A 112,894-nucleotide genomic window follows, 5' to 3' on the forward strand; every position below is an offset into this window, starting at 1 on the left:
GCGCTGGCGCTCGCCGCCAAGCAGGAATTCCCCGATCTCACGATCATGCTGATGACCGGCTATGCCGAGCAGCGCGAGCGGGCCAAGAGTCTGGAGGCGATCGTCTCCGAGGTGATGATCAAGCCTTTCACCATCGCCGATCTGCGCGCGACGGTGCTGAAAGTGATCGAACGCTCGATCGGCTGAGCTACCGAAAGCCACTCCGGACTGCCCGCAAGCCGTCGATTCGACGGCGGAACCGCGCTGTTTGCGCGCGGCCGGATTTTTATTGCAACCGATTTGCAAAAGCGTTGACGCAGCCCATTCGATTTGCAATTCTGCTCTTGCAAATGAATTGCAGCTAGGACGACGGCATGAGCATCGAGTCGGCAACCGAACCAAAGCAGGCCAGCTGGACGCGCCAGCGCGGCGAACCGTCCCTGCTCGACGTGTTCAGGTCGATTCCGGTCGCGGCCGGCCAGACGCCCTGGCGCAAGTTCCTGACCTTCCTCGGACCGGGCTATCTCGTCGCCGTCGGCTATATGGACCCCGGCAACTGGGCGACCTCGCTCGCTGGCGGCGCGCAGTTCGGCTACACGCTGCTCGTCGTCGCTCTCGTCTCCAACATCATGGCGATCATCCTGCAGTCGCTTTGCGCCAGGCTCGCCATCGCGACCGGCCGCGACCTCGCCCAGGCCTGCCGCGACGCCTATCCGCGCTGGGCGTCATGGCCGCTCTGGCTGCTGGCGGAACTGGCGATCTGCGCCACCGACCTCGCCGAGGTCATCGGCACCGCGATCGGTCTCAACCTGCTGTTCGGCATCCCGCTCGAGATCGGCGTGCTCATCACCGCGCTCGACGTGTTCATCATCCTGTGGCTGCAGACCAAGGGCTTCCGCAAGATCGAGGCCTTCATCATCGTGCTGACCGGCGTGATCGCGCTCTGCTTCGCCATCCAGATCGCGCTCGCAAGCCCCGACTGGGGTCAGGTCATCCGCGGCTTCGCGCCGACGACCGACATCATCACCAATCCCAACATGCTGTTCATCGCGCTCGGCATCATCGGCGCGACGGTGATGCCGCATAATCTCTATCTGCATTCCGGCATCGTCCAGACGAGGGCCTACGGAGACAGCGTTCCCGAAAAGCGCGAGGCGCTGAAATACGCCACGATCGACTCGACCGTCGCACTGATGTTTGCCCTCACCATCAACGCCGCGATCCTGATCCTGGCGGCGGCGACCTTCCACAAGACCGGCCAGACCGAGGTCTCCGAGCTCGGCCGCGCGCATGAACTGCTCGCCCCGTTGCTGGGCGCCTCGATCGCACCCTCGCTCTTCGCCATCGCTTTGCTCTGCTGCGGCCTGAACTCCACGGTGACCGCCACCATGGCCGGGCAGATCGTGATGGAGGGCTTCATCGACCTGAAGCTGCCGGCCTGGATGCGCCGGCTGGTGACGCGGCTCGTCGCGATCGTGCCCGCCATCGTCGTCACGCTGATCTATGGCGAGAGCGCCACTGCCAAGCTGCTGATCCTCTCGCAGGTGGTGCTGAGCTTCCAGTTGCCCTTCGCGATCGTGCCGCTGGTGATGTTCACCGGCTCGCGCGCCAAGATGGGCGAACTGGTCGCGCCGCGCTGGCTGACGATCTCGGCGGCCGTGATCGCGGTGATCATCATCGCGCTCAACATCAAGCTGCTCTACGACACGGCCGTCGGCTGAGGCGGGCCGGGCGGTTCAAAATTCGCGTTCGGAAACACGACTGTCGTCCCGGGCGCAGCGCAGCGGAGACCCGGGATCCATTCCTGAAGCGTTCCGGAATGGATCCCGGGTCTCCCTTCGGTCGCCCGGGATGACGGCGCGGTTTTCAAATAACGATAGTGACGGCAGCTACCGGTTGAGCCACCAGATCGAGACGTTCAGCACCGTCGCGAAGGAAACCCAGCCGACATAGGGCCATTGCAGATTGGCGGCGAGACGGTCGAGCGGCCTGAACAGGGCGACGGTCGCCAGGATCGCCGCCAGAAACGGGACGATCACGAAAATCCCGCCAAGCGGACTGTTCAACCCGAAGAAGACGCAGGACCAGGCTAGGTTCAGCGCCAGTTGGGCGTGATAAGCGAGGAGCGCCTTCGCCTTGCCCGGCATTCCCGCCGGCAATCGCAAAATGCGATAAAGGCTGTAGGCCATTAGCGCAAAAAGCGTCGTCCAGACCGGCCCGAAGACCCAGTTCGGCGGATTGAAGGGCGGCTTGGCGATCGTCGGATACCAGCTCGCGACCTGCGGAAGCGTGACGGCGTTGCCCAGCAACGACACGGCTATGACCGGCACGATCGCGATCAGGGCGTCGACCCAGAACGGTCTTGGCGCTGTTTGGGCTTGCTGCGATATCTGGCTCATGCTTGCGACATGGGGCGCGACTGCGTTCCCGGCAAGCTCTCGCTCTTGCGCCAGCCCCCGTGCCTGCGCCAGATGGCCATTCCCGTTCCCATGGAACCCGCTCGGATCTCCCATGCCAAAGCGCCCGCTCCACCCCCGCTCACTCGCCGCGCAGGCCATGGGCAAGATCGACCCGACGACCAGGGCGGTGGTGACGCCGATCCACATCGCCACCACCTATATCCGCGACGAGGACAACGCCTATTCCTCCGGCTTCGTCTATGGCCGGCCCGACAACGAGACCATCCGCGAGGCCGAGAGCGTGCTCGCCATGCTGGAGGAGGCCAAGGCCGGCGCGCTGCTCTTTGGCTCCGGCATGGCTGCGGCGACGGCGGTCTTCCAGGCGCTTTCGCCGGGCGACCATGTCGTCGCCTCGAAGGTGATGTACTGGGCGCTGCGCTCCTGGCTGCTGACGGAGGCGACGCGCTGGGGGTTGAAGATCGATTTCGTAGAGACCGACGACCTCGTCGCGCTCAAAGCCGCCGTAACGCCCGGCGTAACGAAGCTGGTCTGGGCCGAGACGCCCTCCAACCCGCTCTGGACCATCACCGATATTACCGGCGCAGCCGAGATCGCCCATGCCGCCGGGGCGAAGCTCGCCATCGATTCGACCTGCGCCTCGCCGGTGCATACGAAACCGCTGGTTCTGGGCGCGGACATCGTCATGCATGCTGCGACCAAGGTCCTGAACGGCCATTCCGACGTCGTCGCCGGCGTGCTCTGCGCCCGCGAGGACGATGAATTCTGGGGCCGCGTGAAGACCGTGCGCAAGATGCAGGGCGGCATCCTCGGACCGTTCGAGGCCTATCTGCTGATGCGGGGCTTGCGCACGCTCCATGTCCGGCAGGAGCGCCAGAGCGCCTCGGCGATGATGCTGGCGCAAAAGCTCTCGGCCCATCCGCTGGTGGCGCGCGTGCTCTATCCCGGCCTGCCGCAGCATCCCGGCCATGACATCGCCGCCCGCCAGATGGAGGGGGGCTTCGGCTTCATGCTCTCGGTCCAGGTGACCGGAGGCGAGAAGGCCGCGATCGGAACCGCCGCCCATGTCGAGCTCTACAAGCGCGCGACCTCGCTGGGCGGTGTCGAAAGCCTGATCGAGCATCGCGCCTCGATCGAGGGCGCGGGCTCGCCCTGCCCGACCGACCTGCTGCGCCTCTCGACCGGCATCGAGGATGTCGGCGATCTCTACGACGACCTCGACGCGGCGCTGAAGGCCGGGCACGGCTGAATGTCGCGCCACCTTTCGTAAAACGCCGCCGTCATCCTGGGCGAAGCGCAGCTTCGTCCCGGGATCCATCATAGAACACGGCGACGCTTTACGATGGATCCCGGAGCTGCACCGCGTTGCGGCTTGTCCAGGATGACGCTGTGGTTCGATCACAAACGACAGGGCTCAAACCCATATCCCCTTCGCCGCCGCCAGCAGCTTCGTCCGCTCGGCCAGCCCGTTGCGGCCGCCGTTTATCAGCTTCGTCACGCCTGCGACGTCATCGGCATCGGCCGCCGCGTTGATGCCACGCTCGCGCCAATAGGCGAAGGCGATGGCAAGCGAGATGTCGGGCTGCATGGCGAGATCCGGATTCTGTTCGAGATCGACGCCGACAAGCTTGCCGTAGCGGCGATAATTGGCCCGGCCCGTCAGCTGGAATACGCCCCTGCCGTGGAAACGCGCGCCATCTCCTGCCTGCGTGTTGCCGAGATCGCGCCGGCCCTCATAGCGGGCGAAATAGGCCGCTCCGCCATATTCCCGCAGCGTCCGGAAACGGTCGGTCTCCTGGGTCGCCTGTGCCATGAAATGGCAAATTCGCAGACGCGAGACGACGCCATGATCGGCGGCAAGGCGATCGAAGCCAGCTGCGATACCCGTGATGATCGACGGCTTTCCGGACGGCGCGAGCCTGCGCAGCCGACTTTCGGTGACGGCGAGCGCAGCGGACGGTGGCGCTCCCACCGGCGCGGCTGCACCGGTTGCTTGCATCGACATGGTTTGCTCCCCTTGCGAAGGGAGCCATCATCGGCGCTGGCGCAGTAGCCGGGGATAAGGAGCGCGCTGGCTCTCTCAGGCGGAGCTTGCCACTTGCAGCGAGCCGTACCCGACGCTTCTCAGCCGCTCACGGCGATATACTCGGCCTCGATCGACGAGGCATGGGCCTCATGGTCGAAGCCGTAGATGTGGATCGAGATCGCGTCGCCCGTGCCGAGATTGCGCATGCGATGGATGTTTGGGCCTGAGGGAAGCATGCAGCCGACATAGCTGGCCTTACGCTCCTGTTCCTCGGTCGCCACCGCACGGGTCGCGTCGATCGCCCGATACCAGGTCTCGGTGACCGTGCCCGCGACGACGCCGAAGCAGCACGAACAGTGGTGGTCGTGGATCGAGGTGGCCGAGCCTTCGCCCCAGACGATCGCCCAGACGCTGACGGCGTCGTTGCCGACGAGCAGGTTGCGCGTGTAGCAGCCGGGCTTGCGGATCAGAGGCAGCCGCTGGATCAATTCGGGCATGGCGACGAGTTCACGCAGCACCCCGCGCGCGGCCGCGAGATAGTCACGCGACAGCGTGCCCTCATGGGTCCGAAGGTTGCGCAAAACCGTCCCGCGCCGCTCTTCGCTCAGAAAACCCTGCATTCCCGCCGCTCCGCCCGATCATCCAACGCCATCATGATAGCGGACATGGCTGAAAGCGGTTTTCAATCTTGCGCGAATTGAGCTCAAACTAGAAAGCCATTGCCAGATATATGCCTAAAGTGAGAAAAATTTTGCTGGTAGCGTCCAGCCGACGAGAAGCGCTTTCCGAATCGTGGGGAATGTCATGGCCAGGCTCGACGCCTTCGATCTCAAAATCCTCGCGCGCTTGCAGCAGGATGCGAGCCTGCCGCTGGCGGAGCTCGCGGAAGCGGTCGGCCTGTCGGCGACGCCATGCTGGCGGCGGGTCCAGAAACTCGAAAGCGCCGGCTACATCAAAAAACGGGTCGCGCTGCTCGACCGCGAACTCCTTCAGGCCGGGGTCACCGTCTTCATCGCGGTCAAAACGGCGCGCCATTCCATGGAATGGCTGGAGCGCTTCCATACGGCGGTACACGACCTGCCCGAGATCGTCGATTTCTACCGGATGAGCGGCGAGATCGACTATCTGCTCAAGGCCTGCGTGTCCGACATCGCCGCCTATGACGCGCTCTACAAGAAGCTGATCTCGCGCATCGACCTCAACGACGTGACCTCGATGTTTGCGATGGAGGAGCTGAAATCGACGACGGCGATCCCGCTGGGTTTCGCGGCGCAGGGATTGTGACGAGAACGCCGCGCAAACGTCACAGGACTGAGATGGCGTCTGACTAACTCGACGGGCCAGACCCGTGGAGATGACGATCATGTCGAGTGAGCTTGCCCAGACCAGCCGTCGCAACCTCCTGCTGGGTCTCGGCGCCGTGACGCTCGCCGCGCAGGCCTCGACCGCGCTCGCCCGCTCGCTGCCGGCGCTGCCGACGAGCGCGATCGCCACCGACGCGACCTATTGGGGGGCCGTGCGCAATCTCTACAGCGTCACGCCGGACATGGTGAACCTAGAGAACGGCTATTGGGGCATCATGGCCGAGCCGGTGAAGGCCGAATACAAGCGCCTGACCGATTTCGTGAATTTCGAGAACACCGTCTATGCCCGCACCAAGATCGGCGCGGACCTCGACGCCGTCCGCACGCCGCTTGCGGAATTTCTCGGCGTCGCTCGCGAGGAAATCGCGCTGTCGCGCGGTGCGACCGAGGCGCTGCAGGCGCTGATCTCCGGCTACAACAAGCTCAAGGCCGGCGACACGGTGCTCTATGCCGATCTCGACTATGATTCGATGCAGTACGCCATGAATTGGCTGAAGGACCGGCGCGGCGTCGATGTCGCGAAGTTCGACATTCCCGAACCGGCGACGCGCCAGGCCGTGCTTGACGCCTATGACGCAGCGCTCAAGGCGAACCCGAAGACCAGGCTGCTGCTGCTCACCCATATCAGCCACCGCACCGGGCTGATGATGCCGGTCAGGGAAATCGCCGCGATGGCCAAGGCGCGCGGTGTCGACGTCATCCTCGACGCCGCCCATAGCTGGGGCCAGATCGACTTCCAGGCCAGGGATCTCGGCATCGATTTCATCGGCTTCAATCTGCACAAATGGATCGGCGCGCCGCTCGGCGTCGGCATGATCTACGTCGCCAGGGAGCGCCTCGCCGATATCGACCCCTACATGGCCGACGAAGACTTCAAGGCTGACGATATCCGCTCGCGCCTGCACACCGGCACGCCGAATTTCGCCGCGCAGCTCACCGTGCCCATCGCCCTCGCGCTGCATCGGGAGATCGGGCCGCAGGCCAAGGAGGCGCGCTACCGCCATCTGCGCAACTACTGGGTCGCCAGGGCGCGCGAGCTCAAGGGCGTCGAGGTCCAGACGCCGGACGATCCGACGATGGTCGCCGGCATCACCTCGTTTGCCCTGACCGGCAAGCGCTCGCCGGCCGAGACCAACGCGATCGTTGCCAACCTGCGCGACCAGCACAAGGTGATGACCGTGCGGCGCGGCGGCGTCGCCAAGGGCAACACCATCCGGATCTCGCCGGCGCCCTATCTGATGGAAGCCGATTTCGACAAGTTCGTCGCGGCGCTGGCCGTGGTCTCGGGCAACCGGGCCGGATGACGCTTCGTCATTCTCAGGCGAAGCGAAGCGCAGACCCGGGAATCTCAAGACCAGAGGCCGCTGGTTTGGCCAGATGCTCGGGTCAAGCCCGAGCATGACGGAGGGCTGATCTCAGCCCTTCGCCACCTTCTGATAGTCCTTCACATCGGAGAAGCTCACCTCCGGTGCGCGCTCGGCGTCGTATTTCAGCGTGAACTGGCTGGACGCCATGAAGACCGGGTCGCCATCGAGATCGTCGGCCATCGAGGACGGCTTCAGGCCGACGAATTTCTGCAGCGCGACCTTGTCGTCGCTTGAGACCCAGCGCGCGATCGAGAACTGGCAGGGTTCGAAATCCACGGGCAGCGAATACTCCGCCTCCATCCGTTCCTTCAGCACGTCGAGCTGAAGCGCCCCGACGACACCGACGATGGCCGGCGCGCCGTCATGGGGCAGGAAGAGCTGGACGACGCCCTCCTCCGCCATCTGCTGCAACGCCTCGCGCAGCTTCTTGGCCTTCATTGCGTCCTTCAACTTCACCCGGCGCAGGATTTCCGGGGCAAAGCTCGGCACGCCCTTGAACACGATGTCCTCGCCCTCGGTCAGCGTGTCACCGATCCGCAAGGTGCCGTGGTTGGGCAGGCCAACGATGTCGCCGGCATAGGCCTCCTCGGCGATCGAGCGGTCGCGGGCGAAGAAGAATTGCGGCGCATTCAGCGGCATCGGCTTGGCGGTGCGCACGAGCTTTGCCTTCATGCCCCGCGAAAGCTTGCCCGAGCAGACGCGCATGAAGGCGATGCGGTCGCGGTGGTTGGGGTCCATGTTCGCCTGGATCTTGAAGACGAAGCCGGTCATCTTCGGCTCATCCGCCTCGATCGGCCTTTTGTCGGCGATCTGCGCGCGCGGGCTTGGCGCGTAGGCGCCCAGCGCATCGATCAGGTCGCGCACGCCATAGTCGCGCAGCGCCGCGCCGAAATAGACCGGAGTAAGGTGGCCCTCGCGGAAGGATTGCAGATCGAAGGGCTTCAATCCCTCTGCGGCGAGAAAGACCTCCTCGCGCCAGACATCGGCTGCGCCATGGGGCAGGAGCTCGTCGAAGAGCTTGTCGTCGGGGCCAGAGACCGCCAAATCCTGGGCGCTCTCGTCGCCCTTCTGGTTGCGGCGGAAAGTGTTGGCCTTGAGATCGTAGGTGCCGACGAATTCGCGCCCGCGCCCGACCGGCCAGGTCATCGGCGCGACATCGAGCGCCAGCGTGTTCTCGATCTCGGCGATCAGGTCGAACAGATCACGCGTCTCGCGGTCGACCTTGTTGATGAAGGTGACTATCGGGATGTCGCGGAGCCGGCAGACCTCGAACAGCTTCTTGGTCCGCGCCTCGATGCCCTTGGCTGCATCGATCACCATCACGGCGGAGTCGACCGCCGTCAGGGTGCGGTAGGTGTCCTCGGAGAAGTCCTCATGGCCCGGCGTGTCCAGCAGATTGAAGACGTGCCCGCCATATTCGAAGGTCATCACCGAGGTGACGACGGAAATGCCGCGCTGGCGTTCGATCTTCATCCAGTCCGACGAGGTCTGGCGGCGGCCGGCCTTGGCGCGGACCTCGCCGGCAAGCTGGATCGCGCCGCCGAAATACAAAAGCTTCTCGGTCAGCGTCGTCTTGCCGGCGTCGGGGTGCGAGATGATGGCGAAGGTGCGCCGGCGCTCATGGGGGGCAGCGGTCGCGATGGCTGCGTCGAGGATCGAGATGTCGGTCATAGCCGTTTGAGAACAGGATGAGACCGGCGAAGTCAATCGGCCGGCGGGCGGGCTGGTCAGGCGATTACGTTGGATTAATCATTCATCGCCCATAATCAGCCTTTGAATCCGTCTTCCCATGCCGTTTTGACGACCGAAAGACCGCTCCCGCCGATGGCCGTCCTGCGCAAGATTTCGAGCCAGATTTTCGCGGCCGTGGCGTTGCTGGCGCTTGCGGCTGTGCTCACGATCATCATCGGCGTGCAGACGCTGACCCGATACGCCGCGATGACCGACGAGATGCAGGCCGCCTCCCGACGGGTGCTGATGGCCGAGCGCATGAACGGCTTCGTCAATGGCGTCGTCATGGAGACGCGTGGCATCATCATGAGCCGCGATGCCCAGGATGCGGAACGCTTCATCAAGCCGATGCTGGACGATCTCGCGGAAATCCGGACCGTGCTCGAGGAATGGAGCAAGATTATCCGGCCCGAGGATCGGACGCTGTTCGGCGAGGTTGCGCTCCAGGTCGAGGCCTTCCTGCAATTGCGTACGGAAGCCGCTCGACGCGGACGCGAACGGGGGCCCGCCGCCGTCGATGAACTGACCAACAACGACACCAACCGGAGCAATCGCCAGGCGTTGAACGTCGCGCTCAAGCGCATCGCCAAGATCAGCGACGCCGACAGTTCGGCCATCGACGCCAGGCTTGATCTGCTTCAGGACGACAGCGTCCGCGCGCAGATCATCATCGGCGCGGCAGTCATGCTGCTCGGGCTCGGCTTTGCGCTGTCGATCGTCCACTGGCGCGTGGCCAAGCCTCTGCGCGAGCTCGCCCGTACGATGCAGCGCCTCGCCCGGGCCGAGTCCGTCGAGGCCATCGCATCCGCCTCGCGGCCTGACGAAATCGGCGACATGGCGCGCTCCGTCATGGTGTTTCGCGACAATTCGATCGCACGGACGGCACTCGAGGCCGGTGCGCGCGCGACCGATGCCGCGACGCTGCAGCGTCAGGCGCGGCTGGAGCAATTGATCGCCGATTTCGACGCGCGAATCGACCTTGTCCTCGACACCGTCCGCGCCAGCAGCAGCGAGATGGAAACGACCGCACGCAAGCTCGCGGCGACATCGACAGATGCGACGGCTCAGGCCTCCGGCGCGCGCCTGGCGTCGCTCGACGCATCGAACAATGTCCGCGCCGTCGCCGCGGCGTCCGAGGAGCTTTCGGCCTCGATCTCGGAGATTTCCGATCGGGTCGGCAAGGCCAACAGTGTCGTCACCACCGCAGCACGGGACGCCGGCGCAGCCTCCGTCAGCGTCGCCAACCTGGCCAAGGCCGCGAGCAGCATCGGCAAGGTCGTCGAGCTGATCCGCGACATCGCCGCCCAAACGAACCTGCTCGCGCTCAACGCCACGATCGAAGCCGCGCGCGCCGGGGAAGCCGGGCGCGGTTTCAGCGTCGTCGCCAGCGAGGTCAAATCGCTCGCCAGCCGAACCGCACAGGCCACCGACGAGATCGCCGGGCAGATTTCCGCCTTCGAGGCCGAGACAGGCGGTGCGGTGGCGGCGATCGAGACGATTGCCGGCGTCATGCGCGAGGTTGCCCAGCATACGGTCGCCATCGCCGGCGCGACCGCCCAGCAGATGGCCGCGACCTCCGAGATCGCCTTCAGCGCCCAGGCGACAGCGACCGGCACCGCCAATGTCGCAAGCCAGATGGAGGCCGTGACCACGGCTTCGGAAGCGGCGATGACCTCGGCCGGCCATGTTCACCGCACCGCCGAGAAGCTCGCCGGCGAGGCGCATATGCTGCGCGGCGCGGTCAAGACCTTCTTCGAGGACGTCCAGGCCGCCTGAGCGGCCTTTCGCCCGTCAGTTCTTCAGGCGATACCCGGTCCGGAAGATCCAGCCGACGGCGGCGATGCAGGCGGCCAGGAACAACAGAGTCATGGCCAGGCTGATGCCGAGCGCGACATCGGCGACACCGTAGAAACTCCAGCGGAAGCCCGAGATCAGATAGACCACAGGGTTGAACAGCGCGACGTTCTGCCAGAACGGCGGCAGCATGCCGATCGAGTAGAACGAACCGCCCAGAAACGTCAGCGGCGTCACCACCAGCAGCGGCACGACCTGCAGCTTCTCGAACCCATCCGCCCAGATGCCGATGATGAAGCCAAACAGGCTGAAGGTCGCAGCCGTCAGGACCAGGAAAAGCAGCATCCACAGCGGATGCTCGATCCGCAGCGGCACGAACAGCGCCGCCGTTGCCAGAATGATGAGGCCAAGCACGATCGACTTCGTCGCGGCCGCCCCGACATAGGCGAGCACGGCCTCCCACCACGCGACCGGGGCCGACAGCAGCTCGTAGATCGTGCCCGTGAATTTCGGGAAATAGATCGCGAAGGACGAATTGGCGATGCTCTGCGTCAGCAGCGACAGCATGATCAGGCCCGGCACGATGAAGGCGCCATAGGCGACGCCGTCGATCGACTGCATGCGCGAGCCGATCGCCGCGCCGAAGACGACGAAATAGAGCGAGGTCGAGATCACCGGCGAGACGATGCTCTGCAGCGGCGTGCGCCAGGTGCGCGCCATCTCGAACAGATAGATCGCGCGGATGGCGTGCCAGTTGATCGAAAAGCCGCTCATCGACGGTCCCTCACCAGGCTGACGAAGATGTCCTCGAGCGAACTCTGGTCGGTGCGCAAATCCCTGAAGCTGATGCCAGCCTGGCCGAGATCCTGCAGCAGCGTGGTGATGCCGGTGCGCTCTGCCTTTGTATCATAGGTGTAGACGAGCTCGGTCCCCTGCGCCGCCAGCACGAGGCCATGCGCGGCCAAAGCGGGCGGCACGGCTTCCAGCGGCTCCTGCAGCGACAGCGTGAGCTGCTTCTGGCCGAGCTTGCGCATCAGTTCGGCCTTGTCCTCGACCAGGATGATCTCGCCCTTGCTGATGACGCCGATCCGGTCGGCCATCTCCTCGGCCTCCTCGATATAGTGCGTCGTCAGGATGATGGTGACGCCGCCCTCCTGCAGCCGCCGGACCAGCTTCCACATATCCTGGCGAAGCTCGACATCGACGCCGGCTGTCGGCTCGTCGAGGAACAGGATCTGCGGCTCGTGAGCCAGCGCCTTGGCGATCAGCACGCGCCGCTTCATGCCGCCAGACAGCATGCGGATCATGGTGTCGCGCTTGTCCCAGAGCGAAAGATCCTTGAGAATCTGCTCGATCAGCTCCGGATTCTTCGCCTTGCCGAACAGGCCGCGACTGAACGAGACCGTCGCCCACACCGTCTCGAATGCGTCTGTGGTCAGTTCCTGCGGCACCAGCCCGATCTTGGCGCGGGCGGCGCGGTAGTCGGTGAGGATATTGTGGCCGTCGGCGAGCACCGTTCCAGAACTCGGATTCACCAACCCGCAGATGATGCTGATCAGCGTCGTCTTGCCTGCGCCGTTGGGCCCCAGCAGCGCAAAAATCTCGCCGCGCCTGATCTCCAGATCGACGGACTTCAGCGCGCTGAAGCCGGACTTGTAGGTCTTCGACAGTTTGGAGACGGAAATGATCGGAGACATGGCGGCAGTGTCGGTCATGGACGCGATATAGGGCGTCTTGGGCGGCGATGCGATGACGGCCGTCATGCGCGGCGCGCAGACACCTTGCCCGCCTGCCGGCTCATGTCAGCAGCGAAACGCAAAATGGCCGGGGCAAACCCGGCCATTGCCAAATCACGATGCCGCCTGCGCCTCAGCGCATGAAGAACCAGAGCAGGATGATGATCGGAATCGGCACGCCGAGCAGCCAGAGAGCAATCGAACGCATGTGGAGCAACCCCCGGTTTGACAATGGAATGCGGGGGCAACGCCGCTGCGGCGTCAAAGGTTCCGGCCGGCGACACCGCCTATTTGAAGTCGATGCCGTCGAGCAGGGCCTGCATCGCGGCGTCATGGATCTTGTCGCCGCCGGGCGAAGCCCAATAGGTCATCAGGATGATCTTGCCGCTGGGCACGTTTGGATTGATCGCGACGTAGCGGATGATCGAAGGACCGTCCTTGCTCGTGGCCTTGAGCTCGGTCACCGACCAGGGCCTGCCCTTGACCTCGATTTTCGTCGTTTCCGACGCCCCGGTGATCTTGACGCCCTGCTTGTCGAAATAGACGTCGTGCTCCTTCTGGACCGTCGGCATGTCGGCCGGCGCGACAAGCTCGAACCAGAGATAGACTTCGTCGTCGGGCGTCTTGATTTCGAGCCCGCGCGCGATCTTCGTGCCCGACCAGGCGTCGGGGATGGTCACGATCGCAACAGGATCGGCCGATGTGAGTGCAAGCTTGCCCGCCAATGCGGGCGTGGCCGCCAGCACGGCAGCGAGCGCACAGATGCGGATGATGTTTGGCAGCATGGATGTTCCCCCCGGAAGCCCTGGCGATGAGGCCTGCCTTGCCGTGAGCGAAAGCGGCAGGCTTTGATCTAGGACCGGGCCTAGCAACCCGGATTTCGCTCGGGCCACACGATGCCCTTGCGGCAAGGCTCTGGCAATCGCGATCGCTGGCTTCAGGAGCACAGGTTCGCGCTTGGGTGCCAGAGCGGTCGATAGCCATTCGACAGCGCAGCCAGCGTCGCCGGCGGCGTCAGCACATCGGCCATGCCGCTCGTCCTCGAGCGGCGCGAGACATAACCCGAAGGCGACCAGAGCAGCGCCGCATCCCCGCGCAGTGCGAGCCACTCACCCGACCCGGACCGGAGCATCGCGCCATCGGGCAGCTCCTCCGCAGGCAGGCGATGCAGGCGCTTTTGCTGACCGGTCCTGCGCTCGTCGTCGAGCATGCGGTCGATCACCGGAAACAGCGGCGTCTCCTTGAGGCCAAGCCCGGCGACCAGCGCGGCGCGATAGGCATGCGCGTCCACGCGACGGCACTCCACGCACGGCCGGTGCCCGGCGGCGAAGGCCGTGATCTCGTCGCAGAAGAACAGGTCGGTATAGCCCCGACCCCAGACGTCATGGCGACGTCCCTTGAATGAGAGCACGCAGCAGATCCATTGCCGGCTGGCGTAAAGCCGCCGCGGAACGGCCTTCGTCGCCGGGTCGTGAAAGCGCCCGCCCCGATTGCCGAAGAGGAGACCGCGCGCCGGGTCGGAGAAGAGGACGCCGTCGGGGCGGATGCGGTTGGGCAGGGGCATGGCGCGACCGAGGCTCGGAGGAAGGCGGTGGAATTTAGGCCCGTCGGAACCAGATCGCGACAGCAGAGATGCAGCGGCAGGGCCAGCGCCGGCCGCTCAGTCGCGCAGGCCCGCCACGATTGGTGCACGATAGGACAACAGCGCCGGGACGAGCGTGATCGCGCTGCCCACCGAAAACAGCAGCGCCACGAAGATCAGTTCCTGGCTCTCGACGGCGAAGGCGAGCTTCAGGCCGGTCTGCGCTCCGACGGCATCCGACAGCAGAGCCGTAAACAGCGCCCCTGTCGGCAGGCCGAGCAGGCAGCCGAACCCGATCAACCCGGCCATACCGAGCCAGACGACCAGCATGACATAGGCCCGCGGCGCGCCCAGCGCCCGCAGGATCGCATAGCGCCGCCGCCGCAAGCCGGCGACGGCGATCAGCAGCAACAGCACAGCCGCCAGGATGAGAACCGCGTTCAGGAAGGAGGCGGCGACCAGCACGGTCCTGACATCGCCCAGAGCGCGATAAAGCGTTACCAGCACCTCGGCTGGAAAGAACGCCATCGTGCCGCCCTGACGATACTGCCCGCGTAGCGCGTAGGCGTCGGCGACGCTACGTGGCTTGACTACGAGCGCCGGCACGCCGGGCACGCGGACTCCATCGAAGGGCGGGCCGATCCGCTCGTCACCGGCGGCGTGGCCGTTGCTCAGTCCGTGGATCTCCCAGACGCTTTCGATCGGGACAAGGATCGCCCGATCCCAGGGCGAGCCGAGCGCGGGCAGCCGGCCGACGGCGACGTAATCGTGGCCGGCATGGCGGCGTCCCGCTTCCTCCTCCTGCGCGATTCCGGGTCGCGCCGCGCCACCGGGAGCGCCATGGGACGGGGTGATGGTCGCGCCGAGATCATAGCGGACATCGGCGCCCAGAAGCGCTTCGCCCTCCTTTTGGAAGATGCGACCCTCGCTCGGGACGACCCGCCCCCAGCGGCTGGCGAAAGCCGCCGTGGTTCCAACGATGACATAGCCTTTGGCGATGTCGCCGAAAGCGATCGGCGCGACCTCGGCGACGCGCTTGTCTTCTGCGAGGACGCGGAGCAGGCGGCCATCGGCCAGGGGAACCGCGTCGGGCTGGAGGTAGATCGCCGACATCAGCAACTGCGTCTGGCTACCGGGCGCGCCGATCAACAGATCGAAGTCACCCGCCGCCGCAGCCGAGCTTCGCCGCAGGGCCCGCTCCTGAGCCCCGATAGCGACCCCGACCCCGACCGCCAGCGCCACCAGCAGCACGATCGCGAACCCCGTCCAGCGCAGGGAGCGCAGATCGGCCAGGACCATCGGGAACGGGTTCATGCCGCGCCCCGCAACGGCGCCGGAGCCCGAGCACCGATCTCGATCCGCTCATCCATCAGGGCAAGCAGCGCCGGATCATGCGACGCGCAGACCAGCGTCGCGCCGGTCTGTCTGGCGACCTCCACCAGCAGCGTCCCCACAGCCGCCGCATGGGCGGCGTCGAGACTGGCGGTGGGCTCGTCGGCGAGGATCAGCGCTGGCCGGTTGAGCACGGCGCGCGCGATGGCGACACGCTGTTGTTCGCCGCGCGAAAGCACGCCGGCCTTGCGCCCGAGATCTGTCAATCCCATCCGCGCGGCGAGCATCGCGACACGCTCGTGCTCGGCCGCATCGGCCCGCCAGCGTGAGAACGTCAGCGGCAGCGCGATGTTGCCAGCGATATCGAGCTCCGGAATCAGGTGGAAATCCTGGAAGACGAAGCCGACGGTCTCGCGTCGCCAGCGATCGCGCCCGCCCGCCGGCAGCGTCGAGACAATCCGGTCGCCCCAGCTCACGGTGCCGACATCGGGCGCAACCAATCCGGCGATGAGGTGCAGGAGAGTGGTCTTTCCCGAACCCGAGGCTCCGCGCAGGCCGACGAGCGCGCCCGGGCGGATCGCAAGGTCGGGCAGGTCGAGCACGGTGAAGGGCCGGCCGTCGCCGCCGCGATGGTCCAGCCTGATGCCGGTCAGCCGCAATGGCACGGCAGCGGAGCCGTCAGGCGATATGGAAGCTGGCATCCACAAGCCTGACCTGGCTGACGAAGCCGGTATCCGGATCGATCGCGGAACCGATCTCGAGCCGACCGGACACGGCGACCTTCTGGCCAGCGCTGACCATCGGCGTCACCGCCTTCATGAAAACGACGACGATGTCGACAGGCCAGTCGGCGTCCGACTGGCAGAACGGACAGATCGCCAGCGGCTCTCGCGTCAGCACGAAGAAATGGCTTTCCGGCTTCAGCGGCGGCGCCATGTAGCCGGTGATGCGGACATCCTGCCCGCGCAGGCTGGTCGCGCGGTCCGAGAACTGGAAGCCGAGCACGCCGAAGGATTTGTAGAGGCCGTCAAAGGTGATCGCCGCCTGGTCGGCGGCGTAGGCTTCGCCGGCAGGCAGGCCGGCGCACAAAGCTGCCGCCGCAAGGCCCAGCAGGGCTTCGCGGCGGTTGGTGACGGTGATTTTAGGCTGCCGGCGCATCGCTAGTCCGTATGCCCGTATGATCGGTTCACTTGCCGCCCAGCGCCAGCGCTTCCGCCATGACGCGGAAGACGTAGGTGTTGGGCTTGTGGCCGCGGAACTTCTCGGCGCCGGGGCCCATCGCGGTCAGGATGCCATCATCGCCCGAATGCACACCCGAATTCGCGTCGAAGGGCAGGTTGCCGGCCTTGCGCGTCGCCAGCGGGCCGGTGCAGTCGGCCTCGTTGGCGATGTTGCCCTTGCCGTCGGGTCCCTTCACCGCCGGAACCCGCTCACCATTCATGAACGGACGGCCGGTGTCGCAGGTGTCGGGATAGGTGCCGAAAACGACGGCGAGGCGACGCGAGGTGTTGACGTCGGTGGGATAGCCGTCGGCGTCGAGGGGGCCGTAATTCGGCGGCTTGGAGTCGGCATAGGTGCCGAGCTTGTCGCGCAGGAGCTGCCCGGGGCGCTCGTCGTCATAGGTGCCGACCAGCGAGACGGCATGGGTATGGTCGGGAACGACGATGATCAGCGTGTCGTTGCGCTCGCCGGCGAAGTCCTTGGCGATCTTGACGGCATTGTCGAGCATGATCGTGTCGAACACCGCACGCTCCCAGTCGAGCGAGTGGCTGTATTTGTCGATGCGGCCTGACTCGACCATCAGGAAGAAGCCGTCTTCATTGGTCTTCAGCATGTCGATCGCCGCCCTGGTCTGCTCGGCGACATCGGGCTGGTCGGGAAACTTGGCGATCGTACCCTTTTTGGCGAGGCGCAGATCGAAGGCGCCGTCGATATTGGAGGTGTTGTAGAGGCCGAGCAGCTTCTTGGCGCCGCTGGTGGCGGCCGCGTTCATCTCGGTCTTGGTCGTGGCGATGGTGTAGCCGGCCGCCTTGAACTGGGCGATGAAGTCGAGATCGTCGGTGCGCTTGGAGCCCGGCGTCGTCTTGGGCAGGAAGTTGGGCGAGCCGCCGCCCATGATCACGTCGGGGCCGACGTCGAAGAACATCTTGACGATGTCGTTGTAGTCCGAGCGGCGGCGGGTATGGGCGACCATCGAGGCCGGGGTCGCGTCCTCGATCTCGGCATTGGTGACGACGCCGACGGTCATCTTGTTACGGCGCTTGATCAGCTCGGAGATCGTCTCGACCTTGGGGTGGTCGAGGGTCAGCGCGTTCCTTGCGCAGTAGACGCCGAGTGCGTTGACGCAGGATTTATGGCCGGTGGTGTAGGCATGGGCGCTGTTGGCGCTGTCGGTGACGATCGAGTCGCTGCCGGATGTCGAGATCAGCGCCATGTTTGGCATGTCGTCGATGGCGAGTTCGCCGTTGTAGCGGCCTTCCTGCCAACCCTTCGACATGATGCGCGCCGCCGTGCGGTGCGCGACCGACATGCCGTCGCCGATGAACAGGATGACGTTCTTGGCGCGGCGCGGCGTGGCGGTCGCGAACACATCCCATTTCACCGTGGCCTTGCTGGAGCCCTGCGTCGCTTCGACGACGTAGCTGCCGGCCGGCAGCGTCGCGCCGCGCAGCCACATCGCCGAATGCTTCTGGCCTTCCTCGCTCTGCATGAAGGTCGTCGGCTTGCCGAAGGCGTCCGCGACCGGCTTGCCGTTGATGGTCACCGTCACATCGGCCGAGGTCGGCGCGTTGGGGAACTCGACCTTGAAGTCGAAGCGCGAGCCTTCGAGGATCTCGGCCCGGTTGATCGGGTAGATCGTCTGTGCGGCGGCGGGTGTCGCCGCCAGGCCGAGACCCAAAACCAGTGTCAGCCAACCTTGCGTGCGCATCACCATACCTCGCTTCGATGCCCCCCGATCTGACGGACGCGCGACGGTTAGGGAGCCTTTATGACAGGACGATTACGCCTCCGAGCGCGGCAAGTTCAGCCTCAGGCCTCCTTGAAACCATAGTCGGGGATGCCCTGCTCGTTGCCATAATATTTGTAGGGCAGGAACTTGCCGGACATCCCGATCTTGACGCGGTCGCCCTTGGGGTTGGGCTCGCGCTCGAACTCGATGTTGAAGTCGATCGCCGACATGATGCCGTCGCCGAACTCCTCCTCGATCAGCGCCTTCCAGGCCGGGCCGTTGACCATCACCATCTCGTAGAAGCGATAGATCAGCGGGTCTGTCGGCGGCATCGGCGTGCCCATGCCGCGATAGGGCACCTCGTTCAGCATCCGCTTCTCGTTCTCGGAAAGGCCAAACAGCGCCGCGGCCTTCTCGGCCAGCGACTTGACCAGCTTCATCTGGCCGAGCAGCGCGCCGACGATCAGCACCTCCGACATCCCGCCGATCTCGGTCGTGATGTGCTTCCAGCTCCAGCCGTTCTCTCGCTTGATGTCGAGGATCTTCTCGGTGAGTTCTTCGCGCTTCATGATGCGTTCTCCTTGCAGGCGTCTTTGTGTGAAATTCCATGAGTTTGGCGTCAGGCCGCCGCAAGCCCCGCCGGACCCGGCGTCGTTTCGGCCGTCGGCCGCACGACCGGCGGGCGGCGGCGGTCATAGCCCTCTGGCACCGCGTCCTTGAACGTCTTGGAGCGGACGACCAGAAAATCGATCAGATGGTTGCGGATGGCGTAGTAGTCGGGGTGGTGATGCACCTCGGTGCGCTTGCGATCGCGCGGCAGCGGGTTCTCGACGATCTCGGCGATCATGGCATCGGGGCCGTTGGTCATCAGCACGATGCGGTCGGCGAGATAGATCGCCTCGTCGACGTCATGGGTGATCATGAAGGCGGTCTGGCCGGTCTCCAGGCAGATGCGGCGGACTTCGTCCTGCAGCGTGCCGCGCGTCAGCGCGTCCAATGCCGAGAAAGGCTCGTCCATCAGCATCATCTTGGGCTCGATCGAGAGCGCCCGCGCAATGCCGACACGCTGCTTCATGCCGCCCGACAACTCCGAAGGCTTCTTCAGCTCGGAACCCTTCAGGCCGACCTTCTCGATGAAGGCCATGGCATGAGCATTGACCTTGTCACGACTCCAGCCCTTGTGCTTGGCGGCGACCGCATAGGCGACATTGCCCAGCACCGTGCGCCAGGGCAGCAGCGAATGGCCCTGGAAGATCACCGCGCGGTCGAGCGACGGCCCCTCGATCGCCTTGCCATCGACGATCGCAGCGCCCGAATCTGGCGCATCGAGCCCGTTCAGGATGTTCAGCACGGTCGTCTTGCCGCAGCCGGAGTGGCCGATGATGCAGGCGAATTCGCCCTTCTTCATCGAGAACCAGAGATCCTCGAACACGGTCGTCGTGCCGCCGCCGGCCTTGGGGTAACGGCGCGCGATCGCCTCGATCGAAACGAATTTCTCATTGGGCGTGATCGTGTCCATCGCGCTCAATCCGGATAGGTCACGGCGCGCTGGAGGCGCGCCAGCGTCTGGTCGAGCAGCATGCCCATCACGCCGATGACCACGATCGCGACGATCACATTGGTGATCGAGAGGTTGTTCCACTCGTTCCAGACGAAGTAGCCGATGCCGGTGCCGCCCACGAGCATCTCTGCCGCGACGATGACGAGCCAGGCGATGCCGATCGAGATCCGCATGCCGGTCAGGATCGTCGGCGCCGCCGCCGGCAGGATAATGGTGAAGGCGCGCTTCACCGGCCCCACCTCCAGCGTGCGCGCTACGTTGAGCCACTCCTTGCGAACCGCCGAGACGCCGAAGGCGGTGTTCAGCAGCATCGGCCAGACCGAGCAGATGAAGATCACGAAGATCGCCGAGATGCCGGAATCCTTGATCGTGTAGAGCGCCAGCGGCATCCACGCCAAGGGCGAGATCGGTTTCAGAACCTGAATGAACGGATCGAGAGCCTTCGAGATCAGTGGCGACATGCCGATCAGGAAGCCGAGCGGCACCGCCAGCAGCACGGCCAGCGCATAGCCGAGCAGAACCCGCCCAAGCGACCAGGCAAGCTGGATTCCGAGGCCCTTGTCGTTGGGGCCCTTGTCGTAGAACGGATCCTTGAGATGGCCCCAGATTGTCCTGGCCACATCGAGCGGGCCGGGCATGGCCGATTTGCCTTGCGTGACCTGCTGACCCATCAGCTTGGCGTATTCGGGATCGATGTTCGCCGCCGGACCGCCGCCGCTTTGCGTGGCGACGTGCCAGCCCGCCAGGAAAATAAACAGGATCGCCAGCGACAGGACGAGCGCGCGCAGGTTGAGGGACGCGGTCATGACAGGCCTTTCGTCCCACGCGAGCCCTCGTCCTGAGGAGCCGCGAAGCGGCGTCTCGAAGGATGCTCGCTGGGTCTCCGGAACGAACTGGAGCATCCTTCGAGACGCGCTCCTGCGGAGCGCTCCTCAGGATGAGGGCTCACGGGGAAGCTGCGCATGTCCGTCAGGTCCGCTTGATCGCGAAACTCTTGATGTAGTCCTCGGGCTTCGAGGAATCGAAGGTCTTGCCCATCACCACGATGGTCTTGGTTCCGGTCGGCGGCGTCAGCCCGACCTCCTTCATGAGCCTGGCGGTGTCGGTTTCGAGGAAGACCTGGTTGGCGACGCTCTTGTAGTCGATCTCGCCCTTGACCTGACCCCAGCGCTTCATCTGGGTCATGATCCAGATCGCGAAACCCTCCCACGGAAACGGGTCGAAATCGATGCGCTTGGGATCGCGTTTGATGTTGCCGAGGCCATCGGCATAAGTCCCGGTCAACACCTGCTCGACCACGGTGACCGGCTGGTTGAGATAATTCGCCGGCGCGATCGCCTCCGCGATCTGCTTTCGGTTCTCGTCCTTGCTGGCGAAAGCGGTCGCGTCGATGATCGCCTTGAGCAGAGCCGCATAGGTGTTCGGCGTCTGCGTCACGAACTCTTTCGAGGCTGCGAAGGCGCAGCAGGGGTGCCCGTCCCAGATTTCCTTCGACAGGATATGGATGAAGCCAACGCCGTCGAAGACGGCGCGCTGGTTCACCGGATCGGGCGCGAGGAAGCCGTCGATGTTGTCGGCGCGCAGGTTGGCGACCATTTCCGGCGGCGGCACCGAGCGAATCTGGACGTCGGTGTCGGGGTCGATGCCATTCTCGGCGAGATAGTAGCGCAGCAGGTAGTTATGCATCGAATAGTCGAAGGGCACGGCGAACTTCATGCCCTTCCACGACTTCGGATCGCGCTTGTCCTTGTGCTTGACCGAGAGCGTGATCGCCTGGCCGTTGATGTTCTCGACCGCCGGCATCGTATAGGGGATCGGGTTCGAGCCGACGCCCATCGAAATCGCCAGCGGCATCGGCGACAACATGTGGGCGGCGTCGTATTCCTTGTTGATCGTCTTGTCGCGCACTACGGCCCAGCCGGCCGTCTTGATGACTTCGACGTTGAGGCCGTGCTTTGAATAGAAGCCCAGCGGCGAGGCCATGATGATCGGCGTCGCGCAGGTGATCGGGATGAAGCCGACCTTGAGGTCTTTCTTTTCCGGCACCGCCTGGGCGAAGACCTCGGTCGCGAATCCGATCGGGAGCAGGCTCGATATCGCCGCCATCGCGGTCGAGGCACCCACCGTTTTGAGGAACAGGCGACGTTGCTCGTCCTGCGGGAAGATCGCGCGCATGATCGCGTTCTCGACGACGCGGGCATAGCGACCCTCTTCTGATGCCGAGGCAGCCACCGCTTCGGCGCGGATCGCGCGCTCATGCTCAGACTGGCTCTCGTGCCGGCCGCAATCGCAGCCGCGCATGATGCGGCGGGTGGCGTCGAAGGCGTTCTTGAACAAGGCCATGCGCGTCTCCTGCGGAAGGATTGCAACTCGGGTCGGCAGGGAGTTAGCAAGGCGCGGGCCAAGCGCGCCCGATCTCGCAAGCGCGAGATATCAAAGGCTTGTGAGCGATGGCCACTTGACGAAATCTCGTGAATCACGAAATCTCGTCAGATTGGTTACGAAATTTCGTAATCCATCGGTTTCACGCGCCGGATGCAACAGCTTCGCCCGCAAACCACCTGGCTGTTCGAGAGCACGGTCGATCCGACGCTCGCCGTCGAGGTCGCGTCTGGCCGAATCCTTGCCGCCAACGAGCAGGCGCGCCGGCTCATCGGCAAGGCCGGGCAGGACCTCATCGACAATTCGATCCTGTCGATATTTCCCGGGCAGGCGGCGGCTCTCACCGTGTTCACCGAGGCCGTATTGCACAAGGGCAGCTACTGGACGCGCGCGCTGACGCCGGTGCGCCGGGACGGTGTATCGGCCCATGTCGAATGTGTCGGCGCCCGTCTTCTGACCGAACCCGATCCTTCCTTTCTCCTGACCCTCTATGATCTCGAGGCCCGCCATGCCCGCGATCTCGATGCGCAGGCCGATGACTACGTCCGCGGCGGCATTTCGGAATGGCGGCGCAGCGAGCGTCTGTTTCAGGAGATCGAGCGCGGCAACCAGCTTATCCTGCGCGCCGCCGGCGAAGGCATTTTCGGCGTCAACGCCGAGGGCAGGACGACCTTCGTCAATCCCGCCGCCGAAGCGATGCTCGGCTGGGAGACCGGGGAACTCGTCGGCCGCGACATGCACGCCATGGTGCATCACCACCGCCCCGATGGCAGCCATTACCCCCATGAACAATGCCCGATCTACGCGGCCTTCCGCGATGGCGCGGTCCACCATGTCGAGAACGAGAAATTCTTCCGCAAGGACGGCTCCGGCTTCTGGGTCGAGTACACCTCGACCCCGATCCGCGATCGCGGCGGGCTCGTCGGCGCGGTCATCATCTTTCGCGACGTCAGCCAGCGCCACGAGGCCGATGAGCGCCTGCGCGCCGCGCTGGCCGAGGTCGACAGCCTGCGCGAGAAGCTCCAGCTCGAAAACGCCTATCTCCAGGAGGAGATGCGCTTCGAGCGCAACCATCGCGGCGTCGTCGGTCGTTCGGCGGCGATCCAGAAGGTCCTGAGCCAGGTCGAGCTGGTGGCGAAAACCGACGCCGCCGTGCTCGTCACCGGCGAATCCGGCACCGGCAAGGAGCTCATCGCCAGCGCCATCCACGAGGCGAGCGAGCGCAACGCCCGCCCGCTGATCCGGGTCAATTGCGCCGCGATTCCGCGCGAACTCTTCGAGAGCGAGTTCTTCGGCCATGCCAAGGGCGCCTTCACCGGAGCGCTGCGCGACCGCATCGGCCGCTTCGAACTCGCCCATGGCGGCACGCTCTTCCTCGACGAAATCGGCGAGATTCCCCTCGAACTCCAGGGCAAGCTGCTGCGCGTGCTGCAGGAAAGCCAGTTCGAGCGTGTCGGCGAGGAACGCACCCGCCAGGTCGACGTCCGCATCATCGCGGCCACCAACCGCGACCTGCGCCGCGAGGTCCGCGAGGGCCGCTTCCGCGAGGATCTGTATTTCCGGCTCGATGTCTTCCCGGTCGCATCCGTGCCCTTGCGCGAAAGGACGGAGGACATCCCCCTGCTCGCGCTGCATTTTCTGAAAGGCGCCGGCCGCAAGCTCAAGATCGACGGGCTGACGTTGAGCCAGCGCGACGTGCAGCGGCTCTGCACCTATGACTGGCCAGGCAATGTCCGCGAACTGCAGAACGTCATCGAGCGCGCCGCCATCCTCGCCCGCAACGGCCGGCTCTTCATCGATCTGCCCGAGAGCAGCCGGACGCCTGCACCGCAATCGATGCCCACGCTGGCTTCCGGCGCAATCCTGACGGAAGCCGAGCGCCGCGAGCGCGATCGCACCACCATCCTCGCCGCACTCTCGGCAGCCGGCGGCAAGGTCAGCGGCCCGGGCGGGGCAGCTGAGCTGCTCGGCCTGCGGCCGACGACGCTGGCCTCGCGGATCAGGACGCTGCGGATCGGGCGTCAGGCGGGCTTTCCGGGCGCCTGACACAAACTGCCGCGGATTTCCGGAAATCGCGGCAGCAACCTCTTAACGCTAAGGCGAGGTAGGGGCGGCCGCGTAAGGCATTTGAAGTATTTTCGGCCGCATCCAGAGGACCAGCAGCAACGCGGATCCCATTCACGCCCGATGAACGCCTATATTCCCCTGATCCTGTTCACCGTGCTGACGAACGCTGCAGCCCAGCTCATGTTGAAGCAGGGCATGACCGGCGTCGGCCATCTCGACATCGCCGCCGACGGGCTGGTTTCGACGGTGTTCCGCGTCGTCTTCAATCCCTTCGTCTTCGCCGGTCTGGTCATTTTCGTCATCAGCATGGCCTCGCATCTGGTCGTGCTCTCGAAGGTGCAGATCAGCTACGCCTATCCCTTTCTAAGCCTCGCTTACGTCGTGGTCGCGGTCTACGCCTACTTCGTCTTCCACGAGGATCTGACACCCGCCCGCATCGCCGGCATCGGCCTGATCATGCTGGGCACCATCTTCATCGCGCAAAGCTGAGGGTCATCATGGACAAGCTCGTAAGGCTCTTTCTCCGCCTTGGCGCTCTCCTGGAGCAGCCCGCCGTCCCGCAGCTTCGGCCGATCCCGGTCCCGGTGCGCAACCGGCCGCCCCATATGCCCGGCGCTCCGCGCTGACCCGATCATCGAACGAAGCGGCATCTGAGAGCATGAAACACATCATCATCGGCGGCGACGGCTTCGTCGGCTCGCATCTGGCGGCCGACCTTGCAGCCATGGGCGAGGAGGTGCTGGTCGCCGACATCGTCAAGAGCAGCCACGCCCATTATCCAAGCGTGCCTTTCCAGCGCATCGACGTGACCAGCCCCGAGAGCGTCGACAGCATCCCGCTGGCGCAGGACGACCTCGTCTACAATCTCTCTGCCAAGATGCTGTCGCCGATCGTGACGCGGAAGGAACGCCACGATTTCTTCTGGCCGGTGAACTACCACGGCACTCAGAACATCCTGAGCTGGATGGAGAAGCGAGGTGCCAACAAGCTCGTCCACTTCACCACCGACATGATCTACGGCCATTCCGTCACCGTGCCGCAGGACGAGGATCACCCGGCCAAGCCGCTCGGCGAGTATGGCGAGAGCAAGCTCGCGACCGAGACGCTGGCCCAGACCTACCGCGAAAAGGGCTTTCAGATTCCGATCTTCCGGCCGCGCCTGATCATCGGCCCGGGTCGCCTCGGCATCCTCGTCAAGCTGTTCACGCTGATCGACATGAACCTGCCGGTGCCGATGATCGGCTCGGGCCGGAACCCCTACCAGTTCATCTCGGTGTTCGACTGCGCCAGCGCCTGCATCGCGGCCTGGAAGGCGGGCTTCCCCAACAGCGCCTATAATCTCGGCTCCGACGATCCGCCGCCGGTGAAAAAACTGCTCGGTGACCTGATCGCGCATGCCGGCTCGAAATCGATCCTGCTGCCGACGCCGGCTGCGCTGGTGAAGCTCACGCTCAACACGCTCGACGCGATCAACCTGCCGATCATGGACCCCGAGCAGTATATGATCGCGGACGAGATCTGCATCCTCGACACCAGCAAGGCCAAGCGCGAACTCGGCTGGCGGCCGCTGCATCGCGACGAGGACATGCTCCTTGCCGCTTATACCGAATATCGCCGCAACAAAGACGCCGGGAAACAGGTCCCGAGGAGCCTCGCAGCATGAGCATGCCCGCTTTCAGGAACGAAGACGCCAGCCTCGTGAACGATCTGCCCGCACGCCCGAAGCTCTACAGCGTCGAGGACGCCAAGAATCTCGACGTGCATACGGTGAAGGAGCTCTTCACCAGCCACATCAACCCGGGCCAGGTGCATTTCCTCAAGCTGCTCGGCTTCGACAGGATACTGATCGATCGCGCGCAGGGCATGCACTACATCACCAGGGACGGCCGCAAGATCCTCGATTTCTTCGGCGGTTTCTGCTCGGTCGCCTTCGGCCACAACCACCCGCGCATCGTCGCGGCCCGCCAGAAATTCCAGGACGAGAACCGCCACGAGATCTGCATGGCGTTCATGTCGCAATACGCCTCGGCGCTGGCCGCCAACCTCGCGGCCATCGCGCCCGGCGATCTCGACATGGTCTTCCTCGGCTCGACCGGCTCGGAGGCGATGGAAGCGGCGCTGAAGGTCGCCGAACAGGCGCAGGGGCCGGCGCGCTCCAAGATCCTGCACGCCGCGAACTCGTTCCACGGCAAGACCAAGGGCGTGCTGTCGATCACCGACTCCCACCTCTACCAATCGCAGTTCAAGCTGGTCGAGAACCGGGTCAAGGTGCCGTTCGGCGATATCGAGGCGGTTCGCGCCGCGCTTGAGGCCGACAAGTCGATCGGCATCGTCGTGATGGAAACGATCCAGGGCGGCGGCGGCATCGTCGAGGCGCCCGAGGGCTTCTGGCGGCAGCTGCGCGCGCTCTGCGACAGGCACGACGTGCTCTGGGTTGCCGACGAGGTCCAGTGCGGGCTCGGCCGCACCGGCCAGTTCTTCGCCTTCGAGCGCGATGGCGTCGTGCCCGACGTCACCGCGCTCGCCAAGGCGCTGGGCGGCTCGAAGGCCGCGATGGGCGCGATGATCGCCCGCCGCGAGCTCTACATGAAGGCCTATGGCAAGCCCAAGACCGCGCTGATCCATGCGCAGGCGACCTTCGGCGGCATGGGCGAGGCCTGCATCTCCGCCATCGAGGCGCTGAACGTGCTCTATGAGGAAGACCTCATGGGCAATGCCAAGCGCCAGGGCGACTATCTGATCGAGCGCCTCAACGGCCTGCGCGAGAAATATCCGAGCCTGCTCAAGGAGATCCGCGGGCGCGGGCTGATGATCGGCATCGAGTTCAACGACATCAGCGAGACCATGCCGTTCGGCCTCAAGCACATGGTCGCGCTGCTCGACGACAAGCTCAAAGGCTCGCTCTGCGGCTTCGTCGGCGCGCTCCTGCTGAAGGATTACGACGTGCTCGTCGCCTTCACCGAGTACAACCGCAACGTCATCCGCTTGGAGCCGCCGTTGATCGCGACCCGCGAGGATTGCGACACCTTCATCGACGCCTTCGACGATCTGCTCGGCCGCGGCATCACCCGCATCGTCACCGACTACCTGCGCAAGGTCGCTGTCGCCAAGGGCTGAGCCCGGACGCTCTGGATTCCGAAAAGGGGCCGGTTCGCCGGCCCTTTCCTTTTGCGCTGCAGTTGCTGACATGCGCTGGCGGACACCAAGGACAGGGTTGCCCTGATCAGGGAGCGCTTCATGCTTGGCCATCTCTCCTTCGGCGTCCGCGACCTCGCCAAAGCGATCGCCTTCTACGACGCGACGCTCGCGCCGCTCGGGATGGCGCGCGTCTGGACCACGGGAGACGCCGCCGGCTATGGCCTGCCGGGTGGGGGCGATCTGCTGGCGCTGAAGCAGCGGCTGCAAGCCTCCCCACCCGGGCCGGGCTTCCATCTCGCTTTCGACGCGCCGTCGCGCAAGGCCGTCGATGCCTTTCACCGTGCCGCTTTGGCGAAAGGCGGGAGCGACGACGGAAAGCCCGGCCTGAGGCTGCATTACGGGCCGAACTACTACGCCGCCTTCGTCGCTGACCCGGAAGGCTGGCATCTCGAAGCCGTCTGCAAGGGGACCGCCTGAACAGGCTTCCGAACGCCGTCCGGCTCCTCGCTTGCGCGGGGAGCCGGATCGGAACGAACCGGGTTCGGTGGGCGTGTGCTCAGTAGAGCGAGCAGACCTTGCGGTAACCGACGACCTCGCCGAAGCGGTTGACGCGCTCGACCATGTCGCAGCGGCGCACCGGGGCGTCTTCCTCATAGGCGGGTTCGGCGTAAGCCGAGCCGGCGGATGCGGCGAGCAGTCCGCCGACCGCGAGCGCGCCGACGATGCCGAGGCCGATGCCATGGCCGCGATGGAAGCGCGGGCGGGCTTCGGCGCCAGAGGCGGCAAGCGTGGTGGCAAGGACGAGGGCGGCAAGCGCGGCAGAGCCGGTCTTCCTGAAGCTGGTCATGATCTGCACTCCTGAGGTTCGTTCGGCGGCGAACCATTCGCCCGCCATGACCATTGGTCGCGGCAGCCCCAGGACAGGTTCAAAGCGGGAGTGAATTATTTTTCGAGGCTGCGCCGCCGCCACGACCACCCTCGCCGTCATTCCGGGCGCAGCGAAGCGGAGACCCGGAATCCATCGTAGGGCACGACAGTACTTTATGATGGATTCCGGATCGGCGCGGCTTCGCCGCTTGTCCGGAATGACGCGGTCGGTATGAAGCCGGCTGCAGCTACGGCCGAACCGCCGAAACCGGTAGTGCGCTCAGCCCGCCGTCACCCGTCGCCAGAAGCCCGATGAAAAACCCGGATCGACATGCCGGGCGAAATCGCGCCAGCGCGGGAAGGAGGCCTCGAAGGTCGCAGGCGACATCCGGGCATCCTTGTAGGGATTGACCCGCCCGCCGGCCTCGATCGCGATGCGGTCGAGTTCCGCCAGCAGCCGCTCGGTGCGCGCGCCACGATTGGGGAAGTCGAGCGTCAGCGTTGCGCCCGGAATTGGGAACGACATCAGGCCGGGCGACGGCCCATCGCCGAAAAGCTTCAGCACCGTCAGGAACGACGCCTCACCGGCAGCAAGGGTCGCCCGCAGCATCGCCTCGACCGCCGCTCGCGCATCCGCCATCGGCACGGCGCACTGGAACTGGCGCAGGCCTCTGGGGCCATAGGCGCGGTTCCAGTTCGAGACGCGATCGAGGGGATAGAAGAACGGGCGATAGGCGATCCGTCGCGGCTCCGGCGTCTTCGGCTGGGCGGCGCGATAGAGAAGATTGAAGACGCGCAGCGTCAGCCCGTTGATCAGCGGAAACGGCGGCTTGAGCGGGAAGGGCAGAGCCCGGCCAGGAGGCGACTCGGCCGCCTCGGAAGCGGGCGCGTGGTTGGCGCGAAAGAACACGCCCCGACCGAAATTCGCGCCGCTGGCGAGCGAGTCGATCCAGGCGACGGTGTAGTCATGCGTCGCGTCCGATTCCGCCGCGATCTCGAAGAAGCGGTCGAGCCCGTCGAAATGCAACGCCTCCTGCATCATCTGCGGGGAGGCGACCGGCATCAGCTGCAGCGTCACCTGCGTGACGAGCCCGGTCAGGCCAAAGCCGCCGATCGTTGCAGCGAAGAGGTCGGCGTTGAGATCGGGCGCGCAGATCAGCCGACTTCCGTCCGACCTGACCAGCTCAAAGGCCCGGACATGCCGCCCAAAGGCGCCGGCGCGGTGATGGTTCTTGCCATGGACATCGTTGGCGAGCGCGCCGCCGATGGTGACGAAACAGGTCCCCGGCGTCACCGGCGGGAACCAGCCGGCGGGCACGACGAGCTTCAGCAGATCGTCGAGCAGCACGCCCGCCTCGCAGGTGACGAGGCCGGTCTCGCGGTCGAAGGCGAGGATCCGATTCAGACCCTGCCCGAGGATCAGTACGCCGCCGTCGTTGAGGCAGGAATCGCCATAAGAACGGCCATTGCCATAGGCAAGCGCCGGTCTGCGATGGCGCAACGGGTCATCGAGCCATGCTTGCGGCGCGACGATCTCGCTGCCGCGCGCCGCAAGGCCGCCCCATGACCGGCAGTCAGCGCCGGATCCGCTCATCGCGCAATCGTCATGGCAAAGTCGTCATGGCAGGATCGAGGCCGTCACCATGATCAGCACCACGACCACGCCCATCAGTTGGCTGCGCCAGTCGCGGATCATGAAGACCAGCGGATCGTCGGGCATATGGCCGCGACGCGCCAGAAACCAGACGCGCGCCATCTGGTAAAGGATGACCGGGCAGACCAGCCAGATTACTTCCGGGTGGCGGTAGAGTTCCTTGACGGCGGCGCTGTCGACATAGAGCGCCATGATCAGCGCGCAGGTGCAGCCAGACGCCATGCCGAGCTGCGACAGCGCCTCGATGTCCTCGGCATGATAGCCACGCCCAGCCTTTTTGAGCCCCGACTGGTCCTGGGTGATCCGGAGCTCCGCATAGCGCTTCACCAGCGCCAGCGACAGGAACAGGAACATCGAGAAGGCGAGCAGCCAGGACGAGAGCGGGATCGCGGCAGCGGCGTTGCCTGCGAGGATGCGCAGCGTATGCAGCGCCGCCAGCCCGAGCACATCGACCAGGAGCTTGCGCTTGAGGAAGAACAGATAGGCCAGCGCCAGAGCCAGATAGGCCGACAGCGCCAGCACATAATGACCGGGCTTGGGCAGCAGCAGCGACATGGCGAAGGCCGCCGCCAGCAGCACGGGTACGGCCGCATAGGCCTGTCGTGGGGTGATTTCGCCAGCGGCGAGCGGGCGCTTGCACTTGGTCGGATGGCGCCGGTCGGCCTCGACATCGACGATGTCGTTGAGCAGGTAGATCGACGACGCCACCAGGCTGAAGGAAGTGAAGGCGACGAGGCCATGGCCAAGCGATTCGAGGTCGAATACGTCGTGGTTGAGCAGAATCGGGATGAAGACGAGCCCGTTCTTGAGCCAATGATGCGGCCTCATCGCCCTGATCATTGCCGTCCACGACATATCCAGCGTCTCTTCCTGCCTCGGAAACCTGACCATGCGGCACGAAGACATGCAGCACCGGCGCGACAATCACGGCGTGATCGCGCCGGACACTGCCTTTTTCTGCGGCAAATCCTAAATGCAGGTGGATAAACCCTGCCGGCGGCGTCGTATTTGCCCGCCATGCTTAACGTGGGCCTGCCGGGGTGATGACAAATCGCGGCGCGCGACCGTCAGCCGCGCCAGCTTCCCGGCCGTTGCCGCCGCTGGCGGGGCAGGGGCCAATCGCCGCGATAGCCCGTCACCGGCCACTCGTAGACGGGGGCGAAGACGAAGCAGTTCAGCCGGATGCGCTCGGCTTCGGTCGGCGCTTCCGAGCAGGCGAGCCACTGCGAGCGCTGCCAGAAGGCGTTCGCCGGCGCGCACAGGCAAAGCAGCAGAAACGCGATGAGCAACGGCGAACGCATCAACGCAACAGGCCTCTCTGCCGGGACTCGGCCCGGCCGGACTCCCACCATGTCCACACACCCAACCGCGCAGGAAAACCCTGCAAAATCTCTAAGACGCCAGAACCGGGCCTGCGCCAATCCGGATCGGCTGGCGCTCAGGCGAACCCGGTCTTGAGCGCCTCGGACCGCGCGGCCTGCTCCGCGATCAAGGCGCGGCTTTCGTCGCGGCGGACGAAGACCTTGAACATCGCCTCAACCTCGCCGTGACCTGTGCCGACGAGCCGGTGGTCATGGATCAGGGCCGCATCGTCGCGCAGGGCGCCCCGGCGGCGACACTCAACCAGGCCCTGCTGCGCCAGGTCTTCAGGATCGACCTCAGCCTGAGCCGTGCGCCGGGGCCGGGGCTACCCTTCCTGCTGCCGCAGCAGCGCCGCGCCGCCTCACAGCACAGCGACGGCGCGATCCGCGTTTCTGCCTGACCCGTTGAGCGTCGAACGGCATTGTCTTCGCCGCGCTTGCCTGCGCCGAATGGGCGGTGACTTCCTCAGACATTCCGACAGGTGAAAGACTTGGCCTTCCTGACCGAAGCGGAACCCCGGCGCGGCGTCGCGCTGCCCGTGGTTCCCGGCATTTCCCGCATCGTCGCCAGAAATCCGAGCCTGATGACCTATCACGGCACGAACACCTACCTGATCGAGGACGGCGACAGCTTCATCGTGCTCGATCCCGGCCCGGTCGACCACGGCCATATCGAGGACATCATGCGGGCGACCGGCGGCGCGATCACCATGATCCTGCTCAGCCACACCCACTCCGACCATCTTGGCGCGACGGCGTCGCTGCAGGCGCAAACCGGCGCGCGGACACATGCCTTCCATCTCAGCGGCGATCCGTCCTTCACGCCCGATGTCCTGCTCAGGGATGGCGACGTCGTCGCGGGAATGGTCGCGCTCCATACGCCGGGCCATGCCAGCGACCATCTCTGCTTCGCGCGGCCAGACGGTCTCGTTTTTAGCGCCGACCACGTCATGTCGTGGTCGAGCAGCATCGTCTCGCCGCCAGGCGGCGACATGACAGACTATGTCGCGAGCCTGCGCCGCATGCTTGCGCGCGACGACGCGCTGTATCTGCCTGGCCACGGCCCACCCTTGCCCGAACCGCGGCCCTACGTTCAGGCACTGATCGATTTCAGGCTGAAGCGCGAGAACGCGATCGCGGCCGCCCTCGAAGACGGCCCGGCGGGGACGTGGGACCTGGTCGACCGGCTCTACTCGAAGACCGATCCCTGGCTGCGTCGCGCCGCCGAGCGCAACGTCACGGCCCATCTGCTCAAGCTGCAATCGGAGGGTCGCGTCGAGCAGGATGGAGAGCGCTGGGCCGCGAGCGTCTCCTAACCCTTGGCCTTGGCCTTTGCGCGGGCGGTCGGCTTGACCGTCGTTCCGGCCTTGCGGCCGAGCCCGATCGATTTTGCGAGCACCGAGCGCGCCTCGGCATAGGCCGGCGCGACCATCGGATAATCGGCCGGCAGGCCCCATTTGGCGCGGTACTGGTCGGGGCTGAGGCCATATTTGCTGTTGAGATGGCGCTTCAGCGATTTGAACTTCTTGCCGTCTTCCAGGCAGATCAGGAACTCCGGCGTGATCGAGCGCCGGATCGAGACCGCCGGCACCAGCGGCTCGGCAGGCGCTGCCACGGGTTCGCCGTCGAGGCGCTCGAAGGCGGCATAGGTGCTCTCGATCAGCCCGATCAGTTTGCCGCGCGTGACGTTGTTGTGCGCGACATAAGCCGCCACGACCATCGCCGACAGGCCAAGGCGCTCTTCGTTGTTCTCGGACATGCAAGCTCTCTTGGGGCTGGAGATTTGACCCGGCTCGCCAGATTACGACAAAGCACACTGCAAATCACCTGGAGGATGATCCATGTCTAGCGTTCGGGTTCTGCTGTCCGCAAGCTTATTCCTCATCGCCGCTCCATCGTCTCTCTTCGCTCGACCTCCGGCGGCGCTGCTAAATTGCTCAGGTCCATTTGCGAGAGACGCCAGCCAGGCGACACTGATCGAAACGTTCGGAGCCGCCAACGTTGCGAGCGCGGACATAGACATCGGCGAAGGCTCCACCGAACTCGGAACGGTCGTGTTCGGGAAGGATCCCGGACGCCGTCTGGAAGTGCTTTGGCACGACAGTGCGAGGCGGCGCCGCCCCAGCACCATCGCGATGCGTCAGGGCCAGAACTGGATGTTCGTGCCGCCCGCGCCCGATCAGCGGCGGATTTACATCGGGGCCGCCATCTCCGAAGTCGAGGCGATCAACGGTCGGCCTTTCACCATCCTCGGCTTCGGCTGGGACAATGGTGGCTATGCTGGCGATTGGTCGGGCGGCAGTCTTGCGAAGCCGGGCGCCGGCTGCACGATCTCGCTGCGATTCGATCCCGATCGCAAGGCCAGGCCAGGCGCACTGGACAAGGTCTTGGGAGATAAGGAATTCATGTCGTCGAGCCCTGCGATCAGGGCGGTGAGACCTGTCGTCTCGTCCATCGCGATCAACTGGCCCGAATGACCAGCGAGTTGCGCCGCGCCCATCTCGATGCCGACGCCGGCTGGCGGACCTTGCGTCCTTCGGCTCTTGCCGCCTTCACGGCGTAGCGCTCTAAGCATCATGATGCGGGGCATGCCCGCCTATGAAGGTGGATACTTGGCCATGCAGAAAAATCGGCCTCCCAAGCCGGCGCTCGCGGAATTTCCGTGGGTGATCCCGATGGAACTCCGCTTCGCCGATACGGACAAGCTCGGCCACGTCAACAACGGCGCGTTCGGGTCGTTGATGGAGAGCAGCCGTAGCATGCTGCTCATGCGCGAGGGGTTGAGGCCGGGCGCTGACGCCTATTTCGTGCTCGCCCGCTTCGAGATCGATTACTTCGACGAATTGCATTGGCCCGGCACGATCGAAACGGCGCTGCGCATCGCCAGGATCGGAACATCGTCGATCGTGATGACGCAGGCGCTGTTTCGCGATGGGGCCTGCGCAGCGCTGGCGCAATCGACCATCGTTCTCGTCGACAGGGCCGGGCGGTGCGCCACGCCGGTCACCGACGCCATGCGGGCCGTTCTGAAGGAATTTGCCGGCGGCGCCTGATCGTCGCGTCACACCGAACCTTGCGGTTCGACGGCCTTGCGGAATGCCGCAGCTAGACGAAATAGTCCGGATGTTCGGCGCGCAGATGCACGAGATCGGGTAGCAGCGTTCCGAGATGCCGGCGCATCGCGGCCTGCGCGGCCGGCCCATCCGAGCGGCGGACGGCGTCGACGATCGACAGATGCTCGCGGATCACCATCGCCATGCGGCCGGGCACCGGCAGCGTCATGCGCCGGCAGCGGTCGATCTGGCTCTTGGCCGCCTGGGCGAGCTTCCAGATGCCGGGATAGCCGGCGCAGAACGCGATCGTCTCGTGGAAGGCTTCGTCGGCGAGATGGAAGCGCTCCTGATCGCCCTCGTCCAAAGCCTCATGCTGGCGCGCGATGACGGCGTCGAGCCTGGCGACGATTTCGGGCGTCGCGATGCCTGTCACGAGTTCAATCGTCGCGCATTCCAGCGCCTGCCGGATGAACACGGCCTCAGGGATGGCCTCGATCGGAATCCGCGCCACGAAGGTGCCGGCCTGCGGAAAGACCTCGACCAGCCCCTCCTCGCGCAGCTTGATCAGGGCCTCGCGCACCGGCGTGCGGCTGATGCCGAAGCGCGCGGTCAATTCTTTTTCGACCAGGGCTGCGCCGGGCGGAATCTGCATCGCCAGGATCGCCTGCCGCACCGCGTCCTGCACCAGAGACGCAGCCGTCGAGCGCGCGGGGCTCGCCGCGACGGGACGTTGGGGGCGCCGCTCACGGCGAAGCTGATCGGGCGCTGCAGCCTGCGTCCCTGTCCCATCCGACATGCCGTGTCAGCCTCATCCCGTTTCGCGCCTTGGCCACGACAGAGTTGCGCAGCGGCGAAACGATGTCGACAAAAGGCTTAGCAGGGGGCGCTTTGACACGCTAGTATATTAGTATATTCAGCTCTCCCCACCTGACGTTGCCGTCCCGCCGACGGCTCGGAACCAAAGCTCCATGCTGTTGCACGACGACCGCCTGTTTCCCTCCGACCCTGTGACGCGCGGCATCGCGCGGCGGCTCTACGCCACGATTCGCGATCTCCCGATCATCTCCCCGCATGGTCACACCGACCCGCGCTGGTTTGCCGAGAACGAGGCTTTTCCCGATCCGGCGACGCTCTTCGTCAAACCCGACCACTACATCTTCCGCATGCTGTACTCGCAAGGCGTCCGGCTGGAAGACCTCGGCATCGCGCGGAAAGACGGCGGCCAAGGAGCCGACAAGGCCAAGGCCGATCCGCGCAAGATCTGGCAGCTCTTCGCCAGCCACTGGCACCTCTTTCGCGGCACACCGACGCGGCTGTGGTTCGAGCACGCCGCTTCCAGCATCTTCGGCATCGAGGAGCGGCTAACGCCCGCCAATGCCGACACGATCTACGATCGCATCGCCGAGAAGCTCGACGAGCCGGAATACCGGCCCCGCGCTTTGTTCGAGCGCTTCAACATCGAGGCGATTTCGACCACGGAAGGTGCGCTCGACCCGCTGAAATGGCACGACATGATCAAGGCATCGGGGTGGGGCGGCAAGGTCGTCACCGCCTACCGCCCAGACAGCGTCGTCGATCCGGAATTCGAGGGCTTCGCGGATAATCTCGGGACATTCGGCGAGATGACCGGCGAGGATGTCGTGTCCTGGACCGGTTATCTCGCGGCCCATCGCCAGCGCCGGGCCTATTTCATCGAACGCGGCGCGACCTCGTCGGACCACGGCCACGCCACGGCGCGCACCGCCAACCTGTCCCGGGCCGAGTGCGAGAAGCTCTTCGCCAAGGTCGTGAAGGGCAAGGTCTCGGCCGAGGAAGCCGATTTGTTTCGCGGCCAGATGCTCACTGAAATGGGCAAGATGAGCCTTGATGACGGGCTCGTGCTGCAGATCCATCCCGGCTCCTTCCGCAATCACAATGCGGGTCTGTTCGAAGCTTTCGGCCGCGACATGGGGGCCGATATTCCGCGCCAGACCGACTACGTCACCGCGCTGAAGCCGCTGCTCGACGCCATCGGCAACGAGCCGGGCCTGACCGTGATCGCCTTCACACTCGACGAGACCAGCTATTCGCGCGAACTCGCCCCGCTGGCCGGCCACTACCCGGCGCTGCGGCTCGGACCCGGATGGTGGTTCCTCGATGCGCCAGAAGCCATGCTGCGCTTCCGCGAACTGACCACCGAGACCGCCGGCTTCTACAACACCGTCGGCTTCAACGACGACACGCGCGCCTATCTCTCGATCCCGGCGCGCCACGATGTCGCCCGCCGCTGCGACTGCACCTACCTCGCCAAGCTCGTCGCCGAACACCGGCTCGACGAGGACGAGGCGGCTGAAGTCGCTCACGATCTCGCCTATCGCCTGGCCAAGGAGGCCTATCGCCTGTGACCGGCAAACCCATGATCGACGAACGTCAGGCCGCCCATCCCCGCGACGTCAAGGGCTACGATACGCAAGCCCTGCGCGAGGATTTCCTGATCGAGCGCATCTTCGTCCCAGGCGAGATCGCGCTGACCTACAGCCACTATGACCGCATGGTCGTCGGCGGCGCGATGCCGACGACGGGGGCGCTGGCGCTCCAGCCTTACGCCCCCACCGGCACGCCCTTCTTTCTCGCTCGCCGCGAACTCGGCGTCATCAATCTCGGCAGCGCGGGCTCGGTCACGGTTGACGGCAAGGTTTTCGAGCTGCCCTCGCTCGACGCACTCTATGTCGGCATGGGCGCGCGCGAGGTCGCTTTCGCCAGCGCGGATGCGGCCAACCCGGCCAAGTTCTATCTAACCAGCGCGCCGGCCCATCGCGAGGCGCCCCATCAGATCATCCGCAAGGACGAGGCGAACACGCTGCATCTGGGAAGCCCTGAGACCTCCAACAAGCGCACGATCCGGCAATACATCATGCCCAACACCACCGGCACCAACCAGCTGGTCATGGGTATGACGGCGCTGGAGCCGGGCTCGGTCTGGAATTCGATGCCCTGCCATACCCATACGCGGCGGATGGAGGCCTATCTCTACTTCAACCTCGATCCCGCCCACCGCGTCTTCCATTTCATGGGCGAGCCGCAGGAGACGCGCCATCTGCTTGTCGCCAACGAGCAGGCGATTATCTCGCCGAACTGGTCGATCCATTGCGGCTGCGGCACCTCGAACTACGCCTTCGTCTGGGCCATGGCCGGCGACAATGTCGAGTTCACCGACATGGACGCAGCCCCCGTGGATACGCTGCGCTGATGGCGGCGCGCTCACCCTTCGACCTGACCGGCCGCACCGCGCTGGTGACCGGCGCCAACACCGGCATCGGCCAGGGCATTGCACTGGCGCTGGCGCAGGCCGGCGCAAAGGTGGTGGCGGCCGGGCGCTCGGGCATGGACGAGACTGTGGCGCTGGTCGCAACTGCTGGCGGCGTCTGTTTCCCGCTCAAGGTCGACCTGCAGAAGCGCGGCGTCGCCCCTGAGCTGATCGGCCAAGCGCAGGATCTGGCCGGTCCGCTCGACATCCTGATCAACAATGCCGGCATCATCCGGCGCGCCGACGCGGTCGATTTCGGCGAGGCCGACTGGGACGACGTGATTAACGTCAACCTCAAGGTCGGCTTCTTCCTGGCGCAGGCTTTCGCGCGCGGCTGCCTCGACGGCAAGCGCGGTGGTAAAATCGTCAACATCGCCTCGATGCTGTCATTTCAGGGCGGCATCCGGGTCGCCTCCTACACCGCCAGCAAGAGCGGCGTCGCCGGCCTCACCAAATTGCTGGCCTGCGAATGGGCGGTCCATGGCATCAATGTGAACGCGATCGCGCCGGGTTACATCGAGACCAACAACACGCAGGCGCTGCGCGAGGACCCCGACCGCAGCACCGCGATCCTCGCCCGCATCCCCGCCGGCCACTGGGGCAAATCGGCCGATATCGGCGGCGCGGCGGTGTTCCTGGCGAGCGACGCGGCGAGCTACATGCACGGCGCGATCATTCCCGTCGACGGAGGCTGGCTGGCGCGATGAGTGACCGTCTCAATTCCTTCTTCCAGCACGAGGCCGACTTCGCCTGGGAGGCGACCGAGCCCGGCGTCAAGCGCAAGATCATGGCCTATGGGCCCGATCTGATGATCGTGCGCGTCGTTTTCGAGGCCGGCGCGGTCGGCAAGGCCCATCAGCATCCCCATCGCCAGGGTTCCTACGTCGAGAGCGGCGTCTTCGACGTCACCATCGACGGCAAAACGGAGCGCCTCGTCGCGGGCGACACCTTCTTCGTACCGGCCGATCTCGTCCATGGCGTCGTCGCCGTCGAGGCCGGCCAGCTGATCGATTCCTTCACGCCGATGCGAACGGAATTTCTCTGAGACCAGCCCTGCCGGCAGGTGCCGGACGGGACCCACCAAGGGGCAAGAACGACCGGCAAAGCCGGCGAACATAACGGGAGAAGACCATTATGACGATCACCAGACGCATGTTCGGCGCGCTCGCGGGCGTAGCCATCCTCGCTTCGGTCGCAACCGGCGCCAGCGCCCAGACCGTGCTGCGCTCGACCGATATCCACCCGACCGACTATCCGACCGTCGAGGCCGTCCGCCATCTCGGCAAGCTGCTCGAGGAGCGCACCAGGGGCCGCCTCAAGATCAACGTCTTCCACTCGGCCCAGCTCGGCCAGGAGAAGGACACGATCGAACAGACCCGCTTCGGCGTCATCGACATCAACCGCATCAATATGGCGCCGTTCAACAATCTGATCCCGGCGACGAACGTGCCGTCGCTACCCTTCATCTTCCGCTCGGTCGACCATATGCGGAAGGTCATGGACGGGCCGATCGGCGACTCCATCCTCAAGGAATTCGAGAAGCACGATCTGATCGGGCTCGCCTTCTACGATTCCGGCTCGCGCTCCTTCTACAACGGCAAGCGGCCGATCAACACGCCGGCCGACATGAAGGGCATGAAGATCCGCGTCCAGCAGTCGGACATGTTCGTCAGCCTGGTCTCGGCGCTCGGCGCCAACGCCACGCCGATGGCCTTCGGCGAGGTCTATTCGGCGCTCCAGACCGGCGTCATCGACGGCGCGGAAAACAACTGGCCGTCCTATGAATCGACCAAGCACTACGAGGTCTCGAAGTTCTATTCGGTCACCGAGCATTCGCTTTCGCCGGAGGTGCTGGTGATGTCGAAGAAGAGCTTCGACAAGCTGTCCAAGGAAGACCAGGAGATCGTCAAGGTCGCCGGCAAGGAGTCGGTCCTGAAAATGCGCGAACTCTGGGACGCCCGCGAGAAGGCGTCGGAAGCCAAGGTCAAGGCCGGCGGCGCCATCATCAACGCGGTCGAAAAGCAGCCCTTCATCGACGCGATGAAGCCGGTCTACGACAAGTTCGTCACCGACGCGGCGCTGAAGGACCTCGTCGCCAAGATTCAGGCGGTCAAGTAAGCGCCGTCACTGTCGGACAAGGCGGGTCGGCCAGATTGCCGGCCCGTCTTTTCCCTCCGCTCCCAAACTCCTGGAGTCGCCATGGCCGGGCCTTTGCACAAGCTCTCGAACTTTCTGGCGTCGCTCGCCCTCTGGATCTCGGGGATCGGGCTCATCGCCATGACGCTCGCCGTGTCGTGGCAGGTCTTCGGGCGATACATTCTCAACAGCACGCCGACCTGGACCGAGGCCCTCTCGATCCAGCTTATGGGCTGGTTCATTCTGCTTGGCGCTGCCGTTGGCGTCCGCGAGGGCTATCATCTCGGCTTCGACATTCTGCGGCTCGCCTTTCCCGGCATTCCCGCCAAGACGATGGCGGCTGTCAGCCATCTCGTCGTGCTCGCCTTCGGCATCGCCATGGTCTGGTACGGCTGGGATCTTGTCGTCGGCACCTGGAGCGCGACGATCCCGATCCTCGGCTGGCCCGGCGGCGTCGATTTCATGCCGTTGCTCGGCGGCGGCGCACTGATTTCCTTCTTCACCCTCGAACACCTCTATAATCTCGCCACCGGCCGCGAAGACGGGACCACCGCATGAGCTCCGAGCTGATCGTCCTTTTTGGAAGCTTCGTCGCGCTGCTTCTGATCGGCACACCGATTGCGTTTTGCCTCGGAGTGGCCTCGCTGGCGACCGTCGTCTACATGGGAATTCCGCCGCTGATCGTGTTCCAACGGCTCAACTCCGGAATCAGCGTCTTCTCGCTGATGGCGATCCCATTCTTCATCTATGCCGGCGACCTGATGATCCGCGGCGGCATCGCCGAGCGGCTGGTGCGGTTCGCCGGCTCGCTCGTCGGCCACATGCGCGGCGGCCTCGGTCAGGTCAACATCGCCGCATCCACGCTGTTCGGCGGCATCTCGGGTTCGGCCGTCGCCGACGCGTCGGCCATTGGCGGCCTGATGATCCCGCAGATGCAGAAGCGCGGCTACGACACCGCCTTTGCCGTCAACGTCACGGTCTCGGCAGCGATCATCGCGCTGCTGATCCCGCCCTCGCACAACATGATCATCTATTCGCTCTCGGCGGGCGGGGCGATCTCGATCGCGGACCTCTTCACCGCCGGCATCATACCTGGCCTGATGTTGGCCGCGGCCCTGATGACCACCACCTGGATCGTCGCCCGCAAGCGCGGCTACCCCGCCGAGCCCTTCCCCGGCTGGGCCACGGTCGCGACCTACGCGCTCGCCGCCTTTCCGGGCATCATCCTGATCGGCATCATCTTCGGCGGCGTGCGCTCCGGCGTCTTCACGGCGACCGAAAGCTCCTGCATCGCCTCCGTCTACGCCCTTCTCGTCACGATCCTCGTCTATCGCGGCATGAACCTGCAGGAATTCAAGGAGGCGACCTTCGCTGCCGTCCGCACCACCGCCATGGTGTTGCTGGTGATCGGCTGCGCCGCTTCCTTCGGCTGGCTGCTGGCGTTTTTCCAGGTGCCCGCCGCCATGGTCACCTTCATGCGCTCGATCTCGAACGAGCCGCTGGTGATCTTCCTGATGATCAACCTGCTGCTGCTGTTCCTCGGCACCTTCATGGACATGTCGCCGCTGATCATCATCACCACACCGATCTTCCTGCCCGTCGTCACCGCCTTCGGCATGGATCCGGTGCATTTCGGCGCGATCCTGATCCTCAACCTCGGCATCGGCCTGTGCACGCCGCCGGTCGGCGCGGTGCTCTTCGTCGGCTGCGCCATTGGCCGGATCTCGATCTGGCAGGCGATGGGCTCGATCTGGCCGTTCTACGGCGCGAGCCTGACCGTGCTCATGCTGGTAACGTATGTTCCAGCCTTCTCCCTCTGGCTGCCGAGCGTTTTCCGGTGACACGACTGACGACCGCCTCGCTGCCCGGCCTCGCGCCGGCTGTCCGCCGCCCCGCCTATGACCGCGCGAAGCTGACGCCGGGCATCGTCCATCTCGGGCTTGGCGCTTTTGCGCGCGCCCATCTCTGCGAATACACCGACGACGCCCTGGAGCAGGAATTCGGCGCCTGGGGCATCATCGGAGCAAGCCTGCAGCGGCCCGACCAGCGCGACAGGCTGAAGCCCCAGGACAGTCTCTATACCTTCCTCAAGCGCAGCCCCGCCGGGCCGGAACTGCGCGTCGTCGGCGCGGTGCTCGACGTGCTGGTCGCGCCCGAGAACCCGGCCACGCTGATCGCCAGACTGGCCTCGCCCGAAACCCGCGTCGTCTCCCTGACCGTCACCGAGAAGGGCTATTGCCACGACCCCGCGACCGGCAGGCTCAAGGCCGACCATCCCGACATCGTCCACGATCTGGCGAACCCTTCGGCTCCGCGTTCCGCCATCGGCCTCCTCGTCGCCGGCCTGAGAGCCCGCAGGGCTGCGGGCCTGGGCCCCTTCACCGCGCTCTGCTGCGACAATCTCCCGTCGAACGGCCATGTGCTTGCCGGCCTCGCGCGCGACTTCGCGGCGCTCGGCGATGACGGTCTGGCAAGCTGGATCGAAGCCAACGGCGCCTTCCCGGCGACGATGGTCGACCGCATCGTCCCCGCAACGACCGACGCCGACATCGCCGAGGTCGAGGGGCTGCTCGGAGCCCACGACGCCGCCCCCGTCATCGGCGAGCCGTTCCGGCAATGGGCGGTCGAGGACGTCTTTGCGATGGGCCGCCCGAGATGGGAAGACGTCGGCGCGCAGATGGTCTCGGAGGTCGCGCCGTTCGAATTCATGAAGCTGCGCATGCTCAATGGCGCGCATTCCAGCTTGGCCTATCTCGGCTATCTCGCCGGCCAGGAAACCGTGTCGGACGCCAGCAACGATCCGGTCTTCGCTCGCTACCTTGCGGGGATGTGGAACGAGATCATTCCTGCCGTGCCCGCCCCACAGGGCGTCGTGCTGCCGGACTATGCGGGCGCCCTGCTGGCGCGCTTCCAGAACCCGGCGATCCGCCATCGGACCTGGCAGATCGCCATGGACGGTTCCCAAAAACTGCCGCAGCGCCTGCTCGGCACCATCCGCGAGCGGTTGAAAGCCGGCGCGCCGGTCGCCCATCTTGCGCTCGGCGTCGCCGCCTGGATGCGCTACGTCGCCGGCACGGATGAAAAGGGCGCTCCGATCGACGTGCGCGATCCGCTCGCGGCGGAATTCGCCAAACGCGCTGCGACAGCCGGCCGTGACGCCGGGGCGCTGAGCGTCGCCTTGCTCGGGATCGAGAGCATTTTCGGTACCGACCTGCCGCGCGAGGCGCACTTCACGCAAGCCGTCACGCGACATCTGGCGACACTGTTCGACAAGGGCGCCAGGGCGACGGCGGCAGGTCTGACGTCCTAGGCCGCGATAGCGCGGAACCACTTCGTCATTCCGGGCGCAGCGAAGCGGAGACCCGGAATCCATCGTAAAGGGCCGACTGCGCCCGATGATGGATGCCCGATCGCCGCGGTTGATCGCGATGGCGTTTTGCCAATCCCCTTGATCCCGCGTCCGACCTCGCGCCAGATACGGCCATGAAGCGGTTCGCCATCCCTGCCTGCCTTTGCCTTGGCCTGCTCCTGATCGCCGGTCAGGCCATGGCGCAGTCGCGCGTCGCGGTGCCGAATTTCTGGGACCCGCGGATCAGGGTCGATCGGCCCGAGCCCGGGCCACAGCGCGTGGTCCGATTCCTCACCGACGACGAATATCCGCCGCTGCATTTCCCCTCCCCCGACGGCGGCCTCACCGGCTTCTCGGTCGAGCTAGCCCGCGCGACCTGCGAAAAGCTCGGCTGGACATGCACCATTCAGGCGCGCCGCTTCGATACGCTGCTCGACTCGCTGGCCGAGGGGCGCGGCGACGTGCTGGCCGCCGCGATCAACCTGACGCCGCAACTGCGCGGCCGCTTCGCCGCGAGCCATCTCTACTTCCGCAGCACCGCGCGCTTCGCCACGACACGTGGCAACGCCCAAAGCGAACTCGACCCGCGCACGCTCCAGGGCAAGCGCGTCGCCGTCATCGGCGGCACGGCGCATCAGGCGTTCCTCGAGCGGCTGATGCCCTTTGTCCAGCGCCGCGAGACGGGAACGCTCGCAGGCGCGATCTCGGCCTTGCGTAGCGGCGAGGCCGAATTCATCTTTGCCGACGGCGTCGCGTTGTCATTGATCCTGGCCGGCAGCAGCGGCGCGGGCGAACTCGCCTTTACCGGCGGCCCCTTCCTGGAGAGTAGCTATTTCGGCGAGGGGGTCGGCTTCCTCATGCGCAAGGACGATCTCGCCTTGAAGCGCGGCCTCGACTACGCCCTGCAATCGCTTTGGGACGACGGCTCCTATGCGCGGCTCTATCTGCGCTTCTTTCCGGTCAGCCCGTTCTGAGTCGGCTTCTGCTGCGTCGCTCTCAGAACAGGCCGCGCGCAAAAAGCCTTGCCACGGCTTGCGCACGCGTCCGGGCGCCGAGCTTGCGCTTGGCGTTCTCAATGTGGCTGTGGATCGTGGTCGGGGACACGCCGAGCTTGTCGGCGATATAGGCGTCCGCCCTGCCGTCGGCGACGAAGGCGAGGCAATCGCGCTCACGCGGGGTCAGCGGCTGCGACGGGCGCGTCTGACCGGCGCTCAGCACCACGATCCGCTCATGCGCGACCAGCGCCGCGAACTGGATCGCCCTGAGTTCGCGCGATGAAAATGCGAAGCGCTCGAACGCCATGCTGACGACGCCCTCACGCCCGCCCGGCTCACGGCAAGGCACCGCCAGGCCGTCCTCGACGCCAAGTTGCCGCGCGAGATCGAGACCCTTCCAGCCCTTCAGCGCGTCGACGCCGCCTTCGCTCCAGCGAAAAGGGCTGATGGTGCGCCCGAGAGCCAGGATCACCGGATTCCCCTCGTCGAGCCCCTGGCGCGAATAGCTGCTCTGCCAGCCCTGCGGCGAAATCTGCGCATAGACCACCGCCCCGGCGACGATGTCGCCGAGCGCCGCCGGCGGCAGGATCGGGAACGATCCGGCAAACAGCCCGCGAACCCCGTAAGGCGTCAGCCCTTCAAACAGGATGCGACCGACAGACGCCGTCGTCCGCGCAAGGTCCAGCCGATCGATCAGTCCCTGATCGGGCGGAACGCCATCCATCGCCATCGCAGAAATCCAGACCTGTCGCCGCGAGACATAACATGCATACCCCACGCCATCTGCCAAAGCGGGCTCGGCGAGCCGCTGCCTCTTCACAACCTCGTCAAATTCGGCTGACCGGCGCGTTCGTCACCAGCGCCTGTTTCGCGACGGCAGCAAGCCATCCGGCGGCGGCTGGCAGGATGGCGTCGTTGAAATCGTAGCGGTCGTTGTGGAGCTCGCCGCCATCCATTACCGGCCCGTTGCCGATCCAGATGTAGCAGCCGGGCCGACGCTCCAGAAAATGGGCGAAGTCCTCGCCGGTGGTGCTGGCCTTGAGATCGCGCCGGACGGAAAGACCTGCCGCCTCGCCTGCCGCTGCGGCGATGTCTTCTTCCGCCGCAGTGTTGACCGTGGCGGCGCCATACATCGTCTCGACTTGCGCCTGCATCTCGAAGGTCGCGGCGATGTTTTGCGCGATGCCGTTGATCCGTGCCAGCACCCGGTCGCGGATCGCGGGCACGAAGGTGCGGAAGGTGCCTTCGAGGAAAACGCTGGTCGGAATCTGGTTGGAGGCGAGCCCGCCATGAACCTGCCCGATCGATACCACGGCGGAATCCATCGGATCGACATTGCGCGCCACCACCGTCTGGAGCGCGACGATAAGGTGGCCGATGGCGACGATCGGATCGCGCGTCAGGTCGGGCTTGGCGGCGTGGCCGGCGGTACCTTGGAGCGTGATCTTGAAGCGTCCGGGCTCGGACATCACCGGGCCGCGATGCACCGCGATCGTGCCTGCCTCCAGTCCCGGCCAGTTATGCAGCGCGAAGACGCGCTCCATCGGGAAACGCTCCAGCACGCCATCGGCGAGCATCGCCTGCGCCCCGCCGGCCCCTTCCTCTGCCGGCTGGAAGACGAGTTGCACGGTGCCGCTCCAGCTCTCGTCGCGGGCAAGCAGCGCGGCAGCGCCGAGCAGCGAGACGGTGTGCCCGTCATGACCGCAGGCGTGCATCACATTGGGCGAGGCGGATTTGTAGGGCAGGTCGTTGGCCTCCGCGATCGGCAGCGCGTCCATGTCGGCGCGCAGGCCGACCGAACGCTCGGAGCGTCCGCGCGTCAATGTCGCTACGACGCCATGGCCGCCGACGCCGGCGACGAAGGGCACGCCGAGCTCGGTCAGCTTCTCCTGGACGAACGCGCTCGTCGCCGTCTCAAAGCGTCCGAGCTCCGGATGCGTGTGGAGATGCCGACGCCAGCGTGTCAGGGTTTCGTGCAGATCGCGGTCCAAGATCGTCATCCTTATGCAGGCCATTCCAGCGCCAGCCTATACCCGTGACCAGCCTCGGCAAGCGCTCCCGGCGGATGGCCCGCGCCCTCCCCGTGCATTGACGCAGCCCTTCGCGATCTGCCAAAGCCCCTGACCCGCTTTCTTGCGCTCCGTGGAGAGGACTGACGTCATCATGCCCGCTTTTGATCCCGCCCTTGTGGACGCCGCCCAGCGTTCGGCCGCCTGGCCGTTCGAGGAAGCACGCAAGCTCGTGGCGCGGATCGAGAAATCGGGCAAGAAGGAGGTGCTGTTCGAGACCGGCTATGGTCCCTCGGGCCTGCCCCATATCGGCACTTTTGGGGAGGTCGCGCGCACCTCGATGGTCCGCCACGCTTTTCGCGTGCTGACCTGCGATGCCGTGCCGACCCGGCTGATCGCGTTCTCGGACGACATGGACGGCCTTCGCAAGGTCCCCGACAACGTCCCCAACAAGGAGCTGCTCGCGGCCAATCTCGGCAAGCCGCTGACCGAAGTGCCCGATCCCTTCGGCACGCATGACTCGTTTGGCCGGCACAACAATGCTCGCCTGCGCGCCTTCCTCGACCAGTTCGGCTTCGACTACGAGTTCAAGTCCTCGACCGACGCCTATCGGGCCGGCGAATTCGACGCGACGCTGCTCAAGGTGCTCGCGCGCTACGACGCGGTGATGAAGATCATGCTGGCGACGCTGCGCGAGGAGCGGGCCGCGACCTATTCGCCCTTCCTGCCGATCCACCCGACGACCCGCGTCGTCATGCAGGTGCCGATCGACGAGGTCGATGTCGAGGCCGGCACCATCGCCTGGGCCGATCCCGCGACGGGCGAGCGCTTCGTCACCCCGGTCACCGGCGGCCACGTCAAGCTGCAATGGAAGCCCGACTGGGCCATGCGCTGGGTCGCGCTCGGCATCGATTACGAGATGGCCGGCAAGGACCTGATCGACTCGGTCAAGGTCTCCTCGGCGATCGCGCGCGCCCTCGACGCCACACCGCCCGAGGGCTTCAACTACGAGCTCTTCCTCGACGAGCAGGGCCAGAAGATCTCGAAGTCGAAGGGCAACGGCCTGACCATCGACGAATGGCTGACCTATGCCAGCCCCGAGAGCCTGTCGCTCTACATGTTCCAGCGTCCGCGCGAGGCCAAGAAGCTGCACTTCGACGTGATCCCGCGCGCTGTCGACGAATATCTGCAGTTCCTCGGCGGTTATGAGCGCCAGGACTGGAAGAACCGCCTCGGCAATCCGGTCTGGCACATCCATGACGGCGAACCGCCGCAGCCGGAGGTCGTTTCTTCCGGCGAAGGCGACAACGCGGTTCGGACGCAGATCAGCTTCGGCCTGCTGATGAACCTCGTCGCGGTGGCGAACTCCGAAGATAAGGCAGTGCTCTGGGGTTTCCTGCAGCGCTATTCGCCTTCGATTTCGCCCGAGACTCATCCACGGCTCGATGCGCTCGTCGGCTACGCGATTGCCTATTTCCGCGATTTCGTGAAGCCGGCGAAGCATTATCGTCTTGCCGATGAAACGGAGCGCGCCGCGTTCCTGACGCTCGACGCCGCGCTCGACCGGCTGCCGGCCGACGCCAGCGCCGAAATGGTCCAGGATACTGCGCTCGACGTCGCGCGCGCGATCCCGCGCTACCAGAACCTCACCGCCAAGAACGCGACGCCCGAGCGGCCGGGCGTCTCCGGCGACTGGTGGAAGGCGATCTATCAGGTGATGTTCGGCGAGGATCAGGGTCCGCGCTTCGGCTCCTTCGCGGCAATCTACGGCATCCCGGAGACCCGTGCCCTGATCGCCGAGGCGCTTGCGGGTAGGCTCGTCACCGAACATGCGGCGTTCCTGGAACAGCGCAAGGCAGGCTGACTCGAAATGACTGACGCCAACGCCGTCGACCGCGCCATCGCCTCCCGCAGGGCGGTGCGCGCCTTCCTGCCCGATCCGGTCGACCCTGCGCTCGTGCGTCATATCCTTGCCATTGCCGCGCAGGCGCCCAGTGGCACCAACATGCAGCCCTGGAAGGTCCGCATCATCGGCCCGCAGGCCCGCGCCAGACTTGAGCCGGCGCTGATCGCCGCGCTCGATTCGCCCGACCTGCCCCCGGCTGAGGAGTACCGCTACTACCCCGAGAGCTTCGTCGAGCCCTATCTCTCGCGCCGTCGCAAGGTCGGCTGGGATTTGTATGGTCTTCTGGGCGTCAAGAAAGGCGACACCGCCGGCATGAAGCGCCAGACGGCCGCGAACCTGCGCTTCTTCGACGCGCCAGTCGCATTGATGGTGACGATCGACCGCGACCTCCAGATCGGCTCCTGGCTCGATCTCGGCATGTTCGTGCAGAACATCCTGATCGCCGCGCAGGGCCACGGGCTGAACTCCTGCCCGCAGGCGATCTTCGCGCGCTTCCACCCGGCGGTGCGTCGCGAACTCGCGATCCCCGAGAGCGAGGTCGTGGTCTGCGGCGTCGCCATCGGCAGGGCCGACCCCGACGCGCCCGCCAATGCACTTGTGCCCGAGCGCGAACCGGTCGAGGCTTTCACGACCTGGCTGGACTGAACCCTCAGGCGAAGCTGACCGAAACCCGGCCCAGTACTCCGAAATCGGCATCGAGCCGGTCGCCCGGCCCGATTGCGATCGGCACGACGCAGGTTCCGGTCGTCACCACCTCGCCGGCCTTCAACATCACGCCGAGCCCCGAAAGCTCATTGACGAGCCACGTCAGCGCGATACGCGGATCGCCAAGCACGTTCGCCCCAAGGCCGGGCAGATCCACCCGCCCCGGCATCCGGCCGACCGGCCTGAACGCGGCGAGATCAAGCCCGCGCCAATCGGCTCCTGTCGTCTCGCCGAGCACGAATTCATGCGCGCAGGCATTGTCCGCGACGAGTTGCACGCCACCGGCCGCAACGAAATCCGTGAACCGGGAATCGGGCACCTCGATCGCCGGATGTAAGGACGCAACCGCATCGAGTACTTCGCTCTGCTCATACGCATTTTCACGCGGCGGGAGGTCGCGCCCCATGCGGAAGGCAAACTCGATCTCCGCGACCAGCATGGCGTTGCCGGCAAGCGAACTCGTCGCGCCGTCTTCCAGCACGCGCTCGGCCAGGATGCGGCCCGCCAGAGGTCCGCTGACGCCGATATGGGCCTGGCCCGCCTTGCTGGTCGCGGCGATCTTCCAGCCAAACAGCGGCGACGGGCTTGCGCGCTCCAGCAGCGCCTGCATCGCATAGGCCTCGCGCCGATCTGCTGGGACGAGCCCCTCCGGCATGCCCGCGCATTTCGTGCCGGCGCGCCAGTGCGAGAGTAGGAAGGCGGTCGCCGCCGGCAGCTTGCCGATCTCGCTCATGCGGCGAGCCCGCCGGCCCGATCGACAAGGCGCAGATGATGGGCGGTGTCGCCGAACAGGCTTTCGATCATGGTCAGGCGCTTGAAGTAATGCGCGCCGAGATATTCCATCGTCATGCCGATGCCGCCATGGAGCTGCACCGCCTCCTGGCCGACTATGCGGCAGGAGCGGTTGACCTGGACCTTGACCGCGGAAAGCGCCGCCCCGCGCTCGCGCGCATCCTCATGCTCGACCATCATCGCCGCATAGGCCGCCATCGAACGGGCCTGCTCCAGCGCGATCAGCATGTCGACGGCGCGATGCTGCAGCACCTGAAACTGGCCGATCGGGGCGCCGAACTGCTGGCGCGTCTTGAGGTAGTCGACGGTCAGCGCATGCAGCGCATCCATGATGCCGACCGCTTCGGCCGCCAGCGCAGCGATGGCGTATTCGGCGACGCGCTCCAGGATGGGCAGGCCCTGCCCTTCCCGCCCGATCAGGTCGGCCTCGGAGACGGCGACGCCCGACAGCGCGATCTCGGCGGCGCGCCCGCCATCCTGCGTCGCGTAGCCGTGGATCTTCACGCCCGGCGCACTTGCCGGCACGAGGAACAGGCTGATGCCGTCCCTGTCGCGCCGGTTGCCGGAGGTGCGGGCGCTGACGACGAGATGCTGCGCGCTGTCGCCATGGATGACGACGCTTTTCGCGCCCTCCAGCACATGGCCGCCGGCCGCCTTCTTCGCGGTTGTCGCGACATCGAAGAGATCGTAGCGCGACTGCTTCTCGGTAAAAGCGAGTGCCAGCCGTGCCGTTCCCTCGACGATGCCGGGAATGACCCGTTCCTTCAGCGCCGCCGAACCTCCGAGCCGGACCGCGCCGCCGCCGAGCACGACGGTGGCGAGATAAGGTTCGAGCGCCAGCCCCTTGCCCAGAGCTTCCATCACGACCAGCGTTTCGACAGGACCTCCGCCGAAGCCGCCCTCGTCCTCGGCAAACGGCACGCCCAGCAGCCCCATTTCGGCGAACTGAGCCCATGTCTTCTCGGAGAACCCGAGCGCGCCTGCGCCTTGCGCCTTGCGCTGCTCAAGCGAGCCGTAGGTCGCGGCCATCAGGCGTTCGACGCCGTCCTTGAGCTGCGTCTGTTCAGGAGAAAGGTCGAAATCCATGATGCGTCTCTTTCAAGTTCGCAGTGCCGCCGGTCCACCCTCCCCGTCATCCCGGACAAGCGGCGCAGCCGCGCAGATCCGGGATGACGGCGGAGGGAAATGACCGGGTCGAGCTCAAATTCACAGTCCTAAAACAGCCTTGGCGATGATGTTCTTTTGAATCTCGTTCGAGCCGCCATAGATCGAGACCTTGCGATTGTTGAAATAGCTCGCGGCAGCCGCATCGGCCCAGTCGTAGTCGAACGGCCAGTCGTTGGTCAGGTCGCCTGAGCGTATCGGGGCCGCCAACGCGAACGGGCCAGCGACCTCCAGCAAAAGCTCGGTCGTCGCCTGCTGCAATTGCGAACCCTTGATCTTCAGAATCGACGACGCCGGATCAGGCTTGTTGGGGTCGCGCTTGCCTTGCGCCGCGACGACCCGCATCTGCGTGATCTCCAGCGCCTTCAATTCGATCTCGACATCCGCCAGCCGTTCGCGGAAGTCGCGGTCGTCCCAGACCATGCCCTCGCCAGACGGCATCTCCCGGGCGAGCCGCTTGATCCGCGCCAGTCGCTCCTTCGACAGCCCGATGCGGGCGATGCCTGTGCGTTCGTTTGCGAGCAGGAATTTTGCGTAGTCCCAGCCCTTGTTCTCCTGCCCGACGAGGTTCTCGACCGGCACCTTCACATTATCGAAGAAGACCTCGTTGACCTCGTGCCTGCCCTCCAGCGTGATGATCGGACGCACGGTGATGCCCGGCGTCTTCATATCGATCAGGATGAAGGAGATGCCGGCCTGCTTCTTTGCCGCGGGGTCGGTGCGCACAAGGCAGAAGATCCAGTCGGCATATTGCCCGAGTGTCGTCCAGGTCTTCTGGCCGTTGACGATGTAGTGGTCGCCCTCGCGCACCGCTTTGGTCTTGAGCGAGGCAAGGTCGGAGCCGGCACCCGGCTCCGAAAACCCCTGGCACCACCACTCGTCGAGATTGGCGATCTTGGCGAGATGCTTTTCCTTCTGCGCCTGATTGCCGAAGGCGGCGATCACCGGCCCGACCATGTAGCAGTTGAACTGCAGCGGCAGCGGCACGGCGGCCAACAGCATCTCCTCGGTGAAAATGTAGCGCTGGATCGCGGTCCAGTCCTGCCCGCCCCATTCCCTGGGCCAATGCGGCACAGCCCAGCCCTTGGCGTTCAGTACGCGCTGCGAGGTGATGTAGTCTTCGCGCGTCATGCCGCGGCCTTCCGAAACCTTCTTGCGGATTTCGGCCGGAATCTCGCTGCGGAAGAACGTCCGCACCTCGTCGCGGAAGGCGATCTCCTCAGGTGTGAAACGCAGGTCCATGGTGGTTTCCTCTATCGTCTCGCAACGAAACTCGCCGTCATCCTGGACAAGCCGCGAAGCGGCGCAGTTCCGGGATCCATCGTCGGGCTGCGTCGGTGCTCTATGATGGATCCCGGGACGACCTTCGGTCGCCCAGGATGACGGCGTGGTTTGGGTGTGAACTCATCAGCCCTGATTGATCTCGAACAAACCCGCGCAGCCCATGCCGCCGGCAACGCACATCGTCACCACGGCATAGCGCGCCTTGCGACGGCGGCCTTCCAGCAGCGCGTGGCCTACGAGGCGCGCGCCGCTCATGCCGAAGGGATGGCCAACCGAGATCGCCCCGCCATTGACGTTGACCTTGTCGGGGTCGATGCCAAGCGTGTCGCGGCAATAAAGCGATTGCGAGGCGAAGGCCTCGTTCAGCTCCCAGAGATCGATGTCGGAGACCTTGAGCCCGTTGCGCTCCAGAAGGCGCGGCACGGCGAACACAGGACCGATGCCCATCTCGTCGGGCTCGCAGCCGGCCGACGCAAAGCCACGGAAAATCCCGAGCGGCGACAGCCCCCGCCTCGCAGCCTCATCGGCCGACATCACCACGCTGGCCGCAGCCCCGTCCGAAAGCTGGCTGGCATTGCCGGCGGTGATGAACTGGTCGTCGCCGCGCACCGGCTTGAGCTTGAGCAGACCTTCCAGCGTCGTCTCCGGCCGGTTGCCCTCGTCCTTGGCGAGCGTGACCTCCTCCATCCGGGTTTCGCCGCTCGCCTTGTCGGTGACGCTCATCATCGCCGTCATCGGCACGATCTCGCCGTCGAAGAGCCGGCGCTGCTGGGCTGATGCCGTGCGGCGCTGGCTCTCCAGCGAGAACGCGTCCTGCGCCTCACGCGAGATGCCGTAGCGGCTCGCGACATTGTCGGCCGTCTCGATCATCGAGGTGTAGATCTCGGGCTTGTGGGCCATCAGCCAGTCGTTCTGCGTCAGCTCGCGCTTGACCTGCGGCTGCACCAGCGAAATCGACTCGACCCCGCCGCCGACCGCGACCGGCACGCCGTCCATCACCACGCGCCGCGCCGCATGCGCGATCGCCTCCAGTCCCGAGGCGCAGAAGCGGCTGACCGTGACACCGGCCGACTGCACGGGAATGCCAGCCATCAGCGCGGCATGACGCGCGACATTGCCGCCGGTCGCCGCTTCCGGATAGCCGCAGCCCAGCACGATCTCCTCGATCGCCTCGGGTTCGATCCTGGCGTGACCCAGCGCATGCCGGATCGCATGGGCCGCCATGTCGGCGCCCTTGGTCTGGTTGAACGCCCCGCGAAAGGCCTTGCCGATCGGTGTGCGGGCAGTGGAGACGATGACGGCTTCGGTCATGGAACAGATCGATCCTATGCGGCGGACGGGGTGGGTTTGGCGGAAGCCGCCAGTTTCTCTTGCTCTTCGGCGATCAGAACCTTGGCGAGCAGTTTGCCTGCCGCGCTGCGCGGCAGCGTCTCGCGGAATTCGAGCGCGCGCGGCATCTCGTGTCGGCCGAGCCGATCCTTCAGAAAGATCGTGAGTTCGTCGAGCGTGAAGGGCGCATGCCCGGCCTTGAGCTTGACGAAGGCCTTCGCTGCCTGGCCGCGATAGGCATCGTCGATGCCGATCACCACGACCTCCTGCACCGCCGGGTGCTCATAGATCGCGCTCTCGATAGCGACGGGATAGACGTTGTAGCCGCTCGAAATGATCATGTTCTTGCGGCGGTCGACGATCTCGAACAGCCCGTCCTCGTCCATACGGCCAAGATCCCCGGTCAGGAACCAGCCTTCGTGGAACGCCTCGATCGTGGCGGCCTCGTCATCGAGATAGCCCTTGAAAACGTTTGGTCCCCTGATCGCGATCTCGCCGATCTCGCCTGGCGGGAATTCGTCGCGCTCGGGTTCCAGCGAGACGATCCGCATGGCGATACCGGGCAGCGGAATACCGATCAGGCCCGGCCGCGGTTTTGCGTCCCTGGGCACACGCGATCCCGCTGGCGCGGTCTCGGTCATGCCCCAGCCATTGTTGAGCCTGACGCCCAGAATCCCTTCGAGCCGGGTCTGCACATCGAAGGGCAGCGGTGCGCCGCCCGAGACGCAGGAGCGCAGCGACGAGAAATCGACGCTTTCGACGCCGTCCCGATTGAGCAGCGCAAACCACATCGTCGGCACGCCCGAGAACAGCGTCGCGCGCTTGACCGCGATGTCGGCGATCAGCGTTTCCACATCGAAACGCTGACGCAGCAGGATCTCGTTGCCGTCGCGGATATGTCGCAGCAGGATCGTCGTCAGCGCATAGATATGGAACATCGGCAGCACGGCGATCGACTTCTGCGCGCCGGGCTCGAGCGGCTCACCATCTGTCCAGAGCCGGTAGATGTTCACTGCCGAGACGAGATTGCCATGCGTCAGCATTGCCGCTTTCGGCATGCCCGTGGTCCCGCCGGTGAACTGCAGCAACATGACGTCGTCGGGCGAGACGACGGGCCATGACGCCGGCGGCAGCGCGTCCATCAGGTCGTCGAGCCGGGCGACATTCGCCTGATTGGGGATGCCGAGCGGCGCTGCGTCTCCTTGCCCCCAGCGGCCATCCTCGCCGACGAGCAGACGCGCCACGGTGCCGGCCTCGATCAACTTCAGGGCGTTTGGCAGGAAGCCCGGCAGGTTTGTGGTGACGAGCCGCGTCGGCTTCGTCAGCTTGAGCTTGTGTTCGAGTTCGCGCGGCGCATCCAGAGCCGAAAGATGCACCACACTCGCGCCGCAGCGCGCGACGGCGAAGAACGCAACCGGATGCCAGACCGTATTGGGCAGCAGCAGCGCGACGCGATCTCCCGGCCGCACACCATCGGCGATCAGCCCGGCGGCAAGTTGGGCCACCATCCTGTCGAGTTCGCCGTAGGAGATCGTCCGCTCGCGGAACTCGATGGCAGACGCTTCGGGCCTCGACGCCACCGGCGCGGCCAGAAGCTCCGGCACGATCCCGGTCTCGACCGTCGCATCCCAGTCGCAGGCCTGCGGAAAACGCTGCTGCCAGATCGGGCGGGGAGCCGCCTTCACGCCGCTTGCGCCTTCAGCTCCGAAAAGCCCTTGCCCTCGGCGGCGAGCCGGCGCAGCAACGGCGACGGCTCCAGCGCCTTGTCGCCGCTCTCGGCAGCCTGGGCTTCCAGCCGCCTGACGATGACATCGAGCCCGACCGTATCGGCCCAATGCATCGGCCCGCCACGCCAGGCTGGCCAATTATAGCCGTTGAGCCAGATGATATCGATGTCGCCCGGCCGCGCCGCGATGCCCTCTTCGAGAATGCGCGCGCCTTCGTTGACCATCGGATCGAGCAGCCGCGCCAGGATTTCATCAGCAGTGAACGCGCGCCGCGTCACGCCCTTCTCCTGCGAGATGCGAGCGATCAGCGCCTCGACCTCCGGGTCGCGCTGGCCGGCGCGTGCGCCTTCCGGATAAAGATAGTAGCCACGGCCGGTCTTCTGGCCGAACCAGCCGCATTCGCAGATCGCGTCGGCGACCGCCGCCGTCTTTCCGCGCGATTTACGGGTGCGCCAGCCGATGTCGTTCCCGGCAAGATCCGACATCGCGAACGGCCCCATCTTGAAGCCGAATCCGGTCAGCGCGTTGTCGACCTCATGGGGCAGGGCGCCGGCGATCAGCAGGCGCTCGGCGGCGCGGGTGCGCTGCTCCAGCATGCGGTTGCCGACGAAGCCGAACCCGTTCCCGACCACGACCGGCACCTTGCCCAACGTCCGGCCCAATGCCACGGCGGTCGCCACGACATCGTCGGCGACACCCGCCGGCCGGACCACCTCCAGCAGCTTCATGACGTTGGCCGGACTGAAGAAATGCATGCCGAGCACGTCCTGCGGACGCTTCGTCGCCGCCGCGATCGTGGGAATGTCGAGATAGGAGGTGTTGCTGGCGAGGATCGCGCCCGGCTTGGCGATCTTGTCCAGCTCGCCAAAAATCTGCTGCTTGACGCCCATCTCCTCGAAGGCGGCCTCGATCACGATATCGGCGTCCGCCGCCGCCGCGAGCCCGACCTTGCCGGTGATCAGCGCCAGGCGTTTGTCGCGCAGTTCGGGCGTCAGCGAGCCGCGCGTCACCGACATCTCGTAGATCGCCGCGACCCGGTTCATGCCGTTGTCGATCTGCGCAGCCTGCGTCTCGATCAGCGTCACCGGGATGCCGGCATTGGCGAAACACATCGCGATGCCGCCACCCATCGTGCCGGCCCCGATCACGGCGGCCCTGGCGATCGGGCGCGGTGTCACGTTGGCCCCGATGCCCGGCACCTTGGCGGCGTCGCGCTCGGCGAAGAAGACATAGCGGAGCGCCTTTGAGCGCTCGTCGGCGACGAGCTTCAGGAACAGCGCCCGCTCGGCCGCAAGCCCCTCCGCAAAGGGCAGCGTGAAGACGCCACGCACCGCCTCGATCAGCGCCATCGCATTGGGCATGTCGCCGGACTTCTTCGTCGCATCCGCGGCCAGCGCCTCGAAGGCGCTGCGATCGACCTCGGTCTGCATATCCGTCCGCTCGCCGGTCTTCGGAGGCGCACCCCTGGCAGCCATGTCCTGCGCCAGAGCGACTGCGGCCTCGACCACGTCGCCAAGAGAGACGATATCCACGAGTCCGAGCGCAAAAGCCTTCTCGGCCGAAACCGGATCGCCCGACAGCATCATCGGGAACGCCTTGGCCGCCCCGATCAGGCGCGGCAGGCGCTGCGTGCCGCCCGCGCCGGGAATGATGCCGAGCTTGATCTCGGGCAGGCCGAGCTTGGCTGTGGGCACGGCGACGCGGCCATGACAGGCAAGCGCGACCTCAAGCCCGCCGCCGAGCGCGACGCCTTGGATCGCGGCCACGACCGGCTTGGCGCAGGTCTCGATGGCGTCCAGAACATCGGGAAGAAGGGGCTTGGCCGGCGGCTTGCCGAACTCGCTGATGTCGGCGCCGGCGATGAAGGCGCGGCCGGCCGCCGCGATCACGATTGCGTCGACGGCGGGGTCGGCGGCGGCCTGTGCGATTGCCTCGAACAGCCCGGCGCGCAAGCCCGCGCCCAGCGCATTGACCGGCGGATTGTCGATCGTCGCGACAGCGATCCTGCCGCGAAGGGCGAGCCGGACGAACTCCATGGGCGTCTTCCTCAAGCCTGAATCATATTCTGCATGGCAGAACGAGCGCCTGCGCTTGCGACCTTAGGAAGTGCCTCGACACCGCTTTGTCAAGCGGCCGGCCTCTTCTTGCGGCGCTGCGGCAGTGGCAATGCTGCACTGCAGAATTCAAGTCGCCGGCTTGACCCGCCGCGAACCACCATGCCATGCCTTGTGCAACGCCGCATCGGCAGCCGCGCAGGCCTGATGAAGAAGCCACTGGAGGAATTCATGATCCGTAGGACCTTCCTCGCGAAGTCCTTCCTCGCGACCACTCTGGCCGCATCCGTCGCGATGTCTCTCGCCATGGCCGCGAGTGCGCGCGCCGAGGACATCGCCGTCGGTGCGCATATGCCGCTGACCGGCTCCCTCGCCCGCTCCGGCCAATCCTTCAACGAAGGCATGCAGGTCGCGCTCAAGGTCTTCAACGAGGGCCAGAGCAAGCACAAGATCAAGATCGCCGTGATCGACGACGAGAGCCAGCCGGCCAAGGCGGTCACCGCCGTCGAAAAGCTGGTGTCCGACGGCGCGTCCGCCATCATCGGCGGTTACGGCTCCAACATTGTCGGCCCGGCGTCCGACACCTCGAACCGCCTCGGCAAGGTCTACATCACCGGCGGCGCGGTCTCCGACGAGCTCGTCGCGCGCGGCAACAAGAACTTCTTCCGCATCAACAACAATGCCGGCTACCAGCGCGGCATCGAGGGCCTGATCGAAGAGCTGAAGCCCAACGGCGTCTCGATCATCGCCTCGACCAAGGAAGCGCCCGCGCTTTTGGCCAAGGGCCTCGAGGAGAGCCTGGTCAAGAAGGGCTTCAAGGTCACGCTGCACCCGTTCGACCCGGCGATCACCGACTTCAAGCCGATCATCAACAAGGTGAAGCTGCAGGACAAATCCGAGATCATCTTCATGTCGGCCTATGAGAACGACTATGTCGGCATCATCCGCGCCGCCAAGGTTCTGAAGCCCGCCGTCAAGGCCGTGGTCGGCGCCTGGTCGCTGGCGACGCCGAAGATGTATTCCGACTTCCCCGACCTGATGAACAACGTCATCGGCACCACCTTCCTGCCCTTCCCTGTCGAGGTGAAGGACGAGGAGGGCAAGAAGTTCGCCGCCGTCTACAAGGAGATGTACGGCAAGGAGATCGAGTATGCCTCGACGCTCGCCTTCGTCGAGACGATGGTGCTCTGCGAGGCGCTCGGCCGCGCAGCCGACGCGGGCACACTGAAGAGCGCGGGCCTGCTCGCCGAGATGAAGAAGACCGACCGCCCGTCGCCGCTCGGCAAGATCACCTTCAACGATGTCGGCGACAACCCGAATTTCGCGCTCAGCATGGGCCAGCACCGTGACGGCAAGATCCCGCTGGTCTCTCCGGCCGAGTTCGCCACCGGCAAGTTGTCCTACCCGGCCGTGCCGTGGTGATTGCGAGCCCTCGCTCATACCACCCGCACCGTCGTTCCGGACAAGCCGCGTCAGCGGCGCTGATCCGGGATCCATCATAAGGCAGCGAGCCCTTCAGGGTGGATTCCGGGTCCGCGCTTCGCAACGCCCGGAATGACGATGCGCATACCGAATTGAGATCAGGGTCCACTCGCCACCGATGTTCGAACTCCTCCAGCAATCGCTGTTCTCCGGCCTGCTCGTCGGCTCGGTCTATGCGCTGGTGGCGCTCGGCATCGCGCTGACCTTCGGGGCGATGAAGATCATCAACCTCGCCCATGGCGAACTCGTGCTGCTGGCCGCCTACATGGCCTATTTCATCGAAAGCCGGACCGGCTGGAACCCCTATGCCGCGATTCCGCTCGCCTTTGCCGCGACCGGGGTCGTCAGCGTCGCGGTCTATCTGCTGATCGACCGCATCAAGCAGCATCGCGAGCTGAATTCGCTGATCCTGACCTTCGCCATCGGCGTCATCCTGACCAATGCGATCCTGCTCGTCTTCGCCAGCGACGTCCGCTCGACCGGTTCGCCTTTTCTGCAGGATGCGGTCTCCTTCCACACCGTCTATGCGATGAAGGGCGAGATCACCGCCTTTGTCATCAGCCTCGTGGTCATGGCCGTGCTGTGGTGGTGGCTCAAGCACAGCTGGTATGGCCGCGCCGTGCGCGCCGTCTCGTCCAACCGCGACGCCTCGATGCTGATGGGCATCGATCCGCGCCGGGTCGAACTCGCGGCCTTCATCGTCGCCGGCATCCTCGCCAGCGTGGCGGGCATCGCGCTCTTCACCATGAGCGTGGTCCAGCCGGCGCTGGGGCCGGCGCTCACCATCAAGGCCTTCATCGTCACGGTGCTGGCCGGCGTCGGCTCGATCCCCGGCGTCTTCTGCGCCGCGCTGCTGCTCGGAGTCACCGAGGCGATGACGGTGACGCTGGCGAGTTCCGCGCTGCAGGAGCTGGTCGGCATGGTGCTTTTCCTGCTGGTGCTCTTCTTCATGCCGAACGGTCTGTTCGGCGCGCGCGCCAGGCGCGGGTGAGGCGATGATGCGCAACCTTCCCGCCCTGTTGATGCTCGCCGTCGCCATCGCCGTACCCTTCATCTTCGGCGGCAACGGCTATGTCATGGGCCTGATGGTGTCGGGCCTGATCGTGGCCGGCGTCGCGCTCGCCTGGGCGCTGCTCGGCAATCTCGGCGGCATGGTCTCCTTCGGCCACGCCGCCTTCTTCGGCGTCGGCGCCTACACGTCCGCGATCCTCTCGGCCCGGACCGGACTGCCGGTGCCGCTCTCTCTCTTGGCAGGCGCCTGCGGCGCGGCGCTGTGCTCGGTCGTGATGCTGCCGGCGCTCCGGCTGTCGGGCCCCTATTTCGCGCTGGCCATCCTCGCCTACGCCCACATCTTCAAGATCCTCGCGACCGAGGCGACCTCGATCACCGGCGGCTCCGCCGGCGTCCAGCGTTTCCCGCCGCTGCCGACCATCGCCGGCTTCGATCTGTCGAGCCGCGTCGGCAGCTACTGCCTGCTGGTCGTACTGGTGGCGGCCTGCGCGCTGGTCTACCTGGCGGTGAAGCGCAGCCATGTCGGCACGGCGCTGCGCGCCATGGCCGAGAGCGAGGACGCAACCCGCGTCGTCGGCGTCAACGCGACGCTGCTCAAGGCCTGGATGCTACTGCTCTCGGCCTTCATTACCGGCCTGTTCGGCGCGATGAACGCCCACATCATCAACTTCCTCGAACCCGACTACGCTTTTTCCGGCAACTGGTCGGTGCTGCCGATCATCGCCGCGATCTTCGGCGGCTACCGCACCATCCTCGGGCCCGTCGCCGGCGCGGTGCTGATCTATCTGTTCGATCAGGTCGTCGCCAAGGAACTGCTGCCGATCGGCCACGAGATCATCCTCGGCTTCCTGCTCGCCGGCATGATCCTGATCGCACCCAACGGCCTGTTCGGGCTGTTTGAAAAGAAGCGCGGCAAGACATCGCAGACAGGAGCCGCTCATGCTGCGGCTTGAGGATGTCACCGTGCGCTTCGGCGGCCTGACCGCGCTGAAGGATGTCTCCTTCGCCATGGGCGCCGGCGAAATCCTCGGACTCGTCGGCCCCAATGGCGCGGGCAAGACGACGCTGTTCAACACCATCTCCGGACTGGTCCGGCCGCGAACCGGCAAGATCCTGTTCCAGGACAAGGAGATCGGCCGGCTGCCGCTGCACCGGCGCGCGCGTCTCGGGCTCGGCCGCACCTTCCAGATCCCGCAGCCCATGCATCATCTGACCGTGCGCGAGAACTTGACGGTCGCGCAGGTCTTCGGAGCCGGCAAGGCCGACGCCGCGCGCGTCGACGAGATACTGGAGGTGATGGAACTCGGCGAACACGCGAACCGAGATGCCGCTACCGAGCTCGCCTTGCAGGAGCTGAAGCGCCTCGAAATCGCCAAGGCCCTGGCGACCAACCCGAAGCTGCTCCTGCTCGACGAGGTTCTGGCCGGGCTGGAAAACCAGGCCAAGCGCCGCTTCGTCGACAAGCTGCGCGAGCTGCACGAGCGCTACAGCCTGGCCATCGTCATCGTCGAGCACGACATCGAGACGATCTCGAACCTGTGCTCGCGCGCCGTGGTCCTGAATTTCGGCCAGATGATCGCCGACGGCACGCCAGCAGAGGTCTTCCGCAACCCCGCGGTGGTCGAGAGCTATACGGGAGCGGCCGATGCTTGAGGTTACTGCCTCGGGCGATTGGTTTCACCACCCTCGCCGTCATTCCGGACAAGCCGTGAAGCGGCGCCGATCCGGAATCCATCACAGGGCACCGTCGTGCTTGATGATGGATTCCGGGTCTCCGCTTCGCTGCGCCCGGAATGACGGCGCGGGGATGACATCCGGAGTTCCTCTCCATGCTTGAGGTCCGCTCGCTCCGCGCCGGCTATGGCGCCATCAACGTGCTCTGGGACGTTTCGCTCGGCTTTCCCAAGGGCGAGCTGACAGCGATCGTCGGCCCCAACGGCGCCGGCAAGACGACGCTGTTTCGCGCATTGATGGGCCTGATCCCGCATCAGGGCGAGATCAGGCTCGACGGCCGCCCGCTCAGGGGCCGAACCTGGGACCTGATCGAGGCCGGCCTCGTCATGGTCCCGGAAGGACGCATGGTCTTCAAGGACATGAGCGTCGAGGAGAACCTCTCGCTGGGAGCCTATCCACGCCGCTGCCGCAATGCGCGTGCGCGCAATCTCGAGCGCGTCTTCGCACTGTTCCCGCGCCTGAAGGAGCGTCGCGCCCAGCTCGCCGGTTCGCTCTCGGGCGGCGAGGCGCAGATGGTCGCGATGGGGCGCGGCATGATGAGCGAGCCGCGCATCCTGCTGATCGATGAGCCCTCGCTGGGCTTGGCCCCCGTGATCGTCAAGGAGGTCTTCGGCATCATCCGCCGCCTCAAGGCCGAGGGTGTCACCATCGCGCTGATCGAGCAGAACACGCATATCGCGCTCTCGGTCGCCGACCATGTCCATCTGATGCGCGCCGGCAAGCTGCTGCTCAGCCAGAAGGCGGCGCAGGTCGATCTCGACCGCCTGCACGATCTTTATCTCGCCCGCGAAGCCGGGTCGGCCCCTCTCTGATCCGGAGCACTTCATGGCCCTGCCCGCCTCATTATCCGATGCGCTCAGCCTTCCCGTCATCGGCTCGCCGATGTTCATCGTCTCGGGCCCCGAACTCGTCATCGCGCAATGCCTGAACGGCGTCGTCGGCTCGTTTCCCGCGCTGAATGCCCGGCCCGCCGACCAGCTCGATATCTGGCTGACCCGGATCAAGAGCGAGCTCGCCGCCGCCAAGGCCGCCGATCCGACGCGAAAAATCGCGCCCTTCGCCGTCAACCAGATCGTGCATGCCTCGAACGACCGGCTGATGCACGACATGCAGGCCTGTGTGCGCCATCAGGTGCCGATCATCATCACCTCGCTGCGCGCGCCAGGCGAGATCGTCGCCGCCGCCCATTCCTATGGCGGCCTCGTCTTCCACGACGTCACCAATATCCGCCATGCCCAAAAGGCGCTGGAGGCCGGCGTCGACGGGCTGATCCTGGTCTGCGCCGGCGCGGGCGGCCATGCCGGCATGCTCAGTCCCTTCGCGCTCGTCGGCGAGATCCGGCGCTTCTATGACGGCCCGGTCATCCTGTCGGGTGCGATCGCAACCGGTCAGGCGATCCTCTCGGCGCAGGCGATGGGCGCGGATCTGGCCTATATCGGCACCCGCTTCATCGCGACGCAGGAAGCCAATGCCGCCCAAGGCTACAAGGACATGATCGTCGGCACCTCGGCCGCCGACATCGTCTACACGCCGTATTTCACGGGCGTTCCCGGCAATTACCTGAAGCCCTCGATCGCGGCGCAGGGGCTTGACCCGGACGATCTGCCCCACGCCGACAAGACCAAGATGAGCTTCGGTTCGGGCACGGCCAAGGCCTGGCGCGACATCTGGGGCTCGGGCCAGGCCGTCGGCCTGATCGACGACGCGCCGCCGGTCGCCGCCGTGATCGACCGGCTGAAGGCCGAATATGCGCAGGCGAAAGCCGCGCTTTGCAGCCGCTGAACGAGGACGCGACAGCCATGACCGGATCCATCCTGAGCGAAATCGTGGCCCCGGGCGTGACCCAGATCACGATGAACCGGCCCGAGCGCAGGAACGCGCTCGACCGGGCGAGCTATGCCGGGCTGATCGAGGCGATCGGCGCGGCCGAAGCGGACGCGGACATCCGCGCAATCGTGCTGACCGGCGCTGGCGGCTGCTTCACCAGCGGCAACGACATCAAGGATTTCGCCGCCGCCTCCGACACTGGACCGCGCGTCGCGATCGACTTCCTCGGCGCGATCTCGACGGCGAAGAAGCCCATCGTCGCGGCCGTCGAGGGCTTCGCCGTCGGCATCGGCACCACCATGCTGCTGCATTGCGACTTAGCCTTCGCGGGCAAGGGCGCGAGCTTCCGCCTGCCCTTCGTCGCGCTGGGCCTCTGTCCCGAGGGCGGATCGAGCTATCTCCTGCCGCTGATCGCCGGCACCAAGCGCGCTGCCGAACTGCTGATGCTGGGCGAAGCCTTCGGCCCCGACGCAGCGCAGGAGGCAGGCCTCGTCAACGCCGTGGTGGCGGAAGGCGGCGCGCTTACGCTCGCGATCGAGAAGGCCCGTGCGCTGGCTGCGCTGCCCCCGGAATCGGTCGCGCTGACCAAGTCGCTGCTGAAGCGCGGCCACGCCGCCCATGTTGCGGAGACGATTTCGACCGAGGGCCGCCTTTTCGGCGAAAGGCTGTTGTCGGCCGAAGCCAGGGCCGCCTTCGCCGCCTTCCTGAAACGGTGAGGCGATGGAACTGGGCCTTCACGCAGGGTCGCGCCGCCGCATGACGAGGCGGCAGGACGAGATGGCCGATCCCGGCCAGGATCGCCATTTCGTCACGGCGCTGGCGCGCGGGCTCGATGTGCTGGCCTGCTTCAAGCGCGGCGAGCAGGCGCTCGCCAATTCCGAGATCGCGCAGCGCTGCGGGCTGGCGCGCTCGACGGTGTCGCGGCTGACCCATACGCTGACGCGGCTCGGCTATCTCCATCACGTCCCGGAATCGGGCAGCTACAGGCTGGGGACGGCGCTGGTCGCGATCGGGGCCAACGCGCTGGCCGGGCTCGATGTCCGCCATCTCGCGCGGCCCGGCATGCGCGATCTCGCCGCCTTCGCCAACGCCTCGGTGGGCTTGGGCGTCCGCGACCGACTCGGCATGCGCTACATCGAGTGCTGCCCGGGCGAGACATCCATCGCACTCAACATGGATGTCGGCTCGCGCGTCTCGATGGCGAGGAGCTCGATGGGGCGGGCCTATCTCGCCATCTGCGACGAGGAGGAGCGGCGCTCGATCATGGAGGACATCCGCTCCGTCGACGAAGCCGGCTGGCCACGCCTGCATGACGGCATCCAGCGCGCCCTCGACGACTATCGCGAACTGGGCTGCGCCCGCTCCTTCGGCGAATGGCGCGCGAATGTCAGCGCGATTGCCGTGGCCTTCCGTCCCGGCGGCGGCCTGCCGCCGATGTCGATCAATTGCGGCGCGCCGACCGCAATCCTCGATCGCGTCTTCCTGATGGAGGAGGTGCGGCCGCAGCTCGTAGCGCTGGCGGCCAGCCTGGAATGCGTGATGGGCTCGTGAGCGCGGTCGTCGAGATTCGCCCCATCGCGATGGCCGACATCGCAGGCTTTCGCGCCGCGCTCGATGCGGTCGCACGCGAGAAGCGCTTCCTGCTGTTCGATGAAGCTCCCTCGCTTGATCGGATGACCGCTTTCGTCGAGACCAACATCGCCGCGAGGAACCCGCAGTTCGTCGCCCTCTTCGACGGCATGATTGTCGGCTGGTGCGACATTCTTCGCGAGACCAGCCGGCCGCTGCGCAGACATTGCGGCGCGCTCGGAATGGGCATCCTGTCGTCCCATCGTGGCATGGGTATCGGAAGGCTGCTATTGGGACAGACCATGGTCGCCGCGTTCGATGCCGGCATCATGCGCATCGAGCTTACCGTGAGGAGCGACAACGACCGGGCGATCGCGCTCTATCGCGCCGCGGGCTTCGTCGAGGAGGGCCATCAGCGCAAGGCCGTTCTGGTCGACGGCCAATACCGGGACCGTTATCTGATGGCCTGTCTGGCTCTGGACCTCGCCATGACAACAGCGTGACTTGCCGATGACCACTCTCGACCTCCCCCTTGCAGGCATCCGCGTACTCGATCTCTCGCGCATCCTCGCCGGTCCGTGGTGCGGGCAGGTGCTGGCCGACCTCGGGGCGGATGTGATCAAGGTCGAGCATCCCGACCGAGGCGACGACACGCGCGACTGGGGCTTTCGACTGGGCGAGCGCAACACCTGCTATTTCAATAGCGTCAACCGCAACAAGCGCGCGATCGGCGTCGATGTCGGCAAGCCCGAGGGCCTCGCCATCGTCCGCGATCTCGCGGCCCAAAGCGACGTGCTGATCCAGAACTTCAAGACCGGCGGCGCCGACAAGCTCGGCCTCGGCTACGACGCCCTGAGCGCCCTGAACCCCGGGCTGATCTACTGCTCGATCGCCGGCTATGCCTCGAACGGGCCCGAAGCCACCCGCCCCGGCTACGACCTCGTGATCCAGGGCGAATCCGGCCTGATGGGCATGAACGGCAATGACGACCAGCCGCCGCTGAAATTCGGCGTCGCCATCGTCGATCTCTTCACCGGCCAGTTCTCGGCGCAAGCCATCCTCGCCGCCCTGATCCAGCGCGGCCGGACGGGGCGGGGCAAACACATCGAGATGGCGCTGTTCGACTGCGGCCTCTCCGTCACCTCCTATTACGGGCTGGAGGCGCTGGCGCTGGGCGAAAATCCGCCGCGTTACGGCAACGCCCATCCCTCGATCGTGCCCTATGGCGTGTTCGACGCCGCCGATGGGCCGCTGGTCATCACCGTCGGCAACAATGCCCAATATGAGCGCTTCTGCCGCACCGTGATCGAACGGCCCGATCTGGCTCAGGACGCACGCTTCGCCACCAACCTGCTGCGCACCCAGAACCGCCCGACCCTGCTGCCGATGATCGAGGCCGAGCTGAGGGCGAGGCCCCGCGCGCTGCTGCTGGAGCGGCTCGCAGCCAACGGCATTCCCTGCGGCGAGGTGCTGGGCCTGAACGAGGCGTTGCGTTCAGAGCGGGCGGCGCAGGCCGGTATGGTCAGCGACGACGCCGACAGCACCGCGACGCCCTCCGTGCTGTCCCCGCCCTACCGGCTCGACGGGGAGCGCACGCCGCTGCGCCATCGCCCGCCGGGACTGGGACAGGACACCGACGCAGTGCTTGGTGAGCTCGGGCTCGCACCCTCCCGGATCGCCGAACTCAAGAGCGGCGGCATCATCGGCTGAGGGCTTTCGCCTTTCGGCGTGGTTTTTTTGTGGGACCACGCCGTCATTCCGGACAAGCGGCGTAGCCGCGCAGATCCGGAATCCATCGTCGAGCGCTGTCGAGCCTTACGATGGATTCGGGGTCTCCGCTTCGCTGCGCCCGGAATGACGGCGTCAGGTCGACCCGAAGGCGAAGGGTTCCGACGGCCGTACCATCCTACAGCCCGCACACCACCGGCAGCGCCGATTTGCCGACCTTGTCGACAACCGCGCCGGTGCTGAGCTCCGCGCCCGTAGTCGCTGCGGGGAGCGACAGGCCGGCCTTGGCGAGCATGGCCTGAAGCGCCGCGCCATCGCTCAGCGCATAGGCGCGCTGCGGCGCGACGCCAGCGACCAGCAGCTTGTCGGACGGATTGGCGGTGACCAGCCCCGCCAGTCGCCCCTGGCGATCGAAGACCGGGCTGCCGGCCTGCCCGGGCTGGAGCGGCGCATAGACCGCAGGAGCGGCGCCGATGCGCACGCCTTGACCGGGCAGCGCCATCGCGGCCCGCTTGCCGGCATCATCGCCGAACGCCACCAGCACGAGATTTTCGCGCTCCGCCAGTGCGTCGGTGCGTAAGGCCGCTGTCGGAGCGGCACCCGCGCCGTCGAGATCGAGCAAGGCAAGTCCGCTCGCATCGTCCTTCACGCGCAGACGTGCCGACCGGCCGCCGGCCCGCAGCGAGCGGCAGCCCTCGATCGCGGATACAACCGTCAGTGCGACCTTGTCGGAGACGGCCAACGCCACGCCATAGCGCTCCGTCGGCCGCACGACGGGCGGCACGAGAGCAGGGGACTGCGGCGGCGGCGAGCCGGCGACGCTGGCGATCGCGCTCGACGGGGTCGCCGGCGCAGGCCCGGTCGGAAAGGGCTCGAAGCTCGATGCGATCGCGATGACGAGCCGATCGACCTCGGTCGCCACGGTCTTGTCGTAGCCGATCGAGAAACCGCGCAGACCCTGCGGACCGAGCGCCAATCGACGATAGAACTTGCCGGTCGGAGTTTCGCCGGTGACGACGAAGAAGTCCGGGCGCAGCAATTTGTAGGTGATCTTGCGGCCGGGATTGTTGGGGTTGACCAGCGTCGCCTTCTCGAAGATCGCCTCCAGCGGCTCACCCGGCGGGCTCGTGCTGGCGTCGAGCGTGACCTTGCCGTCGGCGCTCTGCCAGCGGCTGCCGCCGGTCGGCGTCGCCTCGCGCTTGGGCAGGACCCGTTCGGGGATGCCGATGCGGACTCCGGTGCGCTCATCGGTGATCACACGAAACCCCGCCGCCTGACGCGCCGCCTGTGCCGCCTGACTGAGGGCTTGCCGCTCCTGCGGCGTGAGCACGCCGTCGGCGGGGCCGCGCCCGGCCTTGAGGGCGTTGATGGCCCGAAAGGTGAGAGGGCCGAAGGAGCCGCTGGCGGCGGCGCTGAATTGGCCGGCCCAGATCAGATCGGTCTGGATCGCCTTGCGCTCGGCATCCGGCAGCGCCTCGAACGTCGCCTGCGCCGCGGCCATCTGCGGGCTCGCAGCCGGAGCCACGGGGGCCTGCGCCAGGGCTGCGCCAGCCAGCGCGACCGTGACAGGCGCGGCCAAGGCGAGGCGAAGGGCGAGCGCCAGTCCGGTACAGGGTTTGATCGCATTGGCCATCGCGCATCTCCAGCATGGAGCGAGGAGGCGCCATTGAGCGTCAGATCGCGCCGGCCCGCAACTGCGATCGCCGAGAACCCATCGTCACCTTTCGCATTGCGCCGGCAGACGGCGGTGATAGCCTGCCGGCCGGATCAAAGATGTCGTTGTGCCGACACGCAAGGCGCTGGAATCGACGCCTCGGATCGCCCGGAGAGGACCGACCATGACCCTGCTCGCCCGTCTCGCCTTGACCGTCGGACTGACACTCGCCGCGATGCCGGCCTTCGCCCAGAAGGCCTATGTCCGCAACGATCTGGCGGCTGATGGCGCGAGGCTCGAGGAGCGGCTGAAGCGCGAGGTCTCGGTCAGCGGCAGGCAATCGGCCGAGGCGCTGCGGATCGGCACCGTGGCGCTGGCGCGCGGCGACGCCCGCGCCGCCCTGCCCCAGGCCAACGCCGCCGTGGTCGCCGAGCCCACCAGTTCCGCCGGCTGGCGCCTGATGGCCAACGCCGCCAACGCGATCGAGCCGCGCGATTATCGCGAGCGCTGGGAGCTGCGCGAGCGCGCGATCACGGCGGCCTATCTCGCCTATAGCCGCGCCGCCACTCGTCCCGAGGAAGCCGCATCGCTGGGCGTCCTCGCCCGCACCTTCGAGAAAAACGAGCTCTGGCGGCCGGCGCTGACGACCTACCGGCTCAGCCTCGACCTCGCCGACAACGCGCCGCTGCGCACCGCCTATGAGGCCTTGCGCGAGACTCGCGGCTTCCGCCTGCTTTCCAACAAGGTCGACGCCGATGCGGCGAGCCCGCGCGCCTGCTTCGAATTCTCAGAACCGCTGGCGCGTGGCCGCGTTGATTTCGCGCCCTATGTCGCGATCTCCGGCGGCAAGGGCGATTTCGCTGTCAGCGCCGAGGACAAGCAGATCTGCGTCGACGGGCTCAGGCATGGCGAGCGCTACGCCTTCGTCATCCGCCAGGGCGTGCCCTCCGCCATCCCCGACGAGAAGCTGACGAAATCGGGCGATTACGAAGTCTATGTCCGCGACCGTACGCCATCCGTGCGCTTCACCGGCAAGAACTACGTGCTGCCGCGCACCGGCCAGCAGGGCGTGCCGGTGGTCTCGGTCAATGCCGACCGGCTCGATCTCGAAGTCATGCGCATCGGCGACCGCAACCTGATCAACTCGGTCCATTCCGAGGATTTCCTCGGCCAGCTCGGCAGCTACCAGTCGAAGCAGATCGCCTCCGACAAGGGCCAGACCGTCTGGACCGGCTCGATGGAGGTCAAATCGGAGCTGAACAAGGACGTCATCACCGCCTTCCCGGTGGTCGAGGCCGTCGGCGCGCTCAAAGCCGGCGTCTATGTCATGTTCGCCAAGCCGTCGGGCGGCAAGATCGCCGCGCCCGCCTCCGACGGCGATGGCGGCGACTATGACGACGGCTCGACCCGCGCGACGCAGTGGTTCGTCGTCTCCGATCTCGGCCTGACCTCGTTTTCCGGCCCAGACGGCGTCCATGTGCTGGTGCGCTCGCTCGCCGATGCCGCGCCGGTCGCCAATGCGGAACTCCGGCTCGTCGCCCGCAACAACGAGATCCTCGGCACCGCCCGCTCCGACGCCAACGGCTATGCCCGCTTCGACGCCGGTCTCGGCAAGGGCCAGGGCGGCAACGCGCCGGGTCTCGTCACCGTCGCGATGGGCGAGGATTACGGCTTCCTCGACCTCAAGCAGACGGCGTTCGATCTCTCCGATCGCGGCGTCAAGGGCCGCGTCGCGCCATCGGGGCTCGACGCCTATCTCTACACCGAACGCGGCGTCTACCGTTCCGGCGAGACGGTCTACCTGACCTCCCTGCTGCGCGACGCCAAGGGCGCGGCCGTCACCGGCCTGCCGCTGACGATTTCTGTCAAGCGGCCAGATGGCGTCGAATATCGCCGCCGGCAGGTCGAGGATCAGGGCGCGGGCGGGCGCGCCCATTCGATCCCGCTGTTGCCGGGCGCCGCGACCGGCACCTGGCGCGTGCAGGCCTATGCCGATCCCAAGGGACCGGCGATCGGCGAGGTCACCTTCCTCGTCGAGGATTATGTGCCCGAGAAGCTGGAGCTGACGCTGACGCCCAAGGCGCCGGTGCTGCAGGCCGGCCAGCCGGCCGAGATCGATGTCGCCGCCCGCTACCTCTATGGCGCGCCGGGCTCCGAGCTCGATGTCACCGGCTCGATGACGATCCGCGCAGCGGCCGCCAGCGCCATCCCGGGCTTTGCAGGCTATCAGGTCGGCCTGACCGACGAAGAATTCCAGCCGGTCCAGAGCGATTTCGAGGAAAGCACAACCACCGACGCCGCAGGCAAGGTCACCGTCGCCAACCCGGTGACGCAGCCGGAGACCAACCGGCCTCTCGAGGCCGAATTCGTCATCCGCGTCGGCGAGCCCGGAGGGCGCGCGATCGCCCGCACGGTGACTTTGCCGATCGTACCCAAGGGCGCGGCGATCGGCGTCAGGAAGCTGTTCAAGGATGGCGAGATCGGCAACGGCCAGACCGCCGGCTTCGAGGTCATCATGGCCAATGGCGATGGCCGCAGGCTGGCGCGGCCGGGCGTGAAATGGACGCTGTCCAAGGTCACGCGCAACTATCAGTGGTTCTTCCAGGACGGGCGCTGGAATTTCGAGGGCGTCAAGCAGACCCGCCGCGTCGCCGATGGCGAGATCGCGGTCTCGGCTACCGCCGCAGCGCCGATCTCGGCCGCCGTGCAATGGGGCAACTACCGCCTCGACGTTGCCGCCGATGGTCCCGATTCCACCGAGACCTCGGTCTCCTTCACCGTCGGCTACGAGGCCGACAAGACCGCCGACACGCCCGACGTGCTCGACGTCTCGCTCGACAAGGGCGCTTATGCGACTGGCGAGACCATGCAGGTCCGGCTCGCGCCCCGCTTCGCCGGCAAGGCGACGCTTGCGGTGATCAGCGACCGGGTCAACGAGATCCGCACCATCGACGTCGCCGCCAACGGCGCGACCGCGTCGATCCCGGTCAAGGCCGAATGGGGCGCCAGCGCCTATCTCGTCGTGCTCGCGCACAGGCCCATGGACACCGCCGCCCAGCGCCTGCCCGGGCGCGCCATCGGCCTGTCCTGGTTCCAGATCGGCAAGGAAAGCCGCACGCTGGCGCTCGATCTCGGCGCGCCGCCTCTGGTGCGCCCACTTTCGAAGCTGACGCTGCCGATCAAGGTCACCGGGGCGAAGGCCGGTGAGGACGCCTTCGTCACCGTGGCGGCCGTCGATATCGGCATCCTCAACCTGACCCGCTTCGAGAGCCCCGATCCGAGCAAGTTCTTCTTCGGCCAGCGCCAGATCGGCCATGAACTGCGCGACCTCTACGGCTATCTGATCGACGGCATGCAGGGCGTGCGCGGCGCGATCCGCACCGGCGGCGATGGCGCTGCGACCGCGCCCGGCGAAAAGCCGACGCAGGAGCCGCTCGCGCGCTATTCCGGCGTGGTCAAGGTCGGCGCAGACGGCATGGCCAGGATCGAGTTCGACCTGCCGGCCTTCAACGGCTCGGTCCGCGTCATGGGCGTGGCCTGGTCGGCCGGCAGCACCGGGCAGGCCTCGGCCGACGTGATCATCCGCGACCAGGTCGTGGCGCAGGCGACGCTGCCGCGTTTCCTCGCCATCGGCGACCAGTCGCGTTTCCACCTCGCGATCAACAATGTCGAGGGGCCGGCAGGCGCCTATGTCGTCGATCTCGACGTGCGCGGGCCTGTTCTCGTCGCAGCCGATGCGACGCGACGCACCGTCCAGCTCGCGGCGGGCGGCAAGACCCAGATGACGATCCCCGTCACGGCGGCAGGCCTCGGCCGCGCCGAATTCGACGTCAGGATCACGGGTCCCGGCGGCATCGGCACGGTGCAGAACCTCGCCGTGCGCGTACAGCCCTCGGCCAATACGATCGCGCGCCGGATCGTCCGGCCGATCCCAGGCAATGGCGGCGCGATCACGGTGTCGGCCGATCTGATGGCCGATCTCGTGCCGAATTCGGGCCAGGTCTCCGTCTCGGTCTCGCCTCTGGCCTCACTCGATGTGCCGGCGCTGCTGAAGTCGCTGGATCGCTATCCCTATGGCTGCACCGAACAGACGGTGAGCCGCGCGCTGCCGCTGCTTTCGGTGAATAAACTCGCCTCGCTGGAGAATCTGGCGCTCGACGCCAATGCCGACGAGCGCGTCAATGGGGCGATCGAGCGCGTGCTGGCGCGGCAGGGCGGCAATGGCTCCTTCGGGCTCTGGAGCGTCGGCGGAGAGGATCTCTGGCTCGACGCCTTCGTCGCGGACTTCCTGACACGGGCCCGCGAGCGCCAGATCGCCGTGCCGCAGGTCGCCTTCAACCTCGCCCTCGACCGGCTGCGCAACCAGGTCGTCAACACGAGCGAGATCAACAAGGAGGAGGCCGCCGGGATCGCCTATGCGCTCTATGTCCTCGCCCGCAACGGCCGGCCGGTGATGGGCGATCTGCGATACCTCGCCGACAACAAGCTGAAGGATTTCGCGACCCCGCTGGCGCGCGGGCAGATCGGCGCGGCGCTGTCGCTGCTCGGCGATCGCGGCCGTGGCCGCGCCGCCTTCACCAGCGCGCTGGCGAGCCTGCAGGAAACCCGCGACGACGGCTTCTCGCGGCCCGACTACGGCACGCGCCTTCGCGATGGCAGCGCCGTGCTCGCCTTGATCGCGGAGGCCAATGGCGAGCGCGCCGACATCAGCCGCGCGGCCGCGATCGTCGACAGCGCGCGCGCCGCATCGAACTACACCTCGACGCAGGAGCAGATGTGGATGGTCGTCGCCGCCCAGGCGTTGGCCAAGGACGCGGAGGGCATGTCGCTCGTCGTCGACGGCGCGGAGCGCAAGGGCGCGCTCTACCGCACCCTCTCCGCCGAGGCGCTTGAGGCCAAATCCCTGACAGTCGCCAATCCCGGCGCGACGACGGCGCAGGCGGTGATCACTGTTGCGGGCATCCCGACCGGCGCCGAACCCGCGCTGAACAGGGGCTTCGGACTGGAGCGGGTGATCTACACGATGAAGGGCGAGAAGGCCGATCCCACCCGCCTGCGCCAGAACGAGCGCTATGTCGTGGCGCTCAACATAACCGAGCCGAACCCGCGTTATGGCCGTGTCCTGCTGGTCGACCCCGTACCCGCCGGGCTCGAGATCGAGAACGCCAATTTGACGGAGGGCGCTTCGGTCGCCGGGCTCGACTGGCTGAAGCAGGAGGTCTCGCCGGTTCACACCGAAGCGCGCGATGACCGCTATGTCGCAGCCTTCGACCGCCCCGGCAATACGACCCAGAAGCTCGCCTTCACCGTCGCCTATATCGTCCGTGCGGTCTCGCCCGGCCGCTATGTCGCGCCGGCCGCCGTGATCGAGGATATGTACCGGCCCGATCGCTTCGGCCGGACGGCGTTCGGGACGGTCGACATCGCCTCGGCGCGATAGACCCGCAGCGATGGCGCGCGGCAAACAGATGGGCGCGACCGAGCCTTCTCTCCCGGGGGGAGGAGGCCGCGCCCCGCGTTTCCGCAAGCTGAAGATCGCGATTGCCTGCTGCGCCCTCCTCCTCACGGCCGCCACCGCCACCCTCCTGCACTACGCCTCGACACTGCCTCCCCTCGACCTCGCGGCGGCATCCGAGCGCTCGACCGTGGTGCTCGACCGCGAAGGCAAGCTGTTGCGGCCGTTTCTGACCGAGGACGGGCGCTGGAAGCTTCCGGTGACGGCTGATGACGTCGATCCGCGCTATCTCGCCATGCTCAAGGCTTATGAGGACCGGCGTTTCKACAGCCATTCCGGCATCGACTCGCTAAGCCTCGCCCGCGCCGCCGCGCAGATGCTGACGAGCGGCCGCATCGTCTCCGGCGGCTCGACGCTGACCATGCAGGTCGCGCGCCTGCTGGAGCCAAGGGAAGAGCGCTCGCTTTCTGTCAAGCTGCGCCAGGCGGTCCGCGCCTTCGAACTCGAACGGCGCTTCGACAAGAAGCAGATCCTCGATCTGTATCTCACGCTCGCACCCTTCGGCGGCAATCTCGAAGGGGTCCGCGCCGCGAGCCTCGCTTACTTCGGCAAGGAGCCGAAGCGCCTCTCGACGGCGGAAGCGGCCTTGCTCGTCGCCCTGCCGCAATCGCCGGAGACGCGCCGGCCCGACCGTTTCGAGCAGACTGCCCGCAAGGCCCGCGAGCGCGTCCTCGCCCGCGTCGAGGCCGCGGGCCTCGTAACCGCATCGGAAATTACGGCCGCCCGCGAGGAACCGCTTCCCATCGCGCGAAAGCCCTTCCCCAATCTGGCGCCCCATCTCGCCGAGCGGGTGGTGGCGGAAGCCCCGAACGATCAAGCGCATCGCCTGACCATCGACGCCCGCCTGCAGGCCAATCTGGAAGGCTTGGCCCGCGAGCGCAGCCTGGGCCTGGCTTCGCAGGTCTCGATCGCGATCCTCGTCGTCGACAACGAGACCGGCGAGATCCGCGCCTCGGTCGGCGGCGTCGATTATTTCGCCGCCGAACGCGCCGGCTCGCTCGACCTGACGCGGGCTCTACGTTCGCCCGGCTCGGCGCTGAAGCCCTTCATCTACGCGCTCGCCTTCGACAACGGCATCGCCCATCCCGAGACCATGCTGGAGGACAGGCCGGCGCGTTACGGCATTTATGTGCCGGAGAATTTCGATCTGACCTTCCAGGGCATGGTCAGCGCGCGCAAGGCGCTCCAGCTCTCGCTGAACGTGCCGGCCGTCGAGCTGCTTTCGGCGCTCGGCCCGCAGCGCTTCCTGTCGCGGCTGCGCGATGCCGGCGCCGCCATTGCCATGCCGAAGGAGGGCGGAGCGCCCGGCCTCGCCATCGGCCTCGGCGGACTCGGCATCACGCTGCAGGACCTGACCCGGCTCTATGTCGGGCTGGCGCGCGGCGGCGAGATGACGCCGTTGAAGGTGAGGGCAGACGCGACAACCGCAGACCCGCCGCAGCGCCTCGTCGACCCTGTCGCGGCCTGGTATGTCGCCGACACCCTGCTCGGCGCGCCGCCGCCGCTCAATGCCACGCCCGGCCGCATCGCCTACAAGACCGGCACCTCCTATGGCTATCGCGACGCCTGGGCCGTGGGCTTCGACCGCAGGCACACCATCGGCATCTGGGTCGGCCGGGCTGACAACGGCGCGGTGCCCGGCCTCGTCGGACGGGTCGTCGCGGCCCCCATTCTGTTCGACGCCTTCGCGCGGCTCGGCATAGACCCGCGACCGTTCCAACAGCCGCCGGACGCGATCGTCTCCACAGCGGCGCATCTGCCGCCGCCTCTGCGGCATCTGCGGCAGGACGTGCCCAAGACCGTCGCGGCGATGACGACGCCGGCGCTGAGGCTCGCCTTCCCGCCCGAAGGCGCGAAGATCGACCTTGCGGCGTCCGCCCTCGACGGCCGGAGCCAGCTCAACCTCAAGGTCGCGGGCGGCGCGCCGCCCTATACCTGGCTGGTCGACGGCGCGCCCGTGCTGGAGCCGACCAGGCGTCGCGAGGCCGCCTGGCAACCAGCCGGCAAGGGCTTCGTCCGCATATCCGTCATCGACGGAACCGGCGCGAGCGAGAGCGTGTCGGTCAGGCTGCAGTAAGCAGCGTCAGAGCCCCAGCGCGCTCAGGCCCGGATAGTCCGCCGGCCTGATCCGGTCCTCCCAGAGGAATTTGCGCTCGCTCTCCGGGATCGGCACGTCGTTGATCGAAGCCTCGCGACGGCGCATCAGGCCGTTCTCGTCGAACTCCCACTGCTCGTTGCCATGCGAGCGGAACCAGTTGCCGGCATCGTCGTGGTGTTCGTAGGCGAAGCGCACCGCGATCCGGTCATGATGAAAGGCCCAGACCTCCTTGATCAGGCGATACTGGATTTCCTTCGCCCATTTGCGCTCTAGGAAGGCGACGATCGCCTCGCGCCCGGAGAAGAACTCGGAGCGATTGCGCCAGCGGCTGTCGGCCGTATAGGCGAGCGAGACCCGCTGTGCGTCGAGCGAGTTCCAGGCGTCTTCCGCCATGCGCGCCTTCTGCGCGGCGGTCTCGACCGTGAAGGGCGGCAATGGGGGGCGTTGCGGTTGCGACATCTGGTCTCCTTTGGCGGAAGCCCGATCAGATGCGGAAATCGCGCGCCGCGCAATCGGGAGCGCAACGCGGATGGCGCATTGCGTGATCAGCCGGCGATCACGCTGCGCAGGAGCATCGCGACGCAGGAGCGGACATAAGCCTTGCGTTCGGACGGGGATGCGGCCTCGACACCGAGCAATCCCCGAACCTGATGGAAACCGCGCAGCATGCCGATGAACTGCTCGGCCATCCGCCGCGCCGTCGCCTGGTCAATCGGGCTCGCGAGACCATCACGCAGTTGTGACCGCTCGGTCAGAACGCTCGAAAGATCGTCGATCATGCGCCGGGCGCCGGCTTCATATGCCGCGCGTCCGATCTCGGGAAAGCGCACGGAGACGGTCAGCACGAGGCGGTAGAGATCGAGCGATGCGGGATGCAGCAGCATCGCGAGGGTTTCGTCGCCGAGACGGTTCAGCACGCTTTCCAGATCGGTGTCGGCCTTGCGCGGGGTCCGCAGCGGGATCGTCAATTTCTCCGTCAGTTCCGCGCTGATCGCCCGGAACAGCGCCTTCTTATCGGCGAAATGGCTGTAGATCGTCTGCTTGGATACGCCGGCGCGCTGGGCGATCTGGTCGAGACTGGCGCGGTCGAAACCCTCCGCCAGGAACGTTTCTTTGGCGGCCTCGGTGATGGCACTGTGCTTGTCGGGCCGGGACATCTCCGCCGGCATGCGCGCGGGAGATGGCGTATCGCCGGAAGCGGCGATGGAAGAGTTGGCCTCAGTCATGCTTCCGCCCATATAGGCCCTTATCAAACTGGACCGTCCAGTCTAGATTAGCCATGTGATTTCGGAGCGTCCAGTCCCATGAAGCGGTTCGTCCTTCTCGTCCTGACCGCCGTTCTGGCGGGTGGTGGCTATTACGGCTACCGCGCCTATCAGGCGAGCTTCCAGCCTGCGCAGGCGCGCGCCGCCGTTCCGCCACAGCCTGCCGCAGTTCCCGTCGAGATCGGCAAGATCGAGGTCGCAACCGTCAATGACGAGGTCGAGGCGCTGGGCACGCTCGCGGCTGACGAATCGGTGGTGATCGCGCCCGAGATCGCCGGCCGCGTCGTGGCGCTGGGCTTCAGGGAGGGCGAGCGCGTCCAGAAGGGCCAGGAGCTCGTCAAGCTCGACACCGCCATTCTCGATGCCGAACTGAAGCAGCTTCAGGCCGAACTCAGCCTGGCGCGCGACACCTTCCAGCGCAACCAGTCGCTAGTCCAGCGCGGCGCGGGCACGCAGGTGGCGCTGGAGCAGGCGACGGCGCAGCTCGCTTCCGCCGAGGCCAAGGTCCAGCTCTCGCAGGCGAAACTGGCGCAATCGACCATTCTGGCGCCGTTCAACGGGGTCGTCGGCCTGCGCTCGGTCAGCGTCGGCGACTATGTCTCGGTCGGCAAGACGCTGATCACGCTGACCAACATCGACCCGATCAAGGTCGATTTCCGCGTCCCCGAGATTTTCCTGGCGCGCGTCAAGGTCGACCAGCCGATCCAGATCAAGGTCGACGCGGTGCCGGGCAAGGCTTTTGCCGGCAAGATCTTCGCGATCGACCCGGTCGTCGATGTCAACGGCCGCGCCATCAGGCTGCGCGCCGCGGTGCCCAACACGGACCTCGTGCTGAAGCCCGGCCTGTTCGCCCGCATCGTCATCGTCGTCGACCAGCGTGAGAACGCCCTGATCGTGCCGGAGACGGCAGTCGTGCCCGACGGCGTCGGCAAGATCGTCTACGTCGTCGAGAACGGCAAGGCCAAGCGCGTCACTGTCGAGCTCGGCAAGCGCCTCCCGGGCAAGGTCGAGATCATCAAGGGGCTCAACGCCCAGATGCAGCTCGTCAGCGCCGGCCAGATGCGGCTGCGCGAGGGCTCGGTGGTGGCGATCAAGAATGCCCCTCCCGCCGTCCAGACCAGCGCGACGGAAGCGGCCAAGCCGAGCGCCCTGCAATGAGCCTGTTTGAACTCTTCGTCCGCCGGCCCGTCCTCTCGACGGTGCTGAGCCTGCTCGTCATGCTCATCGGCATCGTCTCCTATGGCCGCCTGACGGTGCGCGAATATCCCAATATCGACGAGCCGATCGTCTCGGTGCGGACGACCTATACCGGCGCCTCGGCCGAGATCATCGAGACGCAGGTCACGCAGATCCTCGAGAACTCGATCGCCGGCATCGAGGGCATCGAGATCATCTCCTCGACCAGCCGTCAGGAGAGCAGCAACATCTCCGTGCGCTTCCGCCCCGATGTCGATCCCGACGTTGCGGCGTCGGACGTGCGCGACCGGGTCAGCCGCGTGCGCGGCCGCATGCCCACCGAGATCGACGAGCCGATCATCGCCAAGGTCGAGGCCGATGCGCAGCCGATCATGTATCTCTCGCTGGTCAGCTCGCGCCACAATCCGCTCGAACTGACCGATTTCGCCGACCGCTTCATCACCGACCGCGTCCAGAACATCACCGGCGTCGCCGAGGTCCGCATCCAGGGCGAGCGCCGCTACGCCATGCGGATCTGGCTCGATCGCGCCCGGATGGCCGCCTACACCATCACCGTGCAGGAGATCGAGGCGGCGCTGCGGGCGCAGAACGTCGAAATTCCCTCCGGCCGCATCGAGAGCAACAACCGCGAATTCACGGTCCTCTCGCAGACCAGCCTGACCACGCCCGAGCAGTTCGAGCAGATCGTCGTCAAGGACGTCAGCGGCTTCTCCGTGCGTATGCGCGACATCGCCAGGGTCGAGCTCGGCGCGCTCGCCGAACGCAACGCGGCCTGGTTCGCCGGCAAGCCGTCCGTTACTATCGGCATCGTCAAGCAGGCGACCGCGAACCCGCTCGACGTGTCCTCGGGCATCCGCGCTGCCCTGCCCGAGATCATCAGCGACCTGCCCGACGGCATGTCGATCGAGACCTCCTACGACACCTCGATCTTCATCGACCGCTCGATCCAGGCGGTCTATCACACCATCGCCGAGGCGGTGGCGCTCGTCGTCCTGATCATCTTCCTGTTCCTGCGCTCGGCGCGCGCGACGCTGATCCCGCTGGTGACGATCCCGGTTTCGCTCGTCGGCTCCTTTGCGCTGATGTACGCCTTCGGCTTCACCGTGAACACGCTGACGCTGCTTTCGATGGTGCTCGCCATCGGCCTCGTCGTCGACGACGCGATCGTGGTGCTGGAGAACGTCCATCGCCATATCGAGGACGGCATGGAGCCCAACAAGGCCGCCGTGCGCGGCATCAACGAGATCGCCTTCGCGGTCATCGCGATGACGCTGACGCTGGTCGCGGTCTATGCGCCGATGGCGTTCTCGACCGGGCGCACCGGCAAGCTCTTCGTCGAATTCGCGCTGACGCTGGCCGGCGCGGTGCTGGTCTCGGGCTTCGTCGCGCTGACGCTGACGCCGATGATGTGCGCCAAGCTGCTCAGGCACGAGGACTCGCATGGGCGGATCTACAATCTGCTCGAAGCCGCGTTCGAGGCGATGTCGCGCGGCTACCGGCGCTCGCTGCGCGCGGCGCTGTCGATGCGGCCGGTCATCGTTCTGCTGGCCGTGCTGGTCGCCGGCAGCGGCTACTTCTTCTTCACCGGCCTGCGCTCGGAGCTTGCGCCTGTCGAGGACCGCGGCACGATCACCGCGATCGGCGTCGCCCCCGAGGGCGCGACGCTGAACTTCACCGCCGACTATGCCCGCCGCGTCGAGGACTATTTCAAGAATATCCAGGAGGTGCAGAACTACCTCGTCATCGTCGGCTTCCCCGACGTGACCCGCGCCATCGCGTTCGCCCGGCTGAAGCCCTGGGAGGAACGCACCCGCAAGCAGCAGAACCTCGTGACCGAGATCAACCGCGGCCTCTCCCAGATCCCCGGTATCCGGCTTTTCGCCACCAACCCGCCCTCGCTCGGCGGCGGCGGCGCCAACAGCAAGCCGATCGAATTCGTGCTGCGCTCGGCCGAGCCCTATGAGCAGATCAAGGCCTATGTCGACCAACTGCTCGCCGAGGTCGCCGGCAATCCCGCGCTGACCAATCTCGAATCGAATCTGATCCTCGACAAGCCGCAGCTCAGGGTCTCGATCGACCGCCAGCGCGCGGCCGATCTTGGCGTCGGCGTCGATGTCATCGGCCGCACCATGGAGACGCTGCTGGGCGGCCGGCAGGTGACGCGCTTCAACATGAACGGCGAGCAGTACGATGTCGTGCTGCAGGTCGCGAGCCAGGATCGCAACACGCCCCAGGACATGAACTCGATCTATCTGATGGGGCGCGGCGGCCAGACGGTGCAGCTCTCAAGCCTGGTCTCGATCACCGAGAACGTCGCGCCAAAGGAGCTGATCCGCTTCAACCAGCTGCGCTCGGCGACGATCACAGCCGTGCCAGGGGCGGGCTATTCGCTCGGCGACGCGCTGGCCGTGCTGGAGCAGGGGGCGGCCAAGGTGCTGCCCGCAACGGTCCAGATCGACTATTCCGGCCAGAGCCGCGAGTTCAAGCAGTCGGGCTCCTCGATCGCGATCGTCTTCCTGCTCGCGCTCGGTTTCATCTATCTGGTGCTGGCGGCACAGTTCGAGAGTTTTGTCGATCCGGTCGTCATCATGGTCTCGGTCCCGCTCTCGCTGACGGGCGCATTGGCGGCGCTGTATTTCACCGGCGGCACGATGAACGTCTACAGCCAGATCGGCCTTATCACTCTCGTCGGACTGATCACCAAGCACGGCATCCTGATCCTCGAATTCACCAACCAGCTGCGTGAGGAAGGCAAGGAGACGCTGGACGCTCTGGTCGAGGCGGCCGAGCTCCGGCTTCGGCCGATCCTGATGACCACCGGCGCGATGGTGCTGGGCGCGGTGCCCCTCGCTCTCGCCTCGGGCGCCGGCGCGGAAAGCCGCTCGCAGATCGGCTGGGTCATCGTCGGCGGCATGAGCTTCGGCACCTTGCTGACGCTCTATGTCGTGCCGGTCGCCTACACCTATCTGGCGCGGGCCAAGCGGACCGTCCATGACGCGGCGTCCGCACATGCCGGGCCCCATCCGCAGCCGGCCGAATAAGGGACATAGCCCCAGGAGCGCGTTGACCGGACGGTTCCGCTGACGCCGCTGTCACCAGTCTGTCATCTGCCGCCGATATCGCTTTTGCCAGTGCAAGGGCGTGAGACGCGACAGCGATGAGCTGCATCGCGACACGGTCATGCCTCCCATGACCGAGAGACCTCGCATGCTGCGCATCGAAGGCCTGAGCAAGCGCTTCAGCGGCAAGCCCGCCGTCGACAATGTCACGCTCTCCATCCCCAAGGGCGAGATGGTCGGCATCATAGGCCGCTCGGGCGCCGGCAAATCGACCCTGCTGCGTATGATCAACCGCCTCGCCGACGCCAGCGAAGGCAGGATCGTCTCCGGTGATCGCGACGTCACCGCGCTGAAGGGTTCGGCGCTGCGCGCCTGGCGTCGCGACACTGCGATGATCTTCCAGCAGTTCAACCTCGTCGGTCGGCTCGACGTCCTGACCAATGTGCTGCTCGGCCGGCTGAATCATCGCTCGGCCGCACTGACGCTGGTCAAGAGCTTCTCCCAGGACGACAAGATCCGCGCCATCGCCGCGCTCGAGCGCCTCGACATGGGCCATCTCCTTGCCCAGCGCGCCGAAACGCTGTCCGGCGGCCAGCAGCAGCGCGTCGCCATCGCCCGCGCGCTGGTGCAGGAACCGCAGATCATCCTCGCAGACGAGCCGATCGCCTCGCTCGACCCACGCAATACCCAGGTCGTGATGGACGCGCTGTTCCGCATCAACCGCGAGGACGGCATCACCGTGATCTGCAATCTCCACCATCTCGATATCGCGTCGAAATATTGTGACCGGCTGATCGGCATGGCGGCCGGCAAGGTCGTCTTCGACGGCCCGCCGCATCAGTTGACCAGCGAGGTCGCCGCCCAGCTCTACGGCATCGAGGCCAAGGACGCCGGCGCCGACGCGCTCGATCAGCTCGACGCCATCGCCGCATCGGAAGCCCAGCGCGCCCGCCAGAACGTCGCCTGACCGGGCTCCATGCCCGGCAAGCCCGAATCCACGCCTGCAAGAACGATCACCAACAGGAGCAGATCATGCTGACCCGTCGTCATACCCTCACCCTTGCCGCCGCCGGCTTTGCCGCCTCGCTTGCCGCGCCCGCCTTCGCGCAGGACTGGAAGGCGAAATATCCCGAGATCATCTTCGCGATCATCCCGGCCGAGAACGCGTCCGGCGTCGTCGAGCGCTACACCCCCTTCGTCAACTACCTCGCCAAGGAACTGGGCACAAAGGTCACGCTGCGCATCGCCAGCGACTATGCCGCCCTGATCGAGGGCCAGCGCGCCGGCAACATCCATATCGGCATGTACGGCCCCTCCTCCTTTGCCCGCGCCCTGATGACCGGCGCCAAGATCGACGCCTTCGCCATCGAGACCAACCTCGACGGCACCAAGGGCTACTATTCGGTCTTCTACGTGAAGAAGGATTCGCCCTACCAGAAGATCGAAGACCTCAAGGGCAAGAACCTCGGCCTCGTCGATCCCAATTCGACCTCCGGCAACAACGTGCCGCGCTTTGCGCTCGACGGCATGAAGATCGAGCCCGAGACCTATTTCTCTAAGGTCGTCTACACCGGCAGCCACGAGAACGCGGTCATCGCGCTCGGCCAGGGCACCGTCGACGTCGCCGCCAACTGGTGGAACGACGAGCAAGAATCCAACCTCCTGCGCATGTCGCGCAAGAACATGGTCAAGGCCGAGGATTTCCGGATCATCTACAAGTCCGAGCAGATCGTGAACTCGCCGATGGCCTACCTCACGGACCTGCCGACCGACCTCAAGACCAAGATCCGCGACACGGTGCTGAACCTCGCCACCAAGGACAAGGTCGCCTTCGACAAGATCTACGAGGGCAAGCAGGGCCCGCTCGTCGCCGTCGACAACAAGGCCTACGACCCGATCATCGAACTGAACAAGTTCGTCGACGCTCTCCGCAAGAAGAAGTCCTCGTAAGGTTTTCTGGCCCGACTCAAAACCAGCTGGCGCGAGGAACCCTCTCCCGGAGGGAGAGGGCAGGTTGAGGGGTCGAACGTTCTCCGCATGAGACGTCACCTCGCCGCCGCGTGCGATTGGCTTCGTGCCTGGCTGGTCAAAGGACCCACACCTCACCCCTGCCCCTCTCCTTACAGGAGAGGGGTTCCCCGCGCCCAATCGGCAACGGATCCGCATTGCAATGACCCTCGCGATCGACCGCAACGACCCCGCGATCCGCGCCCATTCCGAGACCTACGCCCACGCCATGTCGGCAAAGCGCCGGCAGACGCTGATCGGCGTCGCGATCTTTGCAGCCCTGGTCTGGCTTGCCGCTCTCGGCTCGGAGGTCGATCCCGGCAAGTTCATCGAGAACGCATGGCGCTTTCCGAAATACATCCTCGAGACCATGCCGACCCTGCGCTGGGCGACGCTTAGCGCCGACATGGCCGAGTGGTTCTGGGGCATCAAAGGCTGGCTCAAGCTGCTCTGGCAGACCATCCTGATCGCCTATACCGGCACGATCCTCGGCGCGGTCGGCGGCTTCCTGCTTTGCTTCGTCGCCGCCGCCAATCTCGGACGTTCGGGCTGGCTGCGTTTCGCCACCAAGCGCTACCTCGAATTCTGCCGCACCGTCCCCGAGATCGTCTTCGCGCTGATCTTCGTCATCGCCTTTGGTCTGGGCCCGCTGCCCGGCGTTCTGGCCATCGCGATCCACACCACCGGCGCAATGGGCAAACTCTTCTCCGAAGTCGTCGAGAACATCGACATGAAGCCGGTCGACGGCCTGACCGCGACCGGGGCGGGCTGGTGGCAGACGATCCGCTTCGCGGTGGTGCCGCAGGTACTCTCCAACTTCGCCAGCTACTCGCTGCTGCGCTTCGAGATCAATGTGCGCGGCGCCTCGATCATGGGTTTCGTCGGAGCAGGCGGCATCGGCCAGGATCTGATCGAGGCGATCCGGAAATTCTACTTCACCGACATCAGCGCCATCCTGCTGCTGATCATCGTGACGGTGATGCTGATCGACTACGGCACCGAGCGCCTGCGCCACGCTCTCCTCAGCCTGGAGCATGGCCGATGAGCCTCGCCCTCTCGCCCGATGACCGCGCGGCGATCGTCGCCCGCCACAAGGCCGCGATCGACGGCTCGCTGAAGACGCGCCTGATTACGATCGCGGTCGTCACCGCGCTCGTGGGGCTGTTTGGCTACGGGCTCGCCTCGCTCGAGGTCTCGTTCTGGCGAATCGTCTCCGGCTTCGGCAATCTCGGCACCTTCGTCGTGCTGATGCTGCCGCCCGATCCCGGCTCGCTGGCCCGCGCCATGCTCTTCGTCAAGGCGTTGTTCGAGACGATCGCGATCGCCTTCCTCGGCACGATCCTGGCCGCCATTCTCGCCTTCCCGCTCGGCTTCATCGCAGCCCGCAACGTCGTCGCCAACTCGGTCGTGCATTTCCTGGCGCGGCGCTCGCTCGACACGGTGCGCGGCGTCGATGCCCTGATCTGGGCGCTGATCTGGGTCAATGTCGTGGGTCTCGGCCCCTTCGCCGGCATGCTCGCGATCATGACCAGCGATCTCGGCGCGTTCGGCAAGCTCTATTCGGAAGCGATCGAGTCCGCCGACCGCAAGCCCGTCGAGGGCGTGACCTCGCTTGGCGGAAGCAAGCTGCACGAGATCCGCTTCGGCCTGATTCCGCAGGTGCTGCCGGTGATCGCAAGCCAGGTGCTCTACTACATCGAATCCAACACCCGCTCCTCGACCATCATCGGCATCGTCGGCGCGGGCGGCATCGGGCTCTATCTGGCCGAGACCATCCGCACGCTGGAATGGCAACAGGTTTCGTTCCTGATCCTGCTGATCCTCGCCGCGGTGACGGCGATCGATTTCCTGTCGAGCAAGCTACGCTTTGCGATCATCGGGCAAAGGGCTGAGTAGCCCTTTCCTTCGTCCTCAAGGGAGAAGGATTGCTCACTCCGCGAACGGTTCGACCACCATCTCCATGCGCTCTCCGGCGAAGACGCTGTCGACGAGGTGGATCGGCGTCAGGTCGGGCAGCGCGTCGACCGCCATCGAGACCATCACGGCGGCGCCAGGCGCGATCTCGAGCAGCGCGGCCTCACGCTCGCTGGCGAGCCTCGCCGCCAGCCGCGTCGAGCGCCGGACATAATCGTCGATGCCCACCGCCCTGAACGCCGCCGTCATTGAGGCATCCGCCTTTCGATAGACCTCGTCGAAGCCCGGAAAACGCGCGACCGAGAGCCAATGCGTGCCCGTCCCCATCGGGGTGCTGTCGGCGAGGCTCAAGCCCTCCAGCCGCCACAGCGGCGCGCCGGCCTTGAGGCCTAGCTGCGCGCATGTCTCGACATCGCCCACGACCTGCTCCGCCGACAGCATGCGGCTGGAGGCGGAGATGCCGAGTTTGCCGAAATTGGCGCGCATGCTGACGCGCCGGCCGATCGGATAGGGCAGACGCCTCGCACTGACCTGCGTGCCGCGTCCGCGCGAGACCGAAACCAGCCCCTGCTCGGCAAGATGGCGGAAGGCCTGCCGCACGGTATGCCGATGCACGCCAAAGCGCTCCGCCAGCGCGACCGAGGCCGGCAGGGTGTCGCCCGGTGCGTAAGTCCCCGTCTCGATCTCGGCCGCGAGGCTGTCGGCGATCCGCCGCCAGGCGGTGCCCACATCGGTCGCCTGATCCGTCACAGAAATGTCGCCCAAAATGTATAGACCTTTCCGCGCAAGGCGGCTATTATAGTCTAGACATTAGCGAGTGGCCAGACGACGCATGACGACGACCCAACGCTCCGAACGACAAGGCTGGATGGCGGTTCTCGCGCGCGCCACGCGCGCCGAGATCGAAGCGCTGGCTGGTAGCGACCTGCCGGCTCACGACCTGCTCAAGGCGCCCGAAACCGGCACGGTCATGGTCGAAGGCCGCGCTGGCGGCGCAGGCCGGCGCTTCAATCTTGGCGAGGCGACGGTGACGCGCTGCGTCGTCAGGCTCGAAGATGGCGCGATGGGGTTTGCCTATGCGCTCGGCCGTGACGGCCGGAAGGCAAGGCTCGCCGCGATCCTCGACGCAAGGTTGCAAGGCGAAAATGGGGGCGGCGCTCTCCATGAGGGCGTGAGGGATCTCGCCAGTCGGCAAGCCGCGGCGCGCGACCTCGCCTCGCGCAAGGCGGCTGCCACCAAGGTCGATTTCTTCACACTGGTCAGGGGCGCGTGATGGCACCGACGATAACGGCGGGCTTTTCGGAGCCGGTGTTCCAGTCGCAGGCGGCGTTTCGCAGTCTTCTCGCAGCACTCTCCGAGCCGGGCCTCGTCCAGACCCTGCCTGCAGCGATCGCGCCGCCGCAGGGACTGAACGCGGCCACCGCCACAGCCCTGCTGACGCTCGCGGACTACGAGACGCCGATCTGGTTGCCCCAGGTGCTGCGCGAGGGCGCGGCCGGCGCGTGGCTGCGCTTCCATTGCGGCGCGGCGATCCTCGCCGAGCCGACAGGGGCCGCCTTCGCCGTCATCGACGGAGCCGCTCAAGCCCCGCTGCTGGCAGCTTTCGATGCCGGCCACGACCAGTTTCCCGATCGCTCGGCAACGATCTTCGTGCAATGCGCGGCGCTGACAGGTGGGGCTCCGGTTACCCTGAGCGGCCCCGGCATCGAGGACTCGCGCTGCATCGCGCCGCAGGGGCTGCGGACAGATTTCTGGGACGAGGTCGCCGCGAATTCCGAACTGTATCCACTTGGAATCGATCTCGTGCTGAGCTGCGGCGACGCCCTGATCGGCCTGCCGCGCACCACGCAGATCCGGGAGATCGCCTGATGTATGTCGCGGTCAAGGGCGGCGAGGCCGCTATCCTCGCCACGCATGATCTGGTCGCCGAGGCGCGCCGGGGCGACGAGGCCGTGCCGGAAATTTCGGTCGCGCAGATCCGCGAGCAGCAGGGTCTCGCCTGTGCCCGCGTCATGAACGAGGGCTCGCTTTACGACATGGATCTCGCGGCGCTGGCGTTGAAGCAGGCGCAGGGCGATGTCATCGAGGCCGCCTTCCTGATGCGCGCCTATCGCACGACGCTGCCACGCTTCGGCTCGTCGGAGCCGGTCGATACCGCAGCGATGGCGATCCGCCGCCGCGTCTCGGCGACCTACAAGGATCTGCCGGGCGGACAGGTGCTCGGGCCGACCTATGACTACACCCACCGTCTGTTCGATTTCGCGCTGATGGACGACGCTGAAAGCGACGTCGTCGCCTCTCGACCTGCTATTGCTCCCCTCGACGCCACGATGCCGCGCGTGCCCGACATCCTCGGCGCGGAAGGTCTGATGGAGCCGGAGACGCCGCCCGAAGGCGATCCGCGCCCCTTCGACCTGACCCGCGAGCCGATCTCCTTCCCGGCCGAGCGTGACGTCCGCTTGCAGGCGATGGCGCGCGGCGACGAGGGCTTTTTGCTCGGCCTCGGCTACTCCGTACAGCGCGGCTTTGGCGGCAATCACCCTTTCGTCGGCGAAATCAGGGTCGGTGAAGTCTCGGTCGAGCTCGTGCCGGAGGAACTCGGTTTTGCCGTCGATCTCGGCGAGATCACCCTGACCGAATGCCAGATGGTCAACCAGTTCCAGGGCTCGAAGGCGGTCGCGCCGCAGTTCACCCGTGGCTACGGCCTGTCCTTCGGCCATGCCGAGCGCAAGGCGATGTCGATGTCGCTGGTCGACCGGGCGCTGAAATGCCGCGAGTTCGGCGAAGCGGCGGAGTACCCGGCGCAGCAGGACGAGTTCGTGCTCTACCACTCCGACAACGTCGAGGCGGCCGGCTTCGTCGAGCATCTCAAGCTGCCGCATTACGTCGATTTCCAGGGCGAGCTCGAACTGATCCGCCGCATCACCCGCGAACGCGCCGAACGGCTGGTACGCGAAGACGAAGCCCTGCCGGAGGCCGCGGAATGAACGCGCATCAGACCTTGCCGGCCGACGATACAAAGCCGGCTTATAATTACGCCTATCTCGACGAACAGACCAAGCGCATGATCCGCCGGGCCTTGCTCAAGGCCGTCGCGATCCCCGGCTATCAGGTGCCGTTCGGCTCGCGCGAGATGCCGCTGGCTCGTGGCTGGGGCACTGGCGGCATCCAGGTCACCGCCGCAATCATCGGCCCTGCCGACACCTTGAAGGTCATCGACCAGGGTGCCGACGACACGACCAACGCCGTCTCGATCCGCCGCTTCTTCGAGCGCACGGCCGATGCGCGCACGACAGAGGCGACGCCCGACGCAACGATCATCCAGACCCGCCACCGCATTCCCGAGGCCCCCCTCAGGAGCGGCCAGATCATGGTCTATCAGGTGCCGACGCCCGAACCTCTGCGCCGCTTGGAGCCGCGCGAGGCCGAGACCCGGAAGATGCATGCCTGGGCCGAATACGGGCTGATGCAAGTCAAGCTCTACGAGGACATCGCCCGCTATGGCGAGATCACAAAGACCTATGACTACCCGGTGATGGTCAATGGCCGCTATGTGATGGCGCCCTCGCCGATCCCGAAATTCGACAATCCCAAGATGCACATGTCGCCGGCGCTGCAGCTGTTTGGGGCCGGCCGCGAAAAACGCATCTATGCGTTGCCGCCCTTCACCAGCGTCAGGAGCCTCGATTTCGAGGATCATCCCTTCCGTATCCAGAGCTGGAGCCAGCCCTGCGGCCTCTGCGGCGCGGGTGACAGCTATCTCGACGAGGTCGTCACCGACGACAGGGGCGGGCGCATGTTCGTCTGCTCCGACAGCCACCATTGCGAGACGCGGCGGGGCGCAGGCCATCGCGGCGCAATGCTGGGCGATGCGGCGGCGCTGCATCTGGTCGAGGAGACCAAGCCATGACCGTCCACGTCTCCCCTCCCGACGCCGCTATTGACCCTGATCCGCTGCTCTCGGTAGCCGGCGTCGGCCGCTACTACGGCGAGCGCATCGGCTGCGCGGACGTCTCCTTCGACCTCTGGCCGGGTGAGGTGCTCGGCATCGTCGGCGAATCCGGCTCGGGCAAATCGACCCTGCTGCGCTGCCTCGCCGGCATCGACCGGCCCGACGAAGGCGAGGTGCTGTTTCGCGGCGGACCTGCGCCGCTCGACATCTATTCGGTCTCCGAGCAGGAGCGCCGCCGCCTGATGCGAACGGCCTGGGGCATCGTCCACCAGAACCCGCGCGACGGCCTGCGTATGGACGTCTCGGCTGGCGGCAATGTCGGCGAACGTCTGATGGATCGTGGCGACCGGCATTACGGCGCGATCCGCGAGCGCGCGCTCGACTGGCTGTCGCGCGTCGAGATCGCCGGCGAACGCATGGACGACCGGCCGCGCCAGTTTTCGGGCGGCATGCAGCAGCGCCTGCAGATCGCCCGCGTGCTGGTCTCGGAGCCCCGCCTCGTCTTCATGGACGAGCCGACCGGCGGCCTCGACGTTTCGGTTCAGGCGCGCCTGCTCGACCTGTTGCGCGTGCTGGTGCGCGATCTCGGCCTCGCCGCCATCATCGTCACGCACGACCTTGCCGTGGCGCGGCTCCTGACCGACCGGCTGATGGTGATGAAGGACGGCCGCGTCGTCGAGCAGGGCCTGACCGACCAGGTCCTCGACGACCCCCACCACGCCTATACGCAACTGCTCACTTCGGCGGTGCTCAGCGTATGAGCGGCTTCATCCAGCCACAATGGTCAGGCTTTTCGCCACCCGATCCCTCGTCCGTAGCCGAGGCGGACGAGGCCCGGCACAAGGCCGGGCATGAAGCGGAACGTATCATGCTCGGACGGCTCGCCGCCCGGCCCCAGCCTGCACACGGAGCAGATGCAAAGCCCCGTCAGCACGAGGGCGGGCAAACGCTCCCCGTCACACCCGCGTCACCCCGAGCCGGCAAGGCCCTGAATCCATGACCACGATGATCCGCGTCGAGAACGTCGCAAAGGCCTTCACCCTGCACAATCAGGGCAGCGTCCGGCTGCCGGTCTTCGACGACGTCAACTTTTCAGTCGCGGCTGGCGAGACGCTGGTGCTGGCCGGCGCGTCCGGCACCGGCAAATCGAGCCTGCTGCGCATTCTCTACGGCAATTACCGGCCGACCTCGGGCACCATCGCGATTACCCATGCCGGCCGCGAGATCGACATCGTTTCGGCCGTGCCGCGCACCGTGCTCGACATCCGCCGCCGCACGCTTGGCTTCGTCTCGCAATTCCTGCGGGTGATCCCCCGCGTCTCGGCGCTCGACATCGTCCGCGATCCGCTGCTGGCGCGCGGTGTCACGGCCGATGAGGCGAGCGAGCGGGCCAAGACGATGCTGGCCCGGCTCAATTTGCCGCAGCGGCTCTGGAACCTCGCCCCCGCAACCTTCTCCGGCGGCGAGCAGCAGAGGGTCAACATCGCCCGTTCCTTCGTCGAGCCCTCAGCCATCATGCTGATCGACGAGCCGACCGCCTCGCTCGACGCGGCCAACCGCGACATCGTGGTTGAGCTCATCGCCGAAGCCCGCCAGAAGGGCAGCGCCATCGTCGGCATCTTCCATGACGAGGCCGTGCGCGAGGCCGTCGCCACCCGCTATCTCGACATCACCGATTTCCGGAAGGCCGCCTGATGGCAACGATCCTGACAAATGCGCGCCTGATCCTTGAAAACGAGGTCGTCACCGGCACCATCGCCTTCGACGAGACCGGCATCACGGCGGTCGACCAGGGCCGTTCCGCGCTGCCATCGGCGATCGATATCGGCGGCGACTATGTCGCGCCCGGCCTCGTCGAGATGCACACAGACAATGTGGAAAAGCACTTCATGCCACGGCCAAAAGTGTTCTGGCCGAACGGGCTCGCGGCGGCGCTGGTCCATGATGCACAGATGGCGGCGGCCGGCGTCACCACGGTCTACGACGCGATCTGCGCCGGCACGCCGTTCTCGGCCAAGGACTATCGCAAGGACATCTTCGCCGATGTGATGAAGGCGCTGGCGGAAGGCCGGCGCGAGAACGTCTTCCGCATCGACCACCGCATCCATATGCGCTGCGAGCTCACCAGTCCCGACCTGCTGCGCGACATCGAGCCCTATCAGGACGATGAACTGGTCCAGCTCGTCTCGCTGATGGACCACACGCCCGGCCAGCGCCAATGGCGCGACATCCAGCACCTCAAGACCTACGCCATGGGCAACGGCAAGACCGAGGCCGAATTCGAGGCCGATGTCGTCGTGCGCCAGTCGGAGGGCGCAGCCAATGTCGGAAAGAACTGGGCGGCCGTGGTCGAGATGTTCCAGACGCGCGGCATCCCGATCGCGACCCATGACGACACCACACTCGACCATGTCGAGGCCGGCGTCGCCTCGGGCGCGGTGATCTCGGAGTTTCCGACCACGATCGAAGCCGCCGCCGCCGCCAAGGAGCGCGGGTTGGCAACCATTGCTGGTGCGCCCAACGTGGTGCGCGGCGGCTCGCATTCCGGCGGCGTCTCGGTCTCGGAACTGGCCGAGAAGGGTCTGCTCGACGGGCTCTCCTCCGACTACGTCCCGGCGAGCCTGCTGCAGGCGGTGCTGAAGCTTTCGACCGACCATGGCGTGACGCTGCCCGAGGCGATGGGCATGGTGACCTGGAAGGTCGCCGACATCCTCGGCCTCAAGGATCGCGGCCATCTCAAGACCGGCCTGCGCGCCGATCTGGTGCGATTCAAGGTGCTGGGCGCGACGCCGGTGCTCGCCACGGTCTGGTCGCGGGGGCAGCGCGCGTTTTGAGCGGCCCGCGCTACGCGATCTACTACGCGCCCGCCACTCAGAGCCCGCTCTGGCGCTTCGGCAGCGCAACGCTCGGCTATGACGCCGTGACCGGCGAGGATCTCCCCTTTGCCGTGCCGCCGGGCTGCGACGCGGCCGGCTGGGCCGCAAGAACCGAGGAGCCGCGCCGCTACGGTTTCCACGCGACGCTGAAAGCGCCTTTCGAACTCGCCGCCGGCTGCAACGAGAACCAGTTGCGCGCATTCGCGCACAACTGCGCCGCCGGGATGCAGGCCGTGCCGCTGGCGGGGTTTCAGGTCTCGGCGCTCGGTTCCTTCATCGCGTTGACGCCCTCCGTTCCGAGCGAGGCGCTGCAGCTCTTCGCTTTCGCGCTGGTGCAGGCCTTCGAGCCCTTCCGCGCGCCGCTCAGCGAGATTGACCTCGCGCGCCGGCTAAAGAGCCCGCTGACGCCGGCTCATCGCGCCTATCTCGAAGCCTATGGCTACCCCTATGTCGGCGATGCCTTCCGCTTCCACATGACGCTGACCGGCTCGCTGCCGCACAACGACATCCCGGCGACGAACGCCGCGCTGGCTGTAGCCTACGCGGCGGCAGTGCCGGCCGAACCCGTTGCGATCGACCGCATCAGCCTGTTCAGGCAGGAGACGCGCGACAGCCGTTTCCGACTGCTCGACTCGTTTGTACTGGGCTGACGCCGCCAGCAACCTGTTCGCAGAGGGGGCGGCGCGCCTTCCGAAAAGGACGACATCATGGCCAGGAAACTGGGGCTGGAGCCTGTCATCGACCCGACCGCGCAGGTCCGGCAGGCGACGCTTGGACGCTATACCGAGATCGGCGCGCGGACCTCGTTCGCCGAGTCGACGATGGGCGACTACTCCTATGTCGTGAATGATTCCAACGTCATCTACACGACGATTGGAAAGTTCTGCTCGATCGCGGCAATGACCCGGATCAATCCCGGCAACCATCCGATGCAGCGCACGAGCCAGTCGCATTTCACCTACAGGGCCTCGGCCTATTTCGAGGATGCGCAGGACGATGCGGCGTTCTTCGACTGGCGCCGCTCGACACCGGTCACCATCGGCCACGATGTCTGGATCGGCCATGGCGCGATCATCCTGGCTGGGCGCTCGATCGGCACCGGCGCGGTCGTTGCCAGCGGCGCGGTGGTGACCAAGGACGTCGCGCCCTACACCATCGTCGCCGGCAACCCGGCGAAGCCGATCCGGCGGCGCTTTCCGGAAGACATCGCCGAACGGCTGATGGCGCTGGCATGGTGGGACTGGGAGCACGGCCGGCTGCGTGGCGCGCTCGATGATTTCCGCAACCTGCCGGTCGAGGTGTTTCTGGAGAAGCATGGCGGGTGAAGTGAAAAGCTCCGTCCCCGCTCCAATATTGGCATGAGAAACACGCCGTCATCCTGGCTTCCGCGAAGCGGAGCGCCGGGATCGATCATGGAGCACCGTCGAGCCTTACGATGGATCCCGGAGCTGCGCGGCTTCGTCACGTGTCCAGGATGACATGGCAGTTTTTATGTAGAGCGCGGCGCCAAACCTCTCAACCGCCACACCGAGCTTTGCTTGATATCGGCGTCCTCCAGTGAGCGCGTCACCGCGACCTGATAGGTCGCGCGTTCCTCGAGCCGGTCCTTCGGCAGATAGCTGCGGCCGGGGTCGCCGATCAGTACGGTCGCGCCGCGCGCCACCAGCACGGAGAGCCAGGCGACGACGCTCTCGGCCATGGCGCGCTCGTAGCAGATGTCTCCGGCGCAGATCACGTCCCAGCCCTCGTCGCGACCGATCAGGTCGTCGAGCCGAACCGCGACAGCGACGCTGTTGGCCGCTGCATTCAGCCCGATCGCCTCGGCGGCGAAGGCGTCGATGTCGCAGGCCTCGACGCTCGCCGCACCCGCTTTCAATGCGGCGATCGCGACCAGACCAGAGCCGCTGGCGAAATCGAGCACGCGCCAGCCAGCGACTGCTTCAGGCGTATCGAGCAGATAGCGCGCCAGCGCCTGCCCGCCGGCCCAAGCGAAAGCCCAGAACGGCGGCGGCAGGCCGATGGTGGCGAGTTCGTCCTCGGTCTTCTGCCAGAGTTCGGTCGCCTCCTCGGCGACATGCAGCGCAATCTCCGGCGCGTGCGGGACCGGCAGCAGCCGCGTATGGGCGAGGATGAAGCCACGGCGATCGAGACCGGTCGGCTGGCTCACGCCGCGATGTCCGTCGTCGGCTGGTCAAGCAGCCCGCGATAGAGCGCCTTGACCGCATCCATCACATCGCGCTCGGTGTGACCCTCGATCAGGCGTTGGCGCGCATTGGCGCCCATGCGCTCGGTCAGGCCTGGTGCGCCTGCGAATGTGATCAGCGCCGTGGCCAGTGCCGTCGCATCGTCGGGCGGGACGACCATGCCGTCCTGCCCGTCGCGGACGAAGGAGCGACAACCCGGCACGTTGGTCGTCAGGATCGCACGGCCGCAGGCAGCGGCTTCCAGAATGGTGCGCGGCAGGCCTTCGCCACCGCGCGACGGCAATATGCACAGATGATGAGCCCGCCAGACGCCCTCGATGTCGCGCGTCGGCCCGCCCCACCTGATGCCGGGCCGTGCCGCCCATTCCGTCAACGTGGCCTCGGGAATGGCTTTGGGATTGGAGGGGTCGGGCGCCCCATGGATCGTGAGCTCGACCCGCGCGCCCTGCGCCCGCGCGAGCCTGACCGCCTCGACCGCGAGATCGACGCCTTTCGACCAGAGCATGCGCGCGACCAGCGCGACCTTGAGCGGCGGCGCAGGCGGCATGGGCTCGGGCATGAGGATCAGCGGATCGACGCCGGCCCCGCCGACGACGGCGACCTTGGTCGCGTCCGCCGGATCGAAGCCCAGCGTGACCGGGTCATCGGGATTCTCGAACAGGAACCTGACCTGACGCCCGTCGATGATCTCGCGCAGCCAGAGCCGGCAGCCGAGCCGAGCCATGGCCGCGACCGCGCCCGTCTTCGCACCGAGGAAGCCGAGCCCGGTCAGCGCGTAGACGCGGCGCTCGACGCCGGCGATCTTGCCCGCCAGCCCGGCCAGCACGATCGGCTTCAGCGCGATGCAATGCAGGATGTCGGGCCGCTCGGCCGCGATCAATCGCTTGAGCGCCCCGATCTGGCGAAACAGCGCGCGCGGATCGAGGCTGCGGCGCTCGGCCTCCAAAGCGATCAGGCGAGCTCCGGTCGCCTCGATGATACGGCGGTGATGGCGCTCCCGGGCGATGACCGCGACATCGAAATCGAGTTCGCGCGCCGCCCGCGCCATCGGCAGGAAATGCGAGGCGAAGAACCAGTCCTCGGTCGCGACGAAAAGAAGCTTGCGGCGGGCCATGGCGCGACATCAGGCGCATGCGGCCCGGAAAATCAAGCGCGAACGCCGGCCCGCCACCTGCCGTCACGCATCGCTGGGGACATAACGCCTCGAGAGCTCGTTACGATCGTCATAGGACGCCTCGAAGATCGCAGCCGCCAGCGTCGCGCGGACATGCAGGATGCCGGTGCCGACATTCTTGAAGCCGTGGCGCGCGCCTGCGGGAATCAGAACGGATTTGTTGGCCGTCACGATCATGACCTCGTCGCGGAGAGTGATCTCGGCCGTGCCCTCGAACACCTCCAGAACCTCCTCGACCGCGTGCAGGTGCATGGGCGCTCCGAGACCAGGATCGCAGAACTGGTCGAAGATCAGGAGCTGGCGGCTCTGGACTGTCGCCGAAACGCGCATCTGCGTCATCACGCCGTCGCGCCATTTCTCGAGTGGCTGAGTGTTGTGATCCAGAATGGACATGGCGTGTCTTCCCGATTGATCCGAGGCGGCGAAGCGCAAGAGCAAGGCCTCCCCTGTAATATATCAAGGGAAGGACGCCAATCCAGCGTCACGTCATCGCGCCACAATCGAGCGAGCTTGCCTTACCCTCCAGACGCCGTCCGGCTCCTCGCTTGCGCGGGGAGCCGGATCGGAACGAACCGGGTTCGGGGGGCGTGTGTGCTCAGTAGAGCGAGCAGACCTTGCGGTAACCGACGACCTCGCCGAAGCGGTTGACGCGCTCGACCATGTCGCAGCGGCGCACCGGGGCGTCTTCGTCATAGGCGGGTTCGGCGTAAGCCGAGCCGGCGGATGCGGCGAGCAGGCCGCCGACGGCCAGCGCTCCGACGATGCCGAGGCCAATGCCATGGCCGCGATGGAAGCGCGGGCGCGCTTCGGCGCCAGAGGCGGCAAGCGTGGTGGCAAGGACGAGGGCGGCAAGCGCGGCAGAGCCGGTCTTCCTGAAGCTGGTCATGATCTGCACTCCTGAGGTTCGTTCGGCGGCGAACCATTCGCCCGCCATGACCATTGGTCGCGGCAGCCCCAGGACAGGTTCAAAGCGGGAGCGACTTATTTTTCGAGGCTGCGCCGCCGCCACGACCACCCTTGCCGTCATTCCGGGCGCAGCGAAGCGGAGAGCCGGAATCCATCGTAGGGCGACGACAGTGCTTTATGATGGAGTCCAGATCGGCGCGGCTTCGCCGCTTGTCCGGAATGACGCAGTCGGTATGAAGCCGGCTGCGCCCTAAGGCCGAACCGCCGAAACCGGTAGTGCCCTCGCTAACGCGGCCGGCGCATCGACGCGTCCTGCCCCAAACACCGGATCGCGGCCCTTGGCGCCGAGGTCGACGGCGCTGTCCATCAAAAGCTTGCGGACGCCTTCGAGATGGAGATCGGGCCGCTTCTCCAGGATCAGCGCCACCACGCCCGAGACATGCGCGGCCGCGATCGAGGTGCCAGACGAGAAGGCGTAGCGCCCTTGCGGCTCGGCGGCGAGCACATCGACGCCGGGAGCTGCGACCGCGATGTAGCTGCCGCGATTGGCGCCCGGAAAAGCCTTGTCGTCGGCATCCGTCGCGGTGACCGCGATGACGTTTGCGTCGGCGCCGGGATAGAGCGGAGCTGCGTTCGCGCCGCCATTTCCGGCAGCCGCTACAGCAACCATGCCCTTCGTCCTGGCTCCGGCGAGGGAGCGCGAGAGCAGCCGGTCCTGCGGGCCGGCGAAGCTGAGATTGACCACGCGCGCGCCCTGTTCCGAGGCCCAGTCGAGCGACGACAGGATATGGAAGGTGGTGCCACTGGCCGAAGCTGGCCCCGCGCTGCCCGAAAAGGCGCGCGCGGCCAGCAGCCGCGCGGCCGGCGCGACGCCCTGCAACTGCGCCTGCGCCATGATCGCAGCCGACATCGCCGTGCCATGCGCATGCGGCGAAGCCTCGCCGCCGAGCGCATCGAAACTGCCGGCGACGACGCCCTGCAGCTCGGGATGGTTCTGGTCGGCGCCGGAATCGATCACGGCGACCTTGATCTTCTCGCCCCGCGCCAGCTTGTGCGCATCGCCGAGATGCAGCTTCTCGACGATGTATTGCGGCTGCAACTCCCGCTTCGGCGTGACCGGGGGCGGCTCCGGCGACGTGATGGCGGCGCTGGCGGGCGGCGGCGTTTCCTGGGGCTTGACGACGATGCCGGCGGGCTGCGTCGCGGCGTCAGTTTGGGGCGCTCCCTGCTGCAGCGTGTAGAGATAGTTCGGCTGCGCGCTGGCGACCTGACGGTCGGCGGCCATCTGCGCCAGCACCGTGCGGGCGCTGCGGCCGTCGTTCAATCGGGCGCGGATGATGGTGACGCCGGCCAACTCGAAGCGCCGGCTGCCGATCAGCGTGGCGCGATGACGGCGCAGCACGGCCTCGGTCTGCGCATTAGGTGCGAGTTCGAACAGGATCTCGTCGGCGACGAAGCGGCGCTCGCTTGCGGGCGGGACGATGACATTGGGCTGGCGCGGCGCCGGCTGCGCGGTTTGCGCGGATGGCGGCGGCGCCTGACGCGGCGGGACCGCCTGGCGCACCGGCGCAGGCCGGCGCGGGCGCTGGAGGACCGGCTCGTCGAGATCGTCCTCGACGATCACCGGCCGGCGCGGACGGCGCGGCGCACGAAGCTCGGGATCGTCATAGGGGTCGTAGACCGGCCGGCGTGTCGCCTGGTCGAGCAGGATGCCGCCGAGGATGCCGGCGCCGACGCCGACCGCAGTCGGTCCCCAGCCACCGCCACGGCCGGGATAGCGCGGCTCGCGACTGGTTCGTCCGGGCTCGAAACGGCCCACGCGTCCACTGTCGCCCCGTCCGACGCGGCCCGTCTCGGTCCGGCCCTGCGACGGGCGCTCGCGCAGCCCCTGCACGGGGCCGCGTTCGCGCTGCACCGGCTGCGCGCGGCTGACACCGGGGCGGGCGCTCGGGTATTCGAAATCGCGATTGCCGCCGCCACCGCCGCCGCCTTCGGCGCGGGCCTCGCCGATCGGCCCAAGTAGAGCCAGGATGAGCGCAAGCGCCACGCCATGCCTCAGACGGCCGGCGCGCGCGGCGACAGGACGATCGACCGGAGGTGACATTGCGTTGGCCCTCTTCCAGCGTCAGGATAGCACGCTGCCGCAACGGCAGCGAGATCGCATCATCTTAAGGTGCCGGCGCGACGAAGCTGACGATGCCGGCTTCGGCCTTCATCCGCGTCGCGATGGCGTCGACCTGCGCCGGCGTCAGCCTGGCGTCGCCGACACGGACCTTGAAGAAGCCGTTGGCGCGCGGCCCATCGACGACAGAGGCGTCGTAGCGCTTGAAAAAAGCGGCGATATCGCCGGCCTTCGCATCATTGGCGAAGCTCAGCAGCACATAGCGCTCGGATGATTGTGCGCCGGGCGCCGACGCCGTCTCGAAGCCGCCGCCTCCCCCGCGCATCGCAAGGCCGGTAAGCGCAGCCCCCTGGATCGCGATCAGCGCGAGCGCGGCCGCACTGGCATAGGCCAGGCGACGCGGTGGCTGCGCCGCCATCCACTGGCCGAGCCAGGCGATCACGCCGCCCTTGGCCCGGGTCAAAAGGGGCGCTGTGCGCGGCTCCGCCTCGATGCCAGCCATCAGCCGATCGAGTACGCGCGGCGATGGAGCGCCGAGTCTCTCGTTCAGCAGGATCGTCTCCGCCATGTCCTCGCGGATGATCTCGAGCCGCAAGGCGAGTTCGGGATCGGACGCGAGCGCCCGTTCGATCCGCGTCTTGTCCCCGGCCGAGATCCGGCCATTGGCGTAGAACGGCAGCATTTCCTCGAGCTCGGCCCGTTTCGGGTCGGTCGCGATGTTGTCAGTCATGACAGACCTGCTTTCGAGATCGGGCGGGCGGGAGCGGGGCAGGGCATCTCAGGGCCAGCCCCGGTCGATGCCTGCCGCCTTGAGGATTTCGCCGAGCTTCTTGCGGGCGTGAAAGAGCCTGGTCTTGACCGTATTCTCGGGGATACCGACGATCCGGGCGACCTCCTCGACCGAGGTCTCGTGATAATAGACGAGGTCGATGACCTCGCGATGCTCGAGGCTGAGCTTGTCGAGGCAGGCGCGGAGCGCGAGGCCCTTGTCCTGCTTTTGCAGCACGATCTCGGGGTCGTCGGCCTCGTCCTCGATGGTTTCGGCGAAATCGTCGTCGAGCCCGGCGTCGCGCCGCTTGCGCAGCAGCGAATAGGCCTTGTTTCGCGCAATCGCGAGCAGCCAGGTCGAAACCGAGGCGCGCGCCTCGAAGCGATCCGCCTGCCGCCAGAGATCCATGAAGACGTCACTGATCACATCCTCCGCCATCGTCTCGTCGCGGACGAGCCGCAGCGCGAAACGGTAAACCCGTATCTGGTGCCGCGAGAACAGCACCTTCATGGCGAGCCGGTCGCCGGAGGCGATCCGCTTGACGAGGTCTTCGTCGGATTCCGTGTGCATCGCCCTCAAGGCCCGGCACGCCGGCTCGCAATCCTTGGTCGCAGCGAGTCCGGCGAAGGTTCAATCCTGCGTGCAGATTAACCGCTACGGGGCGCGACGCCAGCCCGCAGGCCGGCCACGACGCGCGGCGCGCTTGCCCTGACGGCAAAGCGCGCGTCTGATCGGGGGCATGTCCCGGCAATGAGAGGGCAGCCCATGCTCTGGATGTATCGATGGATCGCATTGGCGCTGGTTGCGGCGCTGACGATGCCCGTGGCCACACGGACATCGGCCGCGCAGGAGATGGTCAGCTCCTACAGCCGCTACAAATATGAGACCTGCCGCAAATCGCCGGCCGGCAATGACCTGCTGGAGACGACTTGCGCCGGTCCCGCCGGCATCGGCGTGATCTGGACATCCGAAGCCGATTCCAGCTCGGTCACGTTCGGCAAGCGGACGATCGGCGAGACGCTCTTCGAGGGACTCGATTTTTTTGAAGCCGGCGACACGGTCGAATGGCGCGGTCCCAAAGGCGCACGGCCCGTGATTGCGATCCTGCGCTACAGGGCCGGAAAGAACATCGGCAATCTCGGGGTCAACCGCCTGGTGGTGCACAGGATCGGCGCGGACGGCCTCTCCTGCATCGCCGGCAGCGTCGATGGCGCGGCAGCCAACGCCAACTCCGCGGCCCGCAAGCTCGCCGACGAACACGGCCGGAACTTCCGCTGCGGACAGGACAAGCGCAGCGACCGCTGAACCGCCGTCGCGCGCTTGTGAAGCTCCGCCATGCATCCCCCCTCATCGCACTGCGTTATCGCCATCGGACGATATTTTTTCCGGGAGAGGTCTGGAGGTCGATCATGACGACGAGACGCAATCTGCTTTTGTCTGGCGGCTCGACACTGGCGGCAGCTGGCGTCGCAGCCTACGGGTTCGGCCTGCTGGGCGACGCCAACGCGGTCGACGGCGCCTTCGAGGTCACGAAGTCCGACGCCGAATGGAAAAAGCAGCTCACCCCGGCGCAGTACTCGGTCTTGCGGGGCGAGGGCACCGAACGGGCTGGCTCCAGCCCGCTCGACAAGGAAAAGCGCGTCGGCAATTTCCACTGCGCCGGCTGCGACCTGCCGGTCTATCCATCCAAAACCAAGTTCGACAGCGGCACCGGCTGGCCCAGCTTCTTCGCCCCGCTCGACAATGCGGTCGCGACCAAGGTCGACAAGAAGTTTTTCATGACCCGCACCGAGGTGCATTGCCGGCGCTGCGGCGGTCATCTCGGCCATATCTTCGACGACGGCCCCGCGCCCACCGGCAAGCGTCATTGTCTGAACGGAGTTTCACTGAACTTCGTCGCAGCCTGATACTGTGACCACAACATGAAAGAGCCCGCCCGGTTTGCACCGGGCGGGCTCTTTCGTTCAAGCGATGCCGATCAGGGCATCACGACCGTGTTGACCACATGGATCACGCCGTTCGACTGCATCACATCGGCGATGGTGATGCGCGAGGTGTTGCCCTTCGCATCTGCGATGAACAGGCTCTTGCCGCTACGGCCGGGCAGGACCGAAAGGATCGCGCCATTGGCGGTCTTCAGCTTGGCTTCGCCGCCGCCATCCTTGACCAGCTTCTTCAGATCGGCCGAGGTGTAGCGGCCCGGCACCACATGATAGGTCAGGATCGCGCTCAGCGTCGCCTTGTTCTCTGGCTTGACGAGCGTCGCGACCGTACCGGCCGGCAGCTTGTTGAAGGCGGCGTTGGTCGGCGCGAACACGGTGAAGGGGCCGGGCGAGGCAAGCGTATCGACGAGGCCCGCAGCCTTGACCGCAGCCACCAGAGTGGTGTGGTCCTTCGAGTTGACCGCGTTCTCGACGATGTTCTTCTGCGGATACATCGGCGCTCCGCCGACATATTTCACGGACTGGGCCAGCGCGGGCGACGCGGCGCCAAGACCAAGCGCGGCGACGAGCATGAGACGAGTGAAAAAGCGCATGGCGCTTGCTCCTGTTGGTTATGCGGCTCCGGGGGCGGAGCCTTTCCTCTTCGACAGCCCGTCGCGGCAGGTGTCGTGTGGGGTAACCGGGGAGCATCGGAGCAGATGCGGGAGAAGCAGGTCTACCGGCGGGCGTCACGACCTCGTGAAGCGGCTTGCCCAGGCCGCACGACGCAGCGCGGGCGCATGGAGCGCAGGATTCCGGAATCGGCTGCCCATTCGGCGGCCGGCCATGCAGTCCTCAGACCGCTGCCGCCTTCGCCTTCGCGCGCAGTTTCGCGGCGGCTGCTTTCGCGATCTTGGCCGCCTTGTCGGTGACGACCTTGGCTTTTGCAGCTTTCGCCGCAGCCTTGGCTTCGACGACATCGGCCTTGGCCTGCGCCTGTTCGGCGGCGACGATGGCGGCCGTCTCAGCGTCGGCGGCTTCCTTGGCGAGTCGCAGGGCGCGCAACCGGGCGGTCTTCTGCGCCACCGCGTCGCGGGCCGACTGCTCGGCTTCCATGGCGCGGGAGGCGTCCTGCTTCTTCTGGTCGGCCTTGTCGAAGGCAAGTTGCGCGCGACGCTTGATCTCGTCGGCGGAGAGTCCTCGCGTCGCCATGGCGGCTCGCTCCGATGCAGCAGGTGAGAGGAGGCGTGTCACGCCGACTCCGGTGTGTCATGCCCAAGGGCCGGAATCGTCGACTGCCGAGCCCCTGCCGCCAGTTGGCGCGAACGAGAACCCCGTCAGCTGGAGCGCCCTCCTGCGAGGCGAAAGCCGCTACGCACCCAGAAAGCGCATCAGAACAATAGGCCAGAGCCATCGAACGATCCAGCGGGATCGAACATGGCTCCGGAGTATCAGGTCAGATCAGCGGCGGCCTTTGCCGGCGGCCCTGAGCTGGGCGTACTGCACGGCTTCGAGCAGAACCTTGCGCGGGCGCTCTGCGTCGCGACGAGCCTGCTCGGCCTTGCGCGCAACTTCGCGGGCGATCTCGGCGATACGCTCTTCCTCGGCGAGGCGGGCGGCCTCGATCTCGGCAAGACGCTCGGCCTCGGCGCGGGCGGCGGCCTTCTCGGCGTCGCGAGCGGCGCGCGCTGTCGCGACGGCCTCACGCTCCGCGCGGCGCTGCTGCATGATCGGGTCATCCGGACCGGGTCTCGCCTTGAAGCGCGCGAGAAGCGCCTGCTTGGCGGCCGCGGAATTGGCCTGACGATCAGTGAAGCTGCGGTCGGTCGGGTTCTTCAAGGCTTGCCTTCTCTCGTGTTGTTACGGGCGCGATCATTAAGGCCCGCGAGCGGGCAATACTCCAGATCGCGCCGAAAGTGTACCGAAATCAACGCGCAGGCGCTGCGCTTCCGGCGCGGACCGGCTTCGGCTTGGGCTTGGGAGCCGCAATCAGGCCCTCGCGCTGCATCTGCTTGCGGGCGACCTTGCGGGCGCGGCGGATGGCGTCGGCCTTTTCGCGGACACGCTTCTCGGACGGCTTCTCATAAGCCGAACGGCGCTTCATCTCGCGAAACACGCCCTCGCGCTGCATCTTCTTCTTCAGGACCCGGAGGGCCTGGTCGACATTGTTGTCGCGGACGAGAACCTGCATGCTCGAGTCTCCTGCGTTTGAATTGACGGAAAAAGGGCCGGGTTATGAACCCCGACCCTCCATCGCGCCGCGTCGTCGTCAGACCGGAAGGATCAAGCGCCAGTACATCCGTGGTCGCCCTGTCCTGATTCCGATGCCGGCAGACGCGGCTTTAAGGCTCACTCGGCGCGAAGCTGATCGGCCGACATCTTGCCCGAACGCTTGTCCTGCACGAGCTCGAAGGAGATCTTCTGACCTTCCCGGAGATCGCGCATGCCAGCGCGCTCGACGGCGGAGATGTGGACGAACACGTCCTGACCGCCATCATCCGGCTGAATGAAGCCGAAACCCTTGGTGGAATTGAACCATTTGACAGTGCCGACGCTCATGACGAACTCTTTTCGCAGCATTGGTGGACGTAAAAGCACGCGAGAGAACTCGCGAGCCGATTTTTCGAATTCGAGCGGGAAGGTCGTCAGCAGGCGCATCTTCATGCGCGGGGCCACGTCGTTCGGCCTAAATATCGACTGTGGTCATATGGGCGCTCGAACCGCACTTGTCAATGCAAAGTGCGGAAGCAATGGCTGCGGGCCGTGCCGCCATGCGGCGCCAGCGCTTTACAAGAGCCGCATTTTCGCCAACAGGCAAGGCCCCGGACGCTATTTCACGGACATGCGGGCGCCAACGTGACCACGCCGCCGAACACGCCCTCGCTGAGTCAGTTTCGACGCATCGTCGTCAAGGTCGGTTCGAGCCTTCTGGTCGACCGCGCCCGCGGCCGGTTGCGCCAGGCCTGGCTCGCGGCGCTGGCCGAGGATCTCGCCGAACTGCATCTGCGTGGCGCCGACGTGCTCGTCGTCTCGTCGGGCGCCATCGCGCTCGGGCGCACCGTGCTCGGCCTGCCGTCGGGACCGCTCAAGCTCGAGGAGAGCCAGGCCGCCGCCGCCGTCGGCCAGATCGCCCTCGCCCGGACCTGGTCGGAGGCGCTCGGGCACCATGGCCTCACCGCCGGGCAGATCCTGCTGACGCTGGCCGACACCGAGGAACGCAGGCGCTATCTCAACGCGCGCGCCACGCTGGGCCGGCTGCTCGACCTGCGCGCCATCCCCGTGATCAACGAGAACGACACCGTCGCCACGGCCGAAATCCGCTATGGCGACAATGACCGGCTCGCCGCCCGCGTCGCGACCATGGCCGGGGCCGATCTGCTGGTGCTGTTTTCCGACATCGACGGGCTTTATACCGCGCCGCCCGCCAGCGACCCGTCGGCCCGCCACATCCCGTTGGTCGAGCGCATTACGCCCGAGATCGACGCCATGGCGGGCGGAGCGGCGTCCGAACTCTCGCGCGGCGGCATGCGCACCAAGATCGAGGCCGGCAAGATCGCGGCGGCTGGCGGCACGCATATGCTGATCGCCGACGGACGGGGAAAGAACCCGCTTGCCGCGATCACGACCGGCGCGCGCTGCACCTGGTTCCTGACCGCCTCCACGCCTGCGACGGCGCGAAAGACCTGGATCGCCGGCTCGCTCGAACCGCGCGGCGCGCTCCATGTCGATGCCGGCGCTGTCCGTGCGCTGCGCGGCGGTGCAAGTCTGCTGCCGGTCGGCGTCAACCGCATCGAGGGCGATTTCGCGCGCGGCGACGCCGTGCTGATCCGCGATGCGGACGGCGCGGTCCTCGGTCGCGGCCTCGTCGCCTATGATGCACAGGATGCCGCGCGCGTGCTCGGCAAGGCGTCACGCGACATCGAGGCGATCCTCGGCTATCCCGGCCGCGCTGAGATGATCCACCGGGACGACATGGCGCTCGGCGTCGGCTAAGGTCACCAGCGCAATGGCTTCTGGCAGGTTCGACATGACGAGCGACACGACGCTCCGGGTGGTTTCGACGACTGATGCGTCCGACGTCGCCGGACTGATGCTGGCGCTCGGCCGGCGGGCGCGCGCCGCGGCCCGCGCGGTTGCGCTCGCACCGGCAAACCAGCGCGATGCCGCATTGCTGGCGATGGCCGAGGCCCTGCGCGCTCATGCGCATGCCATCTTGTCCGCCAACGCGCAGGATCTCTCAGAAGCCAGGGCCGCCGGCCATAACGCTGCCTTCATCGACCGCCTGATGCTTGACGAAGCCCGCCTCGAAGGCGTGGCGCAGGCCGTGGCCGATGTCGCGGCCCTCTCCGATCCAGTCGGGCGCGTCCTGGCGCAATGGACCCAAGGCTCCAACGGCCTGCGCTTCGAGCGCGTCGCGACCCCGCTCGGGGTGATCGGCGTGATCTTCGAGAGCCGTCCCAACGTCACCGCCGATGCCGGTGCGCTTTGTCTGAAGAGCGGCAATGCCGCGATCCTGCGCGCCGGTTCCGACAGCTTCCGCACCTCGACCGAAATCGCCAAAGCCTTGCGACAGGGCCTGGAAGCGGCCGGGTTGCCCGGCGACGCAATCCAGCTCGTGCCCACCCGCGACCGCGCCGCCGTCGGCGAGATGCTGAAAGGCCTCGACGGCGCGATCGACGTCGTCGTGCCCCGTGGCGGCAGGAGCCTGGTCGAACGCGTCCACAACGACGCGCGCGTGCCGGTCTTCGCCCATCTCGACGGCAACTGCCATGTCTATGTCCATGCCGCCGCCGATCTGCGCATGGCGTGCGAGATCACGCTCAACGCCAAGCTGCGCCGCACCGGCGTCTGCGGCGCGGCCGAGACGCTGCTGGTCGACGAGGCCTGCGCGCCGACCCATCTGCAACCGCTGGTGACCGCGCTGCTTGACGCCGGCTGCGCCGTGCGCGGCGACGCGGCGACGCAAGGCGCCGATCCGCGCGTGACGCCCGCGACCGAGCAGGACTGGGCCACCGAATTCCTCGACCGCATCATCGCGGTCAGGGTCGTGCCGGGTATCGCCGCCGCCATCGACCATATCGAGCGCCATGGCTCGCACCACACCGAGGCGATCGTCACKGGCGATGCCGATGCGGCGCGGCGCTTCCTCGCCGAGGTCGATTCGGCGATCGTGCTGCACAACGCCTCGACCCAGTTCGCCGATGGCGGCGAATTCGGCTTCGGCGCGGAGATCGGCATCGCGACGGGCCGCATGCATGCGCGCGGGCCGGTCGGCGTCGAGCAGCTCTGTTCGTTCAAATACCGTGTTCACGGCGACGGCCAGATTCGCCCGTGACAAACGATCATCTGCGGCTGCCCCCTCATGCGCCGGGCCTGCGCATCGGCCTGTTCGGCGGAACCTTCAATCCGGCCCATGAAGGGCACCGGATGGCGAGCCTGACCGCATTGCGGCGGCTGCAGCTCGACCGCATCTGGTGGCTGGTGACGCCGGGCAACCCGCTGAAGGACAACAGCGCCCTGCCTTCGCTGGCCGAGCGCGTCCGCTTCGGCCGGAGCCTGGCCGATCACTCCCGCATTCACGTCACCGGCATCGAGGCGATGCTGCGCACGCGCTACACCGCCGACACCTTGCGGGTGCTGAAGCGGCGCTGCCCCGGCGTGAACTTCGTCTGGATCATGGGCTCGGATAATCTCGCCGGATTCCACCGCTGGAACGAATGGCGGGCGATCGCCCGGATGATGCCGATGGCGATCATCGATCGTCCGGGCTCGACGCACAGCTCGGTCGCCTCGCCGGCCGCCAACTGGCTCTCACGCTGGCGCATTTCGGAACGCGAGGCGGCGGCGCTCGCCGTCTCCAGACCGCCGGCATGGACCTTCCTGCACGGACGCCGCTCGGACCTGTCCTCGACGATGCTGCGAGAATTGGCCGAATCCGATTGAATTTTGAGCTGATCGCGCGTAAATTGTCCGTGTCGTGCCGCGAGCGCGTCGAACATGTGAGGATACGGAACTGACCCCTTCAACCCTTGGTGAAGCCGAGCCCAAGCCGCTTCCCATTACCGCTGCCCCGGAGAATCCCTCCGCCGACAGCGTTGCCCTCGCACTGCATGTTCTCGAAGAGATGAAGGCCGAAGACGTTACGGTCATCGACCTCGTCGGCAAGACCTCGCTGGCGGACGCGATGATCATCGCGTCGGGCCGGGTGAACCGTCATGTCGCCTCGATCGCCGACAGCCTGGTCGAGGCCCTCAAGGCTTCGGGCCTGCCCACACCCAAGGTCGAGGGCATGCCGGCTTGCGACTGGGTGCTGATCGACACCGGCGACATCATCGTCCACGTCTTCCGGCCGGAAGTGCGCCAGTTCTACAATCTTGAAAAGATGTGGGGCGCGGACCGCCCCAATGAGCGCCTCGTCAGCTGACGCATAGAACGACAGCCGAACGGTGCGCCTTGCGCTTATCGCCATCGGCCGTCTCAAGGACGGTCCGGAACGCGAGCTCTGCGAGCGCTATCGCGAGCGCGCGGTCGCGCTGGGCCGGGGCCTCGGCCTGACTGGGCCCGAGATCGTCGAGATTCCCGAGAGTCGCGGCCGCCGCCCCGACGAGCGCAAGTGCGATGAAGCGCAGGCGATCGTCGCCAAACTAGCGCCCGGTCTGCTGATCGCGCTCGACGAGCGCGGCAGAAGCATGACGAGCGACGCTTTCGCTGCCAAGATCGCCGGCGCGCGCGATGCGGGTACCGCCGCTGCCAGCCTTGTGATCGGCGGCGCGGACGGGCTCGCCGACGACATCAGGGACCGCGCTGACCTGACCATCGCCTTCGGGGCGCTGACGATTCCGCACCAGATCGTGCGGGCTCTGGCGCTCGAGCAGCTCTACAGGGCGATGACGATCATCGCGGGACACCCCTATCATCGCGCATGAGCCTCGATCGGACGCTGATTCGCTTTGGCAATGCCGCACGGCTGCTTTTGGCCTGCGCCGGCATTGCGCTGATTCAAGCACCGGTCACCGCACAGACCCCCTCGCCCGATCCCGATCAGCTTAGCCGCGAGGCCGAGCAGAAGCAGGTCGAGAAGCAGGCTCGGGAGACCGAACTCAAGGCGATCGAGGCACGCCTTGCCGGCAATGCCGAGGCCCGCGTCAGGCTCGAAGCCGAGATCGCGTCGATCCGCGTCGATCGCGCCGCGCTGAACAAGGCGCTGCTCGAAGCCGCGCAACGCGCGCAAGCCGCCGAGCGGCGCGTTAGCGCGATCGAGGAGCGACTGACATTGCTCCAGTCGAGCGAGGCCGCGATCCGCCGCTCGCTGGAGGGCCGACGCCACCTGATCGCCGAGGTCCTGGCTGCGCTGCAGCGCATCGGGCGGCGGCCACCGCCGGCAGTGCTGGTTCGGCCGGAGGATATTCTGGAAGCGGTGCGGGCTTCGATGCTGCTCGGCGCCGTCGTGCCAGACCTGCGCCAGGAGATCGAGATACTGGGCACCGACCTGCGCGAACTCGTGCGCCTGCGCGAGGGCATTGCCGGCGAACGCAAGGCGATCACGGCCGACCTGGAGCAGCTCGCCGCGGAGCGGCAGCGCCTGGCGTCGCTGATCGAAGCGCGGCGCGAGCGCGAGACCAGCGCCGCACGCGATGTCGAGACGCAGCGCCAGCAGGGCGGCGAGCTCGCGACGCAGGCGCGCACCCTGCGCGATTTCGTCGAGCGCATCGAGAAGGAGATTTCGGTTACCAGCCGGGCGGCCGAGACCGCCCGTCAGATGATCGAAGCAGAGACCCGCGAGCAACGCCAGCGCATGGCGGCACTGGCTTTCAAGGACCCGGCGCGGCTCGCGCCCCGGATCACCTTCGCCGAGGCGCGGAATTTGCTTCCGCTTCCCGTGGCAGGATCACAATTGCGTGGTTTTGGTGAAAATGACGGAAATGGCGGGACGACGCGCGGAATTTCGCTCAGCACGCGCCCCAACGCCCTAGTTTCGGCACCTTCGGACGCTTGGGTTGTCTATGCCGGTCCGTTCCGCTCATTCGGGCAACTCTTGATCCTGAATGCGGGCGGAGGATATTATTTGCTTCTGGCCGGCATGCAGCGCATCGATGTTTCACTGAACCAATTCGTTCTCGCAGGAGAACCTGTTGCGGTGATGGGCGAAACGTCGGAAGCTGCCGCGACGATCGTGGGTTCGGGGACCGGGCAGCCGGTCCTTTATATCGAGTTCAGAAAAGACGGCGTCTCGGTCGATCCGACGCCGTGGTGGATGAAACCGCAAGGCGAAAAGGTTCGCGGATGATGCGCAAGGTCTCTCTCGTTTTCGCTGGCGCGGTCGTGGGCGCGGGCCTGACCGGCATGGTCACGCAGACAAGGCTGTTTTCCTCGACCAGCGCGGTTGCGGCTTCGGCGGAGGTCTATCGCAGCCTGAACCTATTCGGCGACATCTTCGAGAAGATCCGCACCGACTATGTCGAGAAGCCCGACGAGCAGAAGCTGATCGAGGCCGCGATCAACGGCATGGTCTCCTCGCTCGACCCCCATTCCGGATATCTCGACGCCAAGTCGTTCCGCGACATGGACACCGATATGCGCGGCCAGTTCGGCGGTCTCGGCATCGAGGTCACCATGGAGGAAGGCGTCCTCAAGGTCGCCAAGCCGATCCGCGACACGCCCGCCTCCAAGGCCGGTATCCTGACCAACGACATCATCCGCCAGATCGACGGCGACGAGGTCAAGGGCCTCAGCCTGACCCAGGCCGTCGAGAAGATGCGCGGCATCATCAATACGCAGGTCAAACTGAAGATCGAGCGCCCGGGCAAGCCCGAGCAGCTTGAATTCACCCTGACCCGCTCGACCATCGTCGTGCCTGCCGTCGAGGAGCGCGTCGAGGCCGATGTCGGTTATATCCGCATCGGCACCTTCAGCGAGCAGACCTATGAGGGCCTGCGCAAGGGCATCGACAAGGTCAATGCCGAGATCGGCGTCGACAAGATCAAGGGCTACGTCATCGACCTGCGCAACAACCGCGGCGGGCGTCTCGACCAGTCAGTGCTGGTGTCCGACGCGTTCCTCGAGCGCGGCAAAATCGTCTCGACGCGCGGCCGCAACGCCGAGGAGACCCAGGTCTTCAACGCCAAGCCGGGCGATCTGACCAAGGGCAAGCCCGTCGTCGTGCTGATCAACGGCTCGTCGGCCTCGGCTGCCGAGATCGTCGCCGGCGCGCTGCAGGACCACAAGCGCGCGCTCATCATGGGTACGCGTTCCTTCGGCAAAGGCTCGGTTCAGACCGTGATTCCGCTCGGTGGCAATGGTGGCCTGCGCCTGACAACGGCGCGCTACTACACGCCGTCGGGCAGTTCGATCCAGGCAAAGGGCATCACGCCCGACATCGAAGTCGTGCAGGACATCCCCGCCGAGCTCAAGGACAAGCTGACCGACAACAAGGGCGAGGCTTCGCTCAAGGGTCATCTGAAGTCGGGGGACGGCAAGGACGAACAGTCCGGTTCGGCTGCCTATGTTCCTGCCGACCCGGCCAAGGATACGCAGTTGATAGCCGCGCTGAATCATCTGCGCGGCGTCAAGAAGGATGCTGCCGCACCTGCGCCCGCGACCACGCCGGAAACGCCCAAGCCGAACTGAACCGTGCTCTCCGGCCGCCCGGCACTCGACGCGCGACCCGTCTGGCGACAAGACTATGACCGCGGACGCGATTGATTCGGGTCCGCGGCGTTTCTGATGTCCGGGAAGTCGACACACGCTCCTGCGACGACATTGGGAATCGCGTCAGTCTTTGTCTCCTAGCTGAGGACGGCTGCCCTTGGCCGGAACGCCGCTCACCGAACTGAACAGGCCGCTCGGCCAGAACCGCACGGAAACCCGGGGCAAGCCCTGGGCGCGTTGGTTCGTGCTGGGTTCGTCGGGCGTGGTCGGTCTGGCGCTGGCCAGCGTCCTCCTCCTCGTTGCGATTCGCCGCGATCCTGATGGTGGCGAGCCGATGGCGACCGCCACCATCGAAAAACGCGCCGCCTCGACACAACCCACCATCGCCCAGCCCGCGCCCCAGTCGCAGGAGGCGCGGACCCAATCGACCGCACGGCAGGTCGAGAGCGAATCCGGCGTCACCGTGGTTCGTCCGGGCTCGGAAGCACCGGGCTCGATCGTCATCACCATCCCCGACACGCTGGCGCCGGTCAGGCTCGCGCCTGCGCCCGACAGCCGCCTGACGGAACGCAGCCGCAACGGCCTGCTCCCGAAGATCGGCCCCGACGGCGCGACCGCGGCGCAGGTCTATGCCCGCCCGCTCGGGCCCCCGCCCGCGACGAAGCCGGCAGGCCGCATCGCGCTGCTGGTCGGCGGCCTCGGCATCAGCCAGGCCGGCACCGCCGACGCCATCACCAAACTGCCCGGCCCGGTCTCGCTCGCCTTCGCGCCCTATGGTCCCGAACTGGAGCGTACCGTCCAGCGCGCTCGGGGCGACGGCCACGAGATCTTCCTGCAGGTTCCGATGGAGCCCTTCGACTATCCCGACAACGACCCCGGCCCACACACGTTGCTCTCGGGCGCCAAGTCGCTCGAGAACCCCGACCGGCTGAACTGGCTTCTCGGCCGCTTCACCGGCTATGTCGGCGTCGTCAATTTCCTGGGTGGCCGCTTCACCGCCGACGAGACGGCGCTGTCGCCCATCCTGCGCGAGATCGCCGGGCGCGGGCTTCTCGTGGTCGATGACGGATCGTCCTCGCGCAGCCTGCTGGCGTCGTCGGCCGCGCGCGCGCGGATCCCGGCCCTCAAGGTCGACCGCGTCGTCGACTCCGTCGCCCGCGCCGACGCGATCGACAAGGAACTCGCAGGGCTGGAGGCGCTGGCGCGCGATCAGGGCATCGTCGTGGCCTCGGCCAGCGCCCTGCCCGTCTCGATCGAACGTATCGCGCTCTGGGCCCAGACGCTGGAAGCCAAAGGCATCCTGATCGTCCCCGTCAGCGCGGCGCGCGGCTTCCGCAACCCGTCGACGACCGGCTCGCTGAAATGATCGACACCGCACCCGAGGGTTACCGCCCCTGCGTCGGACTGGCGCTGTTCAACGCGAAGGGTCTCGTCTTCGTCGGCAGCCGCGCCAACCGGAGCCTGCGTGAGCATGTCGCCGACGGCCACGAATGGCAGATGCCGCAGGGCGGTATCGACAAGGGCGAGACGCCACTGGAGGCTGCGCGGCGCGAATTGCAGGAGGAGACCAATGTCACCTCGGTCACGCTGCTTGGCGAGGCACCGGGTTGGCTCGCCTACGACCTGCCCATCGATATCAGCCGCGAAGCCTGGAAAGGTCGCTGGCGCGGCCAGGCGCAGCGCTGGTTCGCCTTCAGGCTCGACGGCCCCGACAGCGAGATCGATATCGCAACGCCAGCCAGCGGCCACAAGGCGGAGTTCGACGCCTGGCGCTGGGTTAGGCTGGATGAGACGCCGGGACTGATCATCCCGTTCAAGCGCGAGGTCTATCTGCAGGTCGCGACGCTGTTTGCGCCCTTCGCCAAGCCACACGCCAAGGCCTGACGTCGTCGCCGACGCCTGACGCCGGCCATTGAACGTCGCGCGACTGTCATGAAACCCTCATGCCGCCGGGCGACTCTCGGCCATGGTTGATTCGGTCAGCAGATTGCACTCGGCGGTTCTGGCGGCGCGCTCGCGTGATCCGGCATTCTCGCGGACAGCCAGGCTGCTCGGCGAAGGCATGCCGAAGATGGCCAAGAAAGTCGCCGAGGAGGCGGTCGAGGTCGGACTCGAAGCCGTCCAGGGCGACCGGGGCCGCACCATCCTGGAGAGCGCCGATCTG

111 protein-coding genes (2 of these 111 cut by a window edge) are annotated in these 112,894 nt (G+C 66.4%); 65 read left to right on the forward strand and 46 right to left on the reverse strand.

Annotation, left to right across the window (positions count from 1 at the left end):
- Together AC1DZY_RS03270 and AC1DZY_RS03275 are read left to right on the forward strand one after the other, a co-directional pair.
- Positions 1-186, forward strand: the end of a protein-coding gene (locus tag AC1DZY_RS03270; RefSeq protein ID WP_476818616.1) for a response regulator. The gene continues 189 nt to the left of window position 1, outside the view; the window shows 186 of its 375 coding nt (coding positions 190-375); its start codon lies beyond the left edge, outside the window; its stop codon occupies positions 184-186.
- 167 nt (positions 187-353) lie between these two features.
- Complete coding sequence (locus tag AC1DZY_RS03275) at positions 354-1,700, forward strand: Nramp family divalent metal transporter (protein ID WP_476818617.1); 1,347 nt, start codon at positions 354-356, stop codon at positions 1,698-1,700.
- A gap of 168 nt (positions 1,701-1,868) precedes the next feature.
- On the opposite strand, the gene AC1DZY_RS03280 is transcribed toward AC1DZY_RS03275, so the two are convergent.
- Positions 1,869-2,378, reverse strand: a complete 510-nt coding sequence (locus tag AC1DZY_RS03280) for a TspO/MBR family protein (RefSeq protein WP_476818618.1) — start codon at positions 2,376-2,378, stop codon at positions 1,869-1,871.
- Between the two features lie 112 nt (positions 2,379-2,490).
- Here AC1DZY_RS03280 and AC1DZY_RS03285 point away from each other — a divergent pair, with 112 nt between their 5' ends.
- Entirely contained in the window at positions 2,491-3,645 is a 1,155-nt protein-coding gene (locus AC1DZY_RS03285; protein WP_476818619.1) for a trans-sulfuration enzyme family protein, read from the forward strand.
- Positions 3,646-3,810: 165 nt separating this feature from the next.
- Here AC1DZY_RS03285 and AC1DZY_RS03290 read toward each other — a convergent pair whose 3' ends face one another.
- Both AC1DZY_RS03290 and AC1DZY_RS03295 read right to left on the reverse strand, forming a co-directional pair.
- Positions 3,811-4,401 (reverse strand): glycoside hydrolase family 19 protein, encoded by a 591-nt coding sequence (locus AC1DZY_RS03290; RefSeq protein WP_476818620.1) that lies wholly within the window; start codon positions 4,399-4,401, stop codon positions 3,811-3,813.
- Between the two features lie 119 nt (positions 4,402-4,520).
- Positions 4,521-5,042 carry a cysteine dioxygenase gene (locus AC1DZY_RS03295; protein ID WP_476818621.1) on the reverse strand — a complete coding sequence of 174 codons (522 nt, stop codon included), beginning with the start codon at positions 5,040-5,042 and terminating at the stop codon, positions 4,521-4,523.
- Between the two features lie 184 nt (positions 5,043-5,226).
- Here AC1DZY_RS03295 and AC1DZY_RS03300 point away from each other — a divergent pair, with 184 nt between their 5' ends.
- Positions 5,227-5,706, forward strand: coding sequence for an Lrp/AsnC family transcriptional regulator (locus AC1DZY_RS03300; RefSeq protein ID WP_476818622.1), 480 nt, complete (start codon positions 5,227-5,229; stop codon positions 5,704-5,706).
- A 79-nt stretch (positions 5,707-5,785) separates the two neighbouring features.
- Entirely contained in the window at positions 5,786-7,090 is a 1,305-nt protein-coding gene (locus AC1DZY_RS03305; RefSeq protein WP_476818623.1) for an aminotransferase class V-fold PLP-dependent enzyme, read from the forward strand.
- 111 nt (positions 7,091-7,201) lie between these two features.
- Here AC1DZY_RS03305 and AC1DZY_RS03310 read toward each other — a convergent pair whose 3' ends face one another.
- The gene (locus tag AC1DZY_RS03310) at positions 7,202-8,824 is read right to left on the reverse strand and encodes a peptide chain release factor 3 (protein WP_476818624.1); all 1,623 of its coding nucleotides are present in this window, start codon (positions 8,822-8,824) and stop codon (positions 7,202-7,204) included.
- Positions 8,825-8,977: 153 nt separating this feature from the next.
- On the opposite strand from AC1DZY_RS03310, the gene AC1DZY_RS03315 reads away from it, so the two are divergent.
- On the forward strand, positions 8,978-10,660 hold the full coding sequence (locus tag AC1DZY_RS03315; protein WP_476818625.1) for a methyl-accepting chemotaxis protein: 1,683 nt from the start codon (positions 8,978-8,980) through the stop codon (positions 10,658-10,660).
- A gap of 15 nt (positions 10,661-10,675) precedes the next feature.
- Here the strand turns inward: AC1DZY_RS03315 and AC1DZY_RS03320 are convergent, their stop codons facing one another.
- The 12 genes from AC1DZY_RS03320 to AC1DZY_RS03375 all read right to left on the reverse strand — a co-directional run bounded on the left by AC1DZY_RS03320 (position 10,676) and on the right by AC1DZY_RS03375 (position 22,182).
- The gene (locus tag AC1DZY_RS03320; RefSeq protein ID WP_476818797.1) at positions 10,676-11,437 is read right to left on the reverse strand and encodes an ABC transporter permease; all 762 of its coding nucleotides are present in this window, start codon (positions 11,435-11,437) and stop codon (positions 10,676-10,678) included.
- Positions 11,438-11,448: 11 nt separating this feature from the next.
- Complete coding sequence (locus tag AC1DZY_RS03325; protein ID WP_476818798.1) at positions 11,449-12,375, reverse strand: ABC transporter ATP-binding protein; 927 nt, start codon at positions 12,373-12,375, stop codon at positions 11,449-11,451.
- A 326-nt stretch (positions 12,376-12,701) separates the two neighbouring features.
- Positions 12,702-13,199: a hypothetical protein gene (locus tag AC1DZY_RS03330; protein ID WP_476818626.1), complete on the reverse strand. Its 498-nt coding sequence runs from the start codon at positions 13,197-13,199 to the stop codon at positions 12,702-12,704.
- A gap of 152 nt (positions 13,200-13,351) precedes the next feature.
- Positions 13,352-13,978 (reverse strand): hypothetical protein, encoded by a 627-nt coding sequence (locus AC1DZY_RS03335; protein ID WP_476818627.1) that lies wholly within the window; start codon positions 13,976-13,978, stop codon positions 13,352-13,354.
- Between the two features lie 96 nt (positions 13,979-14,074).
- On the reverse strand, positions 14,075-15,310 hold the full coding sequence (locus tag AC1DZY_RS03340; protein ID WP_476818628.1) for an FtsX-like permease family protein: 1,236 nt from the start codon (positions 15,308-15,310) through the stop codon (positions 14,075-14,077).
- A complete protein-coding gene (locus tag AC1DZY_RS03345; RefSeq protein WP_476818629.1) occupies positions 15,307-16,029 on the reverse strand; it encodes an ABC transporter ATP-binding protein in 723 nt (240 codons plus the stop codon). Before AC1DZY_RS03345 ends, AC1DZY_RS03340 begins: the two co-directional genes overlap by 4 nt.
- Positions 16,007-16,486 carry a hypothetical protein gene (locus tag AC1DZY_RS03350; RefSeq protein ID WP_476818630.1) on the reverse strand — a complete coding sequence of 160 codons (480 nt, stop codon included), beginning with the start codon at positions 16,484-16,486 and terminating at the stop codon, positions 16,007-16,009. Before AC1DZY_RS03350 ends, AC1DZY_RS03345 begins: the two co-directional genes overlap by 23 nt.
- 28 nt (positions 16,487-16,514) lie before the next feature.
- Entirely contained in the window at positions 16,515-18,257 is a 1,743-nt protein-coding gene (locus tag AC1DZY_RS03355; protein ID WP_476818631.1) for an alkaline phosphatase, read from the reverse strand.
- A gap of 101 nt (positions 18,258-18,358) precedes the next feature.
- A complete protein-coding gene (gene cynS, locus AC1DZY_RS03360) occupies positions 18,359-18,847 on the reverse strand; it encodes a cyanase (protein WP_476818632.1) in 489 nt (162 codons plus the stop codon).
- Between the two features lie 50 nt (positions 18,848-18,897).
- Positions 18,898-19,797: an ABC transporter ATP-binding protein gene (locus AC1DZY_RS03365; protein WP_476818633.1), complete on the reverse strand. Its 900-nt coding sequence runs from the start codon at positions 19,795-19,797 to the stop codon at positions 18,898-18,900.
- A gap of 5 nt (positions 19,798-19,802) precedes the next feature.
- Positions 19,803-20,645 carry a nitrate ABC transporter permease gene (gene ntrB, locus AC1DZY_RS03370; RefSeq protein ID WP_476818634.1) on the reverse strand — a complete coding sequence of 281 codons (843 nt, stop codon included), beginning with the start codon at positions 20,643-20,645 and terminating at the stop codon, positions 19,803-19,805.
- A 163-nt stretch (positions 20,646-20,808) separates the two neighbouring features.
- On the reverse strand, positions 20,809-22,182 hold the full coding sequence (locus AC1DZY_RS03375; protein ID WP_476818635.1) for a CmpA/NrtA family ABC transporter substrate-binding protein: 1,374 nt from the start codon (positions 22,180-22,182) through the stop codon (positions 20,809-20,811).
- A 192-nt stretch (positions 22,183-22,374) separates the two neighbouring features.
- Between AC1DZY_RS03375 and AC1DZY_RS03380 the strand changes: the two genes are divergently transcribed.
- The 5 genes from AC1DZY_RS03380 (at position 22,375) to AC1DZY_RS03400 (ending at position 27,903) form a co-directional block, all read left to right on the forward strand.
- Positions 22,375-24,267 carry a sigma 54-interacting transcriptional regulator gene (locus AC1DZY_RS03380; RefSeq protein WP_476818636.1) on the forward strand — a complete coding sequence of 631 codons (1,893 nt, stop codon included), beginning with the start codon at positions 22,375-22,377 and terminating at the stop codon, positions 24,265-24,267.
- A 141-nt stretch (positions 24,268-24,408) separates the two neighbouring features.
- Entirely contained in the window at positions 24,409-24,777 is a 369-nt protein-coding gene (locus tag AC1DZY_RS03385; protein WP_476818637.1) for an EamA family transporter, read from the forward strand.
- 169 nt (positions 24,778-24,946) lie between these two features.
- Entirely contained in the window at positions 24,947-25,951 is a 1,005-nt protein-coding gene (locus tag AC1DZY_RS03390) for an NAD-dependent epimerase/dehydratase family protein (RefSeq protein WP_476818638.1), read from the forward strand.
- Positions 25,948-27,405 carry an aspartate aminotransferase family protein gene (locus AC1DZY_RS03395; protein ID WP_476818639.1) on the forward strand — a complete coding sequence of 486 codons (1,458 nt, stop codon included), beginning with the start codon at positions 25,948-25,950 and terminating at the stop codon, positions 27,403-27,405. The genes AC1DZY_RS03390 and AC1DZY_RS03395 overlap by 4 nt, the downstream gene beginning before the upstream one ends.
- 120 nt (positions 27,406-27,525) lie before the next feature.
- On the forward strand, positions 27,526-27,903 hold the full coding sequence (locus tag AC1DZY_RS03400; protein WP_476818640.1) for a VOC family protein: 378 nt from the start codon (positions 27,526-27,528) through the stop codon (positions 27,901-27,903).
- 79 nt (positions 27,904-27,982) lie between these two features.
- On the opposite strand, the gene AC1DZY_RS03405 is transcribed toward AC1DZY_RS03400, so the two are convergent.
- The 4 genes from AC1DZY_RS03405 to AC1DZY_RS03420 form a co-directional block, all read right to left on the reverse strand.
- Positions 27,983-28,273, reverse strand: a complete 291-nt coding sequence (locus AC1DZY_RS03405; protein ID WP_476818641.1) for a hypothetical protein — start codon at positions 28,271-28,273, stop codon at positions 27,983-27,985.
- A gap of 300 nt (positions 28,274-28,573) precedes the next feature.
- Positions 28,574-29,887: an FAD-binding oxidoreductase gene (locus AC1DZY_RS03410; RefSeq protein ID WP_476818642.1), complete on the reverse strand. Its 1,314-nt coding sequence runs from the start codon at positions 29,885-29,887 to the stop codon at positions 28,574-28,576.
- 24 nt (positions 29,888-29,911) lie between these two features.
- Positions 29,912-30,853: a UbiA family prenyltransferase gene (locus AC1DZY_RS03415; RefSeq protein WP_476818643.1), complete on the reverse strand. Its 942-nt coding sequence runs from the start codon at positions 30,851-30,853 to the stop codon at positions 29,912-29,914.
- Positions 30,854-31,014: 161 nt separating this feature from the next.
- The gene (locus AC1DZY_RS03420; protein ID WP_476818644.1) at positions 31,015-31,236 is read right to left on the reverse strand and encodes a hypothetical protein; all 222 of its coding nucleotides are present in this window, start codon (positions 31,234-31,236) and stop codon (positions 31,015-31,017) included.
- A 257-nt stretch (positions 31,237-31,493) separates the two neighbouring features.
- Here AC1DZY_RS03420 and AC1DZY_RS03425 point away from each other — a divergent pair, with 257 nt between their 5' ends.
- Entirely contained in the window at positions 31,494-31,709 is a 216-nt protein-coding gene (locus AC1DZY_RS03425; RefSeq protein WP_476818645.1) for a hypothetical protein, read from the forward strand.
- Positions 31,710-31,799: 90 nt separating this feature from the next.
- Positions 31,800-32,624, forward strand: coding sequence for an MBL fold metallo-hydrolase (locus AC1DZY_RS03430; protein WP_476818646.1), 825 nt, complete (start codon positions 31,800-31,802; stop codon positions 32,622-32,624).
- Here AC1DZY_RS03430 and AC1DZY_RS03435 read toward each other — a convergent pair.
- On the reverse strand, positions 32,621-33,067 hold the full coding sequence (locus tag AC1DZY_RS03435) for a Ros/MucR family transcriptional regulator (protein WP_476818647.1): 447 nt from the start codon (positions 33,065-33,067) through the stop codon (positions 32,621-32,623). The genes AC1DZY_RS03430 and AC1DZY_RS03435 overlap by 4 nt on opposite strands.
- A gap of 82 nt (positions 33,068-33,149) precedes the next feature.
- Here AC1DZY_RS03435 and AC1DZY_RS03440 point away from each other — a divergent pair, with 82 nt between their 5' ends.
- Positions 33,150-33,785, forward strand: coding sequence for a hypothetical protein (locus AC1DZY_RS03440; RefSeq protein ID WP_476818648.1), 636 nt, complete (start codon positions 33,150-33,152; stop codon positions 33,783-33,785).
- 141 nt (positions 33,786-33,926) lie between these two features.
- Complete coding sequence (locus AC1DZY_RS03445; protein WP_476818649.1) at positions 33,927-34,361, forward strand: acyl-CoA thioesterase; 435 nt, start codon at positions 33,927-33,929, stop codon at positions 34,359-34,361.
- 52 nt (positions 34,362-34,413) lie between these two features.
- Here AC1DZY_RS03445 and AC1DZY_RS03450 read toward each other — a convergent pair whose 3' ends face one another.
- Positions 34,414-35,157, reverse strand: coding sequence for a GntR family transcriptional regulator (locus tag AC1DZY_RS03450; protein WP_476818650.1), 744 nt, complete (start codon positions 35,155-35,157; stop codon positions 34,414-34,416).
- Between the two features lie 172 nt (positions 35,158-35,329).
- Here AC1DZY_RS03450 and uxaC point away from each other — a divergent pair, with 172 nt between their 5' ends.
- From uxaC to AC1DZY_RS03495, 9 genes are all read left to right on the forward strand, one after another.
- A complete protein-coding gene (uxaC, locus tag AC1DZY_RS03455; protein ID WP_476818651.1) occupies positions 35,330-36,745 on the forward strand; it encodes a glucuronate isomerase in 1,416 nt (471 codons plus the stop codon).
- A gap of 11 nt (positions 36,746-36,756) precedes the next feature.
- Complete coding sequence (gene kduI / locus AC1DZY_RS03460; protein WP_476818799.1) at positions 36,757-37,590, forward strand: 5-dehydro-4-deoxy-D-glucuronate isomerase; 834 nt, start codon at positions 36,757-36,759, stop codon at positions 37,588-37,590.
- Positions 37,590-38,354 carry a 2-dehydro-3-deoxy-D-gluconate 5-dehydrogenase KduD gene (kduD, locus tag AC1DZY_RS03465; protein WP_476818652.1) on the forward strand — a complete coding sequence of 255 codons (765 nt, stop codon included), beginning with the start codon at positions 37,590-37,592 and terminating at the stop codon, positions 38,352-38,354. The genes kduI and kduD overlap by 1 nt, the downstream gene beginning before the upstream one ends.
- Positions 38,351-38,692, forward strand: a complete 342-nt coding sequence (locus AC1DZY_RS03470; protein WP_476818653.1) for a cupin domain-containing protein — start codon at positions 38,351-38,353, stop codon at positions 38,690-38,692. Before kduD ends, AC1DZY_RS03470 begins: the two co-directional genes overlap by 4 nt.
- A gap of 89 nt (positions 38,693-38,781) precedes the next feature.
- A complete protein-coding gene (locus tag AC1DZY_RS03475) occupies positions 38,782-39,765 on the forward strand; it encodes a TRAP transporter substrate-binding protein (RefSeq protein WP_476818654.1) in 984 nt (327 codons plus the stop codon).
- Positions 39,766-39,846: 81 nt separating this feature from the next.
- On the forward strand, positions 39,847-40,341 hold the full coding sequence (locus AC1DZY_RS03480) for a TRAP transporter small permease (RefSeq protein ID WP_476818655.1): 495 nt from the start codon (positions 39,847-39,849) through the stop codon (positions 40,339-40,341).
- Entirely contained in the window at positions 40,338-41,624 is a 1,287-nt protein-coding gene (locus AC1DZY_RS03485; protein WP_476818656.1) for a TRAP transporter large permease, read from the forward strand. Before AC1DZY_RS03480 ends, AC1DZY_RS03485 begins: the two co-directional genes overlap by 4 nt.
- Positions 41,621-43,093: a mannitol dehydrogenase family protein gene (locus tag AC1DZY_RS03490; protein ID WP_476818657.1), complete on the forward strand. Its 1,473-nt coding sequence runs from the start codon at positions 41,621-41,623 to the stop codon at positions 43,091-43,093. Before AC1DZY_RS03485 ends, AC1DZY_RS03490 begins: the two co-directional genes overlap by 4 nt.
- Positions 43,094-43,266: 173 nt before the next feature.
- The gene (locus AC1DZY_RS03495; protein ID WP_476818658.1) at positions 43,267-44,106 is read left to right on the forward strand and encodes a transporter substrate-binding domain-containing protein; all 840 of its coding nucleotides are present in this window, start codon (positions 43,267-43,269) and stop codon (positions 44,104-44,106) included.
- Positions 44,107-44,128: 22 nt separating this feature from the next.
- On the opposite strand, the gene AC1DZY_RS03500 is transcribed toward AC1DZY_RS03495, so the two are convergent.
- Entirely contained in the window at positions 44,129-44,857 is a 729-nt protein-coding gene (locus tag AC1DZY_RS03500) for a helix-turn-helix transcriptional regulator (protein ID WP_476818659.1), read from the reverse strand.
- Between the two features lie 97 nt (positions 44,858-44,954).
- Positions 44,955-46,118: an amidohydrolase gene (locus tag AC1DZY_RS03505; RefSeq protein ID WP_476818660.1), complete on the reverse strand. Its 1,164-nt coding sequence runs from the start codon at positions 46,116-46,118 to the stop codon at positions 44,955-44,957.
- A gap of 172 nt (positions 46,119-46,290) precedes the next feature.
- Between AC1DZY_RS03505 and AC1DZY_RS03510 the strand changes: the two genes are divergently transcribed.
- Together AC1DZY_RS03510 and AC1DZY_RS03515 are read left to right on the forward strand one after the other, a co-directional pair.
- Positions 46,291-48,000: a lysine--tRNA ligase gene (locus tag AC1DZY_RS03510; protein ID WP_476818661.1), complete on the forward strand. Its 1,710-nt coding sequence runs from the start codon at positions 46,291-46,293 to the stop codon at positions 47,998-48,000.
- A 6-nt stretch (positions 48,001-48,006) separates the two neighbouring features.
- The gene (locus AC1DZY_RS03515; RefSeq protein WP_476818662.1) at positions 48,007-48,687 is read left to right on the forward strand and encodes a nitroreductase; all 681 of its coding nucleotides are present in this window, start codon (positions 48,007-48,009) and stop codon (positions 48,685-48,687) included.
- A 4-nt stretch (positions 48,688-48,691) separates the two neighbouring features.
- Here the strand turns inward: AC1DZY_RS03515 and AC1DZY_RS03520 are convergent, their stop codons facing one another.
- The 6 genes from AC1DZY_RS03520 to AC1DZY_RS03545 all read right to left on the reverse strand — a co-directional run bounded on the left by AC1DZY_RS03520 (position 48,692) and on the right by AC1DZY_RS03545 (position 57,079).
- Positions 48,692-49,480, reverse strand: a complete 789-nt coding sequence (locus AC1DZY_RS03520) for a 2-keto-4-pentenoate hydratase (RefSeq protein ID WP_476818663.1) — start codon at positions 49,478-49,480, stop codon at positions 48,692-48,694.
- A complete protein-coding gene (locus AC1DZY_RS03525; RefSeq protein WP_476818664.1) occupies positions 49,477-50,625 on the reverse strand; it encodes an acyl-CoA dehydrogenase family protein in 1,149 nt (382 codons plus the stop codon). The genes AC1DZY_RS03520 and AC1DZY_RS03525 overlap by 4 nt, the downstream gene beginning before the upstream one ends.
- Before the next feature lie 120 nt (positions 50,626-50,745).
- Positions 50,746-51,945 (reverse strand): pimeloyl-CoA dehydrogenase large subunit, encoded by a 1,200-nt coding sequence (gene pimC, locus AC1DZY_RS03530; RefSeq protein WP_476818665.1) that lies wholly within the window; start codon positions 51,943-51,945, stop codon positions 50,746-50,748.
- Between the two features lie 165 nt (positions 51,946-52,110).
- Positions 52,111-53,298 (reverse strand): acetyl-CoA C-acyltransferase, encoded by a 1,188-nt coding sequence (locus AC1DZY_RS03535; RefSeq protein WP_476818666.1) that lies wholly within the window; start codon positions 53,296-53,298, stop codon positions 52,111-52,113.
- A gap of 14 nt (positions 53,299-53,312) precedes the next feature.
- A complete protein-coding gene (locus tag AC1DZY_RS03540) occupies positions 53,313-55,001 on the reverse strand; it encodes an AMP-binding protein (protein ID WP_476818667.1) in 1,689 nt (562 codons plus the stop codon).
- Positions 54,998-57,079: a 3-hydroxyacyl-CoA dehydrogenase NAD-binding domain-containing protein gene (locus tag AC1DZY_RS03545; protein WP_476818668.1), complete on the reverse strand. Its 2,082-nt coding sequence runs from the start codon at positions 57,077-57,079 to the stop codon at positions 54,998-55,000. Before AC1DZY_RS03545 ends, AC1DZY_RS03540 begins: the two co-directional genes overlap by 4 nt.
- 249 nt (positions 57,080-57,328) lie before the next feature.
- Between AC1DZY_RS03545 and AC1DZY_RS03550 the strand changes: the two genes are divergently transcribed.
- The 10 genes from AC1DZY_RS03550 to AC1DZY_RS03595 all read left to right on the forward strand — a co-directional run bounded on the left by AC1DZY_RS03550 (position 57,329) and on the right by AC1DZY_RS03595 (position 66,430).
- Positions 57,329-58,519, forward strand: coding sequence for an ABC transporter substrate-binding protein (locus AC1DZY_RS03550; RefSeq protein WP_476818669.1), 1,191 nt, complete (start codon positions 57,329-57,331; stop codon positions 58,517-58,519).
- A 178-nt stretch (positions 58,520-58,697) separates the two neighbouring features.
- Positions 58,698-59,570 (forward strand): branched-chain amino acid ABC transporter permease, encoded by an 873-nt coding sequence (locus AC1DZY_RS03555; RefSeq protein WP_476818670.1) that lies wholly within the window; start codon positions 58,698-58,700, stop codon positions 59,568-59,570.
- A gap of 4 nt (positions 59,571-59,574) precedes the next feature.
- Complete coding sequence (locus AC1DZY_RS03560) at positions 59,575-60,543, forward strand: branched-chain amino acid ABC transporter permease (protein WP_476818671.1); 969 nt, start codon at positions 59,575-59,577, stop codon at positions 60,541-60,543.
- A complete protein-coding gene (locus tag AC1DZY_RS03565; RefSeq protein WP_476818672.1) occupies positions 60,530-61,243 on the forward strand; it encodes an ABC transporter ATP-binding protein in 714 nt (237 codons plus the stop codon). Before AC1DZY_RS03560 ends, AC1DZY_RS03565 begins: the two co-directional genes overlap by 14 nt.
- Positions 61,244-61,419: 176 nt before the next feature.
- Positions 61,420-62,136, forward strand: coding sequence for an ABC transporter ATP-binding protein (locus AC1DZY_RS03570; RefSeq protein WP_476818673.1), 717 nt, complete (start codon positions 61,420-61,422; stop codon positions 62,134-62,136).
- A gap of 13 nt (positions 62,137-62,149) precedes the next feature.
- Entirely contained in the window at positions 62,150-63,106 is a 957-nt protein-coding gene (locus AC1DZY_RS03575; protein ID WP_476818674.1) for an NAD(P)H-dependent flavin oxidoreductase, read from the forward strand.
- Positions 63,107-63,123: 17 nt separating this feature from the next.
- Positions 63,124-63,867 carry an enoyl-CoA hydratase-related protein gene (locus tag AC1DZY_RS03580; protein WP_476818675.1) on the forward strand — a complete coding sequence of 248 codons (744 nt, stop codon included), beginning with the start codon at positions 63,124-63,126 and terminating at the stop codon, positions 63,865-63,867.
- A 40-nt stretch (positions 63,868-63,907) separates the two neighbouring features.
- A complete protein-coding gene (locus AC1DZY_RS03585; protein WP_476818676.1) occupies positions 63,908-64,702 on the forward strand; it encodes an IclR family transcriptional regulator in 795 nt (264 codons plus the stop codon).
- Positions 64,699-65,223 (forward strand): N-acetyltransferase family protein, encoded by a 525-nt coding sequence (locus AC1DZY_RS03590; protein ID WP_476818677.1) that lies wholly within the window; start codon positions 64,699-64,701, stop codon positions 65,221-65,223. Before AC1DZY_RS03585 ends, AC1DZY_RS03590 begins: the two co-directional genes overlap by 4 nt.
- A gap of 7 nt (positions 65,224-65,230) precedes the next feature.
- Positions 65,231-66,430, forward strand: coding sequence for a CaiB/BaiF CoA transferase family protein (locus AC1DZY_RS03595; protein WP_476818678.1), 1,200 nt, complete (start codon positions 65,231-65,233; stop codon positions 66,428-66,430).
- Positions 66,431-66,626: 196 nt separating this feature from the next.
- Here AC1DZY_RS03595 and AC1DZY_RS03600 read toward each other — a convergent pair whose 3' ends face one another.
- Complete coding sequence (locus AC1DZY_RS03600) at positions 66,627-68,081, reverse strand: serine protease family protein (protein ID WP_476818679.1); 1,455 nt, start codon at positions 68,079-68,081, stop codon at positions 66,627-66,629.
- Positions 68,082-68,286: 205 nt separating this feature from the next.
- Between AC1DZY_RS03600 and AC1DZY_RS03605 the strand changes: the two genes are divergently transcribed.
- Both AC1DZY_RS03605 and pbpC read left to right on the forward strand, forming a co-directional pair.
- On the forward strand, positions 68,287-73,542 hold the full coding sequence (locus tag AC1DZY_RS03605; protein ID WP_476818680.1) for an alpha-2-macroglobulin family protein: 5,256 nt from the start codon (positions 68,287-68,289) through the stop codon (positions 73,540-73,542).
- A gap of 10 nt (positions 73,543-73,552) precedes the next feature.
- Positions 73,553-75,694: a penicillin-binding protein 1C gene (gene pbpC / locus AC1DZY_RS03610; protein ID WP_476818681.1), complete on the forward strand. Its 2,142-nt coding sequence runs from the start codon at positions 73,553-73,555 to the stop codon at positions 75,692-75,694.
- A gap of 6 nt (positions 75,695-75,700) precedes the next feature.
- On the opposite strand, the gene AC1DZY_RS03615 is transcribed toward pbpC, so the two are convergent.
- Together AC1DZY_RS03615 and AC1DZY_RS03620 are read right to left on the reverse strand one after the other, a co-directional pair.
- The gene (locus tag AC1DZY_RS03615; RefSeq protein WP_476818682.1) at positions 75,701-76,174 is read right to left on the reverse strand and encodes a nuclear transport factor 2 family protein; all 474 of its coding nucleotides are present in this window, start codon (positions 76,172-76,174) and stop codon (positions 75,701-75,703) included.
- A gap of 86 nt (positions 76,175-76,260) precedes the next feature.
- Positions 76,261-76,941 carry a TetR/AcrR family transcriptional regulator gene (locus AC1DZY_RS03620; protein ID WP_476818683.1) on the reverse strand — a complete coding sequence of 227 codons (681 nt, stop codon included), beginning with the start codon at positions 76,939-76,941 and terminating at the stop codon, positions 76,261-76,263.
- A gap of 78 nt (positions 76,942-77,019) precedes the next feature.
- Between AC1DZY_RS03620 and AC1DZY_RS03625 the strand changes: the two genes are divergently transcribed.
- From AC1DZY_RS03625 to phnE (AC1DZY_RS03650), 6 genes are all read left to right on the forward strand, one after another.
- The gene (locus tag AC1DZY_RS03625; protein WP_476818684.1) at positions 77,020-78,138 is read left to right on the forward strand and encodes an efflux RND transporter periplasmic adaptor subunit; all 1,119 of its coding nucleotides are present in this window, start codon (positions 77,020-77,022) and stop codon (positions 78,136-78,138) included.
- A complete protein-coding gene (locus AC1DZY_RS03630) occupies positions 78,135-81,218 on the forward strand; it encodes an efflux RND transporter permease subunit (RefSeq protein WP_476818685.1) in 3,084 nt (1,027 codons plus the stop codon). The genes AC1DZY_RS03625 and AC1DZY_RS03630 overlap by 4 nt, the downstream gene beginning before the upstream one ends.
- A 166-nt stretch (positions 81,219-81,384) precedes the next feature.
- On the forward strand, positions 81,385-82,203 hold the full coding sequence (gene phnC / locus AC1DZY_RS03635) for a phosphonate ABC transporter ATP-binding protein (protein ID WP_476818686.1): 819 nt from the start codon (positions 81,385-81,387) through the stop codon (positions 82,201-82,203).
- 65 nt (positions 82,204-82,268) lie between these two features.
- Positions 82,269-83,186, forward strand: a complete 918-nt coding sequence (gene phnD / locus AC1DZY_RS03640; protein ID WP_476818687.1) for a phosphonate ABC transporter substrate-binding protein — start codon at positions 82,269-82,271, stop codon at positions 83,184-83,186.
- Positions 83,187-83,406: 220 nt separating this feature from the next.
- Positions 83,407-84,288: a phosphonate ABC transporter, permease protein PhnE gene (gene phnE / locus AC1DZY_RS03645; RefSeq protein WP_476818688.1), complete on the forward strand. Its 882-nt coding sequence runs from the start codon at positions 83,407-83,409 to the stop codon at positions 84,286-84,288.
- Positions 84,285-85,139 carry a phosphonate ABC transporter, permease protein PhnE gene (gene phnE / locus AC1DZY_RS03650; RefSeq protein WP_476818689.1) on the forward strand — a complete coding sequence of 285 codons (855 nt, stop codon included), beginning with the start codon at positions 84,285-84,287 and terminating at the stop codon, positions 85,137-85,139. Before phnE (AC1DZY_RS03645) ends, phnE (AC1DZY_RS03650) begins: the two co-directional genes overlap by 4 nt.
- 33 nt (positions 85,140-85,172) lie before the next feature.
- Here the strand turns inward: phnE (AC1DZY_RS03650) and phnF are convergent, their stop codons facing one another.
- Positions 85,173-85,886 carry a phosphonate metabolism transcriptional regulator PhnF gene (gene phnF, locus AC1DZY_RS03655; protein WP_476818690.1) on the reverse strand — a complete coding sequence of 238 codons (714 nt, stop codon included), beginning with the start codon at positions 85,884-85,886 and terminating at the stop codon, positions 85,173-85,175.
- 103 nt (positions 85,887-85,989) lie between these two features.
- On the opposite strand from phnF, the gene phnG reads away from it, so the two are divergent.
- The 9 genes from phnG (at position 85,990) to AC1DZY_RS03700 (ending at position 93,310) form a co-directional block, all read left to right on the forward strand.
- A complete protein-coding gene (gene phnG, locus AC1DZY_RS03660; protein WP_476818691.1) occupies positions 85,990-86,430 on the forward strand; it encodes a phosphonate C-P lyase system protein PhnG in 441 nt (146 codons plus the stop codon).
- Positions 86,430-87,026 (forward strand): phosphonate C-P lyase system protein PhnH, encoded by a 597-nt coding sequence (phnH, locus tag AC1DZY_RS03665; protein WP_476818692.1) that lies wholly within the window; start codon positions 86,430-86,432, stop codon positions 87,024-87,026. Before phnG ends, phnH begins: the two co-directional genes overlap by 1 nt.
- Positions 87,026-88,144 (forward strand): carbon-phosphorus lyase complex subunit, encoded by a 1,119-nt coding sequence (locus AC1DZY_RS03670; RefSeq protein WP_476818693.1) that lies wholly within the window; start codon positions 87,026-87,028, stop codon positions 88,142-88,144. The genes phnH and AC1DZY_RS03670 overlap by 1 nt, the downstream gene beginning before the upstream one ends.
- On the forward strand, positions 88,141-89,067 hold the full coding sequence (locus AC1DZY_RS03675; protein WP_476818694.1) for an alpha-D-ribose 1-methylphosphonate 5-phosphate C-P-lyase PhnJ: 927 nt from the start codon (positions 88,141-88,143) through the stop codon (positions 89,065-89,067). The genes AC1DZY_RS03670 and AC1DZY_RS03675 overlap by 4 nt, the downstream gene beginning before the upstream one ends.
- A 29-nt stretch (positions 89,068-89,096) precedes the next feature.
- Entirely contained in the window at positions 89,097-89,870 is a 774-nt protein-coding gene (gene phnK / locus AC1DZY_RS03680; RefSeq protein WP_476818800.1) for a phosphonate C-P lyase system protein PhnK, read from the forward strand.
- A 235-nt stretch (positions 89,871-90,105) separates the two neighbouring features.
- Positions 90,106-90,804, forward strand: a complete 699-nt coding sequence (gene phnL, locus AC1DZY_RS03685) for a phosphonate C-P lyase system protein PhnL (RefSeq protein ID WP_476818695.1) — start codon at positions 90,106-90,108, stop codon at positions 90,802-90,804.
- The gene (locus AC1DZY_RS03690; protein ID WP_476818696.1) at positions 90,804-91,943 is read left to right on the forward strand and encodes an alpha-D-ribose 1-methylphosphonate 5-triphosphate diphosphatase; all 1,140 of its coding nucleotides are present in this window, start codon (positions 90,804-90,806) and stop codon (positions 91,941-91,943) included. The genes phnL and AC1DZY_RS03690 overlap by 1 nt, the downstream gene beginning before the upstream one ends.
- The gene (locus AC1DZY_RS03695) at positions 91,940-92,635 is read left to right on the forward strand and encodes a DUF1045 domain-containing protein (protein WP_476818697.1); all 696 of its coding nucleotides are present in this window, start codon (positions 91,940-91,942) and stop codon (positions 92,633-92,635) included. The genes AC1DZY_RS03690 and AC1DZY_RS03695 overlap by 4 nt, the downstream gene beginning before the upstream one ends.
- A 57-nt stretch (positions 92,636-92,692) precedes the next feature.
- Positions 92,693-93,310, forward strand: coding sequence for a DapH/DapD/GlmU-related protein (locus AC1DZY_RS03700; protein ID WP_476818698.1), 618 nt, complete (start codon positions 92,693-92,695; stop codon positions 93,308-93,310).
- Positions 93,311-93,474: 164 nt separating this feature from the next.
- On the opposite strand, the gene AC1DZY_RS03705 is transcribed toward AC1DZY_RS03700, so the two are convergent.
- From AC1DZY_RS03705 to AC1DZY_RS03735, 7 genes are all read right to left on the reverse strand, one after another.
- Positions 93,475-94,152 (reverse strand): class I SAM-dependent methyltransferase, encoded by a 678-nt coding sequence (locus AC1DZY_RS03705; RefSeq protein WP_476818699.1) that lies wholly within the window; start codon positions 94,150-94,152, stop codon positions 93,475-93,477.
- The gene (locus AC1DZY_RS03710) at positions 94,149-95,303 is read right to left on the reverse strand and encodes a glycosyltransferase family 4 protein (RefSeq protein WP_476818700.1); all 1,155 of its coding nucleotides are present in this window, start codon (positions 95,301-95,303) and stop codon (positions 94,149-94,151) included. The genes AC1DZY_RS03705 and AC1DZY_RS03710 overlap by 4 nt, the downstream gene beginning before the upstream one ends.
- Positions 95,304-95,366: 63 nt before the next feature.
- Positions 95,367-95,756, reverse strand: a complete 390-nt coding sequence (locus AC1DZY_RS03715) for a cupin domain-containing protein (RefSeq protein ID WP_476818701.1) — start codon at positions 95,754-95,756, stop codon at positions 95,367-95,369.
- A 202-nt stretch (positions 95,757-95,958) separates the two neighbouring features.
- Positions 95,959-96,249: a hypothetical protein gene (locus AC1DZY_RS03720; protein ID WP_476818702.1), complete on the reverse strand. Its 291-nt coding sequence runs from the start codon at positions 96,247-96,249 to the stop codon at positions 95,959-95,961.
- Between the two features lie 270 nt (positions 96,250-96,519).
- On the reverse strand, positions 96,520-98,316 hold the full coding sequence (locus AC1DZY_RS03725; RefSeq protein WP_476818703.1) for a S8 family serine peptidase: 1,797 nt from the start codon (positions 98,314-98,316) through the stop codon (positions 96,520-96,522).
- Between the two features lie 121 nt (positions 98,317-98,437).
- Positions 98,438-99,121: an anti-sigma factor family protein gene (locus AC1DZY_RS03730; RefSeq protein ID WP_476818704.1), complete on the reverse strand. Its 684-nt coding sequence runs from the start codon at positions 99,119-99,121 to the stop codon at positions 98,438-98,440.
- Between the two features lie 48 nt (positions 99,122-99,169).
- Positions 99,170-99,730 (reverse strand): sigma-70 family RNA polymerase sigma factor, encoded by a 561-nt coding sequence (locus AC1DZY_RS03735; RefSeq protein WP_476818705.1) that lies wholly within the window; start codon positions 99,728-99,730, stop codon positions 99,170-99,172.
- A 195-nt stretch (positions 99,731-99,925) separates the two neighbouring features.
- On the opposite strand from AC1DZY_RS03735, the gene AC1DZY_RS03740 reads away from it, so the two are divergent.
- Both AC1DZY_RS03740 and msrB read left to right on the forward strand, forming a co-directional pair.
- Complete coding sequence (locus tag AC1DZY_RS03740; RefSeq protein ID WP_476818706.1) at positions 99,926-100,465, forward strand: hypothetical protein; 540 nt, start codon at positions 99,926-99,928, stop codon at positions 100,463-100,465.
- Between the two features lie 104 nt (positions 100,466-100,569).
- Positions 100,570-101,067: a peptide-methionine (R)-S-oxide reductase MsrB gene (msrB, locus tag AC1DZY_RS03745; protein ID WP_476818707.1), complete on the forward strand. Its 498-nt coding sequence runs from the start codon at positions 100,570-100,572 to the stop codon at positions 101,065-101,067.
- A gap of 71 nt (positions 101,068-101,138) precedes the next feature.
- On the opposite strand, the gene AC1DZY_RS03750 is transcribed toward msrB, so the two are convergent.
- From AC1DZY_RS03750 to AC1DZY_RS03770, 5 genes are all read right to left on the reverse strand, one after another.
- Positions 101,139-101,696, reverse strand: coding sequence for a fasciclin domain-containing protein (locus AC1DZY_RS03750; protein ID WP_476818708.1), 558 nt, complete (start codon positions 101,694-101,696; stop codon positions 101,139-101,141).
- Between the two features lie 241 nt (positions 101,697-101,937).
- Complete coding sequence (locus AC1DZY_RS03755) at positions 101,938-102,294, reverse strand: hypothetical protein (RefSeq protein ID WP_476818709.1); 357 nt, start codon at positions 102,292-102,294, stop codon at positions 101,938-101,940.
- Positions 102,295-102,543: 249 nt separating this feature from the next.
- Positions 102,544-102,921, reverse strand: coding sequence for a DUF6481 family protein (locus AC1DZY_RS03760; protein WP_476818710.1), 378 nt, complete (start codon positions 102,919-102,921; stop codon positions 102,544-102,546).
- An 88-nt stretch (positions 102,922-103,009) separates the two neighbouring features.
- Positions 103,010-103,273, reverse strand: a complete 264-nt coding sequence (rpsU, locus tag AC1DZY_RS03765; protein ID WP_103872769.1) for a 30S ribosomal protein S21 — start codon at positions 103,271-103,273, stop codon at positions 103,010-103,012.
- Between the two features lie 158 nt (positions 103,274-103,431).
- Positions 103,432-103,641, reverse strand: coding sequence for a cold-shock protein (locus AC1DZY_RS03770; protein WP_056715847.1), 210 nt, complete (start codon positions 103,639-103,641; stop codon positions 103,432-103,434).
- Positions 103,642-103,938: 297 nt separating this feature from the next.
- On the opposite strand from AC1DZY_RS03770, the gene proB reads away from it, so the two are divergent.
- From proB to hisE, 10 genes are all read left to right on the forward strand, one after another.
- Complete coding sequence (gene proB / locus AC1DZY_RS03775) at positions 103,939-105,075, forward strand: glutamate 5-kinase (RefSeq protein ID WP_476818711.1); 1,137 nt, start codon at positions 103,939-103,941, stop codon at positions 105,073-105,075.
- Between the two features lie 34 nt (positions 105,076-105,109).
- Positions 105,110-106,417, forward strand: a complete 1,308-nt coding sequence (locus tag AC1DZY_RS03780) for a glutamate-5-semialdehyde dehydrogenase (RefSeq protein WP_476818712.1) — start codon at positions 105,110-105,112, stop codon at positions 106,415-106,417.
- Positions 106,414-107,025, forward strand: a complete 612-nt coding sequence (locus AC1DZY_RS03785) for a nicotinate-nucleotide adenylyltransferase (protein WP_476818713.1) — start codon at positions 106,414-106,416, stop codon at positions 107,023-107,025. Before AC1DZY_RS03780 ends, AC1DZY_RS03785 begins: the two co-directional genes overlap by 4 nt.
- A gap of 115 nt (positions 107,026-107,140) precedes the next feature.
- The gene (gene rsfS, locus AC1DZY_RS03790) at positions 107,141-107,506 is read left to right on the forward strand and encodes a ribosome silencing factor (protein ID WP_476818801.1); all 366 of its coding nucleotides are present in this window, start codon (positions 107,141-107,143) and stop codon (positions 107,504-107,506) included.
- Positions 107,507-107,528: 22 nt separating this feature from the next.
- Positions 107,529-108,008: a 23S rRNA (pseudouridine(1915)-N(3))-methyltransferase RlmH gene (rlmH, locus tag AC1DZY_RS03795; RefSeq protein ID WP_476818714.1), complete on the forward strand. Its 480-nt coding sequence runs from the start codon at positions 107,529-107,531 to the stop codon at positions 108,006-108,008.
- Entirely contained in the window at positions 108,005-109,369 is a 1,365-nt protein-coding gene (locus tag AC1DZY_RS03800; RefSeq protein ID WP_476818715.1) for a murein hydrolase activator EnvC family protein, read from the forward strand. The genes rlmH and AC1DZY_RS03800 overlap by 4 nt, the downstream gene beginning before the upstream one ends.
- Positions 109,369-110,709 carry a S41 family peptidase gene (locus tag AC1DZY_RS03805; protein WP_476818802.1) on the forward strand — a complete coding sequence of 447 codons (1,341 nt, stop codon included), beginning with the start codon at positions 109,369-109,371 and terminating at the stop codon, positions 110,707-110,709. The genes AC1DZY_RS03800 and AC1DZY_RS03805 overlap by 1 nt, the downstream gene beginning before the upstream one ends.
- 178 nt (positions 110,710-110,887) lie before the next feature.
- Positions 110,888-112,096, forward strand: a complete 1,209-nt coding sequence (locus AC1DZY_RS03810; protein WP_476818716.1) for a divergent polysaccharide deacetylase family protein — start codon at positions 110,888-110,890, stop codon at positions 112,094-112,096.
- The gene (locus tag AC1DZY_RS03815) at positions 112,093-112,614 is read left to right on the forward strand and encodes an RNA pyrophosphohydrolase (RefSeq protein ID WP_476818717.1); all 522 of its coding nucleotides are present in this window, start codon (positions 112,093-112,095) and stop codon (positions 112,612-112,614) included. The genes AC1DZY_RS03810 and AC1DZY_RS03815 overlap by 4 nt, the downstream gene beginning before the upstream one ends.
- Before the next feature lie 82 nt (positions 112,615-112,696).
- On the forward strand, positions 112,697-112,894 hold the 5' portion of the coding sequence (gene hisE / locus AC1DZY_RS03820; RefSeq protein ID WP_476818718.1) for a phosphoribosyl-ATP diphosphatase. 189 nt of this gene lie beyond the right edge of the window; the window shows 198 of its 387 coding nt (coding positions 1-198); it begins with the start codon at positions 112,697-112,699; the stop codon falls past the right edge of the window.

The organism is Allobosea sp. P2_A10 (genome assembly GCF_056405115.1).

Bases quoted from the DNA above. Each gene is read 5' to 3' on its own strand.
- AC1DZY_RS03275 (WP_476818617.1), top strand. From the start codon at position 354: ATGAGCATCGAGTCGGCAACCGAACCAAAGCAGGCCAGCTGGACGCGC.
- AC1DZY_RS03280 (WP_476818618.1), bottom strand. From the start codon at position 2,378: ATGAGCCAGATATCGCAGCAAGCCCAAACAGCGCCAAGACCGTTCTGG.
- AC1DZY_RS03285 (WP_476818619.1), top strand. From the start codon at position 2,491: ATGCCAAAGCGCCCGCTCCACCCCCGCTCACTCGCCGCGCAGGCCATG.
- AC1DZY_RS03290 (WP_476818620.1), bottom strand. From the start codon at position 4,401: ATGTCGATGCAAGCAACCGGTGCAGCCGCGCCGGTGGGAGCGCCACCG.
- AC1DZY_RS03295 (WP_476818621.1), bottom strand. From the start codon at position 5,042: ATGCAGGGTTTTCTGAGCGAAGAGCGGCGCGGGACGGTTTTGCGCAAC.
- AC1DZY_RS03300 (WP_476818622.1), top strand. From the start codon at position 5,227: ATGGCCAGGCTCGACGCCTTCGATCTCAAAATCCTCGCGCGCTTGCAG.
- AC1DZY_RS03305 (WP_476818623.1), top strand. From the start codon at position 5,786: ATGTCGAGTGAGCTTGCCCAGACCAGCCGTCGCAACCTCCTGCTGGGT.
- AC1DZY_RS03310 (WP_476818624.1), bottom strand. From the start codon at position 8,824: ATGACCGACATCTCGATCCTCGACGCAGCCATCGCGACCGCTGCCCCC.
- AC1DZY_RS03315 (WP_476818625.1), top strand. From the start codon at position 8,978: ATGGCCGTCCTGCGCAAGATTTCGAGCCAGATTTTCGCGGCCGTGGCG.
- AC1DZY_RS03325 (WP_476818798.1), bottom strand. From the start codon at position 12,375: ATGTCTCCGATCATTTCCGTCTCCAAACTGTCGAAGACCTACAAGTCC.
- AC1DZY_RS03330 (WP_476818626.1), bottom strand. From the start codon at position 13,199: ATGCTGCCAAACATCATCCGCATCTGTGCGCTCGCTGCCGTGCTGGCG.
- AC1DZY_RS03335 (WP_476818627.1), bottom strand. From the start codon at position 13,978: ATGCCCCTGCCCAACCGCATCCGCCCCGACGGCGTCCTCTTCTCCGAC.
- AC1DZY_RS03340 (WP_476818628.1), bottom strand. From the start codon at position 15,310: ATGAACCCGTTCCCGATGGTCCTGGCCGATCTGCGCTCCCTGCGCTGG.
- AC1DZY_RS03345 (WP_476818629.1), bottom strand. From the start codon at position 16,029: ATGCCAGCTTCCATATCGCCTGACGGCTCCGCTGCCGTGCCATTGCGG.
- AC1DZY_RS03350 (WP_476818630.1), bottom strand. From the start codon at position 16,486: ATGCGCCGGCAGCCTAAAATCACCGTCACCAACCGCCGCGAAGCCCTG.
- AC1DZY_RS03355 (WP_476818631.1), bottom strand. From the start codon at position 18,257: ATGCGCACGCAAGGTTGGCTGACACTGGTTTTGGGTCTCGGCCTGGCG.
- cynS (WP_476818632.1), bottom strand. From the start codon at position 18,847: ATGAAGCGCGAAGAACTCACCGAGAAGATCCTCGACATCAAGCGAGAG.
- AC1DZY_RS03365 (WP_476818633.1), bottom strand. From the start codon at position 19,797: ATGGACACGATCACGCCCAATGAGAAATTCGTTTCGATCGAGGCGATC.
- ntrB (WP_476818634.1), bottom strand. From the start codon at position 20,645: ATGACCGCGTCCCTCAACCTGCGCGCGCTCGTCCTGTCGCTGGCGATC.
- AC1DZY_RS03375 (WP_476818635.1), bottom strand. From the start codon at position 22,182: ATGGCCTTGTTCAAGAACGCCTTCGACGCCACCCGCCGCATCATGCGC.
- AC1DZY_RS03380 (WP_476818636.1), top strand. From the start codon at position 22,375: ATGCAACAGCTTCGCCCGCAAACCACCTGGCTGTTCGAGAGCACGGTC.
- AC1DZY_RS03385 (WP_476818637.1), top strand. From the start codon at position 24,409: ATGAACGCCTATATTCCCCTGATCCTGTTCACCGTGCTGACGAACGCT.
- AC1DZY_RS03390 (WP_476818638.1), top strand. From the start codon at position 24,947: ATGAAACACATCATCATCGGCGGCGACGGCTTCGTCGGCTCGCATCTG.
- AC1DZY_RS03395 (WP_476818639.1), top strand. From the start codon at position 25,948: ATGAGCATGCCCGCTTTCAGGAACGAAGACGCCAGCCTCGTGAACGAT.
- AC1DZY_RS03400 (WP_476818640.1), top strand. From the start codon at position 27,526: ATGCTTGGCCATCTCTCCTTCGGCGTCCGCGACCTCGCCAAAGCGATC.
- AC1DZY_RS03405 (WP_476818641.1), bottom strand. From the start codon at position 28,273: ATGACCAGCTTCAGGAAGACCGGCTCTGCCGCGCTTGCCGCCCTCGTC.
- AC1DZY_RS03410 (WP_476818642.1), bottom strand. From the start codon at position 29,887: ATGAGCGGATCCGGCGCTGACTGCCGGTCATGGGGCGGCCTTGCGGCG.
- AC1DZY_RS03415 (WP_476818643.1), bottom strand. From the start codon at position 30,853: ATGTCTTCGTGCCGCATGGTCAGGTTTCCGAGGCAGGAAGAGACGCTG.
- AC1DZY_RS03435 (WP_476818647.1), bottom strand. From the start codon at position 33,067: ATGTCCGAGAACAACGAAGAGCGCCTTGGCCTGTCGGCGATGGTCGTG.
- AC1DZY_RS03440 (WP_476818648.1), top strand. From the start codon at position 33,150: ATGTCTAGCGTTCGGGTTCTGCTGTCCGCAAGCTTATTCCTCATCGCC.
- AC1DZY_RS03445 (WP_476818649.1), top strand. From the start codon at position 33,927: ATGCAGAAAAATCGGCCTCCCAAGCCGGCGCTCGCGGAATTTCCGTGG.
- AC1DZY_RS03450 (WP_476818650.1), bottom strand. From the start codon at position 35,157: ATGTCGGATGGGACAGGGACGCAGGCTGCAGCGCCCGATCAGCTTCGC.
- uxaC (WP_476818651.1), top strand. From the start codon at position 35,330: ATGCTGTTGCACGACGACCGCCTGTTTCCCTCCGACCCTGTGACGCGC.
- kduI (WP_476818799.1), top strand. From the start codon at position 36,757: ATGATCGACGAACGTCAGGCCGCCCATCCCCGCGACGTCAAGGGCTAC.
- kduD (WP_476818652.1), top strand. From the start codon at position 37,590: ATGGCGGCGCGCTCACCCTTCGACCTGACCGGCCGCACCGCGCTGGTG.
- AC1DZY_RS03470 (WP_476818653.1), top strand. From the start codon at position 38,351: ATGAGTGACCGTCTCAATTCCTTCTTCCAGCACGAGGCCGACTTCGCC.
- AC1DZY_RS03475 (WP_476818654.1), top strand. From the start codon at position 38,782: ATGACGATCACCAGACGCATGTTCGGCGCGCTCGCGGGCGTAGCCATC.
- AC1DZY_RS03480 (WP_476818655.1), top strand. From the start codon at position 39,847: ATGGCCGGGCCTTTGCACAAGCTCTCGAACTTTCTGGCGTCGCTCGCC.
- AC1DZY_RS03485 (WP_476818656.1), top strand. From the start codon at position 40,338: ATGAGCTCCGAGCTGATCGTCCTTTTTGGAAGCTTCGTCGCGCTGCTT.
- AC1DZY_RS03495 (WP_476818658.1), top strand. From the start codon at position 43,267: ATGAAGCGGTTCGCCATCCCTGCCTGCCTTTGCCTTGGCCTGCTCCTG.
- AC1DZY_RS03500 (WP_476818659.1), bottom strand. From the start codon at position 44,857: ATGGCGATGGATGGCGTTCCGCCCGATCAGGGACTGATCGATCGGCTG.
- AC1DZY_RS03510 (WP_476818661.1), top strand. From the start codon at position 46,291: ATGCCCGCTTTTGATCCCGCCCTTGTGGACGCCGCCCAGCGTTCGGCC.
- AC1DZY_RS03515 (WP_476818662.1), top strand. From the start codon at position 48,007: ATGACTGACGCCAACGCCGTCGACCGCGCCATCGCCTCCCGCAGGGCG.
- AC1DZY_RS03520 (WP_476818663.1), bottom strand. From the start codon at position 49,480: ATGAGCGAGATCGGCAAGCTGCCGGCGGCGACCGCCTTCCTACTCTCG.
- AC1DZY_RS03525 (WP_476818664.1), bottom strand. From the start codon at position 50,625: ATGGATTTCGACCTTTCTCCTGAACAGACGCAGCTCAAGGACGGCGTC.
- pimC (WP_476818665.1), bottom strand. From the start codon at position 51,945: ATGGACCTGCGTTTCACACCTGAGGAGATCGCCTTCCGCGACGAGGTG.
- AC1DZY_RS03535 (WP_476818666.1), bottom strand. From the start codon at position 53,298: ATGACCGAAGCCGTCATCGTCTCCACTGCCCGCACACCGATCGGCAAG.
- AC1DZY_RS03545 (WP_476818668.1), bottom strand. From the start codon at position 57,079: ATGGAGTTCGTCCGGCTCGCCCTTCGCGGCAGGATCGCTGTCGCGACG.
- AC1DZY_RS03550 (WP_476818669.1), top strand. From the start codon at position 57,329: ATGATCCGTAGGACCTTCCTCGCGAAGTCCTTCCTCGCGACCACTCTG.
- AC1DZY_RS03555 (WP_476818670.1), top strand. From the start codon at position 58,698: ATGTTCGAACTCCTCCAGCAATCGCTGTTCTCCGGCCTGCTCGTCGGC.
- AC1DZY_RS03560 (WP_476818671.1), top strand. From the start codon at position 59,575: ATGATGCGCAACCTTCCCGCCCTGTTGATGCTCGCCGTCGCCATCGCC.
- AC1DZY_RS03565 (WP_476818672.1), top strand. From the start codon at position 60,530: ATGCTGCGGCTTGAGGATGTCACCGTGCGCTTCGGCGGCCTGACCGCG.
- AC1DZY_RS03570 (WP_476818673.1), top strand. From the start codon at position 61,420: ATGCTTGAGGTCCGCTCGCTCCGCGCCGGCTATGGCGCCATCAACGTG.
- AC1DZY_RS03575 (WP_476818674.1), top strand. From the start codon at position 62,150: ATGGCCCTGCCCGCCTCATTATCCGATGCGCTCAGCCTTCCCGTCATC.
- AC1DZY_RS03580 (WP_476818675.1), top strand. From the start codon at position 63,124: ATGACCGGATCCATCCTGAGCGAAATCGTGGCCCCGGGCGTGACCCAG.
- AC1DZY_RS03585 (WP_476818676.1), top strand. From the start codon at position 63,908: ATGACGAGGCGGCAGGACGAGATGGCCGATCCCGGCCAGGATCGCCAT.
- AC1DZY_RS03595 (WP_476818678.1), top strand. From the start codon at position 65,231: ATGACCACTCTCGACCTCCCCCTTGCAGGCATCCGCGTACTCGATCTC.
- AC1DZY_RS03600 (WP_476818679.1), bottom strand. From the start codon at position 68,081: ATGGCCAATGCGATCAAACCCTGTACCGGACTGGCGCTCGCCCTTCGC.
- AC1DZY_RS03605 (WP_476818680.1), top strand. From the start codon at position 68,287: ATGACCCTGCTCGCCCGTCTCGCCTTGACCGTCGGACTGACACTCGCC.
- AC1DZY_RS03615 (WP_476818682.1), bottom strand. From the start codon at position 76,174: ATGTCGCAACCGCAACGCCCCCCATTGCCGCCCTTCACGGTCGAGACC.
- AC1DZY_RS03620 (WP_476818683.1), bottom strand. From the start codon at position 76,941: ATGACTGAGGCCAACTCTTCCATCGCCGCTTCCGGCGATACGCCATCT.
- AC1DZY_RS03625 (WP_476818684.1), top strand. From the start codon at position 77,020: ATGAAGCGGTTCGTCCTTCTCGTCCTGACCGCCGTTCTGGCGGGTGGT.
- AC1DZY_RS03630 (WP_476818685.1), top strand. From the start codon at position 78,135: ATGAGCCTGTTTGAACTCTTCGTCCGCCGGCCCGTCCTCTCGACGGTG.
- phnC (WP_476818686.1), top strand. From the start codon at position 81,385: ATGCTGCGCATCGAAGGCCTGAGCAAGCGCTTCAGCGGCAAGCCCGCC.
- phnD (WP_476818687.1), top strand. From the start codon at position 82,269: ATGCTGACCCGTCGTCATACCCTCACCCTTGCCGCCGCCGGCTTTGCC.
- phnE (WP_476818688.1), top strand. From the start codon at position 83,407: ATGACCCTCGCGATCGACCGCAACGACCCCGCGATCCGCGCCCATTCC.
- phnE (WP_476818689.1), top strand. From the start codon at position 84,285: ATGAGCCTCGCCCTCTCGCCCGATGACCGCGCGGCGATCGTCGCCCGC.
- phnG (WP_476818691.1), top strand. From the start codon at position 85,990: ATGACGACGACCCAACGCTCCGAACGACAAGGCTGGATGGCGGTTCTC.
- phnH (WP_476818692.1), top strand. From the start codon at position 86,430: ATGGCACCGACGATAACGGCGGGCTTTTCGGAGCCGGTGTTCCAGTCG.
- AC1DZY_RS03670 (WP_476818693.1), top strand. From the start codon at position 87,026: ATGTATGTCGCGGTCAAGGGCGGCGAGGCCGCTATCCTCGCCACGCAT.
- AC1DZY_RS03675 (WP_476818694.1), top strand. From the start codon at position 88,141: ATGAACGCGCATCAGACCTTGCCGGCCGACGATACAAAGCCGGCTTAT.
- phnL (WP_476818695.1), top strand. From the start codon at position 90,106: ATGACCACGATGATCCGCGTCGAGAACGTCGCAAAGGCCTTCACCCTG.
- AC1DZY_RS03690 (WP_476818696.1), top strand. From the start codon at position 90,804: ATGGCAACGATCCTGACAAATGCGCGCCTGATCCTTGAAAACGAGGTC.
- AC1DZY_RS03700 (WP_476818698.1), top strand. From the start codon at position 92,693: ATGGCCAGGAAACTGGGGCTGGAGCCTGTCATCGACCCGACCGCGCAG.
- AC1DZY_RS03710 (WP_476818700.1), bottom strand. From the start codon at position 95,303: ATGGCCCGCCGCAAGCTTCTTTTCGTCGCGACCGAGGACTGGTTCTTC.
- AC1DZY_RS03715 (WP_476818701.1), bottom strand. From the start codon at position 95,756: ATGTCCATTCTGGATCACAACACTCAGCCACTCGAGAAATGGCGCGAC.
- AC1DZY_RS03720 (WP_476818702.1), bottom strand. From the start codon at position 96,249: ATGACCAGCTTCAGGAAGACCGGCTCTGCCGCGCTTGCCGCCCTCGTC.
- AC1DZY_RS03730 (WP_476818704.1), bottom strand. From the start codon at position 99,121: ATGACTGACAACATCGCGACCGACCCGAAACGGGCCGAGCTCGAGGAA.
- AC1DZY_RS03735 (WP_476818705.1), bottom strand. From the start codon at position 99,730: ATGCACACGGAATCCGACGAAGACCTCGTCAAGCGGATCGCCTCCGGC.
- AC1DZY_RS03740 (WP_476818706.1), top strand. From the start codon at position 99,926: ATGCTCTGGATGTATCGATGGATCGCATTGGCGCTGGTTGCGGCGCTG.
- msrB (WP_476818707.1), top strand. From the start codon at position 100,570: ATGACGACGAGACGCAATCTGCTTTTGTCTGGCGGCTCGACACTGGCG.
- AC1DZY_RS03750 (WP_476818708.1), bottom strand. From the start codon at position 101,696: ATGCGCTTTTTCACTCGTCTCATGCTCGTCGCCGCGCTTGGTCTTGGC.
- AC1DZY_RS03755 (WP_476818709.1), bottom strand. From the start codon at position 102,294: ATGGCGACGCGAGGACTCTCCGCCGACGAGATCAAGCGTCGCGCGCAA.
- rpsU (WP_103872769.1), bottom strand. From the start codon at position 103,273: ATGCAGGTTCTCGTCCGCGACAACAATGTCGACCAGGCCCTCCGGGTC.
- AC1DZY_RS03770 (WP_056715847.1), bottom strand. From the start codon at position 103,641: ATGAGCGTCGGCACTGTCAAATGGTTCAATTCCACCAAGGGTTTCGGC.
- AC1DZY_RS03800 (WP_476818715.1), top strand. From the start codon at position 108,005: ATGAGCCTCGATCGGACGCTGATTCGCTTTGGCAATGCCGCACGGCTG.
- AC1DZY_RS03805 (WP_476818802.1), top strand. From the start codon at position 109,369: ATGCGCAAGGTCTCTCTCGTTTTCGCTGGCGCGGTCGTGGGCGCGGGC.
- AC1DZY_RS03815 (WP_476818717.1), top strand. From the start codon at position 112,093: ATGATCGACACCGCACCCGAGGGTTACCGCCCCTGCGTCGGACTGGCG.